At 73.7% G+C, this 115,343-nt stretch carries 89 protein-coding genes, 1 tRNA gene and 2 pseudogenes (1 of these 92 only partly in view); 50 read left to right on the top strand and 42 right to left on the bottom strand.

Going from position 1 to position 115,343, the window contains the following annotated elements:
- The first annotated feature begins 23 nt into the window (after positions 1 to 23).
- Together pepN (AB0D66_RS05310) and AB0D66_RS05315 are read left to right on the top strand one after the other, a co-directional pair.
- The gene (gene pepN, locus AB0D66_RS05310; RefSeq protein ID WP_362296936.1) at positions 24 to 2,582 is read left to right on the top strand and encodes an aminopeptidase N; all 2,559 of its coding nucleotides are present in this window, start codon (positions 24 to 26) and stop codon (positions 2,580 to 2,582) included.
- Between the two features lie 182 nt (positions 2,583 to 2,764).
- Complete coding sequence (locus AB0D66_RS05315; RefSeq protein ID WP_362296939.1) at positions 2,765 to 3,724, top strand: hypothetical protein; 960 nt, start codon at positions 2,765 to 2,767, stop codon at positions 3,722 to 3,724.
- Here the strand turns inward: AB0D66_RS05315 and AB0D66_RS05320 are convergent.
- Both AB0D66_RS05320 and AB0D66_RS05325 read right to left on the bottom strand, forming a co-directional pair.
- Positions 3,700 to 4,590, bottom strand: coding sequence for a pyridoxamine 5'-phosphate oxidase family protein (locus AB0D66_RS05320; RefSeq protein WP_362296942.1), 891 nt, complete (start codon positions 4,588 to 4,590; stop codon positions 3,700 to 3,702). The two genes, AB0D66_RS05315 and AB0D66_RS05320, sit on opposite strands and share 25 nt — an antisense overlap.
- Positions 4,590 to 5,048 (bottom strand): VOC family protein, encoded by a 459-nt coding sequence (locus tag AB0D66_RS05325; RefSeq protein WP_362296944.1) that lies wholly within the window; start codon positions 5,046 to 5,048, stop codon positions 4,590 to 4,592. The genes AB0D66_RS05320 and AB0D66_RS05325 overlap by 1 nt, the downstream gene beginning before the upstream one ends.
- A gap of 128 nt (positions 5,049 to 5,176) precedes the next feature.
- Between AB0D66_RS05325 and AB0D66_RS05330 the strand changes: the two genes are divergently transcribed.
- Together AB0D66_RS05330 and AB0D66_RS05335 are read left to right on the top strand one after the other, a co-directional pair.
- On the top strand, positions 5,177 to 5,737 hold the full coding sequence (locus AB0D66_RS05330) for a CGNR zinc finger domain-containing protein (protein WP_362296947.1): 561 nt from the start codon (positions 5,177 to 5,179) through the stop codon (positions 5,735 to 5,737).
- Between the two features lie 272 nt (positions 5,738 to 6,009).
- Positions 6,010 to 9,333: a S8 family serine peptidase gene (locus tag AB0D66_RS05335; protein WP_362296950.1), complete on the top strand. Its 3,324-nt coding sequence runs from the start codon at positions 6,010 to 6,012 to the stop codon at positions 9,331 to 9,333.
- 85 nt (positions 9,334 to 9,418) lie between these two features.
- On the opposite strand, the gene AB0D66_RS05340 is transcribed toward AB0D66_RS05335, so the two are convergent.
- A complete protein-coding gene (locus AB0D66_RS05340) occupies positions 9,419 to 10,915 on the bottom strand; it encodes a M28 family peptidase (RefSeq protein ID WP_362296953.1) in 1,497 nt (498 codons plus the stop codon).
- A 260-nt stretch (positions 10,916 to 11,175) separates the two neighbouring features.
- On the opposite strand from AB0D66_RS05340, the gene AB0D66_RS05345 reads away from it, so the two are divergent.
- A complete protein-coding gene (locus AB0D66_RS05345; RefSeq protein WP_362296956.1) occupies positions 11,176 to 12,204 on the top strand; it encodes an aspartate-semialdehyde dehydrogenase in 1,029 nt (342 codons plus the stop codon).
- 147 nt (positions 12,205 to 12,351) lie between these two features.
- Positions 12,352 to 14,934: an aminopeptidase N gene (gene pepN / locus AB0D66_RS05350; protein WP_362296959.1), complete on the top strand. Its 2,583-nt coding sequence runs from the start codon at positions 12,352 to 12,354 to the stop codon at positions 14,932 to 14,934.
- A gap of 103 nt (positions 14,935 to 15,037) precedes the next feature.
- Here the strand turns inward: pepN (AB0D66_RS05350) and AB0D66_RS05355 are convergent, their stop codons facing one another.
- From AB0D66_RS05355 to AB0D66_RS05370, 4 genes are read right to left on the bottom strand one after another with little or no spacing between them, the layout of a single operon-like run.
- A complete protein-coding gene (locus AB0D66_RS05355) occupies positions 15,038 to 15,961 on the bottom strand; it encodes a LysR family transcriptional regulator (protein ID WP_362296962.1) in 924 nt (307 codons plus the stop codon).
- 10 nt (positions 15,962 to 15,971) lie between these two features.
- Entirely contained in the window at positions 15,972 to 16,889 is a 918-nt protein-coding gene (locus tag AB0D66_RS05360) for an EamA family transporter (RefSeq protein WP_362296965.1), read from the bottom strand.
- Positions 16,890 to 16,940: 51 nt separating this feature from the next.
- On the bottom strand, positions 16,941 to 17,873 hold the full coding sequence (locus AB0D66_RS05365) for an EamA family transporter (RefSeq protein WP_362296968.1): 933 nt from the start codon (positions 17,871 to 17,873) through the stop codon (positions 16,941 to 16,943).
- 31 nt (positions 17,874 to 17,904) lie between these two features.
- Positions 17,905 to 19,179: an MFS transporter gene (locus AB0D66_RS05370; protein WP_362296971.1), complete on the bottom strand. Its 1,275-nt coding sequence runs from the start codon at positions 19,177 to 19,179 to the stop codon at positions 17,905 to 17,907.
- A gap of 105 nt (positions 19,180 to 19,284) precedes the next feature.
- Here AB0D66_RS05370 and AB0D66_RS05375 point away from each other — a divergent pair, with 105 nt between their 5' ends.
- Positions 19,285 to 19,785, top strand: a complete 501-nt coding sequence (locus tag AB0D66_RS05375) for a MarR family transcriptional regulator (protein WP_362296974.1) — start codon at positions 19,285 to 19,287, stop codon at positions 19,783 to 19,785.
- Between the two features lie 107 nt (positions 19,786 to 19,892).
- Here AB0D66_RS05375 and AB0D66_RS05380 read toward each other — a convergent pair whose 3' ends face one another.
- Positions 19,893 to 20,129, bottom strand: coding sequence for a hypothetical protein (locus AB0D66_RS05380; protein WP_362296977.1), 237 nt, complete (start codon positions 20,127 to 20,129; stop codon positions 19,893 to 19,895).
- 56 nt (positions 20,130 to 20,185) lie between these two features.
- Entirely contained in the window at positions 20,186 to 22,183 is a 1,998-nt protein-coding gene (locus AB0D66_RS05385) for a 4-alpha-glucanotransferase (RefSeq protein ID WP_362296980.1), read from the bottom strand.
- A 288-nt stretch (positions 22,184 to 22,471) separates the two neighbouring features.
- Between AB0D66_RS05385 and AB0D66_RS05390 the strand changes: the two genes are divergently transcribed.
- A complete protein-coding gene (locus tag AB0D66_RS05390) occupies positions 22,472 to 25,468 on the top strand; it encodes a beta-N-acetylglucosaminidase domain-containing protein (protein ID WP_362296983.1) in 2,997 nt (998 codons plus the stop codon).
- A gap of 102 nt (positions 25,469 to 25,570) precedes the next feature.
- Here AB0D66_RS05390 and AB0D66_RS05395 read toward each other — a convergent pair whose 3' ends face one another.
- A complete protein-coding gene (locus tag AB0D66_RS05395) occupies positions 25,571 to 26,107 on the bottom strand; it encodes an HNH endonuclease (RefSeq protein ID WP_069920306.1) in 537 nt (178 codons plus the stop codon).
- Between the two features lie 345 nt (positions 26,108 to 26,452).
- Between AB0D66_RS05395 and AB0D66_RS05400 the strand changes: the two genes are divergently transcribed.
- From AB0D66_RS05400 to AB0D66_RS05465, 14 genes are all read left to right on the top strand, one after another.
- Positions 26,453 to 27,472, top strand: coding sequence for a mechanosensitive ion channel family protein (locus AB0D66_RS05400; RefSeq protein ID WP_362297621.1), 1,020 nt, complete (start codon positions 26,453 to 26,455; stop codon positions 27,470 to 27,472).
- A gap of 140 nt (positions 27,473 to 27,612) precedes the next feature.
- Entirely contained in the window at positions 27,613 to 28,830 is a 1,218-nt protein-coding gene (locus AB0D66_RS05405; protein WP_362296988.1) for an ROK family transcriptional regulator, read from the top strand.
- A 153-nt stretch (positions 28,831 to 28,983) separates the two neighbouring features.
- Positions 28,984 to 30,327 (top strand): ABC transporter substrate-binding protein, encoded by a 1,344-nt coding sequence (locus AB0D66_RS05410; RefSeq protein ID WP_362296991.1) that lies wholly within the window; start codon positions 28,984 to 28,986, stop codon positions 30,325 to 30,327.
- Positions 30,328 to 30,334: 7 nt separating this feature from the next.
- The gene (locus AB0D66_RS05415; RefSeq protein ID WP_362296994.1) at positions 30,335 to 31,279 is read left to right on the top strand and encodes a sugar ABC transporter permease; all 945 of its coding nucleotides are present in this window, start codon (positions 30,335 to 30,337) and stop codon (positions 31,277 to 31,279) included.
- The gene (locus AB0D66_RS05420) at positions 31,276 to 32,118 is read left to right on the top strand and encodes a carbohydrate ABC transporter permease (protein WP_362296997.1); all 843 of its coding nucleotides are present in this window, start codon (positions 31,276 to 31,278) and stop codon (positions 32,116 to 32,118) included. Before AB0D66_RS05415 ends, AB0D66_RS05420 begins: the two co-directional genes overlap by 4 nt.
- A 2-nt stretch (positions 32,119 to 32,120) precedes the next feature.
- The gene (locus tag AB0D66_RS05425; RefSeq protein ID WP_362297000.1) at positions 32,121 to 33,395 is read left to right on the top strand and encodes a 6-phospho-beta-glucosidase; all 1,275 of its coding nucleotides are present in this window, start codon (positions 32,121 to 32,123) and stop codon (positions 33,393 to 33,395) included.
- Positions 33,386 to 34,384: a BadF/BadG/BcrA/BcrD ATPase family protein gene (locus tag AB0D66_RS05430; RefSeq protein ID WP_362297003.1), complete on the top strand. Its 999-nt coding sequence runs from the start codon at positions 33,386 to 33,388 to the stop codon at positions 34,382 to 34,384. Before AB0D66_RS05425 ends, AB0D66_RS05430 begins: the two co-directional genes overlap by 10 nt.
- 176 nt (positions 34,385 to 34,560) lie before the next feature.
- Positions 34,561 to 35,970, top strand: coding sequence for a hypothetical protein (locus tag AB0D66_RS05435; protein ID WP_362297006.1), 1,410 nt, complete (start codon positions 34,561 to 34,563; stop codon positions 35,968 to 35,970).
- Between the two features lie 125 nt (positions 35,971 to 36,095).
- A complete protein-coding gene (locus AB0D66_RS05440; protein ID WP_362297624.1) occupies positions 36,096 to 37,040 on the top strand; it encodes a glutamate ABC transporter substrate-binding protein in 945 nt (314 codons plus the stop codon).
- A gap of 71 nt (positions 37,041 to 37,111) precedes the next feature.
- A complete protein-coding gene (locus AB0D66_RS05445) occupies positions 37,112 to 38,362 on the top strand; it encodes a hypothetical protein (RefSeq protein WP_362297009.1) in 1,251 nt (416 codons plus the stop codon).
- On the top strand, positions 38,359 to 41,505 hold the full coding sequence (locus AB0D66_RS05450; protein WP_362297012.1) for a tetratricopeptide repeat protein: 3,147 nt from the start codon (positions 38,359 to 38,361) through the stop codon (positions 41,503 to 41,505). Before AB0D66_RS05445 ends, AB0D66_RS05450 begins: the two co-directional genes overlap by 4 nt.
- Positions 41,506 to 41,508: 3 nt before the next feature.
- The gene (locus AB0D66_RS05455) at positions 41,509 to 43,200 is read left to right on the top strand and encodes a protein phosphatase 2C domain-containing protein (RefSeq protein ID WP_362297014.1); all 1,692 of its coding nucleotides are present in this window, start codon (positions 41,509 to 41,511) and stop codon (positions 43,198 to 43,200) included.
- Positions 43,201 to 43,241: 41 nt separating this feature from the next.
- Complete coding sequence (locus AB0D66_RS05460; protein ID WP_362297017.1) at positions 43,242 to 44,567, top strand: VWA domain-containing protein; 1,326 nt, start codon at positions 43,242 to 43,244, stop codon at positions 44,565 to 44,567.
- 43 nt (positions 44,568 to 44,610) lie between these two features.
- A complete protein-coding gene (locus AB0D66_RS05465; RefSeq protein WP_362297020.1) occupies positions 44,611 to 45,591 on the top strand; it encodes an FHA domain-containing protein in 981 nt (326 codons plus the stop codon).
- 10 nt (positions 45,592 to 45,601) lie between these two features.
- Here AB0D66_RS05465 and AB0D66_RS05470 read toward each other — a convergent pair whose 3' ends face one another.
- A complete protein-coding gene (locus AB0D66_RS05470) occupies positions 45,602 to 46,603 on the bottom strand; it encodes a methyltransferase domain-containing protein (protein WP_362297023.1) in 1,002 nt (333 codons plus the stop codon).
- 91 nt (positions 46,604 to 46,694) lie between these two features.
- Here AB0D66_RS05470 and AB0D66_RS05475 point away from each other — a divergent pair, with 91 nt between their 5' ends.
- Positions 46,695 to 47,099: a globin gene (locus AB0D66_RS05475; RefSeq protein WP_069920319.1), complete on the top strand. Its 405-nt coding sequence runs from the start codon at positions 46,695 to 46,697 to the stop codon at positions 47,097 to 47,099.
- Between the two features lie 13 nt (positions 47,100 to 47,112).
- Here the strand turns inward: AB0D66_RS05475 and AB0D66_RS05480 are convergent, their stop codons facing one another.
- The 8 genes from AB0D66_RS05480 to AB0D66_RS05515 form a co-directional block, all read right to left on the bottom strand.
- On the bottom strand, positions 47,113 to 47,826 hold the full coding sequence (locus tag AB0D66_RS05480) for a hypothetical protein (protein ID WP_362297026.1): 714 nt from the start codon (positions 47,824 to 47,826) through the stop codon (positions 47,113 to 47,115).
- Positions 47,823 to 48,290: a thioesterase family protein gene (locus AB0D66_RS05485; protein WP_362297029.1), complete on the bottom strand. Its 468-nt coding sequence runs from the start codon at positions 48,288 to 48,290 to the stop codon at positions 47,823 to 47,825. Before AB0D66_RS05485 ends, AB0D66_RS05480 begins: the two co-directional genes overlap by 4 nt.
- 10 nt (positions 48,291 to 48,300) lie before the next feature.
- Positions 48,301 to 49,965, bottom strand: a complete 1,665-nt coding sequence (gene ettA, locus AB0D66_RS05490; RefSeq protein ID WP_362297032.1) for an energy-dependent translational throttle protein EttA — start codon at positions 49,963 to 49,965, stop codon at positions 48,301 to 48,303.
- Between the two features lie 171 nt (positions 49,966 to 50,136).
- Positions 50,137 to 51,618, bottom strand: a complete 1,482-nt coding sequence (locus AB0D66_RS05495; RefSeq protein ID WP_362297034.1) for a phosphatase PAP2 family protein — start codon at positions 51,616 to 51,618, stop codon at positions 50,137 to 50,139.
- Positions 51,619 to 51,963: 345 nt separating this feature from the next.
- Entirely contained in the window at positions 51,964 to 53,115 is a 1,152-nt protein-coding gene (locus AB0D66_RS05500; protein ID WP_362297037.1) for a thioester domain-containing protein, read from the bottom strand.
- 311 nt (positions 53,116 to 53,426) lie between these two features.
- Positions 53,427 to 53,834, bottom strand: a complete 408-nt coding sequence (locus AB0D66_RS05505) for a single-stranded DNA-binding protein (RefSeq protein ID WP_362297039.1) — start codon at positions 53,832 to 53,834, stop codon at positions 53,427 to 53,429.
- A gap of 100 nt (positions 53,835 to 53,934) precedes the next feature.
- On the bottom strand, positions 53,935 to 55,794 hold the full coding sequence (locus AB0D66_RS05510; protein ID WP_362297041.1) for a GTPase: 1,860 nt from the start codon (positions 55,792 to 55,794) through the stop codon (positions 53,935 to 53,937).
- Between the two features lie 4 nt (positions 55,795 to 55,798).
- The gene (locus AB0D66_RS05515; RefSeq protein ID WP_362297044.1) at positions 55,799 to 57,409 is read right to left on the bottom strand and encodes a dynamin family protein; all 1,611 of its coding nucleotides are present in this window, start codon (positions 57,407 to 57,409) and stop codon (positions 55,799 to 55,801) included.
- Between the two features lie 332 nt (positions 57,410 to 57,741).
- Here AB0D66_RS05515 and AB0D66_RS05520 point away from each other — a divergent pair.
- A tRNA-Arg gene (locus AB0D66_RS05520) sits at positions 57,742 to 57,814 on the top strand.
- A 109-nt stretch (positions 57,815 to 57,923) separates the two neighbouring features.
- Here AB0D66_RS05520 and AB0D66_RS05525 read toward each other — a convergent pair.
- The 4 genes from AB0D66_RS05525 to AB0D66_RS05540 form a co-directional block, all read right to left on the bottom strand.
- Positions 57,924 to 58,289: a hypothetical protein gene (locus AB0D66_RS05525; protein ID WP_362297627.1), complete on the bottom strand. Its 366-nt coding sequence runs from the start codon at positions 58,287 to 58,289 to the stop codon at positions 57,924 to 57,926.
- 129 nt (positions 58,290 to 58,418) lie between these two features.
- Positions 58,419 to 58,808: an SHOCT domain-containing protein gene (locus tag AB0D66_RS05530; protein ID WP_362297047.1), complete on the bottom strand. Its 390-nt coding sequence runs from the start codon at positions 58,806 to 58,808 to the stop codon at positions 58,419 to 58,421.
- A gap of 113 nt (positions 58,809 to 58,921) precedes the next feature.
- Complete coding sequence (locus AB0D66_RS05535) at positions 58,922 to 59,395, bottom strand: phospholipase (protein ID WP_362297050.1); 474 nt, start codon at positions 59,393 to 59,395, stop codon at positions 58,922 to 58,924.
- Positions 59,396 to 59,487: 92 nt separating this feature from the next.
- Positions 59,488 to 60,255: an alpha/beta hydrolase gene (locus AB0D66_RS05540; RefSeq protein ID WP_362297053.1), complete on the bottom strand. Its 768-nt coding sequence runs from the start codon at positions 60,253 to 60,255 to the stop codon at positions 59,488 to 59,490.
- A gap of 102 nt (positions 60,256 to 60,357) precedes the next feature.
- On the opposite strand from AB0D66_RS05540, the gene AB0D66_RS05545 reads away from it, so the two are divergent.
- Complete coding sequence (locus AB0D66_RS05545; protein ID WP_362297056.1) at positions 60,358 to 61,056, top strand: 4'-phosphopantetheinyl transferase superfamily protein; 699 nt, start codon at positions 60,358 to 60,360, stop codon at positions 61,054 to 61,056.
- Between the two features lie 67 nt (positions 61,057 to 61,123).
- Here AB0D66_RS05545 and AB0D66_RS05550 read toward each other — a convergent pair whose 3' ends face one another.
- On the bottom strand, positions 61,124 to 61,414 hold the full coding sequence (locus AB0D66_RS05550; RefSeq protein ID WP_362297059.1) for a hypothetical protein: 291 nt from the start codon (positions 61,412 to 61,414) through the stop codon (positions 61,124 to 61,126).
- Positions 61,415 to 61,435: 21 nt separating this feature from the next.
- Between AB0D66_RS05550 and AB0D66_RS05555 the strand changes: the two genes are divergently transcribed.
- The 4 genes from AB0D66_RS05555 (at position 61,436) to AB0D66_RS05570 (ending at position 65,885) form a co-directional block, all read left to right on the top strand.
- On the top strand, positions 61,436 to 61,849 hold the full coding sequence (locus AB0D66_RS05555) for a GNAT family N-acetyltransferase (RefSeq protein WP_362297062.1): 414 nt from the start codon (positions 61,436 to 61,438) through the stop codon (positions 61,847 to 61,849).
- Between the two features lie 230 nt (positions 61,850 to 62,079).
- Positions 62,080 to 63,264: a S8 family peptidase gene (locus tag AB0D66_RS05560; RefSeq protein ID WP_362297065.1), complete on the top strand. Its 1,185-nt coding sequence runs from the start codon at positions 62,080 to 62,082 to the stop codon at positions 63,262 to 63,264.
- Between the two features lie 199 nt (positions 63,265 to 63,463).
- Positions 63,464 to 64,759, top strand: coding sequence for a hypothetical protein (locus tag AB0D66_RS05565; RefSeq protein ID WP_362297068.1), 1,296 nt, complete (start codon positions 63,464 to 63,466; stop codon positions 64,757 to 64,759).
- A gap of 85 nt (positions 64,760 to 64,844) precedes the next feature.
- Positions 64,845 to 65,885, top strand: coding sequence for a DUF916 domain-containing protein (locus tag AB0D66_RS05570; protein ID WP_362297071.1), 1,041 nt, complete (start codon positions 64,845 to 64,847; stop codon positions 65,883 to 65,885).
- A gap of 76 nt (positions 65,886 to 65,961) precedes the next feature.
- Here AB0D66_RS05570 and AB0D66_RS05575 read toward each other — a convergent pair whose 3' ends face one another.
- Genes AB0D66_RS05575 through iolC form a run of 4 tightly spaced genes read right to left on the bottom strand, consistent with a single transcriptional unit; the run spans position 65,962 to position 71,263 of the window.
- Entirely contained in the window at positions 65,962 to 67,461 is a 1,500-nt protein-coding gene (locus AB0D66_RS05575) for a CoA-acylating methylmalonate-semialdehyde dehydrogenase (RefSeq protein ID WP_362297073.1), read from the bottom strand.
- 13 nt (positions 67,462 to 67,474) lie between these two features.
- Positions 67,475 to 69,343 (bottom strand): 3D-(3,5/4)-trihydroxycyclohexane-1,2-dione acylhydrolase (decyclizing), encoded by a 1,869-nt coding sequence (gene iolD, locus AB0D66_RS05580; RefSeq protein WP_362297076.1) that lies wholly within the window; start codon positions 69,341 to 69,343, stop codon positions 67,475 to 67,477.
- Positions 69,340 to 70,320: a 5-deoxy-glucuronate isomerase gene (iolB, locus tag AB0D66_RS05585; RefSeq protein WP_362297079.1), complete on the bottom strand. Its 981-nt coding sequence runs from the start codon at positions 70,318 to 70,320 to the stop codon at positions 69,340 to 69,342. Before iolB ends, iolD begins: the two co-directional genes overlap by 4 nt.
- Entirely contained in the window at positions 70,304 to 71,263 is a 960-nt protein-coding gene (iolC, locus tag AB0D66_RS05590) for a 5-dehydro-2-deoxygluconokinase (RefSeq protein WP_362297082.1), read from the bottom strand. Before iolC ends, iolB begins: the two co-directional genes overlap by 17 nt.
- 68 nt (positions 71,264 to 71,331) lie before the next feature.
- Here iolC and AB0D66_RS05595 point away from each other — a divergent pair, with 68 nt between their 5' ends.
- The 3 genes from AB0D66_RS05595 to AB0D66_RS05605 all read left to right on the top strand — a co-directional run bounded on the left by AB0D66_RS05595 (position 71,332) and on the right by AB0D66_RS05605 (position 73,742).
- Positions 71,332 to 72,246 (top strand): sugar phosphate isomerase/epimerase, encoded by a 915-nt coding sequence (locus AB0D66_RS05595; protein ID WP_362297085.1) that lies wholly within the window; start codon positions 71,332 to 71,334, stop codon positions 72,244 to 72,246.
- A gap of 20 nt (positions 72,247 to 72,266) precedes the next feature.
- Positions 72,267 to 73,280, top strand: a complete 1,014-nt coding sequence (locus AB0D66_RS05600) for a Gfo/Idh/MocA family oxidoreductase (RefSeq protein ID WP_362297088.1) — start codon at positions 72,267 to 72,269, stop codon at positions 73,278 to 73,280.
- 261 nt (positions 73,281 to 73,541) lie between these two features.
- A complete protein-coding gene (locus tag AB0D66_RS05605; protein ID WP_053674774.1) occupies positions 73,542 to 73,742 on the top strand; it encodes a MerR family transcriptional regulator in 201 nt (66 codons plus the stop codon).
- A gap of 92 nt (positions 73,743 to 73,834) precedes the next feature.
- On the opposite strand, the gene AB0D66_RS05610 is transcribed toward AB0D66_RS05605, so the two are convergent.
- On the bottom strand, positions 73,835 to 76,069 hold the full coding sequence (locus tag AB0D66_RS05610) for an MMPL family transporter (protein WP_362297092.1): 2,235 nt from the start codon (positions 76,067 to 76,069) through the stop codon (positions 73,835 to 73,837).
- A gap of 131 nt (positions 76,070 to 76,200) precedes the next feature.
- Between AB0D66_RS05610 and AB0D66_RS05615 the strand changes: the two genes are divergently transcribed.
- Positions 76,201 to 76,860 carry a TetR/AcrR family transcriptional regulator gene (locus tag AB0D66_RS05615; RefSeq protein WP_362297095.1) on the top strand — a complete coding sequence of 220 codons (660 nt, stop codon included), beginning with the start codon at positions 76,201 to 76,203 and terminating at the stop codon, positions 76,858 to 76,860.
- Here AB0D66_RS05615 and AB0D66_RS05620 read toward each other — a convergent pair.
- Positions 76,838 to 78,097 carry a cation:proton antiporter gene (locus tag AB0D66_RS05620; protein ID WP_362297630.1) on the bottom strand — a complete coding sequence of 420 codons (1,260 nt, stop codon included), beginning with the start codon at positions 78,095 to 78,097 and terminating at the stop codon, positions 76,838 to 76,840. The genes AB0D66_RS05615 and AB0D66_RS05620 overlap by 23 nt on opposite strands.
- Positions 78,098 to 78,261: 164 nt before the next feature.
- Here AB0D66_RS05620 and AB0D66_RS05625 point away from each other — a divergent pair, with 164 nt between their 5' ends.
- Together AB0D66_RS05625 and AB0D66_RS05630 are read left to right on the top strand one after the other, a co-directional pair.
- Positions 78,262 to 78,495, top strand: a complete 234-nt coding sequence (locus AB0D66_RS05625) for a cation transporter (protein WP_069920342.1) — start codon at positions 78,262 to 78,264, stop codon at positions 78,493 to 78,495.
- A 93-nt stretch (positions 78,496 to 78,588) separates the two neighbouring features.
- Complete coding sequence (locus AB0D66_RS05630) at positions 78,589 to 80,862, top strand: heavy metal translocating P-type ATPase (RefSeq protein ID WP_362297099.1); 2,274 nt, start codon at positions 78,589 to 78,591, stop codon at positions 80,860 to 80,862.
- A 396-nt stretch (positions 80,863 to 81,258) separates the two neighbouring features.
- On the opposite strand, the gene AB0D66_RS05635 is transcribed toward AB0D66_RS05630, so the two are convergent.
- Both AB0D66_RS05635 and AB0D66_RS05640 read right to left on the bottom strand, forming a co-directional pair.
- Entirely contained in the window at positions 81,259 to 82,548 is a 1,290-nt protein-coding gene (locus AB0D66_RS05635) for a citrate synthase (protein ID WP_030029946.1), read from the bottom strand.
- Positions 82,549 to 82,730: 182 nt separating this feature from the next.
- A complete protein-coding gene (locus AB0D66_RS05640; RefSeq protein ID WP_362297103.1) occupies positions 82,731 to 84,989 on the bottom strand; it encodes an ATP-dependent RecD-like DNA helicase in 2,259 nt (752 codons plus the stop codon).
- Between the two features lie 277 nt (positions 84,990 to 85,266).
- Between AB0D66_RS05640 and AB0D66_RS05645 the strand changes: the two genes are divergently transcribed.
- A complete protein-coding gene (locus AB0D66_RS05645) occupies positions 85,267 to 85,836 on the top strand; it encodes a DUF937 domain-containing protein (RefSeq protein WP_362297106.1) in 570 nt (189 codons plus the stop codon).
- 63 nt (positions 85,837 to 85,899) lie between these two features.
- Positions 85,900 to 86,391: pseudogene (locus AB0D66_RS05650) on the top strand (GNAT family N-acetyltransferase); the annotation flags it as partial.
- Here AB0D66_RS05650 and AB0D66_RS05655 read toward each other — a convergent pair.
- On the bottom strand, positions 86,297 to 87,253 hold the full coding sequence (locus AB0D66_RS05655; protein ID WP_362297108.1) for an EamA family transporter: 957 nt from the start codon (positions 87,251 to 87,253) through the stop codon (positions 86,297 to 86,299). The pseudogene AB0D66_RS05650 and the gene AB0D66_RS05655 sit on opposite strands and share 95 nt — an antisense overlap.
- 100 nt (positions 87,254 to 87,353) lie before the next feature.
- Between AB0D66_RS05655 and AB0D66_RS05660 the strand changes: the two genes are divergently transcribed.
- Positions 87,354 to 88,310 carry a LysR family transcriptional regulator gene (locus AB0D66_RS05660; RefSeq protein ID WP_362297111.1) on the top strand — a complete coding sequence of 319 codons (957 nt, stop codon included), beginning with the start codon at positions 87,354 to 87,356 and terminating at the stop codon, positions 88,308 to 88,310.
- A 10-nt stretch (positions 88,311 to 88,320) separates the two neighbouring features.
- The gene (locus AB0D66_RS05665) at positions 88,321 to 90,126 is read left to right on the top strand and encodes a glycoside hydrolase family 3 N-terminal domain-containing protein (RefSeq protein WP_362297114.1); all 1,806 of its coding nucleotides are present in this window, start codon (positions 88,321 to 88,323) and stop codon (positions 90,124 to 90,126) included.
- Positions 90,127 to 90,165: 39 nt separating this feature from the next.
- Here the strand turns inward: AB0D66_RS05665 and AB0D66_RS05670 are convergent, their stop codons facing one another.
- Complete coding sequence (locus tag AB0D66_RS05670; protein ID WP_362297116.1) at positions 90,166 to 91,599, bottom strand: aminopeptidase; 1,434 nt, start codon at positions 91,597 to 91,599, stop codon at positions 90,166 to 90,168.
- A gap of 84 nt (positions 91,600 to 91,683) precedes the next feature.
- On the bottom strand, positions 91,684 to 92,055 hold the full coding sequence (locus AB0D66_RS05675) for a hypothetical protein (protein WP_362297119.1): 372 nt from the start codon (positions 92,053 to 92,055) through the stop codon (positions 91,684 to 91,686).
- A 255-nt stretch (positions 92,056 to 92,310) separates the two neighbouring features.
- Between AB0D66_RS05675 and AB0D66_RS05680 the strand changes: the two genes are divergently transcribed.
- The gene (locus AB0D66_RS05680) at positions 92,311 to 92,865 is read left to right on the top strand and encodes an EF-hand domain-containing protein (RefSeq protein WP_362297122.1); all 555 of its coding nucleotides are present in this window, start codon (positions 92,311 to 92,313) and stop codon (positions 92,863 to 92,865) included.
- A 12-nt stretch (positions 92,866 to 92,877) separates the two neighbouring features.
- On the opposite strand, the gene AB0D66_RS05685 is transcribed toward AB0D66_RS05680, so the two are convergent.
- The 3 genes from AB0D66_RS05685 to speB all read right to left on the bottom strand — a co-directional run bounded on the left by AB0D66_RS05685 (position 92,878) and on the right by speB (position 99,555).
- Complete coding sequence (locus AB0D66_RS05685; RefSeq protein ID WP_362297125.1) at positions 92,878 to 96,690, bottom strand: ABC transporter ATP-binding protein; 3,813 nt, start codon at positions 96,688 to 96,690, stop codon at positions 92,878 to 92,880.
- Positions 96,691 to 96,904: 214 nt separating this feature from the next.
- Positions 96,905 to 98,587, bottom strand: a complete 1,683-nt coding sequence (locus AB0D66_RS05690) for a thiamine pyrophosphate-binding protein (RefSeq protein ID WP_362297128.1) — start codon at positions 98,585 to 98,587, stop codon at positions 96,905 to 96,907.
- Between the two features lie 5 nt (positions 98,588 to 98,592).
- Positions 98,593 to 99,555 (bottom strand): agmatinase, encoded by a 963-nt coding sequence (speB, locus tag AB0D66_RS05695; RefSeq protein ID WP_069920354.1) that lies wholly within the window; start codon positions 99,553 to 99,555, stop codon positions 98,593 to 98,595.
- Positions 99,556 to 99,671: 116 nt separating this feature from the next.
- On the opposite strand from speB, the gene AB0D66_RS05700 reads away from it, so the two are divergent.
- From AB0D66_RS05700 to tesB, 5 genes are all read left to right on the top strand, one after another.
- Complete coding sequence (locus tag AB0D66_RS05700) at positions 99,672 to 101,660, top strand: PucR family transcriptional regulator (RefSeq protein ID WP_362297132.1); 1,989 nt, start codon at positions 99,672 to 99,674, stop codon at positions 101,658 to 101,660.
- Positions 101,661 to 101,723: 63 nt separating this feature from the next.
- Positions 101,724 to 102,755, top strand: a complete 1,032-nt coding sequence (locus tag AB0D66_RS05705) for an FUSC family protein (RefSeq protein WP_362297135.1) — start codon at positions 101,724 to 101,726, stop codon at positions 102,753 to 102,755.
- A 150-nt stretch (positions 102,756 to 102,905) separates the two neighbouring features.
- The gene (locus AB0D66_RS05710) at positions 102,906 to 104,414 is read left to right on the top strand and encodes a cytochrome ubiquinol oxidase subunit I (protein ID WP_362297138.1); all 1,509 of its coding nucleotides are present in this window, start codon (positions 102,906 to 102,908) and stop codon (positions 104,412 to 104,414) included.
- Between the two features lie 169 nt (positions 104,415 to 104,583).
- Complete coding sequence (locus AB0D66_RS05715; protein WP_362297141.1) at positions 104,584 to 105,741, top strand: acyl-CoA dehydrogenase family protein; 1,158 nt, start codon at positions 104,584 to 104,586, stop codon at positions 105,739 to 105,741.
- A gap of 27 nt (positions 105,742 to 105,768) precedes the next feature.
- On the top strand, positions 105,769 to 106,659 hold the full coding sequence (tesB, locus tag AB0D66_RS05720; protein WP_362297144.1) for an acyl-CoA thioesterase II: 891 nt from the start codon (positions 105,769 to 105,771) through the stop codon (positions 106,657 to 106,659).
- On the opposite strand, the gene AB0D66_RS05725 is transcribed toward tesB, so the two are convergent.
- Both AB0D66_RS05725 and AB0D66_RS05730 read right to left on the bottom strand, forming a co-directional pair.
- On the bottom strand, positions 106,656 to 107,498 hold the full coding sequence (locus tag AB0D66_RS05725) for a DUF4253 domain-containing protein (protein ID WP_362297147.1): 843 nt from the start codon (positions 107,496 to 107,498) through the stop codon (positions 106,656 to 106,658). The two genes, tesB and AB0D66_RS05725, sit on opposite strands and share 4 nt — an antisense overlap.
- A 44-nt stretch (positions 107,499 to 107,542) precedes the next feature.
- Entirely contained in the window at positions 107,543 to 108,004 is a 462-nt protein-coding gene (locus AB0D66_RS05730) for a MarR family transcriptional regulator (protein ID WP_362297150.1), read from the bottom strand.
- A gap of 100 nt (positions 108,005 to 108,104) precedes the next feature.
- Between AB0D66_RS05730 and AB0D66_RS05735 the strand changes: the two are divergent.
- Positions 108,105 to 108,955: pseudogene (locus tag AB0D66_RS05735) on the top strand (SDR family NAD(P)-dependent oxidoreductase).
- A 94-nt stretch (positions 108,956 to 109,049) separates the two neighbouring features.
- On the opposite strand, the gene AB0D66_RS05740 reads toward AB0D66_RS05735, so the two are convergent.
- Both AB0D66_RS05740 and AB0D66_RS05745 read right to left on the bottom strand, forming a co-directional pair.
- Positions 109,050 to 109,862 carry a phosphatase gene (locus tag AB0D66_RS05740; RefSeq protein WP_362297153.1) on the bottom strand — a complete coding sequence of 271 codons (813 nt, stop codon included), beginning with the start codon at positions 109,860 to 109,862 and terminating at the stop codon, positions 109,050 to 109,052.
- A 56-nt stretch (positions 109,863 to 109,918) separates the two neighbouring features.
- Positions 109,919 to 110,497 carry a TetR/AcrR family transcriptional regulator gene (locus tag AB0D66_RS05745; RefSeq protein WP_362297156.1) on the bottom strand — a complete coding sequence of 193 codons (579 nt, stop codon included), beginning with the start codon at positions 110,495 to 110,497 and terminating at the stop codon, positions 109,919 to 109,921.
- A 99-nt stretch (positions 110,498 to 110,596) separates the two neighbouring features.
- On the opposite strand from AB0D66_RS05745, the gene AB0D66_RS05750 reads away from it, so the two are divergent.
- The 4 genes in view from AB0D66_RS05750 to AB0D66_RS05765 are tightly spaced (at most 16 nt apart) and all read left to right on the top strand, a layout consistent with a single transcriptional unit that may run on beyond the window.
- Positions 110,597 to 112,213, top strand: a complete 1,617-nt coding sequence (locus tag AB0D66_RS05750; protein ID WP_362297159.1) for a carboxyl transferase domain-containing protein — start codon at positions 110,597 to 110,599, stop codon at positions 112,211 to 112,213.
- A 16-nt stretch (positions 112,214 to 112,229) separates the two neighbouring features.
- Complete coding sequence (locus AB0D66_RS05755; protein WP_362297162.1) at positions 112,230 to 114,335, top strand: acetyl-CoA carboxylase biotin carboxylase subunit; 2,106 nt, start codon at positions 112,230 to 112,232, stop codon at positions 114,333 to 114,335.
- Between the two features lie 11 nt (positions 114,336 to 114,346).
- Complete coding sequence (locus AB0D66_RS05760; RefSeq protein WP_362297632.1) at positions 114,347 to 115,264, top strand: hydroxymethylglutaryl-CoA lyase; 918 nt, start codon at positions 114,347 to 114,349, stop codon at positions 115,262 to 115,264.
- A 7-nt stretch (positions 115,265 to 115,271) separates the two neighbouring features.
- Positions 115,272 to 115,343, top strand: partial view of an acyl-CoA dehydrogenase family protein gene (locus tag AB0D66_RS05765; RefSeq protein WP_362297165.1) — the start only. Its footprint extends 1,089 nt past the window's final position; only the first 72 of its 1,161 coding nucleotides appear in the window; the start codon lies at positions 115,272 to 115,274; its stop codon lies beyond the right edge, outside the window.

Raw genomic sequence — 115,343 nt, forward strand, 5'->3', positions numbered from 1 at the left:
CGACCACGCACGAAGGAGTGCACGTGCCCGGAGAGAATCTGTCCCGCGACGAGGCCCGCGAGAGGGCCGGACTGCTGTCCGTCGACGGGTACGAGGTGGTCCTCGACGTGAGGTCCGCGGTGGACGAGGCCGAACCGGCCGAGGGCCCCCGGACCTTCCGCTCGGTGACCACGATCCGCTTCCGGGCCGCGGTCCCCGACGCCGCCACCTTCGCGGACCTGATCGCCCCCTCCGTGAACTCCGTGACCCTCAACGGGCGCGCGCTGGACGTGGCCGCCGTCTTCGACGGGGCGCGGATCGCCCTGGACGGCCTGGCCGCCGAGAACGTGCTCGTGGTCGACGCGAACTGCGCGTACAGCCGGACGGGCGAGGGCCTGCACCGCTTCGTGGACCCGGAGGACGGCGAGGTCTACCTCTACACCCAGTACGAGCCGGCGGACGCCCGGCGGGTGTACGCGAACTTCGAGCAGCCCGACCTGAAGGCGCCCTACCGCTTCGAGGTGGCCGCGCCCGAGGGCTGGCAGGTGTGGAGCAACGGCGCGGAGGAGTCGCGGGAGGCGGGGGTCTGGCGGTTCGCCGAGACCGCGCCGATCTCCACGTACATCACCTGCGTGGTGGCGGGCCCCTACCACTACGTGACGGACTCCTACACCCGCGGGGACCTGACGATCCCGCTCGGCGCGATGTGCCGCAAGGGGCTCGCCAAGCACTTCGACGCGGACGACGTCTTCCTGGTCACCAAGCAGGGCTTCGACCTGTTCCACGAGATCTTCGACTACCCGTACCCCTTCGGGAAGTACGACCAGGCCTTCGTGCCGGAGTACAACCTGGGCGCCATGGAGAACCCGGGGATGGTGACCTTCCGCGAGGAGTACATCTTCCGCGGCAAGGTGACACAGGCCTCGTACGAGCGGCGCGCGAACGTCATCCTGCACGAGATGGCGCACATGTGGTTCGGCGACCTGGTCACCATGAAGTGGTGGGACGACCTGTGGCTGAAGGAGTCCTTCGCGGACTTCATGGGCTCCTTCGGGCTGGTCGAGGCCACCCGCTTCGACCAGGCCTGGGTGACCTTCGCCAACAGCCGCAAGGCGTGGGCCTACCGTGCCGACCAGCTGCCGTCCACCCACCCGATCACGGCGGACATCCGTGACCTGGAGGACGCGAAGCTGAACTTCGACGGGATCACCTACGCCAAGGGCGCCGCGGTGCTCAAGCAGCTGGTCGCCTACGTGGGGCGGGACGCGTTCCTGGAGGGCGCGCGGCGCTACTTCAAGGCGAACGCGTACGGGAACACCACGCTGGACGACCTGCTGTCGGTGCTCGCGGAGGTCTCCGGGCGGGACATGGCCCAATGGTCGCGGGCCTGGCTGCAGACGGCCGGGGTCAACGTGCTGACACCGCTGGTGACCTGCGACGCGGGCGGGCGGGTGACGGAGCTCGCGGTGCTGCAGGAGGGCGACGAGCTGCGGCCGCACCGGGTCGCGGTGGGCCTCTACCGGCTGGAGCCCGACGGCACGCTGGTCCGCTACGCGCGGGCCGGGACCGACGTGTCGGGCGCGCGGACCGTGGTCACCGAGCTGGCGGGCCGGGAGCGGCCGGACCTGGTGCTGGTCAACGACGAGGACCTCACCTACTGCAAGGTCCGCTTCGACGAGGGCTCGCTGGCCACGCTGCGGGGGCACCTGGGCGACCTGACGGATCCGCTCGCGCGGGCGCTGGGCTGGTCGGCGCTGTGGAACCTGACGCGGGACGGGCTGATGCCCGCGCGGGACTTCATCTCGCTGGTCCTGGCGCACGCGGGACGCGAGACGGACGTCGGCGTGCTGCAGATGCTGCACGCGCAGGCGCTGACCGCGATCACCCACTACACGGCGCCGGGCCGGCGCGAGCAGGGCGGCCGGGAGCTGGCGGCGGGCGCGCTGCACGAACTGCGGCTGGCGGAGCCGGGGTCGGAGCACCAGCTGACCTGGGCCCGGTTCTTCGCGGCGAGCGCGGCGACGGAGGGCGACTTCCAGCTGCTGCTGGGGCTGCTGGAGGGGTCCGCGCGGATCGACGGGCTGGCGGTGGACCAGGAGCTGCGCTGGGACTTCCTGCTGCCGCTGGCCGCGCACGGAGCGGTCGACGAGGGCGCGCTCAGCGCCGAACTGGCGCGGGACGACACGGCGTCGGGCAAGCGGCACCAGGTGCGGTGCCTGGCGGCGCGGCCGTCCGCGGCGGTGAAGGACCAGGCGTGGGCGGCGGTGGTCGAGTCGGACGCGCTGTCGAACGCGCTGGTGGAGGCGACGATCGCCGGTATGCAGCAGCCTTCGCAGCGAGGGCTGCTGGCGGTCTTCGCGGAGCCGTACTTCGAGGTCATCGAGCGGGTGTGGGCGGACCGGTCGATCCAGATCGGCATGGACGTGGTGAAGGGGCTGTACCCCTCGCTCTCCGACCCCGAGCCGACGCTGGCCGCCACCGACGCCTGGCTGTCCGGCCACCCGGACGCGGCCCCGGCGCTCCGCCGCCTGGTGATCGAGTCCCGCGACGACCTGGCCAGGGCGTGGCGCGCGCAGCGCTGCGACGGGGCTTCGGACAACTGACCCCGCTCCGCGGTCAGGGGCGCCGCCCCCGGAGGGGATCCGGGGGCGGGCCTGGGGCGGGACCCGGGCGGCGCAGCCTATCGGCGGTCGAACGCCCGTACTTTAGCCCCGGCTTGTCCCGATTTGCCGACGGGCATGTAACAGGGGTTAGCGAGGCCATGGCCTGAGGGAATCACCGCGTCATGAACCACAACGCACCCCTCCCCCTCGCCCACCTCACCGGCAGCCGCCCCCGCGTGCTGACCCTGGCCCAGCTCCGCGAGCACGGCGTCACCGCCTCCGCCGCCGCCGAGCGGCCCTGGCAGCAGATCCTGCCCGGGGTGTTCCTGCTCCACGCGGGGCCCGCGACCAGCGAGGAGCGGCTGCACGCCGCGCTGCTCTACGCGGGCCGCCGCGGCGGCGAGGTCATGATCACCGGGCTGGCGGCGCTCGCCCTGTACCGCTTCGGCTCCGCGCCCGCGCTGCTCGGCCTCTCCCACATCGACGTGCTCGTGCCCGGCACCCGCCGGCTGCGCTCCACCGGTGACGTGCGGATCGTGCGCTCGCACACCCCGCCCCGGCCCCAGGAGGTGACCGGCCTGCCGGTGGCCCCCGTCGCGCGGGCCGTCGCCGACGCCGTCGCCCAGCTCGACGACGCCGCCACCGTGCGCCGCCTGCTCAGCGAGGCCGTCCGCGGCGGGCACTGCGAACCGGCCGCCGTGGTGCGGGAGCTGACGGTGGCCCGGCTGCTGAACCGCCCGCACGTGGTCGACGCCGTCGAGTCGCTGCTCGCCGAGGGCCGCGCCATCGCCGAGGACCGGCTCTACCACCTCGTACGGGGCTACGACCTCCCCGAGCCCGTCTGGAACGTGGACCTGCGCCTGCCCGGCGGCCCGCACCTCGGCGGGGTCGACGCGTTCTGGCCCGAGCACTCCGTCGCCGTGGAGATCGACACCCGCGCCCCGCGCCAGGGCGAGGACGAGCAGTGGTCCGAGTGCGTCCGCAAGCGCGAGACCCTGGAGCGGCTCGGGGTGACCGTCATCCACATCACCCCGCGCAAGCTCCGCGACTGGCCCGAACAGCAGGCCGCGGTCGTCCGGACCGCCCTGACGGCGTCCGGCGACCGCGAACCCGCCTCCTATCTGGTGGTGCTGCCCAGGTGAGGCGAGTACTCCGGGGCGCTCCACCGCAGCCGCCCCGGATGCAGACTCTCCACCACCGACTCGACATGGAAGCGGACGCGCCGCTCCCCGTCGGCCCCGAACTCGGTCTCCGCCCGGCCGCTGAGCTGGAGCAGCGCCCCGCTCTCCCAGTCGGGGAAGAGCAGCCCGGCCCGCGGATCGGCCGCCAGGTTCCCCAGGGTGAGGAACATGGCGTTGCCCGCGTAGTCCGGCCAGGCCAGCTCCCGCGGCGAGGACACCTCCACGAAGCCCGGCAGCCCGCCCCGGTGGCTGGCGTCCACTCCGTCGGCCTGCGCCGTGGTGGCGACGAAGAAGGTGTCGGCGGCGCGCAGGGCCCGCTCCTGGTCGGGGGTGAGCGCGTCCCCGCGCCGCACGACACCGGCTCCTTCGGCGGCGAGGTCCAGCGGCTGCCGCTTCTGCAGGTACTTCGGGCAGTTGGAGAAGACCTGTTCGGCGTGCACGGCGAACCCCCTCCCGGTCACCTCGAGGGTTCCGTTCAACCGCATCCGGCGCCGGGTGCGCGGATCGAGCGCGATGGTGCCGACCCGGGTCCCCCCGGTGGCCAGCGCCTGCGCGAGCGGGTCGCCCGCCGGTAGTCCGCCGGCGACCGTGATCCGGTCCGGGCCGGTGGCCCGTACGAAACCGGGCGCCCCCGTGAGCAGCGAGGCCCACATCCGCCCCGCGCCGTCGGCGGCGCCGACGACCAGGTGGGGCTGGAGTCCGAGGAACGCCGCGGCGACGTCCCGGATGCCCGTGCCGATCGAGCGGCCGACGTGCTCGGCCGCGGCCCGTACGCCGACCCGCTCCTGCACGGCCAGCGGGCCCTCGTGGTAGGCGCCGCTGCTCATTAGAAGAACCCGCAGGTCGGAGCCCCTGCGATCGGGGCGGGCTCGTCTTCGGCGCCGGCGGGTACCGAGATCTCCAGGCGGGTGCCGTCGGGGTCGTGGAAGAAGATGCCGCCGGAGGCGGCCCCCTCGCCATGGGCGACGACGCCCTCGTAGGCGAACTCCACGCCCAGCGACCGCAGCCGCTCCTCGAACTCCCGCACCTCCTCGATGGCGCCGGCCGAGAGCGCGAGGTGGTGCAGTCCGGCCGAGGCCGGGGCGAAGGCGCCGTCGGCCTGCTGCCACAGGGTGAGGACGAGCTCGCCGTCCTGGCCGAGGAAGGCGAAGCGGCGCCCCTCCTCCCTGCCCTCGCCCAGCAGCCGGAAGCCGAGGGCGTCCCGGTAGAAGGCGAGCGACCGGTCGAGATCGGTGACGTTCAGGCCGACGTGGCCGGTGCGGAGCCCGCTGATGACGCTCGTCATGGAAGTACCTTCCCCAGAGGATTTCTTCTCTAACCTTCTAAACTCACGTTAAGGGTTATAGAGGCGGGGGTCAACCGGTCACGTACTCTTGAGGGGTTAGCGTCAGGGTGGCGGGAAGGTACGGAGACATGACGGCGGCGGACCCACGACCCCTGACCGGGGAGCCGGTCGCCCTCGACCTGCTGAACACCCGCTGGGCCGCCGAGGGCGGACCGCTCGACCTCTTCGCGGGAGCCGCCGGGCTGTCCCGGGTCGAAGGGCTCGCCGTCTGGCTGGAGAGCACCGGCCTGGCCGGCCGCTTCCGCGCGGACGCCCCGACCCTCGTCCACCTGCTGACCGCCCGCGAGGCCCTGGCCCGCGCGGTGGCCGACCCGGCCGACGAGAGCGCGCGGCGCCTGGTCGACGCGGTACTGGAGCACGGCCGGATCCGGCCCACCCTCACCGCCGAAGGCCCGGGCGAGCGGGCCGAGTTCGACGACCCCACCTGGGGCCCGGCCTGGACGGCCGCCCGGAACTACCTGGAACTGCTGGACTCCGCGCCCGGCCGGATCCGCAAGTGCGCCTCCGAGAGCTGCGTACTGCACTTCCACGACGTCTCGCGCAACGGCACCCGGCGCTGGTGCTCGATGGCCGCCTGCGGAAACCGGGCGAAAGCCTCCCGCCACTACGCGCGCACGCGCGAGCGCTGAAAGCTCGAAAGTTGTCACACCCGATCCGGCGCGGAGCCCTGCCCCGCCCCTGACGCGCCGTCGGAAAGTCTACAAATCTACTCTCCAGCCCTTTGGGTCGTCCACATCTGTCCCGGTACGGCCGCGCTGGCGCATGCTCCGCGTTGGCGAGAGTCCGCCATGGCAGGTCTCGGTCAATGACAACTCTCCCCAAAGACCTTGCTCTTGCGCAAAGCTGACCGGTCATCCGGCACCGAAATCCGGACCATTTCTTCCACTGACCAGGGATGCAGATGACCCTCGAATCCCCCAGCTCCATACCCGGGGCCAGACGCGCCGTGCGCGTCGCGGCCGCGGCCGGCCTGGTGGCCGCCCTCGTGGCCACCGGCTCCGCGCCCGTCTTCGCGGCCACCGGCACGGACACCCCGGGCGCCACGGCGGCCGTGAAGTCCGCTGACCAGAAGCTCGGTTCGGCCGACGCCGAGCTGCTCCAGGCGGCCAAGGCCAAGGGTGACGCGACCGTGACCGTCATGGTCGCGACCGCCCCCGGCCAGACCAAGCAGGTGGCCGACCAGCTCGACGCCGTCCAGGGCGCCTCGGTGGGCCGGACGTACGACAAGCTCGGCTACGTCCGCGCCACCCTGCCCACCGCCAGGGCGGAGGCCGCGCTGAAGGCGGCCGCCAAGCTGTCCTCGGTGCACGGCATCGACCTGCGGCACGAGATCCAGCTGCCGGACCCGCGTCCCGACGCCCACAACGCCTCGGACGCGGGCAAGAAGACCGCGGCCGAGACGTACCCGGCGCCGGACCGGAACACCCCGGCGAAGAACCCGTACAACCCGTCCTTCGAGACCGGCGCGGTGGACTTCGTCGAGAAGAACCCGCAGGCCGACGGCCGTGGCGTGACCATCGGCATCATGGACTCGGGCGTCGACCTCGGCCACCCGGCCCTGCAGAAGACCACCACCGGCGAGCGCAAGATCGTCGACTGGGTGACGGCGACCGACCCGATCGCCGACGGCGACGCCACCTGGCGCGCCCAGATCACCCCGGTCACCACCGCGGGCGGCAGCTTCACCGCGGGCGGGGCGAGCTGGAAGGCGCCCGAGGGCACCTTCCAGTGGAGCCGGTTCAGCGAGTCGATCACCGCCAACGGCGACATGAAGGGCGACGTCAACCGGGACGGGGACACCACCGACCGGTTCGGCATGCTCTACGACGCCGCCTCCGGCACCGTCCGCGTCGACACCGACCAGGACGGCGACTTCACGAACAACGAGCCGATGAAGCCGTACAAGGACGGCTACCAGATCGGCTATTTCGGCACGGACAACCCGGCGACCGAGGTCGCCGAGCGCATCCCGTTCGTGATCGAGATCCGCAAGGACGTCCCGATGGACCCGCTGGGTGGTGACTGGGTCGGCAAGAAGGCCGACTTCGTCAACATCGGCATCATCGAGTCCGAGCACGGCACGCACGTCGCCGGCATCACCGCCGCCAACAGCCTCTTCGGCGGCAAGATGAACGGCGAGGCGCCCGGCGCCAAGCTCGTCTCCTCGCGCGCCTGCTCCTGGTCCGGCGGCTGCACCAACATCGCGCTGACCGAGGGCATGATCGACCTCGTCGTGAACCGCGGCGTCGACATCGTCAACATGTCGATCGGCGGCCTCCCGGCGCTGAACGACGGCAACAACGCGCGTTCCGAACTCTACAAGAACCTCATCGACACCTACGGTGTCCAGCTCGTCATCTCGGCGGGCAACGAGGGCCCCGGCGTCAACACCATCGGCGACCCCAGCCTCGCGGACAAGGTCATCTCCGTGGGTGCCGCGGTCTCCAAGGAGACCTGGGCCGCCAACTACGGCTCCGGCGTGGCCAAGAAGTACAACATGTTCCCCTTCTCCTCGCGCGGTCCGCGTGAGGACGGCGGGTTCACGCCGACCATCACCGCCCCCGGCGCGTCCATCAACACCATCCAGACCTGGCTGCCCGGCGCCCCGGTCAAGGAGGCCGGCTACGCGCTCCCGGCCGGTTACGGCATGCTCCAGGGCACCTCGATGTCCTCGCCGCAGGCGGCGGGCGCCAGCGCCCTGCTGATCTCGGCCGCCAAGCAGCACAACATCAAGCTGACCCCGGCGAGCCTGCGCGTGGCGCTCACCAGCACCGCGAAGAAGATCGACGACGTCCCGGCGCACGCCCAGGGCTCCGGTCTGATCGACGTCCTCGGCGCGTGGGACTCCATCCAGGGCGACGCGAAGGCCAACGAGTTCACGGTCAAGGCCCCGGTCGACACCGCGATCGACCAGTTCCTGAAGACCCCGGGCTTCGGCACCGGCCTGTACGACCGCGAGGGCGGCCTCAAGGTCGGCCAGAAGAAGGTCTACAACGTCGTCGTCACCCGCACCACGGGCGTCAAGTACGGCACCCGGCACAACCTGAGCTGGCGCAACGACGACGGCACCTTCAAGGTCATCGGCGGCTACGACTACGTCACCCTGCCGCTGAACAAGCCCGTCACCATCAAGGTCGAGGCCAACGCCAAGTCGGCCGGCGTGCACAGCGGCATCCTGCAGCTGGACGACGAGACCACCGAGGGCATCGACAAGCAGATCCTGGCCACGGTCGTCGCCGCCGCTCCGCTGGCGAAGCCGTCGTTCACGCTGTCGGACACCTCCTCCGTGCAGCGCAACAGCCACAAGTCGTACTTCGTGACCGTCCCGGCGGGCGCCAAGACCCTCGAGGTCGCGCTCGGCGGTCTCGCGGCGGGCAGCCAGACGCGCTTCATCTCGATCCACCCCTACGGTGTGGGCGTCGAGGACAGCGCGACCACCCAGTGCTACCCGAACTACGACAACCCGGCGAACACCTGCCGCCCCGACCTGCGCTCGTACGCCGACCCGCAGCCGGGCGTCTGGGAGATCGAGGTCGAGTCGCGCCGTACCTCGCCGCTCCTCGACAACCCGTTCAAGCTGGACGTCTCCGTGCTCGGCGCGGCCTTCGACCCCGCGGTCAAGGTCCTGCCCGAGGTCAAGCAGGGCACCCCGGCCCCGGTCCAGTGGTCCGTGAAGAACGAGGCCGCGGCCATCTCCGGCGGCAAGCTCCAGGGTGGACCGCTCGGCTCGGCGAAGGTCGCCAAGCCGACCATCGCCAACGGTGAGACCCACACCACCGAGGTCACGATCGGCGAGGGCGTCTCCCGCCTCGACATCGCGATCGGCAAGGTGTCCGACACCGGCGCCGACCTCGACCTCGACGTGTACAAGGACGGCGTCAAGGTCGGCTCCTCCGCCGACGGCGACTCCGAGGAGAGCGTGAGCCTGGTGAACCCGGGCGCGGGCACCTACACCATCGACGTGTTCGGCTACGCGGTCCCGTCCGGCTCCACCACGTACGACTACCGCGACGTGTACTTCTCGGCCGCCCTGGGCTCCGTCCAGGTCGACGAGACCACCGCGGTGAACCTCGCCAACGGCGCCTCCGCGGCGGTCTCGGCGAACGTCCTGGTCAACGCGGCGGCCCCCGAGGGCCGGCAGTTCTTCGGCCAGGTCCGGCTGCTGAACGCCCGCGGCACCGCCGCCGGCACCGGCAGCGTGCAGATCGAGAAGGTCCTCCCGTAACCCGGTAGGAACGCGAAGACCGGAGGGGCAGCGCTCGTGGTGACGAGCACTGCCCCTCCGGGCATTCCCCCCTCCCCTCAGGCGGTCAGCCCTTCAGGGAGCCCAGGTCCTGGGCGTAGGTGCCCACCGCGTGGGCGATGACGTCCAGGTTGGTGTCGAAGACCTTCAGGTCCAGGTTCTTCAGGGTGTCGCCCGCCCCGTGGTAGTTCGGGTCGTACGGGGCCCCCGCGGTGCCGCCGTGGCGCTCGGCCTGCTCCACGGTCTTGATGCCCTCGGCGCCGGTGAAGGTGCCGCCGGCCGGGATGCCGTTCGCGATGAACGGGCCGTAGTCGGAGCGGCCGTCGAAGTCGCTGCCCTCGTGGGGCTTGCGCTTCTTGTCGAGGAAGCCGTTGATCAGGGCCTCGATCTGCGCCGATCCGGCCGGGCCCGCGCCCGCGCCGGTCCTGTCGGAGTCGTCGCCGTCGTAGACGAACTGCACCGGGTTCGGCGAGGCGATCATGTCGAAGTTGAGGTAGAGCGCGATGTCCTTCTTCTGCCGGTCGGACAGCTGCGCCACGTAGTGCTCGGAGCCCAGCAGGCCCAGCTCCTCCGCCGACCACCAGGCGAAGCGGACCTTGTGGGCGGGGCCCTTGCCCTTCTTGTTGGCGCCCTCCTCGGCGAGCTTCAGCGCCACCTCCAGCAGACCGGCCGAGCCGGAGCCGTTGTCGTTGATGCCGGGGCCCTCGGGGACCGAGTCCAGGTGGGCGCCGACCGCCACCACGCGGTCGGAGCGGCCGCCGCGGGTCTCGGCGACCACGTTGCGGGTGGTCTTCCTCACGTGCTCCTGGTCCAGTTCCAGGCGTACGGACACCTCGCCCGCGGCGGCGGCCGCCGTCAGCGCCTCGCCGTCGGCCAGGGTGATGCCCGCGCTCGGGATGACCCCCTCGGCGGGCGAGGAGAAGCCGCCGCGGACCGGGGTGGTGCCGCTGTGGTTGTAGACGATGACGCCGAGGGCGCCGGCCGCGGCGGCCGCCTTCTGCTTCTCCACGAAGGTGCAGGACCCGCGCTTGACCAGGGCGATCTTCCCGGTGAAGGCGCCGGCCGGGTAGTCGTCGGCCGTGCAGCCCGGGGTCTCGTCGACCCGCGCGAGGGCGAGCGGGGCGGTCAGCCCGCCCGCCGGGGTGGACTTGGTGAAGGTGAACGCGGCGGTGGCCAGCTCGCGGCCCTGCCCGCCCCCGCCGCCGCCGCCGAGGACGAAGGCCTTCTCCGTCTTCGTGTGCGCCTCGTGGATGTCGAAGTCCTGGTAGGAGACCGCGTACCCGGCCTTCTTCAGCGTGTCGTGGACGTAGGCGGCGGAGGCCGCGTGGCCGGGCGTGCCGGCGGCCCGGTTGCCGCCGTTGGCGTCGGCGATCTGCTGGAACTTCGCCAGGTGGCGGTAGGCGCCGCGGGCGGTGACCTCCGCCACCAGCTCCTTGGCGAGCCTGCCCTCGCGCGGGTGGGCGGCGGCCGGAGTGGCGGCGAGCAGGACGGGTGCGGCGACGGCGGCGGCCGCGAGGGCGGCGAGCGCCGGTATGGACCGGCGGCGGTGGCGGATGGCGCGCACGGTGGATCTCCCCGAGTCGGATGGGTCGCAATGCGGACGGCCACGTCCGGATACCGGTCGTGGCAGATCGGACGCTAACCGCCCCCGAACAGGCAAAACGGGCGTTCAGGGGCCGTGCAACACGCACGCCACGGACTCGTCACACGGGTTCACATCCAGGACACCGTCCGTTCCTCGGACAATGGATTGGACAAGGCTCGTGGGGTCGAACGCATGATGGCTTCACGCGCGCCCGCGTCGTACGTACTGAAGGAGTCACCGTGAGGGTCGGAATCGTCGGAGCCACCGGACAGGTCGGCGGAGTCATGCGCGGCATCCTCGCCGAGCGGAAGTTCCCGGTGGACGAGCTGCGGCTGTTCGCCTCGGCCCGTTCGGCCGGCTCCACCCTCGAGTGGGAGGGCCGGGAGATCACCATCGAGGACGCCTCCGCGGCCGACTACTCCGGCCTGGACATCGTGCTCTTCTCGGCGGGCGGCGCCACCTCCAAGGCCCTCGCCGAGAAGGTCGCCGCGCAGGGCGCCGTCGTGATCGACAACTCCTCCGCCTGGCGCAAGGACCCCGAGGTCCCGCTCGTCGTCTCCGAGGTCAACCCGCACGCGATCAGGAACCGCCCCAAGGGCATCATCGCGAACCCGAACTGCACCACCATGGCCGCGATGCCGGTGCTGCGCCCGCTGCACGCCGAGGCCGGCCTGTCCGCGCTGGTCGCCACCACCTACCAGGCCGTGTCCGGCTCGGGCCTGGCCGGTGTCGCCGAGCTGCGGACCCAGGCCTGTGCGGTCGCCGAGGCCGCCGACCAGCTGACCTTCGACGGCGGCGCGGTGGACTTCCCGGAGCCGGCCGTCTACAAGCGCCCCATCGCCTACAACGTCGTCCCGCTCGCGGGCTCGATCGTCGACGACGGCTCCTTCGAGACCGACGAGGAGCAGAAGCTCCGCAACGAGTCCCGCAAGATCCTGGAGATCCCGGAGCTCAAGGTCTCCGGCACCTGCGTGCGCGTGCCGGTCTTCTCCGGCCACTCCCTCCAGATCAACGCCCGCTTCGACCGCCCGATCAGCGTCGAGCGCGCGTACGAGCTGCTGAAGGACGCCCCGGGCGTCGAGCTGTCGGAGATCCCGACCCCGCTGCAGGCCGCCGGCCGCGACGCCTCGTACGTGGGCCGCATCCGCGTCGACGAGACCGTCGAGAACGGCCTCGCGCTGTTCCTGTCGAACGACAACCTGCGCAAGGGCGCGGCCCTGAACGCGGTCCAGATCGCCGAGCTCGTGGCCGAGGAGCTGCGCGGCTGATCGCGCTCGCGACGGCGGAAGGGGCGGCACCGCGACGGTGCCGCCCCTTCCCGCGTCCGGGCCCGGGTACGGCCGGTATCTCCGGGCGGGGCCGGGGCCCGGCGTGGAAGGATGGGCCGGAACGTCACCATCAAAGGAGATGACCGCGTGCCAGGCACGAATCTCACCCGTGAAGAGGCCCAGCAGCGTGCGAAGCTGCTCACCGTCGACTCGTACGAGGTCGAACTCGATCTCAGCGGCGCGCAGGAGGGCGGCACCTACCCCTCCGTGACCACCGTGCGCTTCCAGTCGGCCGAGGCCGGGGCCGAGACCTTCATCGACCTGGTCGCCCCGGCCGTGCACGAGGTCGTCCTGAACGGCAGGGCGCTCGACGTCGCCGCCGTGTTCCGGGACTCGCGCATCGCCCTGAAGCACCTGGCGGCCGGCGCCAACGAGCTCCGGGTCGTCGCGGACTGCGCCTACACCAACACCGGCGAGGGCCTGCACCGGTTCGTCGACCCGGTGGACCAGCAGGCCTACCTGTACACCCAGTTCGAGGTGCCGGACGCGCGGCGGGTCTTCGCCAGCTTCGAGCAGCCCGACCTGAAGGCCACGTTCCAGTTCACCGTGACGGCCCCCGAGGGCTGGACGGTCATCTCGAACTCCCCGACCCCCGAGCCCAAGGACCGGGTGTGGGTGTTCGAGCCGACCCCGCGCATCTCCTCGTACATCACCGCGCTGATCGTCGGCCCGTACCACGCGGTGCACAGCTCCTACGAGGGCCCGGACGGGCAGTCCGTGCCGCTCGGCATCTACTGCCGGCCCTCGCTCGCCGAGTTCCTCGACGCGGACGCGATCTTCGAGGTCACCCGGCAGGGCTTCGACTGGTTCCAGGAGAAGTTCGCCTACGCCTACCCCTTCGCCAAGTACGACCAGCTCTTCGTCCCGGAGTTCAACGCGGGCGCCATGGAGAACGCGGGCGCGGTCACCATCCGCGACCAGTACGTCTTCCGCTCGAAGGTGACGGACGCGGCGTACGAGACGCGCGCCGAGACGATCCTGCACGAGCTCGCGCACATGTGGTTCGGCGACCTGGTCACCATGGAGTGGTGGAACGACCTGTGGCTGAACGAGTCGTTCGCCACCTACACCTCGATCGCCTGCCAGGCGGACGCCGAGGGCTCGAAGTGGCCGCACGCGTGGACCACGTTCGCCAACTCCATGAAGACCTGGGCGTACCGGCAGGACCAGCTGCCGTCGACACACCCGATCATGGCGGACATCCGCGACCTCGACGACGTGATGGTCAACTTCGACGGGATCACCTACGCCAAGGGCGCCTCGGTGCTCAAGCAGCTCGTCGCCTACGTCGGCACGGACGCCTTCTTCAAGGGCGTGCAGGCGTACTTCAAGGCGCACGCCTTCGGCAACACGCGCCTGTCCGACCTGCTGGGCGCCCTGGAGGAGACCTCGGGCCGCGACCTGACCGCCTGGTCGACGGCGTGGCTGGAGACCGCGGGCATCAACGTCCTGCGTCCGGAGATCGAGGCGGACGCGAGCGGTACGGTCACCGCATTCGCCATCCGCCAGGAGGCCCCGGCGCTCCCGGCGGGCGCCAAAGGCGAGCCGGTCCTGCGCCCGCACCGCATCGCGGTCGGCCTGTACGAGCTCCAGGGCGGCGCCCTCGTGCGCACCGACCGGATCGAGCTGGACATCGACGGCGCGCTGACGGCGGTGCCGGAGCTGGTGGGCCGCGCCCGCCCGGCCGTCGTGCTGCTGAACGACGACGACCTGTCGTACGCGAAGGTCCGCCTGGACGAGGTCTCCCTGGCCAACGTCACCGCGCACCTGGGCGACTTCACGGAGTCCCTGCCGCGGGCGCTGTGCTGGGCCTCGGCCTGGGACATGACGCGGGACGGCGAGCTGGCCACCCGCGACTACCTCGCGCTGGTGCTGTCCGGCATCGGCAAGGAGTCCGACATCGGCGTCGTCCAGACGCTGCAGCGCCAGGTGAAGCTGGCCGTCGACCTGTACGCCGACCCGGCCTGGCGCGAGGAGGGCCTGGCGATCTGGACCGGGGCCGCGCTGGAGCACCTGCGCGCGGCCGCACCGGGCAGCGACCACCAGCTGGCGTGGGCGCGCTCGTTCGCGGCCACGGCCCGTACCGAGGAGCAGCTGGCCTACCTGGCGGCGCTGCTCGACGGCTCGGCCGTGCTCGAGGGCCTGGCCGTCGACACGGAGCTGCGGTGGACGTTCCTGGAGCGGCTGGTCGCCACGGGCGTCTCGGGTGAGGAGGCCGTCGCGGCGGAGCTGCGGCAGGACTCCACGGCGGCCGGCGAGCGCCACGCGGCGACCTGCCGGGCGGCGCGCCCGACGGCGGAGGCCAAGGCCGCGGCCTGGGCCTCGGTGGTCGAGGCCGACGACCTGCCGAACGCGGTGCAGGAGGCGGTCATCGGGGGCTTCGTGCAGGCCGACCAGCGCGAGCTGCTGGCGCCGTACGCCGAGAAGTACTTCGCGGCGGTCAAGCAGGTCTGGGACACCCGCAGCCACGAGATCGCCCAGCAGATCGCGGTGGGCCTGTACCCGGCGCTGGCGGTCTCCCCGGCCACCCTGGCCGCGACGGACGCCTGGCTCGCCTCGGCCGAGCCGAACGCGGCCCTGCGCCGCCTGGTCTCGGAGTCCCGTGCGGGCGTCGAGCGCGCCCTGCGGGCCCAGGCGGCCGATGCCGCTGCCGCTGCCGCTCAGGTCTAGGGGGCATTCCCGGGGCGGCGCCCGCACCTCGCGTGCGGAGCCGCCCCGGGTCCCCGGGCCCGGCCGCGACCTCAGGTGCGGCGCCGCCCCCGCAGCCCGCGCCTCAAACGCCGGCGGGGCGGGATCGGGCGTCCGGGGCCGCGGCGGCGCGCAGGGCCGAAAGGACGTGGGCCACCGCGGGTGCGGACTCCGCTCCCTGGCGGACGGCCGCGATCACGTGCCGGGTCGGGCGGTCGTGGGCGAGCACCCGGACGGCAACGCCGGAGGCCCGGCTCGAGACCATGCGCGGTACGAGCGCCACCCCCATCCCGGCCTCCACCATGGCCAGGATCGCGGTCCAGCCGGACGCCGAGTGCGCCTGCTCCGGCACGAACCCCGCCGCCTCGCACGCCCCGACGGCGATCTCCGACCAGGGCCCGCTGCCCCCGTAGATCCACGGGTCGCCGGACAGGTCCGCCAGCCGCAGGTCCGGCGCGTCCACCAGCGGATGGCCCGGCGGGAGGGCCACGTCCAGCGGGTCCTCCAGCAGCGTCACCCGGGTGAACCGTCGGTCCCGCGCGGTCGGCGCGTGCGCCGCCAGGGACAGCGCCAGATCCACGCCTCCGGCCGACAGCAGCTCGTACGACTCCGCCGCCTCGGTCTCGCGGACCCGGACCTCCACCCCCGGACGGGACCGTCGCAGCATCGCCACCGCCGGGACCACGAGGGCGGGCACGGCGGTGGAGAAGGCGCCGATCCGCACCTCCCCCGCGTCCCCGGCCAGGTACCCGGCCAGCTCGGCGTCGGCCCGCTCCAGTTCCGCGAAGACCGCCTCCGCGTGCCGCAGGACGAGGTGCGCAGCGTCCGTGAGCCGGACCCGGCGGCCCTGGGCCTCCAGCAGGCTCACCCCCAGCTGCCGGGCGAGGTTCGTCAGCTGCTGCGAGACGGCCGAGGGCGTCATGTGCAGCGCCTCGGCCGTCGCGGTCACGGTCCCCTGTTCGGCGAGGGTCCGCAGGATCCGCAGCTTCTTGATGTCCCACTCGGTCATGGGGCCGAACCTACCGCCGGGATCCCAGGGCGACGCCGCCCAGGATCAGCGCCATGCAGAGCAGCTGCGCCGGTCCGGTCCGCTCGCCCAGCAGCAGCAGGCCGAGGCCCGCGACGCACACCGGCTGGAGGTAGTAGACGACTCCGGCGCGGGCGGCCCCGATGACCGAGATCGCCTTGTTCCAGGCGAAGAAGGCGACGGCGGAGGAGAACACCCCGACGTACAGCAGCGGGCCGGCCGTGCCCGCGGTGACCTCGAAGCCGCCCTGGACGGCGACGGAGACCGCGTAGGCGGGGGCCAGCATCAGTGCGCCGAGGACGAAGGTGGTGATCAGGAAGGCCAGGCCGCCCAGTTCGGCGGGCTTGCGCTTGAGCAGGGCGCTGTAGCTGGCGAAGGAGAGGGCCGCGCCGAACATCCACAGGTCGCCGGCGCCGAAGTCGAAGCCGAGGGAGCCGTCGCCGACGAGCAGCAGCACGCCGAAGGCGGCCAGCAGCAGCCCGAAGGTCCGCCGCTTGCCGAGCCGTTCGCCGCCGAGGCGGGCGTAGAGCGCCATGATGACCGGCGAAGCGGCCATGATCATGCCCATGTTGGAGGCGGAGGTGGTCAGTCCGGCCTGGTGGACGAGGGTGTTGTAGAGGGCGACGCCGAACAGCGTGGCGAGGGAGACGAAGCCGAGGTGCCTTCGGATCAGTGCCCGCTGCTGCCAGGCCTGGCGGGCGGCGAAGGGGGCGACCGCGAGGGCGGCGATGATCCAGCGCCAGAAGACGGCCTGGACGGGCGGGACGCTGTCGGCCATGTCCCGGGTGGCGACGAAGCTGCCGGACCAGACGACCGTCGCGAGCAGGGCGAGGAGCACGCCGAGCCCGGCGGCGCCCTTCTTCCCCGCGGCTGTGGGCTTGCCCTGCGAAACGGTGCGGACGCGGTCCATGACGGCCACTGTGTGTATCCCCCTCGGGGTCGGGTTGCTGTGTCGTGGGAACTACCGTCGCACCTGCTCATTGCTCAGGTCCATCGAAATGTTTCGATCGATCTGTTCAGTAGAACTGAACGGTTGGGGGGTGCGGGCGACCGCGAGCTGGCCCGCGAGGGTGGCTCCGAAGGCGATCGCCATGCCCACGAGCTGGACGGGGGTCAGCGCCTGCCCGAGCGCGGCCCAGCCGATGACGGCCGCGGTGAGCGGCGAGAGCGGGCCGAGCAGGGTGACGGAGGTGGCGGTGAGCTTGCCGATCCCGCGGAACCAGAGCCAGTACGCGATACCGGTATTGATCAGCATCATGTAGCCGTAGCCGAGCAGGGCCGGGCCGTCGAGCGCGGGCGGGGCCCCTTCGACGAGCGCGGCCACGGGGATGATGACCAGCCCGCCGGCGGTGAGCTGCCAGCCGGTCATGGCCAGCGGGCCGACCCCCTCCGGGCGCCCCCACCGCTTGGTCATGACGGTGCCCGCGCCCATGGCGGCGGAGGAGATCACCCCGGCGACGACGCCGACCAGGTCGAGCTCGGCCTCGGCGGTGAGGACGACCATGCTCACGCCGAACGCGCCGACGACGGCGGCGAGCACGGTGCGCAGGCTCGCCCGCTCCCCGAGGACGAGGGCGGCGAGCCCCACGACGAACAGCGGCCCGGCGGCGCCCAGTATGGCCGCGACGCCGCCGGGCAGCCGGTAGGCGGAGAGGAAGAGCAGCGGGAAGAAGGCGCCGATGTTGAGGGTGCCGAGGACGGCGGACTTCCACCACCACGCGCCCTTGGGGAGCGTACGGGCCAGGGCGGTCAGCAGCAGCCCCGCGGGCAGGGCCCGCATCACCCCGGTGAACAGGGGCCGGTCGGGCGGCAGCAGTTCGGTGGCGACGGCATAGGTCGAGCCCCAGGAGATGGGCGCGAGGGCGGTCAGGGCGACGGTGGCGAGGCGCTTCATGGCAGGTGGCTCCTCGGGAGAGGGGGAGGGTTCAGGCGGCGGTGGGCGCGAGCGGGCGGGCCGGGGCCGGCGCCGGGGGCTCGGGGTGCACGGCCTGTGCGGGAAGGTGCCGCTCCAGCCGCAGCAGCGCGAGGGCGGCGCCGAGTGCGGCGACGGCCAGGACGGCCCAGGGCAGCCGCCCGTCGACCGAGAGCAGGGCGGTGAACAGGGCCGGGGCGAGCGCCGTGGCCAGCGCGTACGAGAGCTGGTAGGTGGCGAGGTAGCGGCCGCGGACGGCTTCGGGCGCGGCCGAGACCGACAGGGCGCCGCCGGAGGGGCTGTGCACGAGTTCGCCGAGGGTGTAGACGACGACGATGGCCAGCAGGGCGACGAGGGTGGCGCTCTGCCCGGGCCGCAGGGTCCCGAGCACGATCTGGCCGGTGAAGGCGGCGGCGAAGAGCAGCGCGCCGAGGGCCGCGGAGCGGGTGCGGCGGGCGCCGGAGCGGCGGACCCGGCCCGCGACCAGGACGCCGACGCCCGCGCACAGGGCGGTGTTGAGGGTGAAGGCGGCTCCGGTGAGGGAGTCGGGGGCGGCCAGCCAGGTGGAGAGGTAGAGGGGGAAGAGCACGGAGAGGGCGGCGTAGCCCAGCGCGGTGAGGAAGTTGGCGGCGGTGAGCCCGAGGAAGGGCCGGTCCCGCAGGACCGTCCGGTACCCGGCGGGCGCCGGCCGGGCGGGCCCGGCGGCGAGCGGTGCGGCGGCGGCGAGCGGGCGCACCCGGCTGACGAGCAGTCCGGCGAGGGCGAAGGCCAGCGCGTTGCCCCAGGCGGTGTAGGTGAAGCCGCCGGTCCCCCACAGCCCCAGCACCCCGGAGACGAGCAGGGCCCCCGCGCCCATCCCGGCGTTCTGCAGGGCCCGGGTGGAGGCCTGGAGCCGGTCGCGGCCGGAGCCCTGCGCGACCTCCCCGATCAGGGACTGCTGGACGACGCCGAAGGACCGGTCGGCGAGCGCGGTGACGAGGGCGACGGCGGCGAAGGCGGCCAGGGAGCCGGCGAAGGGGTAGAGGGCGAAGCCGGCCGCCCGTATCGCGTAGAGCACCAGGTTGACCTTCTTGGCGCCGAACCGGTCGACGGCCGTGCCCGCCAGGGGCATGAAGGCGAGTCCGGCCACTCCCGTGACGGTCAGGACCAGGCCGACCAGGGTGAAGGAGAGGCCGGTGACGTGGTGGAAGAAGACGAGCGAGAACGGCACGTACATGCCGATGCCGACCGCGCTGATCCCGATGCCGAGGAGCAGGGACCGCTCCCCCTCCACCCGTGCTTCCTTCATGGTTCCCCCCGAGAAGTTCGCTTGCTCGGAAGTAGCTTACCGCTAAGCTACTTTCCGTCAAGCAACTTTCTTGCGAACGACCGAGTGGAACCGGATACTCCAGCCATGAAGGAAGAAAAGGTCGAGAAGGACGCCGTCGACGCCATCACCGACCAGTGGTACGCGGTGCGCCCCGAGCTGGACACGGCACCGATGGCCGTCTTCGGACGCCTCTACCGGATCACCAAGGCCATGGGCGATGCGATGGAGCAGACCTACTCCCGCTTCGGCGTCTCGCGCGGGGAGTTCGACGTCGTCGCCACGCTGCGCCGCTCGGGCGCCCCCTACACGCTCTCGCCGCGCCAGCTGTCGGCCACGCTCATGCTCACCACCGGCGGCATGACGGGGCGGCTGGACAAGCTGGAGAAGGCCGGGCTGCTGTGCCGCAAGCCCGACCCGCACGACCGGCGCGGCCTCCAGGTCACCATCACCGAGCGGGGCCTCGCACTCATCGACGAGGCCGTCACCGCCGGCCTGGAGGTGCAGCGCGCCGCGCTGCGGGGCCTGAGCGAGGAGGAGACCGCGGTCCTCACCGGCCTGCTCCGCAAGCTGCTGGCCGGGGTCTGAGAACACGGCAGGGCGCCGAGGGTCGCCACCCGGCCGCGATCAGCGGCCGTGCGGACCCCCGGCGCCCGGGACGTCGTGCGGTACCGGTCCCGCGGGACCGGACCGGATCAGCTCTCCTGCTGCTTGCGCGACTTGTCGCCGACCATCACGAGACCCGTGATGACCAGGAACAGAACGATCGGGGCGGCCACGAACAGGCCGAGCGTCTCGCCGATGCTCAGGCCCGGACCCGGGTCGTCGCCGTCGTCGCGGGTCAGCGCCAGGGCGGGAGACGTCATCAGCAGCATCATCAGCGTCGTTCCGGCCGTGACGGCGCCGGCGCGCAGAGCGTTCTTCTTGTCCACGGTGCAAACGTAGCGAACGTCTGAACGGCCCGCGCGCCCGGGGGTGCCGTACGGGGTCACCCGCCCTCGGCGAGCCCCTCCCGCACCGCGCCCAGCAGGGCGTTCGCCCGCGGTGAGGCGGTCAGCTCCTCCAGCGTCAGCGGCCGGCCCGAGGCATCGGCGACCGGGAGCCGCCAGTTGGGGTACTGGTCCCACGTCCCCGGCAGGTTCTGCGGCCGCCGGTCCCCCACCGCGTCCGGCAGCCAGACGCCGACCAGCCGCGCGGGGGTGCGCAGCAGGAAGGCGTACAGGGCCCGTACGGCGGCCTCCTCGCCCTTGGCGTCCAGTCCCAGGCGGTCCAGTACGGCCAGCCACTCGGCGGTGTCGGCCGCGTCCTCCTCCCGCTCCCGCTCCACCGGGCGGGTCAGCAGACCCAGCCGGTCGCGCAGTTCCACGTGCCCGCCCGCCAGCTTGGCGGCCGTCGGCGGCAGGTCGTGCGTGGTGGCGGTGGCCAGGCAGTCGGCCCGCCAGTCCGCCGGCAGGAGTGGGCTGCCGTCCCCCGCCCAGTCCCGCTCGAACCACAGCACCGAGGTCCCGAGCACCCCGCGCCGGGCCAGGGCCTCGCGGACCCGCGGCTCCACCGTCCCGAGGTCCTCCCCGATGACCAGGGAGCCGGCGCGGTGGGCCTCCAGCACCAGGATCGCCAGCATGGCCTCGCCGTCGTAGCCGACGTACGTGCCCTCGGCGGGCGGGCTGCCCTCCGGGATCCACCAGAGCCGGAACAGGCCCATCACGTGGTCGATCCGCAGCGCGCCGGCGTAGGTGAACACCCCGCGCAGCAGGGCCCGGAAGGGGGCGTAGCCGTTGGCCGCCAGCCGGTCCGGGCGCCACGGAGGCAGGCCCCAGTCCTGGCCGCGGGCGTTGAAGGCGTCCGGCGGGGCCCCGACGGAGATCCCCGGGGCGTGGAAGGGGCCGGTACGGGCGTCCGAGCCGTCCGGATGCACCCCGACGGCCAGGTCGTGCACGATGCCCACGGCCATCCCGGCCTCGCGGGCGGCCCGCTGGGCGGCGGCGAGCTGGGTGTCCGTCAGCCAGACCAGCCAGCGGTGGAAGTCGATCCGCTCGTCGGGATCCTCCCCGGCCGCGGCCGCGCACCAGGCGGCGTGCCGGTTCAGGGCGGGTCCCTGCCCGGCGCGGAACTCCCCGTAGGCGGCCTCCCTCTCGGGGGTGCGCGGGACGGCGTACAGCAGCTCCAGGGCGCGGCGCTTGAGGTCCCAGACGGCGTCCCGGTCGATCAGCGCGCCCTTCTCCAGGACCTCGCGGCGCAGCTCCCCGCCCCGGGCGGCGAGCGCGGCGAGGGCCTCGCGCTCGGGGCAGCGGGCGTATTCCGGCACGTCCTCGACGCGCAGGTGGACCGGGTCGGGGAAGCGGCGCGAGGAGGGCCGGTAGGGGGAGGGGTCGGTCGGGGTGCCGGGCACGGCCGCGTGCAGCGGGTTGACCTGGATGAAGCCGGCGCCGTGGGTCCGCCCGGCCCAGCGGGCGAGCTCCGCCAGGTCACCGAGGTCGCCCATGCCCCAGGAGCGCTCCGACAGGAGGGAGTACAGCTGGACGAGCAGCCCGTGGGCCCGTTCGGGCGCTGCGGGGGCCCGGTCCGGGGCGACGATCAGGGTGGCCGCGGCGCGGCGCCCGTCGGGCAGGGCGGCCGTGATCCGGTGCACGCCCAGGGGCAGCGCGTCGGGCAGCGGCCGGGCGGGGCCGGCCGCCCAGGCGGTGGCCTGCCGCGGGCCCTCCTCGGGCTCCAGGCGCATCCGGGTCCCGGTCGGCAGCGCGGCCAGCGCCGCGGGCGGCGGGCCGCCCTGCCAGTGCACCAGGACGGGCGGCAGCACCCGGGCCCCCTCCTCCCGTTCGGCGGCGGCCAGGCACGCGCGGACGTCCTCGGGAGTGCGGGCGGGCACGCCGAGGGCCCCGAGCACGGTGGTGACCGTGTCCTGCGGCACCTGGACGGTGACGTCCGCGGCGGGCTGGTAGGCGGTGGCGATGCCGTGCAGGGCCGCGAGCCGGGCCAGGTCGTCCATCGACGGGCACTCCTTAGGGCGGGCAGGACATGAGAGGCAATCAGAAGCGCGGCGCGGAAGGGCGGTACGCCGCGCGGAGAACCGGAGGGGAACACCGCAGGAGACAACGGCGGGAACGGCCGAAGGGGAACGAACGCGGGGGAACACCGCAGCCTTACCCACTCGGAGGCATCGCATTCCTGGCGTATACCGGTCAGATCGCCCGCCCGCGTTGACACTCCAGCCGCACGAGTGGTGGGCTCGGGCTCATTCGTACGAGCGGGGGACGTCTCGGGACGGGGAGGCTCTGTGCAGCTCAGGGGCAGGAAGCGGGCGACGGCCGCCGCCGTCGCGGTGATCGGATCGCTGCTGGGCGGTGCCGTCGCGGCCACCCCGCGCGGGGCCTTCGCGGTGCCTTCCGTACCCGGCGCCCCGGGCACCCCGGCCGCGGATCCGGCGGCCGGCGTCCCCGGCGGGCCCGCACTGGATCCCCGGGCCGACGCCCCGCGCGGCCCGGCCGAGGGCCCGGCCGTGTGGCCCCGGCCGCAGTCGATGGCCGCCGACGCGGCGCGCGAGGTGCCGTTGGGGGCGGAGGCCGTGCTGGTGGCCGCCGCCGACGCCGACCCGTACGCGGTCCAGGTGGTCCGGGACGCCCTGCGCGCGGCGGGCGTGCGGAGCCTGCAGGAGCGGGCCCCCGGGGCGCCGCTGCCCGGGAGGGGCACCGTCGTACGGCTCCAGGGACCGGACGCCCAGGAGGCGCTGCGGGCGCTGGGGGCGGCCGAGGCCGGCGACCTGCCGGACGGCGGCTACCGGCTGGCCGTGGGGCGGTCCGGCGGCCGCGACACCGTCGCGCTGGCCGGCGTCGGCGAGGACGGGCTGTTCCACGCGGCGCAGACGCTGCGCGCGGTGCTCGCCGGGGGCGGGGCGAAGGTGCCCGGCGTGCAGGTGCGGGACTGGCCCGCCGCGCCCGTACGGGGGATCGCGGAGGCGTTCTACGGGCAGCCCTGGACGCACGAACAGCGGCTGGCGCAGCTGGACTTCATGGGCCGCACCAAGCAGAACCGGCTGCTCCTCGCGCCCGGTGACGACCGCTACCGGACCACGGCCTGGCGCCAGGACTACCCGCGCGAGCAGCAGGCGGAGTTCCGGGCGCTGGCGGAGCGGGCCCGCGCCAACCGGGTGGTCCTGGGCTGGGCGGTGACGCCCGGCCAGTCGATGTGCCTGTCCTCGGCGGCCGACCGGGCGGCGCTCGCGCGCAAGCTGGACGCGATGTGGGAGCTGGGGTTCCGCGCCTTCCAAGTGCAGTTCCAGGACGTCAGCTACACCGAGTGGGGCTGCGAGGAGGACCGGGAGCGGTTCGGGAAGGGCCCGAAGGCGGCCGCGAGGGCGCACGCCGAGGTCGCGGGCGGGCTGGCGGCGCACCTCGCCGCGCGGCATCCGGGGGCGGCCCCGCTGTCGCTGCTGCCGACGGAGTTCTACCAGGAGGGCTCCACCGACTACCGGACCGCGCTGGCGGGCGCGCTGGACCCGCGGGTGGAGGTGGCCTGGACGGGCGTGGGGGTGGTGCCGCGCACGATCACCGGCAAGGAGCTCGCCGGGGCCCGCTCGGCGCTGGGCCATCCGCTGGTCCTCATGGACAACTACCCGGTGAACGACTGGGATCCGGGCCGGGTCTTCCTCGGCCCGTACACGGGCCGCGAACCGGCGGTCGCGGGCGGTTCGGCGGCGCTGCTGGCCAACGCCATGCCGCAGGGCACCCTGTCGCGCATCCCGCTGTTCACGGCGGCGGACTACGCCTGGAACCCGCGCGGTTACCGGCCCGGGGAGTCCTGGGCGGCGGCGGTGCGCGAGCTGGCGGGCCCCGACCCGCACACGCGCGAGGCGGTGGCGGCACTGGCCGGGAACAGTGCGGCCTCGGGTCTGAAGCAGGAGGAGTCCGCCTACCTGGCCCCGCTGGTCGAGCAGTTCTGGAAGGCCCGCGCGGCGGGTGACCCGGCGGCGGGGACCGAGCTGCGCAGGGCCTTCACCGTGCTGCGCGAGGCGCCCGGCCGGCTGCCGGCGCTGGCGGGCGAGGCGGGCCCGTGGCTGGAGCGGCTCTCGCGCTACGGGGCCGCGGGCGAGCTGGCCGTCGACGTGCTGCGGGCCCAGGCCCGCGGGGACGGGACGGCGGCCTGGCAGGCCGCCCAGGCGCTGGCCCGCGCCCGGCAGGCGCTGGCCGAGGAGGGCCCGGCCCGGGTGGACCGGGCCGTCCTGGAGCCCTTCCTGGCCAAGGCGGTGGAGGAGTCCGACGCCTGGACCGGGGCCGCCCGCCCGACGGGCGAGGTCACCAGGGACGCGCAGGCCTGGACCGTACGGCTGGACGCGGAGCGCCCGGTGGCCACGGTGACGGTGATGACGGACCCGCTGCCCGCCGGGGCCCGGGGCGCAGCGGTGGAGGCCCACGTTCCGGGCGAGGGCTGGCGCACGGTCGGCGAGGCCGCGCCCTCGGGGTGGACGCAGGTGGACACGGCGGGGCTGCGCGCCGACGCGGTCCGGCTGTCCTGGGCGGGGGCCGGGGCAGCGCCGGCGGTGCACCGGGTGGTGCCGTGGCTCGGGGACGGCCCCCGGGCCCGTTTCGAACTGGCGGACGGGGGCGGGGCCGACGCCGAGATCGGCGGCGCCCCGCGGCGGCTCTCGGCGGAGCTGGCCGCGGTGGGTCCCGGCGAGGTCCGCGGGCCGCTGTCGGCGCAGCCGCCGCAGGGCATCGAGGTCCGGCTGCCGGCGACCGCCGTGGCCCCGCGCGGCGGGCGGTCCTCGATCCCGTTCGAGGTCGTGGTCGGCCCCTCCGTCGCGCCGGGCACCTACCGGGTCCCGGTGGCCTTCGACGGGGAGACCCGCACGCTGACGGTGCGGGCGGTGCCGCGCACCGGCGGGCCGGACCTGCTGCGGGCCGCGCGGGCGAGCTCGTCGGCGGACGAGACGCGGGACTTCCCGGCCTCGGCGGCCGTGGACGGCTCCCCGTCCACCCGCTGGTCCTCGACCCCGGTGGACGGCGCCTGGTGGCAGGCGGAGCTCCCCTCCCCGGCCCGCGTCGGCCGCCTGGAGCTGCACTGGCAGGACGCGTACCCCTCGGCCTACCGGGTGGAGACCTCGCCGGACGGGAAGACCTGGCACCCGGCCGCCGCCGTCCCGTCCTCGCGCGGCGGCGCCGAGACGGTCCGCCTGGACGCCGACGGCACCCGCTTCCTGCGCGTGACGTGCGAGCGCCGCGCGACGCGCTACGGCTGCTCCCTCTGGTCGGCGGAGGCCTACGCGGTCGCCCCGTGACCCGCGGCTGCGCGCCTCGACGCCGCCGGCTCCGGACGCGCGGGCCGCGTGCCGCGGCGGCCCGCCCGGCCCCGCCGGCGTCGAGGCGCGGGCAGCGACGGCCTAGGAGGCCGCGACCCCGATGCGCTCCAGTGCGTCCTCGGCCCCGTACGGCTGCAGGTACGGCATCCAGCGCGGGTCCCGGTGCCCCGTCCCGATGATGCGCCAGGCCAGCCCGGAGGGCGGAGCCGGCTGGTGGCGCAGGCGCCAGCCGAGGTCGACCAGGTGCCGGTCGGCCTTGACGTGGTTGCACCGGCGGCAGGCGGCGACGACGTTGTCCCACACGTGCTGGCCGCCCCGGCTGCGCGGGATGACGTGGTCGACGCTGGTGGCGACGGCACCGCAGTACATGCAGCGGCCGCCGTCCCGCGCGAACAGGGCGCGCCGGGTGAGCGGAACGGGCCCCCGGTAGGGGACCCGCACGAAACGCTTGAGCCGGACCACGCTGGGCGCGGGGACGACTCTGGTCGCGCTGTGCAGATAGGCGCCGGATTCCTCCAGGGAGACCGCTTTGTTCTCCAGGACGAGGACGAGCGCGCGGCGGAGCGGTACGACGCCGAGGGGCTCGTACGACGCGTTGAGGACCAGGACGTGCGGCACGGACTGCCTCCTTGTACGCCGGCGGCGCGTGGCTCGCGCCGGGACGATCTGCTCTCCAGTCTCTCCTTAGGGCTGGTCGAAACGCCACCACGCGCCCGTAACGGGTCCGAGGTGTTTTCAACCACACCCACGTCATCCCCAGGTGAGCCTGGTCTCTCCCTCGAACACTGCGTCGGGGTGAAGGTAATGCCCCGTTAGTGTGGTTGGTCTGTCCGCATATCCGCCCCCGGGCTCCGGCCGGGGGGAACCCCGCGGGCAGACCGCTACTCCTGGAGGTATTCCGCCGTGCCCTGGCCTGCCGCCCTGCTGCCCCTGGCATCCGACTCCCCGGACGCGTCCACGACCATCAAGGAGACGCACGAGAGCGTCACCGAGGCCGCGAGCTTCATCGAGGAGAACTGGGCCACCTGGCTGAGCATCGGCCTGCGCATCCTCCTGATCATCGTGATCGCGGCGGCCCTGCGCTCGGTGGTCCGCAAGGCGCTGACCAAGCTGATAACCCGGATGAACACCAGCGCCGAGGCGGTCGAGGGCACCGCGCTCGGCGGGCTGCTGGTCAACGCCGAGCGGCGCCGCCAGCGTTCGGAGGCGATCGGCTCGGTGCTCCGTTCGGTCGCCTCGTTCCTGATCCTCGGCACGGCTGCGCTGATGGTCCTCGCCGCCCTCAAGATCGACCTGGCCCCGCTGCTGGCGAGTGCCGGTGTGGCCGGTGTGGCGATCGGTTTCGGCGCCCGGAACCTGGTGACGGACTTCCTGTCCGGCGTGTTCATGATCATGGAGGACCAGTACGGCGTCGGGGACAAGATCGACGCCGGGGTGGCCTCCGGCGAGGTCATAGAGGTCGGCCTGCGGGTGACCAAGCTGCGCGGGGACAACGGCGAGATCTGGTACGTGCGCAACGGCGAGATCAAGCGGATCGGCAACCTCAGCCAGGGCTGGGCGACCGCGATGGTGGACGTGCAGGTCAAGCCGTCGGAGAGCCTGTCGCGGATCCGCGAGGTGGTCCAGCAGGTCGCCGACACCCTGGCCAAGGAGTCCCCGTGGGACGAGCGCCTGTGGGGTCCGGTGGAGGTGCTGGGCCTGGACGAGGTGCTGCTCGCCTCGATGACGGTGAAGGTGTCGGCGAAGACGATGCCCGGCAAGCAGTTCTCGGTGGAGCGGGAGCTGCGCTGGCGGATCAAGGAGGCCTTCGACGCGGCGGGCATCCGGATCGTCGGCGGCATGCCGGCGGACGAGGAGGACGAGGCGGCGGCGGACCCGTCCGCCGCGGTCGCCGCGCCGTCCGCGCTGTCCAACCCGACCTCTCCGCAGTCCCTGGCCACGGCGCCGATCCCGCCGCCGGCCGGCCCCCGCATCACCAAGTAGCCGCCCCCTCTCCCCGTACCGCTGCCCCGCCGGCCGTCGTCCATGACACAGCCGGCGGGGCAGCGGCATTGACACGGGTCAAACAGCGATAGGAAACTTACCTAACAGTTCACCCCGGTGAGGGAGAGAGAGCCAGCATCATGCCCGCCGCCACGCCCGGAACACCCAGCCTGCTGCGCGCCATGAACGACCGCGCCGCGCTCGAGCTGCTCCTGACCCACGGACCGCTGTCCCGGACCCGGATCGGACATCTGACGGGGCTGTCCAAGCCCACCGCCTCCCAGCTCCTGGCCCGCCTGGAGGCGGCCGGACTCGTCGTGGCCACCGGCACCGACGGCGGCCGCCCGGGCCCCAACGCCCAGCTCTACGAGGTCAACCCGCGGGCCGCCCACGTCGGCGGCCTCGACGTCACCCCGGACCGGGTGCTGGCGGCCGTCGCCGACGTGACCGGGGCCGTCGTCGGCACGCACGAGGTCCCCTACTCCCCGGACAAGGACGTCATCGAGCAGGTCGCCGAAGCCCTCGGCGGAGCCGTCAAGGCCGCCGGGCTGCACCGCTCGGACCTGCACCGGGTGGTCATCGCCACACCGGGCGCCTTCGACCCGCAGACCGGCCGGCTGCGCTACGCCAGCCACCTCCCCGGCTGGCACTCCCCCACGCTCCTGGAGGAACTGGCGGCGGCCCTGCCGATGCCCGTCGAGTACGAGAACGACGTCAACCTCGCCGCCGTCGCCGAACAGCGCGGCGGCGCCGCCCGCGGCCACGAGGACTTCGTCCTGCTGTGGAACGAGGAGGGCCTCGGCGCCGCCCTGGTGCTCGGCGGGCGGCTGCACCGCGGCTGGACCGGCGGCGCGGGCGAGGTCGGCTTCCTGCCCGTGCCGGGGCACCCCCTGGTCCGCCAGGTCACCCGCGCCAACACCGGCGGCTACCAGGAGCTCGCCGGCGCCCAGGTGGTCCCCGGGCTCGCCGAGCGCCACGGCGTCGAGGCGGAGCCCCCGCCGCCCGCCGGGCACCCGCACAGCGCGGAGGTGGCCGCCGCCGTGGCGCTGCTCGCGCGGGCCGCGGCCGAGCCCGAGGGGGCGAACCTGCGCTTCCTCCAGTCCTACGCCACCCTGCTGGCCACCGGTCTCGCCTCGCTCGTCGCCGTGCTCGACCCGGAGATCGTGGTGCTCTCCGGCGCCGTGATCGCCGCCGGCGGCGACCCGCTGCGCGGCCTGCTGGAGGCCGAGCTCGCCGAACTGGCCCCGTCCCGGCCCCGGCTGGTCTCCGGCGAGGTGCGGGAGCGTCCGGTGCTGCGCGGCGCGCTGGAGAGCGCGCTGGCCGCCACCCGCGAAGAGGTCTTCGACACCTCCCGCTGAACCGGCCCGCCGAACCGGCGCGCCCCACCCCCGCCGTCCGGACGGGCCCCGCCCGGACGGCGGCACCGAACCACCCCACGCCCCACCCCCGTTCCACCGCTCGCCCTGCTGCACACCTCCCAGGAAGTCCCCCGCGCAGAGAGTGACACCGACATGCCCAGAACCTCCCGCCTGACCTCCGCGGCCGCCACCGCCGCCGCCCTCACGGCGATATCCCTGCTGGCCACCGCGTGTACCGGCGCCACCGGCAACACGGCGGGCGACGATCCCGCCCAGGACGTCACGATCAACTTCTGGCACGGCTGGTCCGCGCCCGGCGAGGTCAAGGCCATCGAGGAGAACATCGAGCGGTTCGAGGCGGCCCACCCGAACATCAAAGTCAAGGTCACCGGCAACATGACCGACGACAAGATCAACCAGTCGCTGCGGGCGGGCGGGGACAAGGCCCCCGACGTGGTGTCCTCCTTCACCACCGACAGCGTGGGCAAGTTCTGCAACTCGGGCGCGTTCGCCGACCTGAACCCGTTCCTCGAGAAGTCCGAGATCGACAAGGCGAAGGTCTTCCCGCAGTCCCTGCTCGGCTACACCTCCTACCAGGGCAACCAGTGCACGCTGCCGCTGCTGCACGACGCCTACGGCCTGGTCTACAACAAGGACGCCTTCGAGGCGGCCGGCATCACCGCCCCGCCCAAGACCTGGAGCGAGTTCACCGAGGTCGCGCAGAAGCTCACCAAGAGCAAGGGCGACTCCTACGAGCGGGTCGGCGTCATGCCCACCTTCCACGGCTACGAGACCACCCCGATGCGGCTGGCGGCGCAGTGGGGCGCGACGTACTTCGCCGCGGACGGCAGGTCCAACCTGGCCGGGGACCCGGCCTTCGGCAAGATGCTGACCGCGCAGAAGGACCTGGTCGAAAAGCTCGGCGGGTACGAGAAGCTTGAGCGCTTCCGGGCCTCCTTCGGTGACGAGTGGGGCGCCGAACACCCCTTCCACAAGGGCCAGGTCGCCATGCAGGTGGACGGCGAGTGGCGGCCGAACATGGCCCGTGAAGCGGGCGTGGCCTTCAAGATCGGCACCGCGCCGCTGCCGGTGCCCGACGACCTCCTCGCCGACTACGGCAAGGGCTACGTATCCGGCACGATCATGGGCATCGCCGCGGGCAGCAGGAAGCAGAACGCGGCCTGGGAGCTGGTGCGGTACATGACCACCGACACCGAGGCGGTGGTGGCCTTCGCCAACGGCATCCACAACGTGCCCTCCACCCTCGAGGCGCTGAACTCGCCGAAGCTCCAGGTGGACGAGAACTTCAGGACCTTCCTCGACATCGCCAGGCACCCGAAGTCGAGCACCACCCCGCCCCAGGCGGACGGCGGCACCTACCAGCTGACCTTCACCGACCTGGCCTACCAGCACGAGAAGGGCGCGGTCGCCGACCTGCCGGGCGCCCTCGCCAAGACGGACGCGCAGATCGACACGGACATCGCGAAGGCGAAGTAGCCCCCAGATGACCACGCACACCCTGCGGGCCAAGCGCCGCCGGTCGGCACTGCGCACCCTGGCCTTCATGGCTCCCTGGATGATCGGGTTCGCGGTCTTCTTCGCCTACCCGCTCCTGTCCACCGTCTACTTCTCCTTCACCAAGTACGACGGCTTCCGGCCGCCCGTCTTCAACGGCCTGGACAACTGGACCTACGTGTTCACGCAGTACCCGCAGTTCTGGCCGGCGATGCGCAACACCCTGTGGCTGGTCGTGGTCATGGTGGCCTGCCGGGTCGTCTTCGGGCTCGGCGTCGGCCTGCTCATCACGAAGGTCAAGACCGGGGCCGGGATCTTCCGCACCCTGTTCTACCTTCCCTACCTGGCCCCGCCGGTGGCCGCCACCCTGTCGTTCGTCTTCCTGCTGAACCCCGGCACCGGCCCGGTCAACACCCTGCTGGAGGGGATGGGCCTGCCGCAGCCCGGCTGGTTCACCGACGCCGACTGGTCCAAGCCCGCCCTGACCATGCTCGCGGTGTGGGGCGTCGGCGACCTGATGGTGATCTTCATGGCCGCGCTGCTCGACGTACCGAAGGAGCAGTACGAGGCGGCCGAGCTGGACGGCGCCGGGGCCTGGCAGCGCTTTCGCCACATCACCCTGCCGAACATCTCGCCGATCATCCTGTTCGCCGTGGTGACCGGCGTGATCCAGGCGATGCAGTACTACACCCAGCCGCTGGTCGCGGGGAAGGTGGCGGCCGGTGTGATCGGCGGCTCCGGCCAGCAGTTCGAGCCGGGCTACCCCGACAAGTCCACGCTCACCCTGCCGCAGATCGTCTACAACACCGGCTTCCAGCGCTTCGACTACGGCACCGCCTGTGTCCTCGCCCTCGTCCTGTTCGCCCTCTGCATGGCCTTCACCGCCCTGCTGATGCGCCGCCGCGGCGGCCTGATCGGAGGTGGGCACCGATGACGCCCGCACACCGGCGCACAGCCGTACTCCAGTGGATCGCCGTGCACTCGCTCGCGATCGCCGCCGCGCTGTTCTTCGTCCTGCCCTTCGTCTTCGTCTTCCTGACCTCGCTGATGACCGACCGGCAGGCGCTCACCCGCGACCTGGTGCCCGACACCTGGGTCTGGGAGAACTACGCCAAGGTGTGGAACACCCCGGGCTTCCTGACCTGGTGGCGCAACACCCTGCTGTACGCCGGGCTCGGCACGGTGCTGACCGTGGCCTCCTCGATCCCGGTGGCCTACGCGCTGGCCAAGTTCCGCTTCCGCGGACAGCGGGTCTCGATGCTGCTGGTCATCGCCATGATGATGCTGCCGCCCCAGGTCGTGATCATCCCGATGTACCTGTTCTGGGCCAAGCAGCTGGACCTCTCGGGCACCCTGTGGCCGCTGATCATCCCGCTGGCCTTCGGCGACGCCTTCTCCGTCTTCCTGCTCCGCCAGTTCCTGCTGACCATCCCCGACGAGTACCTGGACGCGGCCCGCGTCGACGGGTGCGGCGAACTGCGGGCCCTGCTGCGGGTCGTGCTGCCGATGGCGAGACCGGGCATCGCCGCGGTCGCGCTCTTCTCGTTCTTCTCCCTGTGGAACGACTACTTCGGCCCCCAGATCTACGCCTCCGACAATCCCGCCGCCTGGACCCTCAGCTACGGGCTGGAGTCCTTCAAAGGGGCGCACCACACCAACTGGAACCTGACCATGGCCGCGACCGTGCTGGTCATGGCCCCGGTGATCGTCCTCTTCTTCTTCGCCCAGAAGGCGTTCGTCGAGGGAGTCACCCTGACCGGAGTGAAAGGCTAGGCATGAAACTCGCAGTGGTGGGCGGCGGTTCCACCTACACCCCCGAGCTGATCGACGGCTTCGCGCGGCTGCGCGACACCCTGCCCGTCAGCGAGCTGGTGCTGATCGACCCCGCCGCCGAACGGCTGGAGCTGGTCGGCGGCCTGGCCCGGCGCATCTTCGCCCGGCAGGGGCACCCCGGACGGATCACCACCACCTCCGACCTCGACGCCGGGGTGGAGGGCGCCGACGCCGTCCTGATCCAGCTGCGCATCGGCGGTCAGGCCGCCCGCCTGCAGGACGAGACCTGGCCGCTGGAGTGCGGCTGCGTCGGGCAGGAGACCACGGGCGCCGGCGGGCTCGCCAAGGCGCTGCGCACCGTCCCGGTCGTCCTCGACATCGCCGAACGGGTCTGGCGGGCCAGCCCGGACGCCTGGATCATCGACTTCACCAACCCGGTCGGCATCGTCACCCGGGCCCTGCTCCGGGCCGGCCACAAGGCCGTCGGCCTGTGCAACGTCGCCATCGGCTTCCAGCGCAGGTTCGCGGCCCTGCTGGACCTGGCGCCGGCCGACATCCACCTGGACCACGTGGGGCTCAACCACCTGACCTGGGAGCTGGGGGTGCGCCGGGGCGGCCCGGACGGCGAGGACCTGCTGCCGCGGCTGCTCGACGGGCACGCGGAGGCCATCGCCGCGGACATCCGCCTGCCGCGCGCCGTCCTGGACCGGCTGGGCGTCGTACCGTCCTACTACCTGCGGTACTTCTACGCGCACGACGAGGTGGTGCGCGAGCTGGCGACCAAGCCCTCGCGGGCGGCCGAGGTCGCCGCGATGGAGCGGGAACTGCTCGCCCTGTACGGGGACCCCGCACTGGACGAGAAGCCCGCGCTGCTGGCCCGGCGCGGCGGGGCCTTCTACTCGGAGGCGGCCGTGGACCTGGCGGCCTCGCTGCTGGGCGACGGGAACGGCGGCGGACCGGCCGTCCAGGTGGTCAACACGTTCAACAACGGCACCCTGCCCTTCCTGCCGGACGACGCGGTCGTCGAGGTGCAGGCGCGGGTCGACGGCGCGGGCCCGCGGCCGCTGGCCGTGCCCGCGCTGGACCCGCTGTACGCCGGGCTGATCGCGCACGTCACGGCGTACGAGGACCTCGCGCTGGACGCGGCGCTGCGCGGCGGGCGCGAGCGCGTCTTCCGGGCTCTGCTGGCCCACCCGCTGGTGGGTCAGGCCGACCGTGCCGAGGGGCTGACGGACCGGCTCCTCGCGCACAACAAGGAGCACCTGCCATGGGCGTGACCCGGCCGGGGAACGCGGCGGTGCTGGCCATCGACGCCGGGAACAGCAAGACGGACGTGGCGCTCATCGGCCCGGACGGCTCGGTGCTGTGCTCCGGTCAGGCCGGGGGCTTCCAGCCGTTCCGCACGGGGGTGGCCGGGGCGGTCGACGTGCTGGCGGAGGCGATGGCCGCCGCGGGACTGGACCCCCGCCCGCCGGGCGGCCCGCACGCCGAGCACGTGTCCGCCTGCCTGGCCAACGCCGATTTCCCGGTGGAGGAGCGGAACCTGGCGTCCGAGATCCGGCGCCGCGGCTGGGGCGGCTCCACGGCGGTGTACAACGACACGTTCGCGCTGCTGCGGGCCGGACTGCCCGCGGGCGCCGAGCCGCGCGGGGTCGCGGTGGTGTGCGGGGCGGGCATCAACTGCGTCGGGATGACCCCGGACGGGCGGACGGCCCGGTTCCCCGCGGTCGGCCGGATCTCGGGCGACTGGGGCGGCGGGGGCGGACTGGCCGAGGAGGCCCTGTGGTGGGCGGCCCGGGCCGAGGACGGCCGGGGCGAGCCGACCGAGCTGGCCCGGGCGCTGCCGGCGCACTTCGGGGTGGACTCGGTGTACGCGCTGGTCGAGTCGCTGCACCTGGGCCGGATCCCGCACGGGCGGCGGCACGAGCTGGCCCCGCTGCTGTTCTCGGTGGCGGCGGCCGGTGACCCGGTGGCCGTGGCGCTGGTGCACCGGCAGGCGGACGAGGTCGTGGCGATGGCGGCGGTGGCGCTGGCCCGCCTGGAGCTGCTCGGCGAGGACGCGCCGGTGGTGCTCGGCGGCAGCGTGCTGGCCGCCCGGCATCCGCAGCTCGAGGACCGGATCACGGCGGGCCTCGCCGAACGGGCGCCGCACGCCCGGGTGTCGGTGGTGACGGCTCCCCCGGTCCTGGGGGCCGCACTGCTGGGGCTGGACGCGCTCGGGTCCCCGGACGGAGCCCACGGAAAACTCCGTGCCCATTTCGGGTGAACCGGCCCCGGAGGGCTGCGGGTCTGGAACCGTGGCGCTCGTCCGGACGTATTCACGGTGAAGGGGTGGGACCCGCACACCCAGGAGCGGATCTCCCAAGATCCGGCACCGGGTGGTGTGGCCGACCGTCGATACGGCCATACTGCTGCGGAGCAAGGACCAAGGGGGAGGTCACGGTGGCCGTCACATCACGCGCGCCCGCGCCCGGGGGCGGCGGCGCCGTGCCGCCCGCCGGGCCGCCCGCGGCGCCGCCCGGTGCGCCGCCGGGGCGCAGGACCGCCTGGGCGGAGGGCGTGGAGCAGCTGCGCCGCGCGGCCACGACCGAGCCCGGCCGGCTGCGGATCATCGGTGCCGTGCTGGCCGCCCTGATCGTGCTGTTCGGCACGGTGGGCCTGTGGGAGGTCTCCGGCCGCAGCACCGCCGCCGGGGACGTCGTGGGCCGCAGCCAGCCGCTGAGCGCGGACGCGGCGAGCCTGTACCGCTCCCTCGCGGACGCCGACACGGCCTCCTCCAGCGGCTTCCTGCTGGGTGCCGCGGAGGAGCGCGAGGTCCGCCTGCGGTACGAGAAGGACATCGCCAACGCCTCCCGGCTGCTGGTCAGCGCCGCCGCGAACACCGGCGGCAGCCAGGACTCCCGCGACCAGATCACCCTGCTCAGCGAGCAGCTGCCGCGCTACACCGGCCTGATCGAGCAGGCCCGCGCGGCCAACCGGCAGGGCCTGCCGCTGGGCGGGGCCTACCTCCGGTACGCCAACGAGCAGATGACCACCCAGCTGCTGCCGGCCGCGCAGCGGCTGTACGAGGCCGAGACCGGGCGCCTCTACACGGACTACGACGACTCCCGGTCCTGGCCGCTGGCCTCCCTCGCCGCGGGCCTGGTCGCGCTCGCCGCGCTGGTGTGGGCCCAGCGGCGCAACTACCGCCGTACGCACCGGGTCTTCAACCACGGGCTGCTGGCGGCCACGGCCGCGTCCGTGGTGGTGCTGCTGTGGCTGGCCGTGGGGCACACGGTGGCGCGGGCGTCGCTGAACGAGGCCCGCGCGCAGGGGCAGGAGTCGCTGAAGGTGCTCAACGACGCCCGGATCGCCTCGCTGCAGGCACGGGCCGGCGAGAACCTGACACTGATCGCGCGCGGCGCCGTACTGGCCGCGGACACGAAGTCGGACAAGTACGACGTGGACTTCACGACCAACATGAAGGAGCTGGACGCCGGGCTGGCGGTCGCGCTGCGGCTGGCCGACGACGAGGCCGGGCGCGCGCCCGTGACCCGCGCCGCGGACGGCGTGAAACTGTGGAAGCAGCGGCACACGGCGGCCCGGGAGGCGGACTTGAAGGGGGACTACGAGTCCGCGCTGGTCCAGGTCGTCGGGGACAAGGACCACAAGGACAGCAGCGGGGCCGCGTTCGACACCGTGGACGCGTCCCTGGAGCAGGCGGTGGCCCACGAGCAGCGGGAGTTCACCCGGGCGGCCCGGGGCGGGCTGGACGCGCTGGGCGGCCTGCTGACCGGCACGGCGGTCCTCGCCGTCGTCGGCGCGGCGGCGGCGCTGCTGGGCATCGGGCGCAGGCTTTCGGAGTACAGGTGAGAGCGATGCGGAAACGAGCGGTGCGGGCCTCCGAGGGCTCCGAGGGCAGTGCGAACCAGCCGGGCGCGCCGTCCGCCCCGCGGCGGCGGGCGGGCCGGCTGCGCGGCTGGGGCGGGGTGAGCGCGATGGCCGTGGCCTGCGCGGTGACCGCCGCGACCGTGCTGCTGCCGCTGGCCAGTGCGACGCCGGACGCCGCGGGGGGCGCGGCGGTCCGCGGGCCCGCGTCGATGGCGGCGGCCCCGGCGGCGCCCCTCGACACCTGCCAGGACCCGGAGGCCAGCCTGCGCCCGTCGGGTGTGGACGGTGCGGCGATCGCCCGGATCAAGGCGGCGGGCAAGCTCGTCGCGGGCGTGGACCAGAACAGCTTCCGCTGGGGCTACCGCAACCAGGCCGAGGACGGCGGCGGGCTCGACGGCTTCGACATCGACCTGGTGAAGGCCATCGCCCAGGACATCCTGGGCGATCCGAACGCGGTCATCTACCGGGCCATCCCGACCAGTCAGCGCATCCCGGCGCTCCAGGAGGGCCGTGTCGACATCGTCGTGCGGACCATGACCATCAACTGCAAGCGGCTGGAGGACGTCGCCTTCTCGACCGCCTACTTCGAGGCGGGGCAGCAGGTGCTGGCCCCCAGGGGCTCGCGCATCACCGGGTACGACACCTCGCTGAAGGACCAGCGGATCTGCTTCGCCGCCGGCTCCACGGCCGAGGCGACCCTGAAGGCCCAGTCGTACGGCTCGGTGCCGGTCACCGTGCCCAACCAGCTGGACTGCCTGGTCCGCCTCCAGCTGGGCGAGGTCGACGGGATCGTCACGGACAACGCCCTGGCGGCCGGGCAGGCCGCGCAGGACCCGTCGGTGCGGCTGGTCGGCTCGCCGTTCACCCGCGAGTTCTACGGCGTGGCGATGAACAAGGACGCCTCCGACCTGGTGCGCCGGGTCAACAAGGTGCTGGAGGAGTACCGTTCGGGCGGCGACGAGAGCCGCTGGATGAAGTCGTACCTCAAGCACCTGCAGCCGGTGCTGCCCGGCGTGACCGCGCCGCCCGCACCCAAGTACCGGGACGGCTGAGGCCGGTGGCGGGCACGGAGTCGGACACGGAAGCGGAGGCACAGTCGTTGGAGTCGTGGTCGTCGGCAGTGATGGACCGGGACGGCGTCGACCGTGCCCTGACCCGGCTGGGCGCGGAGCACGAGGCCGTCGAGACCTCGCTGCTGGCCCTTCAGGACCACGCCGGGCGCCGGCTGCTGGAGGGCGCCGGGCTGACCGGGGTCACCAAGGAGCGGTGGGCGGCCGCCGACGCGGACATCACCCGGCTGTGGACGTACTTCGACGCCTACAGCGGAGCCCTGGCCGCCGCCCGGGAGATCCGCGAGCGGCGCCGCTGGCCGAACCGCGAGGACCTGGTCGAGCTGACAGAGCGGCTGCGCGGGCCCGGGGTGCTGATCGCGGGCGCCGCCGCGGAGGGCGCCGGGCTGGCGGAGCGGTTCTCGCTCGCCGAGCTGGTGGCCCGGATGAACGAGCTGTACGCGAGCTCGCTGGACGTGGTGGTCGCCGCGGACGCCGTGTGGTCGGCGCTGCCCGCCCGCATCGACCTGCTCGCCGCCGAGCTGCACCGCACCCGCTCGCTGGCCCACTCGGTGGGGGTGCGGCCGGGCGAGCACCCCTCGGGCGACGACCTGGAGACCATCACGGCCGAGCTGGCCCGGCTGCGGACCGAGGTGATCGCGGACCCGCTGGCGTTCTGGGTGCCGGCGGCGCCGGGGAGTTCCGCTCCCGGCGGCGGCCGCCCGGACACCGGGCGCTACGACCGGGCCGCACTCGCGCTGGAGGACGTACGCCGCGAGGTCGAGGCCGTGCTGGACGTCCGGCAGGACGCCGAGCAGCGGCTGATCAGCCTGCGGGACGTGCTCTCGCGGGCGGACCGGACCCTGGCGGAGGCGCGGACCGCGCGCGGCGAGGTATTGGCGAAGATCGCCGCGTCGGAGGTGCCCGCGGTGAGCGGGCCGCCGACGGTGCTGCAGGAGCAGCTCGCGGCGGCGGCCGAGCACCGCCGCCAGTCCCGCTGGCACCGGCTGTCCCCGCTGCTGGAGTCCCTGGAGGAGCGGGCCGGGGAGGAACTGCGCCGGGCCCGTGAATCGTTGACCGCGGTGACGGCGCCCCTCGCGGTGCGGGCCGAGCTGCGCGGGCGGCTCGACGCCTACAAGGCGAAGGTGGCCCGGCACGGGCTGGCGCAGGACCCGCTGCTGATCGAGCGGTACGACGCGGCCCGGCGGATGCTGTGGAGCGCGCCCTGCGACCTGCGGGCCGCCGAGCAGGCGGTCCTGCGCTACCAGCAGGCCGCGGCCGAGGCGGTGCGGGGCGCGGGGGCCCCCGGAGAGGAAGGCGCATGAGCCTGATCGGAACGGGGTGCGTCCGGCCCGGCTGCCCGGGGGCGTACGAGGACATGGGCGCGGGCGAGGTCTACTGCGACACCTGCGGGCTGGCGCCGACCGGTTCGGTCGCGGCGGGCGCGGAGGAGCTGGTGTCGCCGCCGACGGGGATGACGAGCGCGGCGCGCGGCGCGGCCGCGGGCTCCGCCGGGCCGGGCGGGTCCACCGGATCTGCCGGGTCGGCCGGGTCCAGGGGGTCGACGGGCTCCCGGGGCTCGCACGGCTCGGCGCGCTCCTCGGCGTCGGCGCGCTCGGCGCGCTCGTCTGCGTCTCGCCGCTCCGTGTCGGGGCGGCTGTCGCGCGCCCTGTCGGGTCCCGCGTCCACCCGGTCGGTGTCGGTGCGCAGTTCGGGCTCGGCGCCCTCGTCCTCGGGGCGCGGGCGGCTCGGCGCCGGGCTGGTCAACGTACCGGAAGTGCCACGTCCGGACCCTGCGGCCGCGGTCCTGGAGAACCCGGAGGTGCCCGAGCGCAAGCGGTTCTGCTCGCGCGCCGACTGCGGGGCGCCGGTGGGGCGCGCCCGGGGCGACCGGCCCGGGCGGACGGAAGGGTTCTGCACCAAGTGCGGGCACCCGTACTCCTTCGTGCCCAAGCTGCGCGCGGGCGAGGTGGTGCACGGCCAGTACGAGGTGGCGGGCTGTCTCGCGCACGGCGGGCTCGGCTGGGTGTACCTGGCGGTGGACCGGGCGGTGTCGGACCGGTGGGTGGTGCTCAAGGGCCTGCTGGACACCGGTGACGAGGACGCGATGGCGGCCGCGATATCGGAGCGGCGCTTCCTCGCGGAGATCGAGCACTCCAACATCGTGCGGATCTACAACTTCGTGGAGCACCTGGACCAGCGGACCGGTTCGCTGGACGGGTACATCGTCATGGAGTACGTGGGCGGCAAATCGCTGAAGGAGATCGCGAACGAGCGGCGCCGGCCGGACGGGCGGCGCGATCCGCTGCCGGTGGAGCAGGCCTGCGCGTACGGGATCGAGGCGCTGGAGGCGCTGGGGCACCTGCACAGCCGCAACCTCCTGTACTGCGACTTCAAGGTCGACAACGCGATCCAGCAGCAGGACCAGCTGAAGCTGATCGACATGGGCGCGGTGCGGCGGATGGACGACGAGGAGTCGGCCATCTACGGCACGGTGGGCTACCAGGCCCCGGAGGTCGCCGAGCTGGGCCCCTCGGTCGCGTCCGACCTGTACACGGTGGCGCGCACCCTGGCCGTGCTGACCTTCGACTTCCAGGGCTACACCAATGTGTTCGTGGACTCGCTGCCGGACCCGGAGCACATCGAGGTGTTCCGGCGGTACGAGTCCTTCTACCGGCTGCTCGTCCGGGCCACCGATCCGGATCCGGGCCGGCGGTTCGCCTCCGCGCAGGAGATGGCGGACCAGCTGACGGGCGTGCTGCGGGAGGTCGTCGCCCTCCAGACGGGCCGGCCGCGGCCGCAGCTGTCCACCCTGTTCGGCCCGGAGACCCGCGTCCCGGACACCCGGCTGTTCACGGACACGGCGGACCCGGTGGTCTCCCGCCTGGGCCTGCGCCCGGCCTCCTCCCGGCGGGGCGCCGGCCTCTTCCCCACCCCCGGCCGCCGCAGACCCGTCGCGCCGGGGGGCCACGCCGTGCCCGGTGGCGCTTCCGCCCCGGGGACTCCGGCAGGCGCGCCCCCGCTCCCGGCCGGGACTCCCGGCGCGTGGGCGCAGGCGCCCGGGGGCGGCGCTCTCGCTGCCGGGGCTGCCCCGGCGGGGGCGCCGGGGCCGCAAGCCCGCGGCGGGCTTCCGCTGCACGCGGGCACTCCCGGAGCCCCGGGCGGCTCCGCGCCGCTGGCGGCCGGGACGCCCGGCCCGTGGGCGCAGGCGCCGGGGGGCGGCGGCCATCCTGGCGCGGCGCCCTCCGCGCGGCCGGCCGGTGCCGGCCCGCAGGGCTCCGGCGGGCTTCCGCCGCACGCGGGTACTTCCGCGCCTGGGACCCGCGGCGGCTCCGCCCCGCTCCCGGCCCCGGCCGCAGGCCCGTGGGCGCCCGGGGGCGACGGCCTTGCCGTCGGGGCGGCCCTGCCGGGGTACGCCGAGGCCGGGATCGGGAGCAGTGCCACGCACGTGGCGGCGGTCCCGGGGCCCCGGCACGCGCCCGCGGCCGCGCCCGTGGTGGCGGCTCCGGGCCGGGGAGCGGGGCTCGCGCCCGCCCCCGTCTCCCCCGCGGGAGCGCCCCGGCGGGATGCCGCGCTGGCACTGCCCGTACCGCTGGTGGACCCGGCCGACCCCAACGCCGGATTCCTGACCGGCCTGCTGGCCTCCGCTCCCGGCGACCTCCTGGGCGCCCTCGGCTCGGCCCCTTCCGATTCGGCCGAGCTGCGGCTGCGGGAGCTGCGGGCCCGGCTCGAGCTCGGCGAACTGGCGGCGGCATCCGGCTCCCTGGGGGAGCTGGAGGCGCGGTATCCCGACGACTGGCGCGTGGTGTGGGCCCGCGGCGTCGCCTCCCTGGCCTCCGGGGAGGACGAGATCGCGGCCCTCTCCTTCGACGCGATCTACGACGCCTTCCCCGGCGAGCCCGCGCCGAAGCTGGCGCTGGGGCTGTGCGCGGAGGTCCTCGGCCAGCTGGACAACGCCGCCGAGTACTACCGCCTCGTCTGGACCACCGACCCCGGGTTCGTGAGCGCCGCCTTCGGGCTGGCCCGGGTCCAGCTCGCGGCGGCCGACCGGGCCGGGGCCGTGCTCACGCTGGAGTCCGTGCCCGAGGCCTCCATCCACTACACCGCCGCCCGGGTGGCCGCCGTACGGGCACGTCTGCGCGACCGGTCCCCGCAGGAGCCCCTGCTGGCCGACCTGACGGCGGCCGCCGGGCAGGTGGAGGCGCTGCGGAGGTTCGGGCTGGATCCCGAGCGCCACGAGCGGCTCACGACGGAAGTTCTGGGCTCGGCCCTCGACTGGGTACTGTCGGGTAGCCGGGGTTCCGATCCCGGAAGCACCTCGCTGCTCGGCAGCCAACTGGACGAACGCGGCCTGCGCTTCGGACTGGAGCGCTCGTACCGCGTGCTCGCACGGTTGGCGCAGCGGGGCGAGGAGAGGATCGAACTGGTGGAGCGGGCAAACCGTTTCCGTCCCCGGACGTGGGTGTGAGTGATGTCGATGCATCGGCTGTCGGGCTGCCCCTGCTGCGCGGAACCCCTCGAGGAGGGTGACCGTTTCTGCGGCGTCTGCGGCTACGCCGTGACCGCCCCTCCCCCGGCGGAGCCGGCCGCGGACCACCCCACCGTCCCCCTCCCCTCGGCGCCACCGGCCCCGCCGGCCGCGCCGACCGCGGGCGGGTACGGCGCCCCGGCGCCCGCCGCCCGCGCCGTCCCCGAGCCCGCCCCGGGCTGGGGCAGCGTCGCCTCGGCCGCGCCGACGCTGGTCGGCGAGCCGGGCGGCTGGGCGCTGACCCCGGCGGAACCCGAGCCCGAACCGGACCGGGAACCGGGGAACGGACCGCGGCCGGGGACCAGCCAGGAACCGGGGCACGCGCCGGAGGCCGGGCAGGCGCCGGAGGCCGGGCACGCCCCCGGGTCCGGGCACGCCCCGGAGCCCCGGCACGCCCCGGAGCCGCACCCCGCCGACGTCCCGTACGCCGCCGCCGGCCACGACGACCCGCACGGCACCCCCACCCCGCCCGAGGGCACCCCCTGGGCCGCCGCGGAGCACCCGTACGGCGCCGGAGTCGACGACCCGCAGGCCCGCTACGACCTGCCCGCCGGCACCCCGACGCCGCCGGAGGGGACCCCCTGGAACACGGGCGAGGCCCCGTACGAGGCCCCCGACCCCGCGCACACCACCCCGGCCGAGGCCCCGCAGGGCGCCGGCGGGAAGACCTGCGTCGCCTGCCGTACCGGGTACGTCGACGACGACGGCTACTGCGAGCACTGCGGCCACGCCCAGCCCCGGGAGCGCGACCACCTGGAGGAGGAGCTGGGCAGCGTGGCCGCCGTCAGCGACCGCGGGCTGCGCCACCACCGCAACGAGGACGCCTTCGCGGTCGCGGCCACCGCGCTGTCCGACGGCTCCGCCGCCACCGTGGCCATCGTCTGCGACGGCGTCTCCTCCGCGAGCCGCCCCGACGAGGCGTCGGCGGCCGCGGCCGCGGCCGCCAACGAGTACCTGCTCGACGCGCTCCCGCGCGGCGCCCACCCCCAGGAGGCCATGCACGAGGCGATCCTGGCCGCCGCCGCCGCGGTCAACGCCCTGGCCCCGGAGGTGCCCGGCGCGCAGAACGCCCCCGCCTGCACCCTGGTCGGCGCCGTCGTCAGCGAGGGTCTGCTCACCATCGGCTGGGTGGGCGACAGCCGCGCGTACTGGGTCCCGGACGACCGCGCCGCACTGTCCCGCCGCCTCACCGAGGACGACTCCTGGGCCGCTCAGATGGTCGCGGCCGGCCTGATGGGCGAGGCCGAGGCGTACGCCGACGTCCGCGCCCACGCCATCACCGGCTGGCTCGGGGCCGACGCCTACGACCTCGAACCGCACACCGCCGTCTTCAAGCCGGACCACCCCGGGGTGGTCGTCGTCTGCACCGACGGCCTGTGGAACTACGCGGAGGCCGCCCGGGAGATGGCCCAGGTGCTGCCCCCGGACGCCGCCGTCCGGCCCCTGCACAGTGCGCAGGTCCTCGTGGGGCACGCCCTGGACGGCGGCGGCCACGACAACGTCACCGTCGCCGTCGTGCCGTTCGCCGCGCCGGGCGAACCGGAAGCGGGACCCGGGGCCGGGCGGGGCGCCGAACCGGAACCGGGCGCCCGCCCCGGAGCGGAACCGCAAGCGGAAGCGTCTCCCCGGGCCTGACCCGCCCGACTCGCCTCTCCGAGCCCCTAGGAGCCCCACCGATGGCGAACTTCGCCAAGCCCAGCGCCCCGCGCTTCAGCGTGGAGGTGTACCAGAACGAGTTCCTCCCCCAGGGCGGGCAGGACGTCCACGCCATCGTCACGGTCACCTCCACCGGCGGTGCCGCCGCCACCCGCGCGTCGGCCGACCGGGGCGCGGCCGCCGTCGTGATCATGGTCGACTGCTCGGGTTCCATGGAGTACCCGCCGGAGAAGATGCGCGGCGCCTGCGAGGCCACGGCCGCGGCCGTCGACACCCTGCGCGACGGCACCTCCTTCGCCGTGATCGCCGGTACGCACGTGGCCGGGGAGGTGTACCCGGGCCAGGGCCGCCTCGCCGTGGCCGACCCGGTGACCCGCGCCCAGGCCAAGGAGGCGCTGCGCGGGCTCAGTGCCGGCGGCGGCACCGCCATCGGCACCTGGCTGCGGCTGGCCGACGGCCTGCTGCGGCAGTCCTCCGCCGCCATACGGCACGGGATCCTGCTCACCGACGGCCGCAACGAGCACGAGGACCCGGCCCGGCTGCGCGCCACCCTCGAGGCGTGCGCGGGCCGCTTCACCTGCGACGCCCGCGGGGTGGGCACCGACTGGGAGGTCAAGGAGGTCACCGGCATCGCGAGCGCGCTGCTCGGCTCGGCCGACATCGTGGCCGACCCGGCGCACCTCGCCGGGGACTTCACGCAGATGATGGAGAACGTCATGGGCAAGGAGGTCGCGGACGTCGCGCTGCGCCTGTGGACCCCGGTCGGCGCGGAGGTCCGGTACGTCAAGCAGGTGGCGCCCGCCGTCCAGGACCTGACCGCCCGCCGCACCGAGGCCGGTCCGCGGGCCGGCGACTACCCGACCGGCTCCTGGGGCGACGAGTCGCGCGAGTACCACGTGTGCGTGCGCGTACCGAGCGCGGGCGTGGGCCAGGAGATGCTCGCCGCCCGCGCCTCGCTGGTCCTGCCGGGCGCGGCGGGCGAGCCCGCCGCGGTCCTCGCCCAGGGGCTGGTGCGGGCCGTGTGGACGGACGATCTGGCCGCCTCCACCGCCATCAGCCCGCAGGTCGCCCACTACACCGGGCAGGCGGAACTGGCGCAGGCTATCCAACAGGGCCTCGAAGCCCGCAAACTGGGCGATGTGGACGGGGCGACGGCCAAGCTCGGCCGCGCCGTGCAGCTGGCGAGCGTCTCGGGAAACGCCGACACCGCCAAGCTGCTGGCGAAGGTGGTGGAGGTCGTGGATGCCGCGGCGGGTACTGTGCGGCTGAAGGCGAAGGTCGCCGACGCCGACGAGATGACCCTCGAAACGCGTTCGACGCAGACCGTCCGAGTGAAGAAGACCTGAGAGACCTGACGCGATGACGCAGGCAGAAGGGGGAAGCGCCGCCATGCCGACCTGCCCGAACGGGCACCAGTCCGCCTCCGACGACTGGTGCGAGGTCTGCGGCCATCGCATGGCTGCCTCCGAAGGCCCGCCCGCGGCGCCTTCCTACGGCTACGGCTACCCCCCGACCGCCGGCGAGCCCACCGCCCAGGCCGAGCTCTGCCCGCAGTGCCGGACCCCGCGCGAGGCCATGGCCCCGTTCTGCGAGGAGTGCCGGTACAACTTCCTGACCCGCTCGGCGACTTCGTACGCCCCGGTCGCCCCGGACTCCGGGCCGCAGGGGCACGGGACCGCCGGTGTGGCCCCGTCCACGCCTCCGCCGCCCGTGACGTACGCGCAGGACCACTTCGAGTACCAGGGCTCGCGGCCCTCCCGGGTCAACCGGCCGGCCGAGCCGCTGCAGCGCGAGGACGACTGGCTGCTGCCGCCTCCGGCGCACGAGCCGCAGCCGCAGCCGCAGTACCAGCAGCAGCCCCCGCCGCCGCCCCAGCGCGAGTACCAGCAGGAGTACCAGCACCAGCCCCCGCAGCAGCACCAGCAGTACCAGCCGCCGCAGCAGCAGTCCTTCGCACCGCAGGGCGGCTCCTGGAGCGCGACGGTCGGCCCCGACCGCTCGTACTTCATGGCGATGATGCAGCGCAGCGGTCCCGAGGCGGCCGGGCTCAACCTGCCCGCGTACTCCCCGGAGCAGCACCTGCCGCTCGCCGGCGGCCAGATCACCATCGGCCGCCGCCGCGCCTCCACGGGCGAGTCCCCCGACATCGACCTGTCGGTGCCCCCGGAGGACCCGGGCGTCTCCCACCAGCACGCGGTCCTGGTCCAGCAGCCCGACCTCAGCTGGGCGGTGGTGGACCAGAACTCCACCAACGGCACCACCATCAACGGCGGCGAGGACCCGATCCAGCCCTACGTCCCGGTCCCGCTCGCCGACGGCGACCGCGTACACGTGGGCGCCTGGACCACGATCACCATCCGCCGCGGCTGATCCGGCCAGGTCAGTCGCGCGTCTCCCCCAGGGGCCACACGTACGGGCCCTGGGGGTCGTCGAGCCATGCCCACTGCCCCTCGCCGGTGACGGTGACCCCGAAGCGCTCGCGGGACGGCCGGTCCTCGTGGCGCCACAGGTCCAGGGCCTCGCGGGGGTGCAGGACGCCCTCGGTCAGCACGAGCATGAACTGGAAGCGCTCGTTCTCCACCAGCTCGTAGGGGAGCCCGTGCGGCACCCCGGCGGCCGGATCGCGGGGCCGGGCCGCCGTGGCCCCGCGCAGCGGGACGAAGTACGCCGGAGTGTGCAGGAAGCGGCCCTCGGCGAAGCCGGGATCGCGGACCGTGAGCGCGATCAGCCCGGTCGACAGCGGGGCCAGGATCCGCGCCCCGGGACGGCACTGGGCCGTCCAGGCGGGCGGTACCACCGGCAGCGTGCAGGTCACCAGGATCCGGTCGAACGGGGCCCGGGCAGGGCAGCCGCGCGCCCCGTCCCCGGTGACCACCACCGGGTGGTAGCCGAGTTCGGCCAGGTGCGTCCGCGCGGACTCGGTGATCTCCTCGTCGAGGTCCACGGTGGTGACGAGGTCCTCGCCGAGCCGGTGGCACAGCAGGGCGGCGTTGTAGCCGGTGCCCGCGCCGATCTCCAGCACGTTGTCGCCGTCGCGCACCTCCAGGGCCCGGAGCATCTTCGCCATCAGGGAGGGCTGGCTGCTGGAGGAGACCAGTTCGCCGTCGCGCAGCCGGGTCGCGAGCGGGGTGTCGGCGTAGACCCCGCGCAGCCAGCGGGCCCGCAGCTCGGGATCGGGGTCCTGCCCCCAGAGCCGCTCGTGGCCGGCGCCGCGGCCGGTCCAGAAGTAGGGGACGAAGACGTGCCGGGGCACGGCGGCGAAGGCCGCCTGCCAGGCCGGGTCGTCCAGGACGCCGGCTGCGGTCAGCTCCCGCACCTGGGCGGCGTGCGCGGTCTCGCGCAGGTCCCGTAGCCCGGTGGTGCGTGCGGTGTGTGCACCCATGCCTCCACTGTCCTGCGCGCGGCCGTCGCGGGCGAGCGCGGAGGGTCCTAGGACCCCGGTCCTCCGTCCGGGTGTCTGAGACGATGGTCGGGTGAATGAGATTCCGCGGGGCACGCTTCAGGAGCAGACCTTTTACGAGCAGGTGGGCGGCGAGGAGACCTTCCGCCGGCTGGTCCGGCGCTTCTACCAGGGGGTCGCCGAGGACCCGCTGCTGCGCCCGATGTACCCGGAGGAGGACCTCGGTCCGGCCGAGGAGCGGTTCGCGCTGTTCCTGATGCAGTACTGGGGCGGCCCCACCACCTACAGCGAGCACCGCGGCCACCCGCGCCTGCGGATGCGGCACGCCCCGTTCCAGGTGGACGCGGCGGCGCACGACGCCTGGCTGCGCCACATGCGGGTCGCGCTGGACGAGCTGGGTCTGGCCCCGGAGCACGAGGCCCAGCTGTGGAAGTACCTGACCTATGCCGCCGCGTCGATGATCAACACGGCGGGCTAGCGGACTGCGGGGGTCAGACCGGCCGGACCTGGAGGGCGCCCAGGCCGGCGGTGTTGCCGGGGCGGCGCATGGCGACGGAGCCGTACGGGGTGCGCAGGCGCAGCCAGCTCCCGGCGGTGAGCAGGGCCACGGGGGCGGGGCCCTGGGGGGCCGGGGCGGCGGCGGGCACGGTGGACCGTACGGGCCGCAGGAAGCCCAGGGACTGCGCGGCGTGCACGGCGCGCAGCGGGAGTTCGGTGTCGCCCAGGGTGCGGGACCAGATCTCGCGGCCGATGCGGTCGCGCTCGGAGCGGGTCCGGTGCTGCGCGGGCAGGGCCTCGTCGCGGGCGCGGAACTCGGCGACGGCGCCCGCCACGGCCGCCCGCATCTCCTCGGGGCCGGGCAGCCCGGGCAGCTGCCGCCAGCCGCCGCGGGGCGGGAGCACCCCGGCCCAGGGCGGGCCGGTGACCGGTCCGGGCACGGTGGCCTCGGCCGCGGCCTCGTCCACCGCCTCCAGGAACTCGCCGGCCGAGACGGTCAGGTCCAGCGGTGTGGCGAGGGGCGCGGCGAGCCGCACCGTGCGCACGGCCAGCACCTCGAAGGACGGCGGCCGCCCGAAGACGGCGAGCGCGCCGCCGCCGGCCTGGAGCCGGACGGCGGCGGCGCGGTCGTAGTGCACCAGCCGGCCCAGGAAGGCGGCGAGGTCCGCCGCCTCCCCGGAGTCGGCGAAGTGCAGCCGTTCGTTCATGCCGCGAGGCGTCCTTCCGAGCGGGCCGCCGGCGTGCCCGGCTCGTCGAGGTACTTCTCGAGGAAGTGCCGCTCCTCGGCCGTGATGCGGCGGGGCCGCCCCTCGGCGAGGTTGTAGGGCACGACCACCGTGGAGGCGCGCACGTAGACCTTCTCGGGCGCGTCCTCGGTCGCCTCGTCCTTGACCTCGTAGCCGATGGTCAGGGACGCGGCGCCTATCCGGGTCACCCAGGATTCGATGAGCACCGGCTCGTGACGGTGCACGAGGGGCAGCTTGTAGTCGATCTCGTGGCGGGCCACGACGGACCCGCCCGTGAAGGACTCGCTGCCCTCCCCCGGCGCCAGCCGGAACATGAAGTCGATCCTCGCCTCCTCCAGGTAGCGGAGGAAGACCACGTTGTTCACGTGGCCGAAGGAGTCCATGTCCGACCAGCGCAGGGGGCACCGGTAGTGGTGTCTTGCCATGGTGCGGGCCTCAGCCTCGGGTGAGCTTCTTGTAGGTGGCACGGTGCGGACGGGCCGCGTCCGGGCCGAGACGCTCGATCTTGTTCTTCTCGTACGACTCGAAGTTGCCCTCGAACCAGTACCACTTCGACTCGCCCTCGTACGCCAGGATGTGCGTGGCGACCCGGTCGAGGAACCAGCGGTCGTGGGAGATGACCACGGCCGCGCCGGGGAACTCGAGGAGCGCGTTCTCGAGCGAGGACAGGGTCTCGACGTCGAGGTCGTTGGTGGGCTCGTCGAGGAGCAGCAGGTTGCCGCCCTCCTTGAGCGTCAGCGCCAGGTTCAGGCGGTTGCGCTCACCGCCGGACAGGACGCCGGCCGGCTTCTGCTGGTCCGGGCCCTTGAAGCCGAAGGCGCTGACGTACGCGCGGGACGGCATCTCGACCTGGCCGACGTTGATGTAGTCCAGCTCGTCCGACACGACCGCCCAGAGGGTCTTCTTGGGGTCGATGTTGGCGCGGGACTGGTCGACGTACGAGATCTTCACGGTCTCGCCGACCTTGATGGCGCCGGAGTCCGGCGTCTCCAGGCCCTGGATCATCTTGAAGAGCGTGGTCTTGCCGGCGCCGTTCGGGCCGATGATGCCCACGATGCCGTTGCGCGGCAGCGTGAACGACAGGTCGTCGATCAGGACCTTGTCGCCGAACGCCTTCGAGAGGTTGTTGACCTCGACCACGATCGAGCCCAGGCGCGGGCCCGGCGGGATCTGGATCTCCTCGAAGTCGAGCTTGCGCATCTTGTCCGCCTCGGCCGCCATCTCCTCGTAGCGGGCCAGACGGGCCTTGGACTTGGTCTGACGCCCCTTGGCGTTGGACCGCACCCACTCCAGCTCTTCCTTGAGGCGCTTCTGGCGCTTCTCGTCCTTGCGGCCCTCGACCTTGAGGCGGGTGGCCTTCTTCTCCAGGTAGGTGGAGTAGTTGCCCTCGTACGGGTGGGCACGGCCGCGGTCGAGCTCGAGGATCCACTCGGCGACGTTGTTCAGGAAGTACCGGTCGTGGGTGACGGCCACGACGGCGCCCTTGTACTGCGAGAGGTGCTGCTCCAGCCAGTTCACCGACTCGGCGTCGAGGTGGTTGGTGGGCTCGTCGAGGAGGAGCAGGTCCGGGGCCTCGATCAGCAGCTTGCAGAGCGCGACGCGGCGCTTCTCGCCACCGGAGAGGTTGGTGACGGGCCAGTCGCCGGGCGGGCAGCCCAGGGCGTCCATGGCCTGCTCCAGCTGGGCGTCGAGGTCCCAGGCGTTGGAGTGGTCCAGGTCGTCCTGGAGCTTGCCCATCTCGTCCATGAGGGCGTCGGTGTACTCGACGCCCATCAGCTCGGCGACCTCGTTGAAGCGCTTGAGCTTCTTCATGGTCTCGGCGGCGCCGTCCTGGACGTTCTCCAGGACGGTCTTCGACTCGTCGAGCTTGGGCTCCTGCATGAGGATGCCGACGGTGAAGCCGGGCGAGAGGAAGGCGTCGCCGTTGGACGGCTGCTCCAGGCCCGCCATGATCTTCAGAACGGTGGACTTGCCGGCACCGTTCGGGCCGACCACACCGATCTTCGCGCCGGGCAGGAAGTTCAGGGTGACGTCATCAAGAATCACCTTGTCGCCGTGCGCCTTGCGCGTCTTGCGCATGGTGTAGATGAACTCAGCCAAGAGAAACCGTCCGGCAGATCGATGGGTGGGCAGATACACCCCATCTTGCCAGCCGTCCATACCTGCGGGCGAATGGGTAGTCGGTCCGTCCGGCCGGGGCCGCGTCCCGGGACGGCCGTCAGGGGCGCGTCCCGGGCCGGCCCGGGGCCGTCACGGGTGGGGGCGGGGCCGTCACGGGTGGGGGCGGTAGACGGTCAGGGCGTCGGGGAGCGAGTCCAGGACCAGGCCGGCGGGGGCCTTGGCGTACTCGCCGTCGTACGCGAACGGGGTGCCCGGCGGGATCTCGTCGATCCGCAGGCTGCGCAGCCGGGTGGCGGCGTGGACCGGGGAGCGGGTCAGCGGGCCCGCGAGGGCCGCGGCGAGCAGCCGGGGGCCGGGGCGGCCGCCGCCGTGGACGAGCCGTACGTCGAGCAGGCCCTCGCCCAGGTTGTCGCGGCGGCGGGGGGTGGGGCCGGTCCCGTGGTAGGTGCCGTTGCCCGCGAAGAGCAGCCAGACGCTCCGGGACCTCCCGGCCGGGCGCAGCCGCACGGGGCGCTGGGCGTTCAGCACCCGCCAGGCCGCCAGCAGGGCGGCGGGGCCACCGCCTATGCGCGGGGCCCAGCGCAGGCGGTGGCGCAGCAGCTCGGGGTAGGCGCCGATGCTGAAGTTGTTCAGGAAGTAGCCGGGCCGGCCGTCGTCGGGTCCGGGGGTGAAGCGGCCCACGCCGATGTGGACGGCGTCGCCCTCGGCCACGGCGCGGCAGGTGTCCTCGGTTCCGGCGAGGCCGAGGTCCATGGCGAAGTGGTTCAGGCTGCCGCCGGGGAAGACGGCGAGCGGCAGCCCGGCGCGCAGGGCGGCGGTGGCGGCCGCGTTGACGGTGCCGTCGCCGCCGCAGACCCCGAGGACGGTGGCGCGGGAGGCCGCGGACTCCAGTGCGGCGGGGAGCTCCGGGCCCGTGCACTCGATCACCTCGGCCTCGGGGAGCCGGGTGCGCAGCACGTCGAGGCCGGCGGTCGTGGCGGTGCCCGACGCGGTGTTGACCACCACGGTGAGCCCGGCCCCGTCGGGCAGGGCGGGCACCCCGACGGCGCGCCGCTCGGCGCCCGGCACGACCCTGGCCTCCTTGGCGTCCCGGGCGAGCCGGTCCACGACCAGGCCCGCGGCCACGCCGAGCGCCGCGCCCGCGAGCACGTCGGAGGGGTAGTGGACGCCGGTGTACACGCGGGAGAAGGCCACGGACGCGGCCACCGGGGCCAGGACGGCACCCCAGCCCGGGGACTCCAGCGCGAGCCCGGCGGTGAAGGCGAAGGCCGAGGCCGCGTGCCCGGACGGGAAGGAGGTGGTCTGCGGCTGCCTCGCCAGCTGCCGCACGGCGGGCACGCCGTCCAGCAGCGGCCGCGGGCGGCGTACGGACCACTTGCCGACGGTGTTGATGGTCGCGGAGGCCAGCGCCAGTGAGGCGGCTCCGCGGACGGCGGCCTTGCGGGCCCGGGCCGACCCGAAGGCGGCGAGCGAGAGGGCGGCCCCGCCCCACAGCACGCCGTGGTTCGCGGCCCGCCCGAGCCTGGGCAGCACCCGGTCGGCCCCCGGCCAGTGCCGTCGGGCCACCATGTCGAACAGCCGCCGGTCCCACCGCGCGACCGCGCCCTGCCAGGTCAACTCTTGCTCCGCCATGGCCTGCGCCTACCCCGGGCTCGCCGGGAAAATCGACCCGATCGGGTCGACCCCCAGGCCCCCCGGCGCGCGGGGGGCCGGCCCGACCCCGAGCCGCCCCAGGCCGCAGAAGGACCGGGCCCGACCCCGAGCCGCCCAGGCAGCAGAAAGACCGGGCCCGACCCCGAGCCGCCCAGGCCGCAGAAAGACCGGGCCCGACCCCGAGCCGCCCAGGCCGCAGAAAGACCGGGCCCGACCCCGAGCCGCCCAGGCAGCAGAAAGACCGTGCCCGACCCCGAGCCGCCCTCGCCGCGGGAGGACCGGGCCCGACCCGGAGCCGCCCTCGCCGCGGGGGCGGCTCGGGGGTCAGTGCTCCTCTTCGTCCAGGGGGCGCTTGCGGAGCAGCAGGACCACCAGGCCGCCGAGGACCACCAGGCCCACCGCCAGGGAGGCGATGACCGGGGTGGCCGCCGAGCTGCCGCTGGAGGCCAGCCGCTCCTCGTCCGGGGAGTCCGGGGTGCTCTGGCCGGTCTGGGCGGCCGGGCCGTTCTGGCCGGCGGGCTGGATGCCCGGCTGCTGCCCGCCCTCCGCGGTGACGGGCTGGACCGCCGGGGGCTCCGGCCAGACCGCCGTGGCCTTGGCCGCCGCCGCGGACTCGCTGGAACCCGCCACGATCTGCGCCTGCGCCGGCGCCCCGCTGGTGAAGACCCGCCCGACGGGAACCTTGGTCGCGCCGTGGACGGTGACCGAGGCCGTGCCGTCGGGGGTGCCCGCGGGCACCTCGAAGTACAGCCGGGTGCCGTTGGCGGCGGCGGCCAGCGGCCGCCCCTCGGCATCCACCACCCGCACCCCCATCGCGACGGCCGCCGCGTCGGGGACGACGGACACGCTCCGCGCCCCCGTCCGCACGGTCACCGGACCGAGCCGGGTGCCGACCGCCCCGTACACGTCGCCCGGGTCCAGCCCCAGCGAGGCCGGCGGCTCGGGCAGCTGCCCGGCCTCCCGCTGGAGGTAGTCGGCCAGCTTCTCCGCCGCCGGATCCGCGGCCTCGACCCGCGCGCCCTCGGCCAGTCGCCAGATCGCCACCTGGGTGCCCGCCGCCGCGCTCTCCGCGGTCAGCGAACCGGCCCCGGCCGCCTCGGCGAGCCCCGCCAGATCGTTCAGCTGCGGATAGGAGTGCTCAAGGACCCACCGGATCCGGCCCGCCTCCCGCTTCCCGGCGAGCGGGCTGCCGCTCCAGCCGCTCTCCGTGTAACGGGACTGGGGCTGTGCGTGGCCCTCCACGCCCACCCCGTACGTCTGGAGCATCCCCCCGCCGTCGACCCGCATCTCGTAGAGCCCAGCCGGGATGCGCCGGACAGACCCGTCCCCGGAGTGGAGGACCGCCTGCCCGTAGGTCTTCAGCCCGTCCAGCACGGCGCTCGCGCCCTCCGGTGCCCGGGCCACCGCCGGGTCCGAGTCGGCCGCGGCCCGGGCTCCGGGCGCGGCGGTGAGGGCGGCCGCCGCCAGCAGTGCCACGGCCAGCGGGCGCCGCGCGGCGCCCCGTACGGCGGCGGCCGGCGGGACGGCCTGCGGTGCGGTCCGGGGAACAGCGCGCGGGACCGGGCGAGGAACAGAAGCGGAACCGGAAGCAGAACCGGAAGCAGAACAGGGAACGGAACCGGGACCGGAGCCGGAGCCGGGAACAGCGGCAGTATCAGCAGGAGCGACGGCAGCAGGAGTGGAATCGGGAGCGGAGGATGCGGGAACGGCAATCGACACAGTCTTCCCCTTCGGGCCAAAGACCCAGGTGCCCGTGAGTACCGGGGAATCCTAACCGCCTCGAACACTCAGACCACCGCCGCCTTCTGAGTGGCCATCAGCGGCGTCTCGGTCTTGACGACCCGCCGGAACGCGGCCGTGCCCCGGTTCAGATCGTGCCCGATGGCCGTCGCGTCGATCTCGGCCGAGACCCACCGGTGCCCCTCCCCGTCGGGCGGGTCCTCCCGCACCCGCAGCCGCCCGTGCACCACCAGCGGCTCGCCCACCGATACGGAACCCGCCAGGTTCACCGCCAGGGTGCGCCGCGCCCACACGGTGTAGAAGCTGGTGGTCCCATCCGTCCAGGCCTCTTTGCGCCGGTCGAAGTACCGCGGCGTCACGGCGAAGCGGAACCTCGCCGACGGACCGTTCGGCGTCTCCTTGTAGTCGACCTGGGTGGCCACGTATCCCACCAGCGTCACCAGGGTGTCGTTCATCCCGGCCGCCCTCCCCCGCGATGCATACCCGTACGGACCATCCGCACGAGGTACGCACCATGTTGGAGCCGCCCCCCGGCACCCCGCTCCGGCCTGTGGATTACTGCCGGGTTGTGGACAACTTCGTCCCCCCTGCGGCGACGGCGGCGTACTGCTCCCGCACCTCCCGGTAGCGCAGCAGCTCCGCCGCCACCGGCTCCAGCACCCGGGCCCGCCCGCACCCGGCGGCCGCCTGCCGCAGCCTGCGCTCCGCGTCCTGGCCGTACCTGCGCGCCGGGCCGCGCGCCGCGATCGAGCAGGCCCACTCCACCAGCGGCCCGCCGACGATGCCCGCCACCATGAGCAGCACCGGCGGCATCAGCTGCGGCTCCAGGATCCCGATGATCTGGCCCAGCAGCCACAGCCCGCCGTAGATCTGCAGCAGGGTCATCGCCGCCTGGGCCAGCACCGCCGCCGGCCACCACGCGGGCCGCGGCGGCTTGACGCTCGGCACCGCGACCGCCGCCCCGAGGGTCACCGCCAGCTCGTCCAGGGCCTCCGGGAGGCGTTCGGCGCCGCGCACCGCCGTCTCCCTCACCGCCTGGGCCCATGGGTCGGGCAGGCCGGTGACCGCCTCGTCGGCGACCGCCCGCACCGCCTGCTCCACGCGCTGACGCGCGGTCACCTCCTGTTCGACCGGAGCCTCCGCGACCGCGGTGCCCCGGCCGCCGATCGCCGCGAGTGCGGCCAGCCCCGACAGCGTGCGCGGGGCGCGGCGGCTCTCGTACCACCGCCACAGCCGCAGCCAGGGCGTCCCGCAGGCCTTTCCGGCGTTGCGCCGCCAGGCCCGCTCGGCCGCTAGCCCGGCCGCATACGCCCCGACCGCCTCGGCCAGCCGGTCCTCGAACTCGGCGCGCGCCGCCTCCCCGATCTCGGGCCCGGCGTGCCCGTCGGCCACGTACAGCGGCCGCAGGCGCACGGCCGCGCGGTCCACGTCGGCGGAGATCCGCCGCGTCGCGGCCCCCTTCTCCTGGGTGAACTGTCCGAGCAGCTCGCGCAGTTCCCCGACGCCCTCGCCGGTCAGCGCGGAGAGCCCCAGCACGGTGGCACCGGGCTCGTCGTGCTCGCCGAGCGCGATGCCGTCCTCGTCGAGGAGCCTGCGCAGGTCGTCCAGGACGAGGTCGGCGGCCTCCCCGGGCAGCCGGTCCACCTGGTTGAGCACGACGAAGGTCACCTCGGCGTGGCCGGCCAGCGGGCGCAGGTACCGCTCGTGCAGCACGGCGTCGGCGTACTTCTCCGGGTCCACCACCCACACCACCGCGTCGACGAGCGCCAGGACGCGGTCCACGTGGTCGCGGTGCGCGCCGACCGCCGAGTCGAGGTCGGGCAGGTCGACCAGGACCATGCCGCGCAGCGCCTCGGCCTCGGAGGTCTCGCGGGGGCGGCGCCGCAGCCGTCCGGGGATCTCCAGCCGGTCCAGCAGGCCGGCCGCGCCGTCCGACCAGCTGCACGCGATGGGGGCGGCCGTGGTGGGGCGGCGCAGCCCCGTTTCCGAAATCTGCACCCCCGCGAGTGAATTGAAGAGCGTGGACTTGCCGCTTCCGGTGGCTCCGGCGATCGCGACGACGGTGTGCTGCGGCGACAGTCCGCGCCGCGCCGCCGCCTCGTCCAGGACCCGGCCGGCCTCGGCGAGGGTCTTGCCGTCGAGCCGGGTCCGGGACAGTCCGACCAGCTGGCGCAGGGCGTCGAGGCGCAGGCGCAGGGCCTGCCCCTCGGGGCTGAGCGGGGGCGCGGCCGACTTGCCGCCGTCGCTGCCGGCGCCGGAGACGGCCCGTACGAGCGCGTCGTCGCCCTCGTCGCCCTCGTCCGCGCCGAGGCCGTCGATGCCCTCGTCCGCGGTGGCCTCGGCGGCCTTGGGGCGCGAGCGCGCGATGAGCCCGTCGTCCCATCGGTCCTCGGTGCGGTCGGCCAGGGAAGTCACCGCGTCACCTCTCCTTCTGCAGTAGGGACAGCGCGGCGATCAGTTCGGCCTGGGGTTCCGGGGTCACCTCGAGGGCCTCCAACGGGGCGAGCCGGCGGTCGCGTTCGGCGCGCAGCACCTGGTCGAGGTGGTCGCCGACCAGCTCACCGCCCCGGTCGCGCAGCCGCAGCGCGGCCTGGGCCCCGATCCGCTCGGCGAGCTTCTCCCCGGCGGGGCGGGCCCGCTTGCCGCCGAGGAGGGCGGCCACGAGCAGGGCCGCGACCGCGTCCGGGTCGGGGACCGGCTGCCGCTCGAGCGCGGCGACCTCCTCTTCGGCGAGCTCCTCCAGCACGCGCCGCCAGCGCCGTACGGCCATGCCGATGCGCTCCCCCGCCTCCCGGTCGGGGGTGGGCAGGGGCACCGCGCCGGCGGCGGGCTCGCGCCGCCAGGCCTCCGCGATGCGCTCGTCGGCGGCGGCGACGGCGCACTGGAGCAGCGCGGCGAGCGATTCGGCCAGCGAGTCGAGGAGTTCGTCGGCGCTCGTGTCGAGGGGGTAGCCGCGCCAGCGGGTCAGCGCGTCCCCGGCGAGTACGGCGCCCTGGTCGAGGCGGTTGCGCACGCGCCGGCCCTCCCGCTTGTACGCGTCCTCCACGGCCGAGGTCAGCCGTACGGCGGCGGCGTGCTGGGCGGCGACGGCGGAGGCGAGTTCGGGCATCCGGCGGCCGAGGGAGTCCAGCGCGCCGAGCGCGGTGCGCCCGACGGCGTACTGGCGGGCGGCGGGGTCCTGCGCGTGGTGGGCGAGCCAGGCGTAGAGCGGCGCGACGGCGCTGGCCGGAAGCAGCCCGCCGCCGCCCGCGGACTCGGGGAGTTCGGGGACGGTGAAGCGCGGTACCTCGCCCAGCCCGGCGCGGGTGAGCAGGGCCCCGTACTGGCGGGAGACCTCGGCGAGCACCTGGTGCGGGACCCGGTCGAGGACGGTGATGAGGGTGGCCTTGTACTGCTTCGCGGTGCGCAGCAGGTGCCAGGGGACGGCGTCGGCGTACCGCGAGGCGGTGGTGACCATCACCCAGACGTCGGCGGCGCAGATGAGTTCGGCGGCCAGTGTCCGGTTCTCGACCACGAGGGAGTCGATGTCGGGGGCGTCGAGGATGGCGAGTCCGCGGGGCAGGGTGGAGACGGTCTCGATCCGCATCTCGCGGGTGGCGTGCCCGTGGCCGGGGCTCCGGTCGTGGCCCCGGTGGGCGAGGGCGGGCTCTTCCTCGCCGTGCGGGACCCAGACCCGCATCAGGTCGGGCAGCACCCGCATCCCGGCGAACCAGTGGTGGTCATCCGGATGGCAGACGAGTACGGGTGTGCGCGTCGTGGGGCGCAACACCCCGGCCTCGCTGACCTGTCGTCCGACGAGGGAGTTGACGAGGGTTGACTTACCGGCTCCGGTGGACCCGCCGACGACGGCGAGCATCGGCGCCTCGGGCGCCTTCAGCCGGGGTACGAGGTAGTCGTCGAGCTGCGCGAGCAGCTCGGCTCTGGTCTGGCGGGCGCGCGGAGCGCCGGGCAGGGGCAGCGGCAGACGCACGGACGCGACCCGGTCGCGCAGGGCGGACAGGGCATCGAGCAGCTGAGGCCGAACATCCAAGGTCACCACATGTGAAGAATGCCCAATTTAGGACCATTTTTGAAGCTTATACGTCCTCTGCGCGCCGAGCGCGACTCCACTGGGACATCCTGGACACGGCGGACGAGTGGGGCGCAGGCATAACGAGTGCACAACACCCACGGCGCCGCGGCGCAAAAGCGATGCGAGAATCGCACCTGCCTGCGATTATCGGGACCGCTTCACCGAACCTCCACATCGTGGCACGCGAGTGAAGCAACCGGGACAAGGCAACCGGAGCCCTATCCTTGACCCGGCACGGACCGCAGTCCCACCCCCACCGGGGGCTCCAGGCCCACCAGGGCCACTTTCCGGCCCCCGTAGCTCAGTGGATAGAGCAGGTGCCTTCTAAGCACTTGGCCGCAGGTTCGAGTCCTGCCGGGGGCACTTACACTCCACCACCGCAAGCCCTCCCCAAGGGAGGGCTTTTGTGCAGGTCAGAGGAGTTTAGCGGGCCCGGCGTAGCACCGCCGTAAGCCCCCCGGGGTCCAACGGGTCAGCGGGGGCCCGCCGGGTGGGCGGGGTCCGTGTGGGCCTCTCGGTGCATGCCCATGCACAGGGCCCAGACGATGAAGATGTTGACGGCTACCAGGACCAGGGCCCACAAGGGGTAGTACGGGATCCACAGGAAGTTGGCGATCGCGCCCAGGCTCGCGATGGCGACGCCGAACAGGCGCGCCCACAGTGCTCCGCTGATGACGGCGCAGCCGGCGAAGACCAGGATGATGCCCAGGATGAGGTGGATCCAGCCCCAGCCCGCCAGGCTGAACTCGAAGACGTAGTGGCGCGTCGCGAGGAACAGGTCGTCCTTGGCGATGGCCGCGATCCCCTCGAAGATCGCCATCACGCCGCCGAAGAGCATCAGCGCCGCCGCCAGGACGGTGGTACCGGACGTGGGCGCGTGCCAGGGGCGTGCGTGCGGGTCGTTCGCGAGGGGCCTGCTGTGGTCACTGGCCATTTCGACCTCCATGGGTTGCGGAGCCGGCCGGCCTCAGGTCAGGAGCTTCTGCTTCGCGCGGTCGAACTCCTCCTGGCTGATGTCGCCCTTGTCCTTCAGGGCCGAGAGCTTGTGCAGTTCGTCGACCGGACTCGTGGACGGGCCCGCCGCCTTGCGGACGTACTGCTGGAAGGCCGCTTCCTGTTCCTTGACCTGTTTCACCTCGCGCTCGCCCATGCTGCGGCCGCGGAAGATGAGGTAGACGAACACGCCGATGTAGGGCAGCAGGAGCACCAGGACCAGCCAGGCCGCCCTCTCCCAGCCGTTCAGGCTGTGGTCGCGGAAGATGTCCGTGACCACCTTGAAGAGCAGGAAGAACCACATCACCCACACGAACAGCCACAGCATCGTCCAGAAGAGATTCAGCAGCGGGTAGTCGTCCATGCCGGACTCCGATCGTCGGCGTAGATCTTCATTACTACGCCGGGTGCCCGGGGTCCGCACGTCGGGGCCGTCCCGGCCGTGTGCGGCAACGGGCGCGGTCCCCCGGCTCCCGGCTAGGAGATCTCCACGATCCTGACGGCCCGGTAGTACATCCACGCGGTGCTGTCGCAGGAGACGCGGCGGGCGCCCGAGTACAGGGCGCAGACCCTCTTCAGGTCCGCGTGGAAGGCCTCGTCGAGGCGGGCCTTCGCGGCTGGGTACAGGCCCGCCGCCCGGTGGTTGCGGTAGCCGAAGTCGTGGCGTGCGCAGGCCATCCGGAAGGGAAAGCCGAAGGGGTTGTCCGGGGAGCCGGTGCAGTAGTCCGTCGACCAGTCGAAGCCGTACGCGGCCCAGGCGCCCCGGTTCCCGCGCGCCGCGGCCCACGCCCCGTAGCCGGCGGCGTCGGGCTGCGTCCAACGGCTCAGCACCTGGGGCTTGTCGGCGGGGACCCCGGGGGCCGCCGAGGCGGCCGACGCGAGGGCGAGCACCGCGGCCGCGGCCGCCGAGGCGAGGGCGGGGACGGTACGGCGGACGGCACGGCGGCGCATGGCATTCCTCGGGGCCGGGGGGCGGTGGCGTGGCGGGGCAGGTCGCCCCCCGGCCAACTCCCCCGGGCGCCCGATGGTTACTGCGGGCCGCGCTACCCGGCCAGGGCCGTCGCGGCGGCCCGGGCGAAGCCCTCCGGGTTGTCCAGCATGATGTTGTGCCCGCAGTCGGGTACGGACAGCACGCGGACTCCCGCCGCCTCCAGGGCCTCGGCGCCCGGGAGCGGGCCGTCCGCCTCGGGCAGCAGGAAGCCGCTCGGAACCTTCAGTTCCAGCAGGAGCTCGCGCAGGGTGGGCGTGGTCCCCGCGGCCAGGTGCACGGCGCTGCGGTACAGGGCGGTCCGGCCGGCCAGCCGCATGGTCGCCCACCAGTGCGCGCCGGCCCGGTCGCGCACCTGCGCCCAGCCGCCCGCCAGGAACTCCTCCTCGCCGTAGGCGGCGATCCCGCTGCTCCCGGCCGCACCGGGGGCGGGCGCCAGCGGATCCAGATTGGCGTCGACGAGCACCATCCGGGAGACCAGGTGGGGGTGGCGGGCGGCGAGCACGATGGCGACGGATCCGCCCATGCTGTGCGCGATCAGCTCGGCGCCCCGCACCCCGGCCCCGGTGAGGGCCGCGGCGAGCGCGTCGGCGTGCGCCTCGAGGGTGTAGGAGAACGCCTCGGGCCGGTCGCTGTACCCGTGGCCGAGCAGGTCGACCAGCAGCGAACGGCGGCCCGCCAGCAGCGGATGGACCGCGCTCGCCGCGAAGTAGCCGGGCGAACTGGCCCCGAGCCCGTGCACGTACACCCGGGCCGGCTCCTCCCCCGGCAGTTCCACCCAGCGGATCAGGTCACCCTCCGCCGTGACGGCAGCGCTCCGCACGATCCATCCCCCCGTGTCCCCACGTCACTTCCCCGTCCTGGTGGGAACGAGGATAGCCAGCAGCACCGGTCAGCGGGATCCGGCTCGTCTACCCTCGGTCGGGTGATCGACCACGTGAACGAGCTCGCCGACGGCACGCCGAGGACCGGCCCGCCCCCCGAGGGCGCGGCCGTGGCCGTGTGGTCCCTGGACACCCGGCGGGAGTCGGTCGCCGGACGCCCGGTCGCCGGGGCCGGGGCGGTACTGGACGCGGACGAACAGGAGCGCGCCGCACGGCTCCTGCGGCCCGCCGACCGGCACCGCTACCTCGCCTCGCACCTGGGCCTGCGCGTGCTGCTCGGCTCCTACCTGGGGCTGGCTCCGCGCGAGGTCGCCCTGGTCCGGGAGACCTGCCCGTGCTGCGGGGGCCCGCACGGGCGGCCGGCCGTGGCCGGCGCCCCGGTCCACTTCTCCCTCTCGCACAGCGGCGACGTGGCCTACCTGGCCTTCGCCGGAGTGCCGGTCGGCATCGACGTGGAGGAGACGCCGAGCGCGGAGGCGCTGGCCGACGTGCTGCCCCTGCTGCACCCGGCGGAGATCGCCGAGCTGAACGCCCTGCCCGAGGCCGACCGGCCGACCGGGCTGGCCCGCGTGTGGTGCCGCAAGGAGGCCTGCCTCAAGGCCGAGGGCACGGGGCTCGCCCTCGGCCTGACCGACCCGTACGTCGGCTCCGCCCCCGCCCCGGCCCCCGTCCCGGGCTGGACCCTGCGGGACCTCCCGGCCCCCGCGCACTACGCGGCGGCCCTGGCCGTGCGGGCCTGACCGGCCCGGCACCGCGCCGGCCGCCCGGGGGGTCAGCCGCGCCCGTCGCGCTCCGCGGCCGCCGCCGTCAGCAGCGGCCAGAGCCCGCCGAGCCTCTCCCGCACGCTCCGCGCGGCCGGCAGGCCCGGCGCCAGGCAGTCGTGCAGGGCCGCCGTCCCGCGCAGGGGCCCCTGCCGGGCCCCTCCTCGTACGCCTCGTTGCGGCCCTCGCACAGCGCCGTGCCCGCCGCGTCCGTGAGCACCGTGCCCACGGCCAGTCCGCCCGCCGCCAATGCCTCGTAGGCGAGGGCCGGGCAGCGGCGCACCGCTTCGGGGGCCTGCCGCCACACCGCGCCGAAATCCTGCTCCCCGTCCCCCATCCCCGGAATATCGTGGCCGCCATGGACATCCGCCGGGCCCGCACCGTCGCCGAGCTCACCGCCGCCGAGTCCCTCTTCGACGGGCCCGCCCGCGAGGACTGGTCCGAGCGCTTCCTGGCCGCCCAGGGGCACCTGCTGCTCATCGCCTACGTGGACGGCGTGCCCGCCGGGATGGTCTCGGGCGTCGAGATGACCCACCCCGACAAGGGCACCGAGATGTGCCTGTACGAGCTCTCCGTGGACGAGGGGTACCGGCGCCGCGGCATCGGCCGCGCCCTGACCCTCGCACTGGCCGACGAGGCCAAGGCCCGCGGCTGCTACGGCATGTGGGTCGGGGTCGACACGGACAACGAGGCGGCCCTCGCCACCTACTCGGCCGCCGGGGCGCGCGACGAGGGCGTCTTCACGATGCGCGGCTGGCCCTTCACCGCGTAAGCGCCGCCACCGGTCCGCCGCCGCGCCCACCGCCACCGACTCGCCACCGCCACCGGTCCGCCGCCGCGCCCCCGCCACCGACTCGCCACCGCCACCGGCTCGCCGCCGCGCCCGCCGCCACCGCTTCGCCGCCGCGCCCGCCGTGCCGGTCGCCCCCGCGGCGGCGTGTCGTGCGGCCAGTCGGCGCACCCTGGGCGCGCCCCCGCCGACCGTCGCCGAGCATCGGCCACATGACCGCATTCGCCGCCCTCCTCCCGGCCGCCGCCCTCCTCGCGACGGCCGGCACGGCCACCGCCCTGCCGCCGCGCTCCGACACCGCCACCGCCGAAACCGCCCCCTACGTCGTCGTCCTGAAGGGCAGTCCGCAGGACACCGCCCCCCGCGTTCCCGCCCGCGCCCTGGCACTGGCCGCCGAGGCGGCCGGCGCCGGCGACGAGGTCTCGGCCGTCTACGACACCGTCCTGGACGGGTTCGCCGTCCGCACCACCGCTGCCCGCGCCGCCGCCCTGGCCGCCGACCCCCGGGTCGCCTCGGTGGAGCCGGACGCGGAGTTCCACACCACCGACACCCAGCCCCGGGCCCCCTGGCCGCTGGACCGGATCGACCAGCGCGCGCTCCCGCTCGACGGCTCGTACACGTACCCGAACAGGGCCGAGGGCATCACCGTCTACGTCATCGACACCGGGATCAACACGCGCCACCAGGAGTTCGGCGGCCGCGCCCGGGCCGGCTACAACGGGCTGTTCCTCACGGGCTCCGGCGACTGCAACGGGCACGGCACGCACGTCGCGGCCACCGTGGGCGGGCAAACGTACGGGGTGGCGAAGGGGGCCGCCCTCGTGTCGGTGAAGGTGGCCGACTGCCGTGGCTCAGGGCGGCTTTCGGCCATGGTCGGCGGCATCGAGTGGATGGTGAAGCACGCCGCCAGGACCCCCGCCACCCCGGCCGTCGCCAACATGAGCATGGGCGGGAGCCGCAGCTACGCCCTCGAGGGCGCGGTCACCCGGGCCGTCGCCTCGGGGATCGCCTTCGTCGTGGCCGCCGGCAACGACGGCCGGGACGCCTGCTCCGGATCCCCGGCCTCCGTGCCGCAGGCCGTCACGGTCGCCGCGACCGACGCCGAGGACCGGCGCGCGCCGTTCTCCAACCACGGCCGCTGCGTGGACCTCTCCGCGCCCGGAGTGTCCGTCGTCTCGGCGTGGAAGGGGTCGGCCACCGCCACCGCGCGCTCCTCCGGCACCTCGATGGCCGCCCCGCACGTGGCCGGGGTCGCGGCCCTGATCCGCGCCGACGGCACGGGCAAGACCCCGGCCCAGGTGGCCGCGGCGCTGACGCAGGGCGCCGTTCCCGACCGGATCACCGGACTCCCGGCAGGCACCCCCAACCTCCTGCTCCACACCCCGGCCGCAGGCTGAGGCGCTCACCGACCAGTCGGTATCCCACGTGCCGTCAGACCTGCTCTGATGGCACATCAATTTCTGTGTGCTTCGGGCGAAAACAAGTCATTGACTTCTCATCACGGCGACGCGTCAATGTCGGCCACCGCACCGGCTCGACCTCCCCCACACAGCGGGTGGGGGGAGGGGTTCGTCATGACGAAGGAGTCGCGACCCAGTGAGTTCGATAACGCTCAGACGAAGAGTGCTGGCCGGGGCCGGAGCCCTTTCCCTGGCCCTGACGGGCGGTGTGGTCGGCCTGGCCGGCTCCGCGCAGGCCGCGACGAAGACCACTCCGGTCTACGTGAAGTGCGATGCCCCGGCTCCGCAGCCGGACGCCGAGGGCCTCCAGGACTTCACCATCACGCTCCCGGACGGCGCCAAGGCGGGCGACACCGTACCGATCTCCATCGACCCCGGTCTGACACCGGTCATCCCGATGTTCACCATCGAGACGGTCAACACCACCAAGGCCAAGCTGCTCGTCGACGGCAACCCCCAGACCGTCACCAGCCCGCCCACGCCGAGCCAGCAGACGGCGGGCCAGAAGGCCGACCCGCCGAAGTTCGACGGCACCATCAAGATCCCGGACGGCACCGAGGGCCGGACCATCGACATCACCATCGACCAGGTGATCACGGACGCCGACATCGGCGGCACCGTCTACACCACGACCTGCAACCCGGACCCGCGCCCCAGCGGCTCCGTCGGGTCGGTCGCCGTCGAGGCCCTGCCCAAGGACCCGATCACCACCAAACTGACGCCCAACAGCGGCAAGGCGGGCCAGAAGGTCGTCGTCACCGGGGCCAACTTCGCTCCCGGCGCGGTCACCTGCTCCGCGCTCCTCGCGGGGGCCCCGACCGGTGACAGCGGCCAGGGCACGGCGGCCGCGGGCGGCGCCGCCACCTGCGAGGTCACGGTCACCAAGAAGGCCGACCAGATCAGGATCGACGGCGCGGTGACCCCGTACAAGGACTTCGTGTTCCTCGAAGACCAGCCCGGCGTGAAGAACCCGGTCGACGTCGAGGTGCTGCCCGGTCCGCTGGCCATCGGCCCGCAGAGCGGCAACCCGGCCGTCAGCTTCGGCAAGGTCACCATCAACGGCAAGCCCCAGTCGGTCGTCGGCCAGTTCACGGCGATGTCCGTCCAGGACTTCCGCGGCGGCAGCCTCGGCTGGGACGTCACGGCGACCCGTACGCCGTTCCTGAACGAGACGACCGGCCACTCCATGGCGAAGGCGCAGCTGGGCATCCAGCCCACCTGCACCGTCACCAACGCGGACAGCCCGAGCACCTGCACCGTCGGTGCGCCCGGGGCCATCTCCGCGACCCCGATGAAGGTGGCCTCCCAGGCCGCCGGCGGGGAGGAGCTGACGGGTGGCGAGTTCGCCGTGGGCGGCGCCGGGATGATCCAGCTCCCGCCGTTCATGTTCGCCGACACCTATCAGTCGGTGGTCACCTTCTCCATCGCCTGACCCGGTCCCGACCGGTCCCGGGGTGGTGCGGTGCTCCGGCGCCGCACCACCTTCCCCCTTTCCGCGCCCCCTGGAGACCCCGCCCATGCGCACCCGCATCCGCACCCGCACCTCTCCGTACGGTCTCCTCGCCGGCCTGCTGCTGCTGGGCGCGGGCCTGCTCCCCGCCACCACCGCGACGGCCGCGGACAACGGCACCTGGGGGGTCTTCCCCACGCCCGCAGCCGGTGCGGCGATGACCGACCGCGCGTACTTCTTCCACCAGGGCGCGGCCGGGACCACCGTCCAGGACAGCGCGACGATCCTGAACTCCTCGGACAAGGACCTGACGTTCCAGGTCTTCGCCACCGACGCGATGAACACACCGGCGGGCGGTGCCTTCGCCCTGCTTCCGGTGGAGACCAAGCCCGTGGACGTCGGCGCGTGGATCGCGCTGCCCGCGGAGACGGCGGCCACGGTGACCGTGCCGGCCAAGGGCCGCAAGGACATCCCGTTCACGGTGAAGGTCCCGGCGGACGCGACGCCCGGCGACCACGTCGGCGGGATCGTGGCCCTGAACACGGCCGTGGAGGGCGCGCAGCAGGAGGGCAAGGTCCAGGTCGGGGTGAAGCGCTCGGTGGGCGCCCGGCTGTACTTCCGGGTGCCGGGGCCGGTGACGCCCGGACTGAGCGTGGAGGACGTACGGGTCAGCCGCTCGGCCCCGCTGCTGCCCTGGACCGGGAGCGCCCGCGCCACGGTCTCCTACGCCCTGGTCAACCGGGGCAACGTGGTCGTCGAGCCGAAGGTGGCGCTGTCGGCGGAGGGCCTGTTCGGACGCGAGGTGCTCAGCCGCCCGTCCCGCGAGCTGAAGCTGGCCCTCCTGCCCGGCCAGCGCGTCGAGCTGACCGAGCCGTGGCCGGACGCCCCCCAGCTGGACTGGGTGACGCTCACCATCACGGCGGGCGCCGCGGCCCACCCCGACCTGGCCCCGCGGTCCACGGCGGAGTTCGTCGCCGTCCCGTGGCCCGCCGCGGGCGCGGTCCTGGTCCTGACGGGCACGGCGATCGCCTTCTGGGTCCTGCGCCGCCGCCGGTCTACGCCCGGAGACCACCCGGAACCCGCCCCGGACCTGGCCGGCGCCCGCTGACGGCCCCGGAACGGCGGGAACCCCCGGCCGGTGAGGGGTGGCCGGGGGTTCCGTGTCGCCGGGTGGCGGTCAGGCGTCAGTGGTTGCGGGGGAAGCCCAGGTCCACGCCCGCCGGGGCGTCCGAGGGGTCCGGCCAGCGGGTCGTGACGACCTTGCCGCGGGTGTAGAAGTGGATGCCGTCGTTTCCGTAGATGTGGTGGTCGCCGAAGAGCGAGTCCTTCCAGCCGCCGAAGGAGTGGTAGCCCACCGGCACCGGGATCGGGACGTTGACGCCGACCATGCCCGCCTGGATCTCCAGCTGGAAGCGGCGGGCCGCGCCGCCGTCGCGGGTGAAGATCGCGGTGCCGTTGCCGAAGGGCGAGGCGTTGATGAGGGCCACGCCCTCCTCGTAGGTCTCCGTGCGCAGCACGCACAGCACCGGGCCGAAGATCTCGTCGCGGTAGGCGTCGGAGTCGGTCTTCACGTGGTCGAGGAGGGACAGGCCGATCCAGTGGCCGTCCTCCTTGCCCTCGACCGTGTACCCGGTGCCGTCGAGGACCACGTCGGCGCCCTGGGCGGCCGCGCCCTTCACGTACGAGGCGACCTTGTCGCGGTGGGCGGCCGTGATCAGCGGGCCCATCTCGGAGTCGGGGTCGTTGCCGGGACCGATCTTGATCTTCTCGGCGCGCTCGCGGATCTTCTCGACGAGGGTGTCGGCGATGGAGCCGACGGCCACGACGGCGGAGATCGCCATGCAGCGCTCGCCGGCCGAGCCGTAGGCGGCCGAGACGGCCGCGTCGGCGGCCGCGTCCAGGTCGGCGTCGGGGAGCACCAGCATGTGGTTCTTGGCGCCGCCCAGCGCCTGGACGCGCTTGCCGTTGGCGGAGGCGGTGGTGTGGATGTGGCGGGCGATCGGGGTCGAGCCCACGAAGGAGACGGCCGCGATGTCGGGGTGGGCCAGCAGGGCGTCCACCGCGACCTTGTCGCCGTGGACCACGTTGAGCACGCCCGCGGGCAGACCGGCCTCGGTCATCAGCTCGGCGAGCTTGACGGAGGCGGAGGGGTCCTTCTCGCTGGGCTTGAGGATGAAGGTGTTTCCGCAGGCCACGGCCAGCGGGAACATCCACATCGGGACCATCGCCGGGAAGTTGAAGGGGGTGATGCCCGCGACCACGCCCAGCGGCTGGCGGATGGAGGACACGTCGACCCGGTTGGAGACCGAGGTCGACAGCTCGCCCTTGAGCTGCGTGGTGATCCCGCACGCCAGCTCGACGATCTCCAGGCCGCGGGCGACCTCGCCCAGCGCGTCCGAGTGCACCTTGCCGTGCTCGGCGGTGATCAGCTCGGCGATGGCGTCGCGGTTGGCGTCCAGCAGGGCGCGGTAGGCGAACAGCACCTTGGTGCGGGCGGCCAGCGAGGACTGGCCCCAGGTCTGGAAGGCCTCCTTCGCGATCTGCACGGCCGCGTCCACCTCTGCGGCGGAGGCGAGCGCGACCTGCGTGGTGACCTCGCCGGTGGCCGGGTCGGTGACCGGGCCGTAGTTGCCCGACGCGCCCTCGACGGTCTTGCCACCGATCCAGTGGTTGACGGTCTTCATTTGCCTTGCTCCTTCACAGATGGCGACGTCGCTGCGCGGCTTGCCGGTCGTACTCTTCACGGGCCTCGGCCGCCGCCTTGCGGGTCGCGGTCTCGGCCACAGGAACATCCCACCACGCCTGTGCGGGGGGTGGGCCCGACACAGTGTCGGGCGTTCGGGTCTGTGTGTAGACACATGTGGGACGGCTCGCCGAGCGGGCCTCCGCGAGGGCTTCGCGCAGGTCACGCACGGTCCGGGCGCGGATGACGGCCATCCCGAGGGAGGCCGCGTTGGCCGCGAGGTCCACCGGAAGGGGCTCGCCCGTGTACGTGGTGTCGGGCCCCCGGAAGCGGTACGCGGTGCCGAAGCCCTCGCCGCCCACCGCCCCCGACAGGCCGCCGATGGAGGCGTAGCCCCGGTTGTCCAGGATGACCATCCTGAGCGGGACGCCCTCCTGGACCGCCGTGACGATCTCGGTCGGGTTCATCAGGTACGTGCCGTCGCCGACCAGCGCCCAGACCGGGCGGCCGGGCGCGGCGAGGGCGACGCCGATCGCGGCGGGGATCTCGTAGCCCATGCAGGAGTAGCCGTACTCCACGTGGTACTGGTCCGCCGAGCGGGCCCGCCACAGCTTGTGCAGGTCGCCGGGGAGCGAGCCGGCCGCGTTGACCAGGATGTCGGTGTCGTCGACGAGGGCGTCGAGCAGCCCGAGGACCTGGGCCTGGGTGGGCGGGAGGTCGTCCTCGGGGGCGGCGAAGGCCAGGTCGACGCGGGCCTCCCAGTCCGCCTTCCGCTCCCCGTACGCCGCCTCGTACGCGGGGTCCACGCGGTGGCCGGCGAGCGCCGCCCGGAGCTCGTCGAGCCCCTCGCGGGCGTCGGCGACCAGGGGCAGGGCGGCCAGCTTGTGGGCGTCGTACGGGTCGAGGTTGAGCCCAATGAACCGGACGGTCGGGTTCCTGAAGAGGGTCGCGGAGGCGGTGGTGAAGTCGGTCAGCCGGGTCCCGGCGGCGATGACGAGGTCGGCCTCGCGGGCCAGGTCGTCGGCGGTCGCCGTCCCCGTGTGCCCGATCCCGCCGACCTCGGCGGGGTGGTCGTACGGGAGCACGCCCTTGCCCGCCTGCGTCGTCGCCACCGGGATCCCGGTGGCCTCGGCGAACCGCGCCAGGGCCGTCTGGGCCTCGCTGTGCCGGATCCCGCCCCCGGCGATGACCAGGGGGCGGGCGGCCGACCGTACGGCCCGGGCCGCCGCGGCCAGCTCGGCGCGGTCGGGCCGGGGCCGGCGCACGCCCCACACCCGTTCGGCGAAGAACTCCTCGGGCCAGTCGTACGCCTCCGCCTGGACGTCCTGCGGCAGCGCGAGGGTGACGGCCCCGGTCTGGACGGGGTCGGTGAGGACGCGCACGGCCTGGAGGGCGGCCGGGATCAGGGCCTCGGGGCGGGTGATCCGGTCGAAGTGGCGGGAGACGGGCCGCAGGGCGTCGTTGACGGACAGGTCTCCCGCGTACGGCACCTCCAGCTGCTGGAGCACGGGGTCGGCGGGCCGGGTGGCGAAGGTGTCCCCGGGCAGCAGGAGCACCGGGATCCGGTTGATCGTGGCGAGGGCGGCGCCGGTGACGAGGTTGGTGGCGCCGGGCCCGATGGAGGTGGTCACGGCGTGGGCGGACAGCCGCCCGCTCTGCCGGGCGTACCCGACGGCGGCGTGCACCATGGCCTGCTCGTTGCGGCCCTGGAGGAAGGGCATGGACCGGGGGCCGGTCTCCAGCAGGGCCTGGCCGATGCCCGCCACGTTCCCGTGCCCGAAGATCCCCCAGGTGGCCGCGATGAGCCGGTGGCGCCGGCCGTCGCGTTCGGTGTACTGGCGGGCGAGGAAGGCGACGAGGGCCTGGGCGACGGTGAGTTTCATCGGGGTGCCTCCGTCTGCGGGGCCGCCTCGGGGGCCTGGGGGTAGGGCAGCCGGGGGTCGATGTCCTGCCCCGGCCAGGTGGCGCGGATCCAGCCGTGGTCGGGGTGGTCCCGGATCAGCCACTCGCGGGTCGGGCCCGGCCCCGCCATCACGTTGAGGTAGTACATGTCGTGCCCGGGGGCGGCGATGGAGGGCCCGTGCCAGCCGTCCGGGATGAGCACGGCGTCGCCGGTGCGCACCTCCGCGAGGACGTCGGTCTTCCCGGCCGGGGAGGGCGAGACCCGCTGGTAGCCGAGGCCGGGGGTGCTCCCGTGCGGGGCGATCTCGAAGTAGTAGATCTCCTCGAGGCGGGACTCCTCGCCGGGGTGGTGCTCGTCGTGCTTGTGGGGCGGGTACGAGGACCAGTTCCCGCCGGGGGTGAGCACCTCGACGGCGATGAGCCGGTCGCACGGGAAGCCGGCCGGGCCGGCGGCGGCGAAGTTGTTGACCTGGCGGGAGCACTGGCCGGCGCCGCGCAGCTCGACGGGGACGGCCCCGGCCGGGCCGTACCGGGCCGGCAGCACGTTGTCGCACCGTGCCCCGGCGAGGGCGAACCGCCCTCCTTCGACCGAGGTGACCTCCGCGTGCCCGTCCCTGGGCAGGTAGGCGAAGTCGGTGGGTCCGTGGAACACCCCGGCCCGCCCGCGCAGTTCGAACACCTGCGACGCCGCTGCGCGGGCGCTGCCCCCGGACCCCCGCGCCTCGAACGCCGGCGGGGCTGAGAATGACCGGGCGGCCGCATCAGCCACATCCAGCCCCTCCGGCGTTTGAGGAGCGGGGTCTGGGGCGGAGCCCCAGCAGCGGACCTGGCAGGCGCCCGAGAGGGGCAGCACGATCCACTCCGCCTCGCCGCACGCGTGCTCGTAGACCTCCCCCGGCGCCAGGTCGAGCACCACCAGCCTCGTCCACTCCATCCCCCACTCAGACACCACCGGCACGGCCCAGCACCTCCTCGACCTCGTCGGAGACCGGCATGGCTGACGCGCACGCCAGCCGGGAGGCCACGATCGCCCCGGCCGCGTTCGCGTACCGCATGACCGCCGCCAGGTCCCACCCGGCGAGCAGCCCGTGGCACAGGGCGCCCCCGAACGCGTCCCCGGCCCCCAGCCCGTTCACCACCCGGACGGGAACCGGCGGGACCTCCGCCACCGTCCCGTCGCGGTGGACCGCCAGCACGCCCTCCGGGCCCCGTTTGACCACCGCCAGTTCCACCCCGGCGGCGAGCAGCGCCCGCGCCGCCGCGTACGGATCCGACTCGCCGGTGGCGATCTCGCACTCCTCGGCGTTGCCGACGGCCACCGTCGCCAGCGCCAGCGCCCGCTCGTAGTGGACGCCGGGCTTCTCGCGCCACAGCGTCGGCCGCCAGTCCAGGTCGAAGACGGTGGTCCCGGACTTCGCGCGGGCCTCCAGGGCGGCCAGCGTGGCGGTGCGGCTCGGCTCCTCGCTCAGGCCGGTGCCCGTCATCCAGAACACCCGGGCCCCGCGGATCGCCGCCAGGTCCAGCTCCTCCGCCGCGATCTGGAGATCGGGGGCCTTGGGCAGCCGGTAGAAGTACAGCGGGAAGCGGTCGGGCGGGAAGATCTCGCAGAAGGTGATCGGGGTGGGATGGCCGGCCACCTCGGCCACCCACCGCCCGTCCACCCCGAACGTGCGCAGCTCGGACCGCAGGTAGGTGCCGAACGGATCCGCGCCGGTGCGGCTGATCAGCGCCGCGCGGCGGCCCAGCCGGGCGGCCGCGACGGCCACGTTGGCCGGGGAGCCGCCCAGGAACTTGCCGAAGGTGTCCGCCTCCGCCAGTGGTACGCCGGTCGTCAACGGGTAGAGATCCACCCCGATGCGCCCCATCGTGATCAGGTCGAACGCGAACCCGTCACCGCTCACAGTCAGTCCTCCCGCTGGTCCCACCGTCTTCAACGTCCCTTCGAGCCTCGCACCCTAAGGTGGCCGCTATGACGTCCTCCCCGCCCGCGTTGACCCGTATCCGCGTCGGTTCGGCTCCGGACTCCTGGGGTGTCTGGTTTCCCGACGACCCCGCCCAGACCCCCTGGGAGCGGTTCCTCGACGAGGTCGCCGACGCCGGGTACGCGTGGATCGAGCTCGGCCCCTACGGCTACCTGCCCACCGACCCCGCGCGGCTCGCCGAGGAAACGGCCAAGCGCGGGCTGCGGGTCTCGGCCGGCACCGTCTTCACCGGACTCCATCACGGGCCCGCCGTGTGGGAGGACACCTGGGAGCACGTGTCGCGGATCGCGGCGCTCACCCAGGCCATGGGCGCCGCCCACCTCGTGGTCATCCCGTCCTTCTGGCGGGACGACAAGACCGGCGCGGTGCTGGAGGACCGCACCCTGACCCCCGCTCAGTGGCGTGAACTGGCCTCCCAGACCGAGCGGCTGGGGCGGGAGGTGCGGGACCGGTACGGCCTGCGGATCGTGGTCCACCCCCACGCCGACACGCACATCGACACCCCCGAGAACGTGGCGCGGTTCCTGGACGCCACCGACCCCGGCCTCGTCTCGCTCTGCCTGGACACCGGTCACTACGCGTACTGCGGGGGCGACAGCGTCCAGGCGATCGAGACCTTCGCCGAGCGGATCGGCTACCTGCACCTGAAGCAGGTGGACCCGCGGATCCTCGCCGAAGTGGTCGCGGAGCAGCTGCCGTTCGGCCCGGCCGTGGGCCGCGGGGTGATGTGCGAGCCGCCGGCGGGGGTGCCGGCGCTGGAGCCGGTGCTGGCCGCGGCCCAGCGGCTCGGCGTGGACCTGTTCGCCATCGTGGAACAGGACATGTACCCCTGCGAGCCCGACCGCCCGCTGCCGATCGCCCGGCGCACCCGCGCCTACCTGCGCTCCTGCGGCGCCCGCTGAACTCCCGGGAGGAACACGACATGAGCAGCACCCTCGGCATCGCCGTCATCGGTACGGGGAAGATGGGCGCCGACCACGTCCGCCGGATCGGGCGGACGGTCGGCGGGGCCCGGGTGGTGGCGGTGGCCGACCCGGACGGGGACCGGGTCAAGGAGGTCGCGGGCGCCCTGGAGGGCGCCGTCGCGCACACCGACCCGGCGGCCGCGATAGCCGCGCCCGGGGTGGAGGCCGTACTGATCGCCTCCCCGGGGCCCGCCCACGAGGAGGCGATCGGGCAGGCCCTGGAGCGGGGGCTGCCCGTGCTGTGCGAGAAGCCGCTGACGCCCGATCCGGCGGGCGCGCTGCGCATCATGGAGGCCGAGCAGCGGCTGGGGCGGCGCCTGGTCCAGGTGGGCTTCATGCGCCGCCACGACGCCGAGTACGAACGCCTGAAGGAACTGCTGGATACGGGCGGGATCGGTCGCCCGCTCTTCCTGCACTGCCGCCACCGCAACGCCTCCTCGCCGTCCTTCTTCACCAGCGACATGCTGATCAGCGATTCCGTCGTGCACGAGGTGGACGCGGCCCGCTGGCTGCTGGGGCAGGAGGTCACGGCGGTGTCCGTACTCTCCCCGACCCCTTCCTCGGCGGCTCCGGAGGGGCTGCGCGATCCCCGGCTGGTGCTGCTGGAGACCTCGGGCGGGGCCGTGGTGGACGTGGAGATCTTCGTCAACTGCGGCTTCGGCTACCAGGTGCAGTGCGAGGCGGTCGGGGAGTCCGGCAGCGCCCGGATCGGTGACGGTCACGCGATGGTGGTGCAGTCGGCGGGCCGGTGGGGCGGGGAGATCGACCAGGACTTCACGGTGCGCTTCGCCGACGCCTACGACCGGCAGCTGCGGCGCTGGGTGGCCGCGGCCGCGCGGGGCGGGGTGGCCGGGCCGGACGCGTGGGACGGTTACGCGGCCGCCGCCGTCTCGGAGGCGGGCCTCGCGGCCGCGCGCACCGGCACACGCACTCCGGTGACGCTGGTGGACCGGCCCCCTCTCTACCGCTGAGCCCCACGGGGAGCGAACCCGGCGGCGCCCACCACCGCCGGGCCACTTGGGCATCCCTGTGCCGCATCTGTCACAGGGGTCGCCCTTGTGTCACACATATCCGCATGACGCGGGTTTTCCGTCACAGGCGGTCGACAGCCCCTCCCCTGCCCTCACCTCGCGTCGTTCCCCGGGCACAACCCGAGTGATCGTCAGTGTCCACGCGCCGGCTCCCCCGACGGCCTCCCGGCCGGCCCCGCGGCGTGGACAAGGAGGTGCGTCATGAGCGACCGACAGCTGTGGTCTTACAAGGAGATCGCCGCCCACATCCGGGTCCAGCCGGACACGGTGCGCTCCTACCGGAAGCACGGCCTGCTTCCCGCGCCCGACCACGTGGAGGGCGGCAAGCCCTACTGGTACGCCGATACGATCCGCGCCTGGGTGGCCCGACGCCCCGGCAACCGGGGGCGCCGCGAGGACTGACCCCTCAGCGGCTGCCGGACGGGGCCGCCGGGGCCCCGTCCCCCACGCCCCCCAGTCCCGCCGCCCCCGACCGCCCCCGCGCGTCGATACGGCTAGGCCGCCCCGGCAGGCACCTTCTCCGGCTCCGGCTCGGCCGCCGGCGGCGGCGGGGACCCCCCTTCGCTCAGCCCGATCTTCTCGTGCAGCCTGCGCAGCGGGCCCGGCGCCCACCAGGTGGCCTTCCCGGTCAGCTTCATGACCGCCGGGACCAGGAGGCTGCGCACGACCATGGCGTCCATCAGCACCGCCAGCGCGATCCCGAGCCCCAGCATCTTGGTGTTGGTGACCCGCGAGGTGCCGATGGCCACCATCACCACCGCCAGGATCACGGCCGCCGCGGTGATCAGCCCGCCGGTGCGGGCCAGTCCGCTGCGCACGGCGCCCTCGTGGTCCCCGGTCCGGTCGTACTCCTCCTTGATCCGCGATATGAGGAACACCCCGTAGTCCATGGAGAGTCCGAAGGCGATGCAGAACATCAGCACCGGCAGCGTGGTCTCGATGTCGCCGGTGGAGGTGAAGGCGAGCGGTCCGGAGAGGTTGCCCTCCTGGAAGACCCACACCACCGCCCCGAACATCGCGGTCAGGCTGAGGGCGTTGAGCAGGACGGCCTGGACCGGTATGAGCAGGCTCCCGGTGAGCAGGAACACCAGCAGCAGGGTGGCGAGCACCACCAGGGCCAGCGCCGCGGGGAGTTTGCCGGCTATCGCCTCCCGGGCGTCGACGAGCACCGCCGCCTGTCCGGTCACGGAGGTCGGGAAGTCCGCTTCGACCCTCCGCACCTCGCCGACGAGGTCCTGGGCCTGCTGCCCCACCGCCTCGCCCGCCGTGGTGAGCGAGAAGTAGGCGTACCGCGAGGGTTCCGCGGTGCTCACCGGGCCGTCGACCCGTTCCACCCCGGGCAGCAGGGCCAGCCGCTGCCGGTAGGCGGCGAGCTCGGCGGATCCGGCCGCGTCCTCGGTGAGGACGGTGATCCCTCCGCCGGGGCTGCCCGGGAAGGTGTCGCGGATCTGCTGCTGGACCACATGCGACTCCGCGGTCCTCGGCAGCTGCCGGTCGTCCACGGTGCCGAACTTCACGCCGAGGAAGGGCAGTCCGAGGAGCAGCAGCCCGGCCGTGGTGGCCACGGCGAACACCGGGGCCCGGCGCATCACCAGGGCGGCCGTCCGCGCCCAGCCCCGCCCCGCTTCCGCCGGGGCCGCGGCAGGGCGCCCGCGCCGCCACAGCCGCCGCAGATCCAGGGCGTTGACCCGGTCGCCGAGCAGCACCAGGGCTGCCGGCAGGAGGATCAGCGCGGCCGCCGCGGCGAGCATGACCACCGCCACCCCGGCGTAGGCGAAGGAGCGCAGGAAGTACATCGGGAAGAACAGCATGGCCGACAGGGAGACCGCGACGGTCAGCGCCGAGAAGAGCACGGTGCGCCCGGCGGTGCGCAGGGTGGCTCCGACGGCGGCCACCGGATCCCGCCCGGCGGCGAGTTCCTCGCGGAACCGGCGGACGATGAACAGGGCGTAGTCGATGGCGAGGCCGAGTCCGAGCGCGGTGGTCAGGTTCTGGGCGAAGACGGAGACCTCGGTGAACTCGGTGAGGCCGCGCAGCACCGCGTTGGTGCCGAGGATGGCCACGATGCCCACGCCCAGGGGCAGCAGGGCGGCGACGGCGCTGCCGAAGACGAGGACGAGCAGGACGAGGGTGACCGGCAGGGCGATCATCTCGGCGCGCAGCAGGTCCTCCTGGATGGTGGCGGTCACCTCGCGCTGGACCGCGGCCGGCCCGCCGAGGGAGACCCGCACCGGCCCGTGCTCACCCCGGTAGCGGGGGGCGATCCGGTCCAGCACCCGGGTGGCGGTCTTCTCGTCGCCCAGGACCCGGGCGGCGACGAGGGCCTGCCGTCCGTCCTCGGAGCGCAGGGCGGGCAGCCGCGTGCGCCAGTACGAGCCGACGCCGACGACCCCCTGTTCGGCGGCGAGCCGCGCCGTCAGCCGCTCCGCTTCGGCGGCGACGGCGGGATCGTCCACCCCGGCTGTCCCCGGGCCGGAGTCGACGAGCAGCAGCAGATTGGGCTGGGAGGCCGGGAACTCGCGCTCCAGGGCCTTGGCGGCGTAGGTGGACCGGGCATCCGGGTCCTCCCAGCCGCCGCTGCCCATCCGTTCGGCGGCGCCGCCGCCCGCGAACACGGCCAGGGCCGTGACCAGCAGGGCGAGCAGCAGCGAGAGCCGCGGCCTGGCCGTGACGAACCGGGTCCACCTGCCGGCCTCCCCGGGCGACGGCGGATTCTTGACTTCGGACATGACTCGGTGTCCCCTTCACCGTGATTGCCAGGCCGAATAGACTGGCAAACACGAGCAATCGCTCGCGTTCCCTCAGAATGCGAGCGATCACTCGCGTTTGTCAATCACCCACGGGAAGCAAGGGATTGGACATGCCGGGAACTCCCACGGGCAAAACCACCGAAAGCGCGGAAACCGCCACGCCGCGACGCCGCCAGGCACGGGGCGAGCGCCGCGTCTCCCAGCTCCTGGCCGCCGCCGCGGGGGTGTTCTGCCGCACGGGCTACGCCGCGGCCAGCACCAACGCCATCGCCCGCGAGGCCGGCGTCTCGCCGGGCACGCTCTACCAGTTCTTCCCGAACAAGGAGGCCATCGCGGTCGAGCTCGGCGGCCAGCTGCTCCAGCGCGCCCACGAGACGCACGGACAGGCCTTCCTGCCCGAGAACCTCCAGCGACCCCTGCCCGAACTGCTGGACGCCGTCCTGGACCCGCTCATCGCCTTCAACTGCGAGAACCCGGCCTTCTGGGCGCTCATGCACGGCTCCGGCATCCCGGGCGCCGTGAACCAGGAGCACGAGGAGCTGCACTCCGGCCTGCTCACCCGGGTCGAGGGCGTGCTGCACTCCTTCTGCCCGCAGGCCACGCCCGCCGAGCTCACCCACACCTCGAACATGGTCCTGGGCATCTTCAAGTCCTCGCTGGACCTGATCCTGGCCCACGAGGGCGCCGACCGCGAGGCCTACACCGCGGAGCTGAAGACCGTGCTGCTGCGCTACCTGGAGCCGATGGTCACCACGACTCGCTCCCCCTGACCCGCTCCGCGCGCCCGGCCCGCGCGGAGCCGCCCGCGCCACCCTCGCCGCCCGCCCCCCGCCCGGACCGGCTCCCGGCCCGCAGCCGCAGCCCCGCCAGCGGGAACACCAGCACGGACAGCATTCCGGCGCCCACCAGCGCCGCCGCCTCCCCGGGCTCCACCTGCCCGGCCTCCACGCCCAGCGTGGTGATCGCCACCACCAGCGGCAGGGCGGTGGACCCGAACAGCACCAGCGCCGACCTGTCCCTCCGCCCCAGGTCCCGCGGGGCCAGCAGCCACATCGGCAGCCCCCGCACCAGCAGGAAGAGCAGCAGGAACACCGGCAGCAGCAGGAGCACCCGGCCGCCGCCCAGCAGCGCCTCCAGGTCGAACTCGATCCCGGTGACCACGAAGAACAGCGGCACCAGGAAGCCGAAGCCCATGGCCTCCACCTTCGACAGCACGGTCTCGCTGCTCTCCGGCGCGGCCCCCTGGAGCACCAGCCGGGTCACCAGCCCGGCCGCGAAGGCCCCGAGCAGGATGTCGAGCCCGAGCACCTGGGCCAGCCCCAGCATCCCCACCAGCAGCAGCACCACCAGGCGCACCGCGAACTGCGCACTGCTGTGCAGGGTCTTGGCGATGACATTCGAGAACCAGGGCGGCTTGGGCCGCAGGGCCCAGAACACCGCCGCCGCCGTCAGCACCGCGAAGGCCGCCAGCAGGGCCGCCGAGCGCCCCGGGGCCCGGCCGCTCAGCAGCAGCGCCATGGCGATGATCGGCCCGAACTCGCCGACCGATCCCATCGCCATCATCACGGAGCCGAACCGGCTCTGGAGGTCCCCGGCATCGCGCAGCACCGGCAGGATCGCGCCGAGGGCGGTGCTGGTGAGCGCGGTGCCCACGTACACCCCCTTGTCGAAGCCGCCTCCGTGGGCGAGCAGAATCCCGATGCCCAGCCCCAGCGCGAGGGCGATCAGCCAGGCCCACACGGACCGCTTGAGGGTGTCCCCCTTGACCTGGTCGAACTGGATCTCGTAACCGGCAAGAAAGATCAGCATCGCCAGTCCGAGCTCGCTCAGCACGTCGATCACCTGGCCGGTGTGGGCCCAGCCCAGCACGTCCGGCCCGATGAGGATGCCGAGCAGGATCTCGAAGATCACCAGCGGTACGGGCAGCCAGCGCGAGATCCCGTAGGCGAGCAGGGGTGCCAGCACGGCGGCGGCCACGATCAGGACGAAGGTCCCCGGATGATCCATACGAGCCATTTACATATGGTTCATCCCATCCGGCCACCGCAAACGAGCGGGCGCGGATACTCGCATCGATACCCCCTAGGGGTATAGTCTCGAAGTGTCGGGAGGACGGTGGACTGACGGACCGCCCCCCGGCGACCGCACACGCCCCTGAAGAGGAGAACGACATGACCGCCGAGACGGACACCCAGACCACCACCGTCTACCGGGTGACCGGCATGACCTGCGGGCACTGCGAGGGCGCGGTGACCACCGAGCTCTCCGCACTGGCGGGCGTCAGCTCGGTCAAGGCCGTCGCCGCGACCGGCGAGGTCACCGTGACCTCCGCCGCCCCGCTGGCCGACGAGGACGTGCGCGCCGCCGTGGACGAGGCGGGCTACGAGTTCACCGGCCGGGTCTGAGCCGGCCCTTCCCCTTCGGCAGCACCCTGCCGGGGTGTGCCGGCCAGCTCATACTGGTTCCGTACACCCCGGCCCTCCCCCTGGAGCCGGAACATGACCAGCACAGTGCACGACGGGCCCATAACGGCGGTCGAACTCTCGATCGGCGGCATGACCTGCGCCTCCTGCGCGGCCCGCATCGAGAAGAAGCTGAACCGGATGGACGGGGTCACCGCCACGGTGAACTACGCCACCGAGAAGGCGAAGGTCTCGTACGCGGGCGGCGTCCAAGTCGCCGATCTCATCGCCACCGTCGTGAAGACCGGGTACACCGCCGCGGAACCCCCGCCGCCGGAGCCGGAACCGGAAGCGGACCCCGGCACCCCGCAGGCCGCCGAAGGCGTCCCGCCCGTACGGGACCCCGCGCTGGCCGCCCTGCGGGAGCGGCTGCTCGTCTCCGCCGGCCTCGCCCTGCCCGTGGTCCTCCTCTCCATGGTCCCGGCCCTCCAGTTCGACAACTGGCAGTGGCTCTCGCTGACCCTCGCCGCGCCCGTCGTCGTCTGGGGCGCCCTCCCCTTCCACAAGGCCGCCTGGACCAACGCCCGGCACGGTGCCGCCACCATGGACACCCTGGTCTCGGTCGGCACCCTCGCCGCCTTCGCCTGGTCCCTGTGGGCCCTGTTCTTCGGCCACGCGGGCATGCCCGGCATGCGGCACGGTTTCGACCTGACCATCTCGCGGACGGACGGCTCCTCCGCCCTCTACCTGGAGGTCGCGGCCGGCGTCGTCAGCTTCATCCTGCTCGGCCGCTATCTGGAGGCCCGCTCGAAGCGGAAGGCGGGCGCGGCCCTCAAGGCCCTGCTGGAACTGGGCGCCAAGGACGTGGCCGTGCTGCGCGGGGGCCGGGAGGTCCGCGTGCCGGTGGGCACGCTCGCGGTCGGCGACCGGTTCGTCGTCCGCCCCGGCGAGAAGATCGCCACCGACGGCGCGGTCGTGGAGGGCAGCTCCGCCGTGGACGCCTCCATGCTCACCGGCGAGTCCGTCCCCGTCGAGGTCTCCGTGGGCGACTCCGTCACCGGCGCCACCGTCAACGCCTCCGGCCGGCTGGTCGTCGAGGCCACCCGGATCGGCGCCGACACCCAGCTCGCCCGGATGGCCCGGCTGGTCGAGGACGCACAGAACGGCAAGGCCGAGGTCCAGCGCCTCGCCGACCGGATCTCCGCGGTCTTCGTCCCCGTGGTCCTGCTGCTCGCGCTCGGCACCTGGGTCGCCTGGCTGCTGATCACCGACGACCCCGCCGCTGCCTTCACCGCCGCCGTGGCCGTCCTGATCATCGCCTGCCCGTGCGCGCTGGGCCTGGCCACCCCGACCGCGCTGATGGTCGGCACCGGCCGCGGCGCGCAGCTCGGCATCCTGATCAAGGGGCCCGAGGTGCTGGAGTCCACCCGCCGCGTGGACACCGTCGTCCTGGACAAGACCGGAACCGTCACCACCGGGCGGATGACCCTGGCCGGCGTGCACCCCGCCGACGGGGTCGACGAGAGGGAGCTCCTGCGCCTCGCGGGCTCCCTGGAGCACGCCTCGGAGCACCCGATCGCCCGCGCCATCGCCACGGGCGCCGCCGCGCAGGCGGGCGAACTGCCGGCTCCCGAGGGGTTCGAGAACCTCGCCGGGCTCGGGGTCCAGGGCGTGGTCGAGGGCCACGCCGTCCTGGTGGGCCGCGCACAGCTGCTGGCCGACTGGTCGATCGCGCTGCCGGCCCCGCTCGCGCAGGCCAAGTCGGCGGCCGAGGCCGCGGGCGGCACGGCCGTCCTCGTGGCCTGGGACGGGGCCGCGCGCGGTGTGCTGACGGTGGCCGACGCGGTCAAGGACACCAGCGCCGAGGCGGTCGCCCGGCTGCGGGCGCTCGGCCTCACGCCGGTGCTGCTGACCGGCGACAACAAGGCCGTCGCCGAGACGGTGGCGCGGGAGGTGGGCATCGACGAGGTGATCGCCGAGGTGCTTCCGCAGGACAAGGTGGACGTCGTGCGCCGCCTGCAGGCGCAGGGCCGTACGGTCGCGATGGTCGGCGACGGGGTCAACGACGCGGCCGCGCTCGCCCAGGCGGACCTGGGGCTGGCCATGGGCACCGGGACGGACGCCGCCATCGAGGCGGGCGACCTGACGCTCGTACGCGGTGACCTGCGGGTGGCGGCGGACGCGATCCGGCTGTCCCGCCGGACGCTGGCCACCATCAAGGGCAACCTGTTCTGGGCCTTCGGCTACAACGTGGCGGCCCTGCCGCTGGCGGCCGCCGGCCTGCTCAACCCGATGATCGCGGGGGCCGCGATGGCCTTCTCTTCGGTCTTCGTGGTGACCAACAGCCTCCGGTTGCGGTCCTTCCGCTAGTGGATCACCTTCGCATCGCCCACACAGCTCCTTCACGGGAGACGCAGATCACAGTGATGCCAACGTAACCATCCGGGCCCGGCACGGGTCTAATGGGGCGGTGCCAGGAATGTCTTGGGGGACGTTCCACGGAGGTCTTGGGGGACGTCCGCACGGCACCGGCCGGCCGGGACGCGTTCCCGCGGGAGGCTTTGAGCGGCCCTCCCGACCCGAACGGGTCCCGGCAATCACCGACGCCCCGGCGCGGGTCCCGTGGGGGGAATCCGTACCGGGGAAAGGAAAGCGCCCCGACCGCCGACCCGTGGGGGGATCGGCGGCGGGGCGCTTTTCGCAAGCCTGGGCCCGCAGGCCCGAGCCGGTGTCCCGGCTCGGACACCCGGGCGCGAGAGCCTCGGGTCAGCGGGCCTCGACGGGCACGAAGTCGCGCAGGACCTCGCCCGTGTAGATCTGGCGCGGGCGGCCGATGCGCGAACCCGGCTCCTTGATCATCTCGTGCCACTGGGCGATCCAGCCGGGGAGCCGGCCGAGCGCGAAGAGCACGGTGAACATCTCGGTCGGGAAGCCCATCGCGCGGTAGATCAGACCCGTGTAGAAGTCCACGTTCGGGTAGAGGTTGCGCGAGACGAAGTACTCGTCGGCCAGCGCGTGCTCTTCCAGCTTGAGCGCGATGTCGAGCAGCTCGTCGCTCTTGCCGAGCGCCGAGAGGACGTCGTGCGCCGCCGCCTTGATGATCTTCGCCCGGGGGTCGAAGCTCTTGTAGACGCGGTGTCCGAAGCCCATGAGGCGGACGCCGTCTTCCTTGTTCTTCACCTTGCGGATGAAGGCGTCGACGTCGCCGCCGTCGTTCTTGATGCCCTCGAGCATCTCCAGGACCGACTGGTTGGCGCCGCCGTGCAGCGGACCCCACAGGGCCGAGATGCCGGCGGAGATCGAGGCGAACATGTTCGCCTGCGAGGAGCCGACCAGGCGCACGGTGGAGGTCGAGCAGTTCTGCTCGTGGTCCGCGTGCAGGATCAGCAGCTTGTCGAGCGCCGAGACCACGACCGGGTCCAGGTCGTACTCCTGGGCCGGCACGGAGAAGGTCATGCGCAGGAAGTTCTCGACGTAGCCGAGGTCGTTGCGCGGGTAGACCACCGGGTGGCCGACCGACTTCTTGTACGCGTAGGCCGCGATCGTCGGGAGCTTGGCCAGCAGGCGGATCGTCGAGAGGTTGCGCTGCGTCTCGTCGAACGGGTTGTGGCTGTCCTGGTAGAACGTGGACAGCGCGCTGACCACGGAGGACAGCATCGCCATCGGGTGCGCGTCACGCGGGAAGCCGTCGTAGAAGCGCTTCACGTCCTCGTGCAGCAGCGTGTGCTGGGTGATCTCGTTGCGGAACGACGCGAGCTGGTCGACGGTCGGCAGCTCACCGTTGATCAGCAGGTAGGCGACCTCGATGAAGGTCGAGCGCTCCGCCAGCTGCTCGATCGGGTAACCGCGGTAGCGCAGGATGCCCTGCTCACCGTCGAGGTAGGTAATCGCGGACTTGTAGGCCGCGGTGTTGCCGTAGCCGCTGTCCAGAGTGACGAGCCCGGTCTGGGCCCTCAGCTTCGAGATGTCGAAGCCCTGGTCACCGACGGTGCTCTCGACCACCGGGTAGGTGTATTCACCGTCCGCGTACCGGAGTACTACAGAGTTGTCGCTCACGTCATCCCTCACCGACGTAGTGCCTCTTCTTCGAGGTGCCCTGACTGCCTCTACCTTCCCCCATTTGGCGCAGGAGAGTGCACTCGGGGTCGGCCTTTGGTGCTTTCAACGGCACTCAGTGCCGTCAAGCTGCTCATCCTGCCCCCTCCGCCCCGGTGGTGGAACCCCAAATGATCGATCATCTAGGTGATGTTTCCCACCGGTATCCGGCCGGACAGCCTGGGCGCGACCGCCGTGTACCTCCTGCCTGCGGAAACGGTACGCACCGCCTGCCCGAGGGCCTTGCGGGACCCGACGAGGACGACCAGTTTCTTCGCCCTGGTCACGGCCGTGTAGAGGAGATTGCGCTGGAGCATCATCCAAGCCCCGGTGGTGACCGGGATCACGACCGCGGGGTATTCACTCCCCTGGGAGCGGTGGATGGTGACGGCGTACGCGTGGGCCAGCTCGTCGAGCTCCGCGAACTCGTATCCGATCTCCTCGTCCTCCTCCGTCCGTACCGTCAGGCGCTGTTCGTCCGGGTCGAGGCCGGTGACCACGCCCACCGTGCCGTTGAAGACGCCGTTGGCGCCCTTCTCGTAGTTGTTCCGGATCTGGGTGACCTTGTCGCCCACCCGGAAGACCCGGCCGCCGAACCTCTTCTCGGGCAGGTCCGGCCGGGCCGGTGTCATCGCCTGCTGGAGCAGGCCGTTGAGGTGTCCGGCCCCGGCCGGGCCGCGGTGCATCGGCGCGAGCACCTGGACGTCCCGCCGGGGGTCGAGCCCGAACCTGGCCGGAATCCGCCGGGCCGCCACGTCCACGGCGAGCACGCCGGCCGCCTCGGTGTCCTCCTCGGGGAACAGGAAGAAGTCCGGGAGCCCGTCCGTGATCGGGGGCACGCCGGTGTTGATCCGGTGGGCGTTGGTGACCACGCCCGACTGCTGGGCCTGCCGGAAGATCCGGGTCAGCCGGACCGCGGGCACCGGGCCGCCCTCGGCCAGCAGGTCGCGCAGCACCTCGCCGGCGCCGACCGAGGGCAGCTGGTCCACGTCCCCGACCAGCAGCAGGTGGGCGCCCGGCGCCACGGCCTTGACCAGTTTGTTGGCCAGCAGCAGGTCCAGCATCGAGGCCTCGTCGACCACGACCAGATCCGCGTCCAGCGGCCGCTCCCGGTCGTACGCCGCGTCCCCGCCGGGTTTGAGCTCCAGCAGCCGGTGCACCGTGGAGGCCTCGGCGCCGGTGAGCTCGGCCAACCGCTTCGCCGCCCGGCCGGTGGGGGCGGCGAGCACCACCTTGGCCTTCTTGGCCCGGGCCAGCTCGACGATGGAGCGCACGGTGAAGGACTTGCCGCAGCCGGGGCCGCCGGTCATGACGGCGACCTTGCGGGTCAGCGCGAGCCGGACCGCGTCCCGCTGCTCGGGGGCGAGGGTGGCCCCGGTCCGGCCGGCGAGCCAGCCCAGCGCCTTGTCCCAGTCCACGTTCTGGAATCCGGGCATCCGGTCTTCTTCTGCGCGCAGCAGCCGGCGCACCTGCCCGACCAGTGACAGCTCGGCCCGGTGGAACGGCACCAGGTACACGGCGGTCAGCGGGTCGGGCCCGCCCTGCGGATCGGGCACGGACTCCCGTACGACGCCCTCCGGGTCGGCGGCGAGTTCGGCCAGGCAGTCGATGACCAGCCCGGTGTCCACCTGGAGCAGCTTGACCCCGTCGGCGATGAGCCGGTCCTCGGGCAGGAAGCAGTGCCCCTGGTCGGTGGACTGCGACAGGGCGTACTGGAGCCCGGCCTTGACCCGCTCGGGGCTGTCGTGCGGGATGCCGACGGCCTGGGCGATGCGGTCGGCGGTGAGGAAGCCGATGCCCCACACGTCGGCGGCGAGCCGGTAGGGCTGGTTCTTCACCACCGAGATGGAGGCGTCGGCGTACTTCTTGTAGATGCGCACCGCGATGGAGGTGGAGACGCCGACGCCCTGGAGGAAGACCATGACCTCCTTGATGGCCTTCTGCTCCTCCCAGGCGGCCCCGATCATCCTGGTCCGCTTGGGGCCGAGCCCGGGCACCTCGATCAGCCGCTTCGGCTCGTCCTCGATGACGTCGAGGGTGTCGGTGCCGAAGTGCTCCACGATCCGGTCGGCGATCTTCGGTCCGATGCCCTTGATCAGGCCGGAGCCGAGGTAGCGGCGGATGCCCTGGATGGTGGCGGGGAGCAGGGTGGAGTAGTTCTCGACCGTGAACTGCCTGCCGTACTGGGGGTGGGAGCCCCAGCGGCCCTCCATGCGCAGGGATTCGCCGGGCTGGGCGCCCAGCAGGGAGCCGACGACGGTGAGCAGGTCGCCGCTGCCGCGGCCGGTGTCGACGCGGGCGACCGTGTAGCCGCTCTCCTCGTTGGCATAGGTGATGCGCTCGAGCACGCCCTCGACCACCGCCAGTTGGACCGCCTGCGCCCGCGCCCCGTTCGTTGCCATGACCCCGAAGCTACCGTCCCGCGCCGACAGCGGGGCAGGCCTGTGGACGGTGCCCGGGACACCAGAAGGGGGTCCGGCCTCACGGCCGGACCCCCTCACGGTTACCCCTCCCTCGCCGGACTTCCCGATCCCCCCAGATCCCCTCCCGGAAGTGCCGACGTTCCATACGACCCGCGATACCCGCGCAGGGTTGCACCGGGAAGCGGAGCTTTATGTTTCCGTTACCCAACTCCCCTCCGAGGTGCCGTCAAATCGCCGCAGAAGTAGCGTTTCAGGCATGAGCGAATCCTCATTCCAAGACGACGTGCTGGGCGAGCTCGGCGACGACCGGCTCACCGAGATCGCCGGCCTGCTCGGCACCGACACCGCCGGCGCCCGCGACACCGTCGCGCAGACGGTGGGCGCGATGACCGGCACCCTCCAGGAGAAGGCCGCCGCCGGAGACGACGACGAGGTCCGGCAGGCCGTCGCGGAGGTGGCCGAGCCGCCGCTGCAGGGCGTCGCCACGCTCGGCGGCGGCCTGCTGGGCGGCGGGCTGATGGCCGGGGTGCTCGCCAAGGTGAGCAAGCCCGTCGCCAACGCCGTCTCGAAGAAGACCGGGATCCCCGCCCCCGCCATCAGCCGGGTCATCGAGCTGCTGATCCCGGTGCTGCTGGCCGTCTTCGCCAAGCGCGCGGCCGCCGGCAAGGGCGCGCAGGCGGGCACCGCGGCCGGAGCCGGCACCCCGGCCGGAGCGGGCACCCCCGCCCCCGGTACGGCCGCCCCGGCCCCCGGCGCGGCTCCGGCGCAGGGCGGCGGCTTCGACCTGGGCGACCTGCTGGGCCAGCTCCTCGGCGGCAAGAAGTAGCCCGTTCGGCGGCCCGCGCCCACCCGGGGCACCTAGAGTTGGCGCATGGCTGAAAGCATGCGGCTGCGGGACCCGGAACCGGGAGACCTGGGGTGGATCGTGCAGCGCCACGGCGCGCTGTACGCCGCCGAGTACGGCTGGAACGCCGACTTCGAGGGCATGGTCGCCCGGATCGTCGCGGACTTCGCCGAGGACCACGACCCCTATCTGGAACGGGCCTGGATCGCCGAGCTCGACGGCCGTCCCCTCGGCTCGGTGATGTGCGTGCGCGAGGACGCCGCGGCCGGCACCGCCCGGCTGCGGCTGCTCCTCGTCGACCCGGAGGGCCGCGGCCGGGGCATCGGCACCCGGCTGGTCGCCGCGGCCGTCGACTTCGCCCGCTCGGTCGGCTACCGCGAACTGGTGCTCCTGACCAACGACGTGCCGGCCGACGCCCGCGGGCTGTACCGGCGGGCGGGGTTCACCCTGATCGCGGAGCGGCCGCACCGCTCGTTCGGAGTGAGCCTGACGGGACAGGACTGGCGGCTGCCGCTCCAGGAGAACCAGCCGCGCTGAGCGGGCCCCGCGCGGGTGCGAGCGAGGTGAGGGCCACGCCGCCGACGAGCAGGACGGCCGCCAGCCAGCGCAGCCCCGACACGGGCTCGCCGAGCACGAGGGCCGCCGAGGACATCCCGAACACCGGCACCAGCAGGGAGAACGGCGCCACCGAGGAGGCCGGGTACCGGCGCAGCAGGTAGCCCCAGGCGCCGAAGCCGAAGACGGTGGACACCCAGGCCACGTAGCCGATGACGGCCGCGCCGGACCAGTCCAGGGCCCGCAGCGCGGCCAGGTCCCGCTCGGGGCCCTCCATCAGCAGCGAGAGCCCGAACAGCGGCAGCACCGGCACCGTGCACACCCACACCATGAAGTTCAGCGCGTCGGGCGGGGACGCCTTGCGGGTCAGCACGTTGGAGACGCCCCAGCAGGCGGCGGCCGCGACGACCAGGGTGAAGCCGAGCACCGGCCCCGAGGTCCCGCCGTCGACGGCGGCCGCCGCGATCCCCGCGAGCGCCACGCCCATCCCCAGCAGCCGGACCCGGCCGGGCCGTTCGCGCAGCAGCGCCGCCGCGAGGACGGCGGTGAAGACGGCTTGGACCTGGAGGACGAGGGAGGACAGCCCGGCCGGCATCCCGGCGGCCATGCCGGTGAAGAGCAGGCCGAACTTGGCGATGCCCAGGGCCAGGCCGACCCCGAGGATCCACTTCCAGGCGACCTTGGGAGGCCCGACGAAGAACACGGCGGGCAGGGCGGCCACCAGGAAGCGCAGGGCGGACAGCAGCAGCGGCGGGAAGTGGTCGAGCCCGATCTCGATGACGACGAAGTTGAAGCCCCAGACGGCGGCGACGAGCACGGCGAGGGCGGTGTGTACGGGACGCATGCTCCGAGCATCGGCGGCCTGATCGTGTAGCACCAGCGCGGATTTCTTCCGCAATGGATGAAGTGTTGCTTACGCATGATGCCCAGTGCCACGATGGGGCATGCTCGATCTCGCCCGGCTGCGCGCCCTGCACGCCGTCTCCGTCCACGGCTCGGTCGCCGGGGCGGCGGCCGCCCTCGGCTACACCCCCTCCGCGGTCTCGCAGCAGATCTCCAAGCTGGAGCGGGAGACCCGCACCACCCTGCTCGAGCGGCGCGGGCGCGGGGTCGCGCTCACCGAGGAGGCCCGGCACCTGGCCGACACGGCCCAGCAGCTGCTGGCGATCGTGGAGCGCGCCGAGACCACCCTGGAGGAGCGGCGCGGGCAGCCCAGCGGGCTGCTGACGGTGGCCGCGTTCGCCTCGGCGGCGCGCGGGCTGCTGCCGGGGGTGCTGGCCGATCTGGCCCGCCGCCATCCGGCGCTCGACGTACGCCTCACGGAAGTGGACCCGCACCTGTCGGTGGACCTGGTGGCCCGGGGCGTCACCGATCTGGCGGTGGCCCACGACTGGGACATCGCCCCGCTGCCGGCCCCCGAGGGGGTCGAACAGGCCGTGATCGGGGACGACCTGTGCGATCTGGTGGTCCCGGCCGGGCACCCCTTCACCACGCGCGACGTCGTCCGGCGGGCGGACCTCGGCGGCCAGCGCTGGGTGTGCCAGCCGCCGGGGCGGGTCTGCCACGACTGGCTGACGCGGACCCTGCGCACGGCGGGCCTCGAGCCGGCCATCGCGCACGTGGCCGAGGAGAACCACACCATCGTCGCCCTGGTCGCGGCCGGGCTCGGAGTGGCCGTGGTGCCCCGGCTGGGCACCGGCGTGCTGCCCGCGGGCGCGGTGGCCGTCCCGCTGGAGCCCGGTCCCGTGCGCCGGCTGTACGCGCTGTGGCGGACCGGGGCGGCCCGCCGCCCGGCGATCACCGAGGCCGTTCGGACGCTCCAGGAGCACTGGCCCGCACGAACAGGTCATCCGGGGGAAATCCCGAGTGTCCGTCACCCGTCGGGGGCGACCCCGCAGTAGGGTCCGGCGCGTGCCGAACCACGCCTCTCGCCGGACCATGCTCGCCGCGGCCGCCCTGGTCGCCGTCGGGGGCGCCGGAGCCGCCTCCGCCGCCGCGGGCGCCTACCGCACCCCCGACGACGGGCGGGCCCCCGGCCGCGCTCCCGCCCGGTCGGTACGCCGCCTGGTGGCGGGGATGAGCCTCGCCGAGAAGGTCGGGCAGCTCTTCGTGTCCCGCGCGTACGGGCACTCGGCGACCGAGCCGGACGCGGCGGACGCCGCGAAGAACCTGGAGCTGTTCGGTGTGCGCACCGCCGCCGAACTGGTCTCCCGCTACCACCTCGGCGGGGTCGTCTACTTCGCCTGGGCCAACAACACCCGTTCCCCGCACCAGATCGCGGCGCTCTCGGCCGGCCTCCAGGAGGCCGCCCTCGCCTCCGGACCCGGCATCCCGCTGCTGCTCTCCACCGACCAGGAGCACGGCGCCGTCGCCCGCGTCGGCAAGCCCGCGACCCTGTTCCCGGGGGCGATGGCGCTCGGCGCGCGGCACCGCGCGACCGGCTCCACGGCCGACGCCCGGCGCGCCGCGCGCATCGCGGGGGACGAGCTGGCGGCCATGGGCATCCGGCAGGATTACGCGCCGGTGGCGGACGTCAACGTGAATCCGGCCAATCCGGTGATCGGCGTACGGTCCTTCGGCGCCGACCCCGGTGCGGTGGCGGAGCTGGTCGCCGCCCAGGTCCGCGGCTACCAGGCGGCCGGGGTCGCGGCCACCGCGAAGCACTTCCCGGGGCACGGGGACACCGAGACCGACAGCCACGTCGGACTGCCGGTGATGCGGCACAGCCGGGCCCGATGGGAGGAGCTGGACGAGCCGCCGTTCAGGGCCGCGGTGGAGGCGGGCGTGGACGCGGTCATGACGGCCCACATCGTCTTCCCCGCACTCGACCCCTCCGGGGATCCGGCCACCCTGTCGCGGCCGATCGTGACCGGCATCCTGCGCGAACGCCTGGGCTTTCGGGGGGTGGTGGTGACCGACGCCCTCGACATGGCCGGCGTCCGCCAGAAGTACGGGGACGACCGGGTGCCGGTGCTGGCCCTGCTGGCCGGGTGCGACCAGCTGCTGAACCCGCCGGACCTGGGGCTCGCCCACCGCAGCGTGCTGGCGGCCGTGGAGAGCGGCGAGCTGACGGAGGAGCGGATCGACGCGTCGGTGCTGCGGATCCTGGAACTGAAGGCGCGCCGGGGCCTGTTCGACGGGGCCGGCACCTCGGCCGGGAGGGTGGACGAGACCGTCGGCATCCCGGCGCACCTCGCTGCCGCCGAGGCGGTCGCGGAGGGGACGACGACCGTCCTGGCCAATCCCGCCGGGCTGCTGCCGCTGGACGCCTCGGCCGCCCCCCGGCTGCTGGTCACCGGAACGGACCCGGTCTCCCCGAGCGGCACCACGGGGCCGCCGACGGCCGTCCTGGCGCGGGAGCTGACCGCCCTGGGCTGCCGGGCCACGGCCCTGCCGCCCGCCCGCGCGGCGGCCGCCGCGCCCGGTCACGCGGCGGTGCTGGTGTGCACGTACAACGTGCCGGAGGGGGAGAGCCCGCAGCGGACCCTGGTGGCGGACCTGGTGGCGACCGGTGTGCCGGTCGTGGTGGTCGCGATCCGCAATCCGTACGACCCGGCCCGGCTGCCGGCCTGTGCGGCGGAGGTGGCGACCTACACCTGGACGGACGTGGAGATGCGGGCGGCCGCCCGGGTGCTCACCGGTGCGGTGCGGCCGGCGGGCCGCCTTCCGGTCCCGGTCCCGGGCCGCTACCCGCTGGGCCACGGGGTGGCGTACTAGACGCCACCCCGCCACCCGCCGCCCGCGGCGGACCTGGGACTACGGCCGCAACTGCGGCTCGCGCTCCAGGTCGCGCTGGTCGAGCTGGGCGTCCGGCGCGGCCAGCGGCGCCGCCTTCGCCTCGTCGGCGATCGCCGCGGCCGGGGCCACCCCGGCCCACTGGAGGATCTTCGCGGTCGCCAGGGCCTTCTCGCCCTCGAGCAGCTGCGCGACGTTGGCCCCGTGGTTGGCGCCCGGCGCGATCATCACGTGGCTGTCGCGCGCCCCGTAGCCGATGCGGAACGGCTCGGCGCCCCACGGGTCGTTCTGCCCGTACACGAACAGCATCTGGTTCGCGTTGTCGCGCACCCAGCCGTCGATGTCCTTCATGGCTCCCGGCTGGAAGGCCATGGGGATCTCGCGGGGCACGAAGTTGCGCGGCGGCTGGTAGCCGTAGCGGCTCAGGTTGCCCAGGTGGGGCTGCTTGATGTCGGGAGAACCGAGCTGCGTGCCCGCCTGGTAGTAGTACGGCGTGTACGTGTTCAGGCCCTGGTCTGCGTAGGCCGAGAAGCCCGAGATCGCGTCGATCGAGTCCCAGATCTCCTGGTCGCTCGCAGTGGCGGCGGCCGGGATGGAGGCGCAGTCGGCCAGCAGGCTGTACTGCCAGAAGGCCCACACGTAGTCGAGCACGACGGCCTCGTAGGCCTTGTCGAGGTTGCCGACGGTGGTGAAGGTCCAGCCGTTCTCGGCCGCGGCGGCCGCGTACTTGGCCTCCAGCGGCGCCCGGCGCACCAGCGCCTCGCGCTGCACCGCGTTCAGCTTGTCGCGGCACTCCTTGGTGCCGACCTTGGCGAAGAACCGGTCGTAGGCCGAGTCCTCCTTGTTGACGACGTCGTTGGGCGCGACGTAGGCGACGACGCCGTCCATGTCACGCGGGTAGAAGCGCTCGTAGTACGTCGCCGTCATCCCGCCCTTGCTGCCGCCGGTGGACAGCCAGTTCTTCGGGTAGATCTTCTTCAGCGCGCCGAAGATGCGGTGCTGGTCGCTGGCGGCCTGCCAGATGTCCAGGTTCTCCCAGTTGGCCGGGTCGGGCCGGGAGGGGGTGAAGAACCGATACTCCATGGAGACCTGGTTGCCGTCGATGATGGTCGTCGGCTCACTGCGGCGCGGGTTGGTGTTGACGTTGTACCCGGAGGTGAAGAACACCGTCGGGCGCGAGACGTCCTTGTGCAGCAGGGTCAGGCGCTGCTTGAAGGTGCCCTTCGACGGCTTCCGGTGGTCGACCGGCTGCTCGTAGTTCAGTACGAAGAAGCGGTAGCCGGGGTACGGCTTCTCCTCTATCAGGCTCATCCCGGGAATGCCGAGGATCTGGTCCTTGATGTCCGTGGCGGCCGCGGGCCCCGCGGCGGTGGCCGCTTGTGCCGTGGAGCCGGCCGCGCCCATGGTGCCGATCAGCACCACGAGCGACAGCAGCCATCCGAGCGTCTTGCGCATTCACCCTCCCCTTGCGTTCACTTCGGTCGCGGTGAACCTAGCGGGGCGAACACGCTGCTGAACAGACCTAGTTGGGCCGCTCCGTCAGCACAGGATCCAGCCGGATTCGGCCGATTCGGCTCCCACGCCCCCCTTTACATACACGCAGCGGCCGATCGCACCCACGGTGACAGGACCGGCATAACGGGTGAATTGCCCGATATCGCGGACCGGTGCCCCGCCGCGGCCCTGGATGCTCACCGCCATTTTCCGCCGCTCTCCGGGGACCCGGGCCACGGTGAGCGCACACGCCTGGGTGCGGCTCTTGTACACGCGCACCTCGCCCGCCGCGAGCGGCAGCGTCCGGGCCAGCCGGCCCGCACAGGTGCCGGCGGGCGCCCCCTCCCCCGCCGCCGCCCGCGCGGGCGGGGCCGCGAACAGCCCGCCGACGCTGAGCCACAGCGCGGCGGCGAACACCCCGAGGGCCGCGGCCCGTCGGCCCCGCCCCCGCCGTCCCCTCGACTCCTGCAACACCCTGTCCCCCGATCGGCCGTACGTACAACGTGCGCACGGACGTACGACGCACGCGGCTCCCGGAAGGTTGCCGCGGGGCGTCCGTCGCCCGTAAGGGTGCATCCGCCATCCCCGGGCGGGAGAACGGGAGTTCGCGACCGGGCGGGACATTACGCTGGGTCACCCGCTGCCGCCTCCGTAGCCGTGAAAGGCCCCCACGTGACGAACGACCTGCTCGACCGCAAGCTGGAGCGCTCCTTCAACCGCCTCGACGCGGACGGGAACGGCGTGATCGACGCGACGGACATCATCGCGCTCGGCTCCCGGCTGCTGACGGCCCTGTCCGAGCCGGACGACTCGCCCAAGGCGGAGGCGGTGATGCAGGGGATCGCCAACTTCTGGCAGGACCTCTTCACGGAGCTGGACGCCAACCGGGACAACAAGGTCACGCCCGAGGAGTACAAGGTGGGCATGACGCGCCTGTACAGCCAGGGCGGACCCGCCTACGACCGCTCGCTGCGGCCGATGATGCAGGCGATCCTCACGGTCGTCGACACCGACGACGACGGCCGCATCAGCCCGGAGGAGTTCCACCGGGCCCAGGAGGCCTTCGACACGGAACTGAGCCGCGACGACGCCGAGGCCCTGTTCCGGCGGATCGACGCCAACGGGGACGGCACCCTCACCGTCGACGAACTCCTCGACGCCGTGCGCGACTACTACACCGGCACCGACGAGGACGCCCCGGGCAACCTGTTCTTCGGCGAGCTCTGACCCGTCCGGCCGTCAGGCCGCGGCCCGCTCGTCCTCCCCGACGAAGGTGCGCCACAGCCGCGCGTACCGGCCGCCCTGCGCCAGGAGTTCGGTGTGGGTGCCGTCCTCCACGACCCGGCCGCGGTCCATGACCACGACCCTGTCGGCGCGGGCGGCCGTGGTCAGCCGGTGTGCCACCACCAGGGTGGTGCGCTTGCCGGCGAGCCGGTCGGTGGCCTGGTTGACCTGCGCCTCGGTGGCCAGGTCCAGGGCCGCGGTGGCCTCGTCGAGCAGCAGCACGTCCGGGTCGACGAGCTCGGCCCGGGCCAGTGCGATCAGCTGGCGCTGCCCGGCGGAGAGGTTGCGGCCGCGCTCGGCCACGGTGTGCAGGTAGCCGCCGTCGAGCGTGGCGATCATGTCGTGGGCGCCGACCGCGCGGGCGGCCGCCTCCACCTCCGCGTCCTGCGCGTCGGGCCGCCCGTAGGCGATGGCGTCGCGGACGGTGCCGGGGAAGAGGTAGGGCTCCTGGGGGACCACGCCGAGCCGGTGGCGGTAGGCCGTCAGGTCGAGCTCCCGCAGGTCGGCCCCGTCGGCGGTGATCCGGCCGGAGGTCGGATCGTAGAACCGGGCCACCATCTTGACCAGGGTGGACTTGCCGGCGCCGGTCTCGCCGACGAAGGCGACGGTCTGCCCCGCGGGTATGCGCAGGTCGATGCCCGCCAGCGCCTCGCCCTTCTCCCCGCGCTCCTCGGCGGTGCCGTAGGCGAAGCGGACCCCCTCGAAGGCGATCTCGCCGCGGAGTTCCGGCACCGCGAGCGGCTCCGCGGGGCGCGGGGTGGTGGTCGGCTCGCGCAGCAGCCCCTGGATGCGGCCGAGGGAGACCGTGGCCTGCTGGTAGCCGTCGAAGACCTGGGACAGCTGCTGGACCGGGGCGAAGAACAGGTCGATGTAGAGCAGGTAGGCGACCAGCGCACCGGTGGTGAGCGTGCCCGCCTCGACCCGGCCGGCACCGACGATCAGCACGGCGGCCGCGGCGCCCGAGGACAGCAGCTGTACGAAGGGGAAGTAGACCGATATCAGCCACTGGCCGCGCACCCGCGCCTCGCGGTACGAGTCGCTGCGCTCCGCGAAGCGGCGGGCGCCGGAGCCCTCGCGGCGGAAGGCCTGGACGATGCGGAGCCCGGCGACGGACTCCTGGAGGTCGGCGTTGACCAGGCTGACCCGGTCGCGGGCGAGTTCGTAGGCGGCGACCGACTTGCGGCGGAACACGATCGTGCCGACCACCAGCACCGGCAGCGTGGCGAAGACGATCAGGGCCAGCTCGACGTCGAGGACGAGCAGGGCGGCCAGGATGCCGAAGAAGGTGAAGACGGAGACGACGGCGGTGACGAGCCCGGTCTGCAGGAAGCTGGACAGGGCGTCCACGTCGGTGGTCATCCGGGTCATGATCTTGCCGGTCAGCTCGCGCTCGTAGAAGTCGAGTCCGAGCCGTTGGAGCTGGGCGAAGATCTTGACGCGGAGCGCGTACAGCACGCGCTCGCCGGTGCGGCCCGTCATCCGGGTCTCGGCGAACTGCGCGGCCCACTGCCCGACGACGACCACGAGGGCGAGGGCGGCGGCGGCCCAGACCGCGCCCAGGGCGGCCTTCTCCACACCCTGGTCGATACCGTGGCGGATCATGATCGGCAGGAGCAGCCCGGAGCCCGCGTCGACGGCGACGAGGCCGAGGCTGACCGCGAGCGGCGCCCAGAAGCCGCCGAGCAGGCGGCGCAGGCCGTAGCTCTGCTCGGCGGCCGCGGCGCGGGTCTCGTCCACGTCGGGCTGGTCGTCGGCCGGCGGCAGGGCGGCGACCTGGGCGAGCAGCTCGGGGGTGGCCGGGGGTCCCCCGAGCGTTGGCTGGGGGAGCATGCCGGGTAGGGAGGCGGCGGCGCTGTCGGCCTCCTCCTGGCGCTTCCAGAGCTCGGGGGTGACCCCGTCCGAGACCCGGCGCTTGGCGCTGACGGGCTCGGAGTCGATCTCGGCCTCGAGCTCGATGTCCCGCTCGATGTTCCGGTCGATCTCGCGCTCGAACTCGGCCATCGGCAGCGCGTCGGGGGTCCGCGGCGAGCCGGCGCCGAGCGCGTCGGGGTCGGTCAGCAGCCTGCGGTAGAGGGCGGAGCGGCGCTCCAGCTCCTCGTGGGTGCCGATGTCGGCGAGCCGGCCGCGGTCGAGTACGGCGATCCGGTCGGCCAGCGCGAGCGTGGAGCGGCGGTGGGCGATCAGCAGGGTGGTCCGGCCGGCCATGACCGAGCGCAGCGCCTCGTGGATCTCGTGCTCGACGCGGGCGTCCACGGCGGAGGTGGCGTCGTCGAGGAGGAGCAGCCGCGGGTCGGTGAGGATGGCCCGGGCGAGCGCGACGCGCTGGCGCTGGCCGCCGGAGAGGGTGAGCCCCTGCTCGCCGACCTTGGTGTCGTACCCGGCGGGCAGGGCCCGGACGAACCCGTCGGCCTGGGCGGCGCGGGCGGCGGCCTCGATCTGCTCGTCGGTGGCCTCGGGGTGTCCGTAGGCGATGTTGGCGCGGAGGGTGTCGGAGAAGAGGAACGAGTCTTCCGGGACCAGGCCGATGGCGCCGCGCAGGGAGGTGTAGGTGAGCTCGCGCACGTCGTGTCCGCCGACGCGGACGGACCCGCCGTCGGCGTCGTAGAAGCGCGGCAGGAGCAGCGAGACGGTGGACTTCCCGCTCCCGGAGGCGCCGACCACGGCGACGGTCTCCCCCTCGGCGACCGAGAGCGAGAACCCGTCGAGGACGGGCCGCTCGGGGTCGTACCCGAAGCGGACGTCCTCGAAGGCGATGGTGGCGGGCGCGTCGGCGGGCAGCTCGTGCGCGCCCTCGCGGATGACGGGGCGGGTGTCGATCAGCTCGAAGACCCGCTCCACACCGGCCCGCGCCTGCTGGCCCACCGTCAGCACCATGGCGAGCATGCGGACGGGGCCGACGAGCTGGGCGAGGTAGGTGGAGAAGGCCACGAAGGTGCCGAGGGTGACCTGTCCCCGGGTGGCCATCCAGCCGCCGAGCGCCAGCATCGCGACCTGGCCGAGGGCGGGTACGGCCTGGAGGGCGGGGGTGTAGCGCGAGTTCAGCCGGATGGTGCGCATCCGGCCGGCGAACAGCCGCCGTCCGGCGGTGCGCAGCTTGGAGGTCTCCTGCTCCTCCTGGCCGAAGCCCTTGACCACGCGGACGCCGGTCACGGCCCCGTCGACGACGCCGGCGACGGCGGCGGCCTGGCCCTGGGCGTACCAGGTGGCGGGGAAGAGCTTCTTGCGGCTGCGCTTGGCGATGAACCACAGGGCGGGGGCCATCAGCAGCGCGACGAGGGTCAGCAGCGGGGACAGCGCCAGCATGATCCCGAGGGATATCCCGAAGAGCAGGAAGTTCCCGATGGTCATCGGGAGCATGAAGAGGAGGCCCTGGATCAGCTGGAGGTCGGTGGTGGCCCGCCCGATGACCTGCCCGGTGGACAGCTCGTCCTGCCGCCGCCCGTCGAGGCGGGCGATGGAGTCGTACATGTCGGTGCGCAGGTCGTGCTGGACGTCGAGGGCGAGCCGCCCGCCGTAGTACCTGCGGATGTAGGTCAGCCCGTAGACGAGGACGGCGGCGGCTATGAGCATGCCCGCCCAGGGCCCCATGGGCTTGGACCGGTCCCCGATGACGTCGTCGATGATGACCTTGGTGACCAGCGGCACGAGGGCCATGACGGCCATGCCGGCCAGCGAGGACCCGAGCGCGAGGAGCACGTTGAGCTTGTAGCGCCACGTGTACGCGGCGAGCCGCCTGCCCCAGCCCTGTTTCTCCCCAGCCGCCGTCACGTGAAGCCTCCCCGTTCGTCCGTCCTACCGACAAGCCCCAACGCCCGGACCGGCGGATTTCATCCCGCCGCAACAATCGCACCGGTGTCCGGGCGCGGCGAGCGGGCTTCACCCGACAGGGGCGGGCCCGGACGTTCGGAGGCGGGTCCGGCCGTTCGGAGGCGGGTCCGGCCGTTCAGAGGTGGGGCCGGCCGTTCAGAGGTGGGTCGGCCGTTCAGAGGTGGGTCGGCGCGAACATCCTGAGGGTGGCCGGGAGGACGACGACCGAGGGGCCGGGGGTGGCGAGGGCCTTCTTGAGGTCCGCCGTCAGGGATTCCGGGCTGGTGGTGGTCGCCGGGACGTCGAAGGAGGCCGCCAGTGCGGCGAAGTCGGGGCGGGTGAGCTCGGTGCCGGTGGAGCGGCCGAAGGAGTCCTCCATGTACGCGCGCAGGATGCCGTAGCCGCCGTCGTCCACGATCAGCCAGGTGACGTCCAGGTCGTGCTGGCGGGCGGTGGCCAGCTCCGCGGCCGAGTACATGGCACCGCCGTCGCCGGAGACCGCGAGGACGGGGGTGCCCGGCTCCGCGACCGCCGCACCGAGGGCCGCCGGGAAGGCGTAGCCGAGGCCGCCGGCGCCCTGGGCCGAGTGCATGGTGTTGGGGTGCTTGGCGTCGAAGGCCGACCACGCCCAGTAGGACAGGATCGTCATGTCCCAGAAGGACGGGGAGCGCGGCGGGAGGGCGGCCCGGATCGAGGCCAGGAGCTCCTGCTCCAGGGTGACGTCCTGGGCGGCCAGGCGGTCCGCGATGTCGGACAGGACCATCCGCACGCGGTCCGGGGCGTACGGGTCCGCGCGCTCGGCCACGGTCTCCAGCAGGGCCTGGAGGGCGAGGCGGGCGTCCGCGTGGATGCCCAGGGCCGGGTGGTTGGACTCCAGCTTCCCGAGGTCCGCCTCGATCTGGACGACCCGGCCGGTGGGGAAGAACGTGTGGTAGTTCGAGGACAGCTCGCCCAGGCCGGAGCCGACGACGAGGAGGACGTCCGCGTCCTCCAGGAAGTCGGTCATGTGGCGGTCCTCCAGCCAGGACTGGAGGGAGAGCGGGTGGTTCCAGGGGAAGGCGCCCTTGCCGCCGAAGGTGGTGACCACGGGGGCGTTCAGGCGTTCCGCCAGCTGCTTGAGCTTGCCCGCGGCGTCGGAGCGGATGACCCCGCCGCCCGCGATGATCACCGGGCGGGCGGCCCGGGAGAGCCAGTGGGCGGCGACGGCGGTGAGCTCCGGGCGCGGAGCGAGCTCGTGCGGGGTCGCGTCCATGCCCGTGACCTGCGGGATCAGCGTCTCGGCGCGCAGTACGTCCTCGGGGATCTCCACCCAGACCGGGCCGTGGGGCGCGGTCAGGGCGGATTCCCAGGCCTCCGCGACCACGGACGGGATCTGCGAGGGGGTCCGGGCCGTGTGGACCGACTTGACCACGTCCCGGAAGGACGCGGACTGGTCGCGCAGCTCGTGCAGGTGGCCCCGGCGCCCGCCGCCCAGGCCCGCCGCCGGCACCTGCGAGGAGATGGCGAGGACGGGGGCGGAGGCGGCGGCCGCCTCCGCGAGCGCGGGCAGGGCCATCAGCGCGCCCGGTCCCGTCGACAGCAGCAGCGGTACGGCCTCGCCCGTGATCCGGCCGTACGCGTCCGCCGCGAAGCCCGCGTTGTTCTCCGTGCGCAGCGTGACGAGGCGCAGGTCCGAGCGGCCGACCGCGTCGAAGACGGCCAGCGCGTGCTGGCCGGGCAGCCCGAAGACGGTGGTCGCGCCCAGGGAACGCAGTGTCTCCACGACCAGGTCCCCGCCCGTGCGGCCCGGCGGCGGAGCCAGCGCGGCGGCCGTCTGGGCCTCGGTGGGACGGAGAACCAGGTCGTGGTCGTGCGTCACTTCTCTTACTTGCCCTTCGACTGCGCGATCTGCCGGCTCATGATCGTGGTGAGCTCGTACGCGGTGTGCGAGGCCGCGACCGAGGTGATCTCCGCGTGATCGTACGCCGGGGCCACCTCCACCACGTCGGCGGAAACGAGGTTGCAGGAGGACAGGCCCCGGATGATCTCCAGCAGCTCGCGGGAGGTCATGCCGCCCGCCTCCGGGGTGCCGGTGCCGGGCGCGTGGGCCGGGTCCAGCACGTCGATGTCGATGGAGATGTAGAGGGGGCGGTCGCCGATGCGCTGGCGCAGCTGGTCGGCCACCTCGTCGGCGCCGCGGCGGTAGACGTCCGCGGAGGTGACGATGCCGAAGCCCATCTTGGCGTCGTCGTCCAGGTCCTGCTTGCCGTACAGCGGGCCGCGCGTACCGACGTGCGAGAGCGCCTCGGTGTCGAGGATGCCCTCCTCGACGGCGCGGCGGAAGGGGGTGCCGTGGGTGTACTCGGCGCCGAAGTAGGTGTCCCAGGTGTCCAGGTGCGCGTCGAAGTGGAGCAGCGCGACGGGGCCGTGCTTCTTGGCGACGGAGCGGAGCAGCGGGAGGGCGATGGTGTGGTCGCCGCCGAGGGTCATCAGGCGGGAGCCGTTGCCGAGGAGCTCGTCGGCGGCGGCCTCGACCGTCTCGACGGCCTCGTTGATGTTGAAGGGGTTCACGGCGATGTCGCCGGCGTCCGCGACCTGGGCGAGGGCGAAGGGGGAGGCGTCCTGGGCCGGGTTGTACGGGCGCAGCAGGCGAGAGGCCTCGCGGATCGCGTTGCCGCCGAAGCGGGCGCCGGGGCGGTAGGAGACGCCGGAGTCGAAGGGCACGCCGACGACGGCGACGTCGGCGGAGCCGACCTCGTCGAGGCGCGGCAGCCGGGCGAAGGTCGCGGGGCCCGCGTAGCGCGGGATGCGGGAGGAGTCGACGGGGCCGCGCGGCTGCGTGCTCATGGGGGGTGCCCTTCTGGAGGTCCTGCGGGTGCGGTCCTTCGAGCGTAAGCCGGGGCCCGCGGGGCGCGAAGTGTACGTTTCATCCATCAGCGCCCCTTGATGTGTACGGAGTATCCATGGAAGCCCCTCCCACCCCGCCGGTCGCCCTCGGGCGCCTGCTCGCCGACGGCGACCTGGGTCTGCGGCGTCTGGCGGGGCCCGCCGAGGCCGAGGTGCACGGGGTGCACGCCTCTGAGATGGCGGACCCGTCCCGCTACCTGCTGGGCGGGGAACTGCTGCTGACGGCGGGCGAGGGCCTGGCGGGGGCGGAGGCCGTCGCCGGGGGCGGAGCGGAAGCCGTCGCCGGGGGCGGAGCGGAAGCCGTCGCCGGGGGCGGAGCGGAAGCCGTCGCCGGGGGCGGAGCGGAAGCCGTGCCGTACGTCGAGCGGCTGGTGCGGGCGGGGGTGGCCGCCGTCGGCTTCGGTGTCACCCCGGTGCACGAGACGGTGCCGCGGGCCCTGGTCGAGGCCTGCGCCCGGCACGGGCTGCCGCTGGTCGAGGTGCCGCCCGCGACGCCGTTCACGGCCGTGGGCCGGGCCGTGTGGCGGCTGATGGAGGAGGCCCGTACGCGTGAGCTGCGCCGGGTGACCGAGGCGCAGCAGTCCCTCGCGGCGGCGGCCGCCCGTCCCGATCCGGTCCCCGCACTCCTCGCCCGCCTGTCGGCGAGCCTGTCCGGCTGGGCGGCCCTGCTCACCCCGGCTTCCACACCCGATCCCGGGCCCGGGCCCGGGACGGACGCCCGGCCGACCCCCGGATCGGAAACCACGCCGCCTCCGGGCCCACCCGGCCCGCCCGGACCTGGTCCGGGCGGATCCGGGCCGAGCGGATCCGGGCCGAGCGGGTCCACGCCCGCCGGGTCCACGCCCGCCGCAGGGCGCGGGGCCGGGCCGGGCGGGCCCGAGTCCGCAGGAGCCGCACCAGCATCAGGCCGCGGGGCCGGAGCCGTCGTGGCCGCGCAGGGCACAGGCCGCGGGGCCCGGCCGAGCGGATCCACGCCCGCCGGGTCAGCGCCGGGGGCAGGCCGCGGGGCCGGGCCGGGCGGAGTTGGGCCCGCCGGGGCCGGGTCGGGGGCGGGCGCGGTGGGCGGGCCTGGGGTCGTTGGGGTGGTGGGCGGGATCGGGTGGGGTGTGGTTCGGAGTGCCGGGGGCGTGCCGAGGGCCGAGGTGCGGGCCGCGGTGGACGCGCTCGCGCGCCGGGTGGCACCCGGTTCCGCGGCGACCGCCACCGACACCCTGGCCGGGACTCACCTGTCCGCCTATGCCGTGGGCGGCGGCCAGGTGCTGGCCCTCGCCACGCCGGTCCGGGCCCCGGGCGACCACACCATCGCCTCCGTCGCCGCCGTCCTGCTGACCCTGCTCACGGCGAACCGCCCGGCCGGGGACGAGGCCTCCGCCCTGACCCGGCTCCTGCTCGGCGGGGACCCCGCCCGCGCCCTGGCCCCCGGGCCCTGGCACGTGGTCCACGCCCGGGGGACCGGCGATCCGCAGGCCCTCGGGGCCGCGCTGGGCACCGTACTGCTCGACCCGTTCGAGGGCGGGGCGAGGCTGCTGACCGACCGGGAGCCCGTCCCGCAGCCGGGATGGCGGCTGGGCGTCAGCGCGCCGGCCGCACCCGGCGCCCTGGCCACCGCCGACGCGCAGGCCGCGCGCGCCCTGGACCGCGCGGAGGCGGCCCGCACCCCGCTGGCCCGGCATTCCGACCCCGGTCTCGCCGGCCTGGTTGGCGAGGCAGAGGCCCGCGCCCACGCCGAGGCCCTGCTCGGACCCCTCTCCCCCGTCCTGCGCGACACCCTGCGCGGCTGGCTGGCCCACCACGGCGGCTGGGACCGCACGGCCGCGGACCTCGGCGTGCACCGCAACACCGTGCGCCAGCGCGTGGCCCGCTGCGCGGAGCTGCTGGGGCGGGACCTGGACGACCCGGACGTCCGGATGGAGCTGTGGTTCGCCCTGCGCCGGCCCGAGCCCCCGGCCGCCGGCACGGACCCGGGCGCGGGCGCTGGCCCCGCCCCCGGCACGGGCCCCGGCACGGGCCCGGTGCCCGCCCGCTCCCCGCGGCCGGGCGGCTGACGGCAGCCCGCCGCGGGCCGCACCGCACCGCCGGGGGCGGGGCCCGCCCCTAGCATGTGCCGCATGTCCGGCATGTCCGTACCGGCACGGAGCCGCCTCCTCCGTGAGCAGCTGGGCCCGGCCGCCCGGCTGGTGGTGTGCGCGGCCCTCCCCTGGTACGTGTGCGTGTGGCTCGGCACGAGCACCATCCCGGTTCCCGCCGCCCTGCCCGCCGTCCTGATCCTGCGCGGGGACGTGTTCGCGGCGCCCCGGCTCGCCCTGGAGCGGCTGCTCGGCGTGGTCGTCGGCGTGGGGCTGAGCGTGGTGGTCCTGCACTGGCTGCCGACGGGCCCCCTGTCGTTCCCGGTCCTCCTGGTGACCGGCTGCGCCGGGATGTACCTGCTGCGCCACGACGGCTCCCCCAACCAGCAGGTGCTGGTCACCGCCCTGGTGATCTACGCGACGCCGGTGCCCGGGTACCCGCTGGCCCGGCTGTGGGAGAGCGCGGTCGGCATCGCCGTCGTGGCGCTCCTCGGCCCGCTGCTGTGGCCGCCCGACCCGTACCGCGAGGCGGCGGACGGGCTGGAGGAGTACCGCGCCGCTCTGCGCGCCCGCCTGGAGGGCGTCGCCGCCCTGGCCGCTGCCGGGCGCCCCACCGGCCCGGCCCCCGCGCACCCGCCCGCCCCCGCGGAGTCCTTCGCACTGTGGCACCGCCCGTACGAACTGTCCGCCGCCCTGGAGCACCGGCCGGCGCGGCTGCTCCCGCTGCCGCCCCGGCGCCCGCCCGCCGGGTCGGCTGACGCGCTCCGCCTCCGCCTGCGACTGGCCGCGCGGACCGCTCCGGCCCTGTACTTCCTCACGCGGGAGCTGGAGGCCCGGTCCGCCGGCGGGGCCGACGGGCCGGTGCGCGCCATGGCACCGCTGGTGGAGGCGACCGCCTCGGCCCTGGACGCGGCCCTGCGCGGCGAGGACTGCGCCCAGCGGCTGCGCCCGGCCCTGGAGCTGGAAGCGGATCACCGGGCCGCACATCCCGGTCCCGGGGACGCCGCGCTGCGGGCCGGGATCCACCTCACCCACGAGGCGCTGGCCGAGTACCTCGAGGCGTCCGCGGGCTGAGCGTGCCCCCGGGCCGCCGCGGTCGGGGGCGGGCGCGTCGGCCGTCCGGCGTACTTCGCGGGCCGTCGGGCCGCCGCTGCCGGGCGGCGCGGGCGGCCGGGGAGAGAGTGTCCCCTGCGGACCGGCCGCGCGAGGCGAGGGAGGATCCGGATGGAGCTGGCGGTGGCCTTCGACACGATGGCCCGGTGGCAGTTCGGCATGACGACCGTCTACCACTTCCTGTTCGTCCCGCTGACGATCTCCCTCGCCACGCTGGTCGCGGTGCTCCAGACCGCCTGGGTGCGCACGGGGCGGGACAAGTACCTCGCGGCCACGAAGTTCTGGGGCCGGCTGCTCCTGATCAACATGGCGGTCGGGGTCGTCACCGGCATCGTGCTGGAGTTCCAGTTCGGCATGAACTGGTCCGCCTACTCGCGGTTCGTCGGTGACATCTTCGGGGCGCCCCTCGCCCTCGAGGCGCTGATCGCCTTCTTCTTCGAGTCGACCTTCATCGGCCTGTGGATCTTCGGCTGGGACAAGCTGCCGAAGAGGATCCACCTGGCCTGCATCTGGATGGTGTCGCTCGGCACCATCCTGTCCGCCTACTTCATCCTGGCGGCCAACTCCTGGATGCAGCACCCGGTCGGCTACCGCATGAACGAGGAGCGCGGCCGGGCCGAGCTCACCGACATCTGGCTCGTGCTCACCCAGAACACCACGCTGGTCGTCGTCTACCACACCCTCTCCGCCGCCTTCCTGACCGGCGGCGCCTTCATGCTGGGCATCTCGGCCCTGCACCTGCGGCGCGGCCGGCACGTGCCGGTGATGCGCACCTCGCTGCGGCTGGGCCTGGTGACGATGCTGGTGGCCGGGGTGCTGGTGGCCTTCAGCGGGGACAGCCTCGGCAAGGTGATGGTCCAGCAGCAGCCGATGAAGATGGCCGCCGCCGAGGCCCTCTGGGACGGCCAGACGTCCGCGCCGTTCTCCGTCTTCGCCATCGGGGACGTCTCCGAGGGGCACAACCGGGTGGAGTGGTCGGTTCCCGGCCTGCTCTCCTTCCTGGCGGCGGGGAACTTCACGGCGTACGTGGCGGGCATCAACGACACGGAGGCGGCCGAGCAGGCCGAGCACGGGCCCGGGAACTACCGGCCCGACATCCCGGTCGCGTTCTGGGGCTTCCGCTTCATGATGGGCTTCGGCATGACCTCGCTCGCCGTCGGCGTGGTGGGACTGTGGCTGACCCGCCGCAAGGTCCTGCTCGCCCCGGGCCTGCGGACGGGTGAGGACGAGGTGCCGCACCTGGCCCTGACCCGGCGCAGGACCCTGGGGTCCCGGCTGACCACCTGGTACTGGCTCGCGGCCGTGTGGACGCTGGCCTTCCCCCTGATCGCCTGCTCCTGGGGCTGGATCTTCACCGAGATGGGCCGCCAGCCCTGGGTGGTCTACGGGGTCCTGCGCACCCGCGACGCCGTGTCGCCCGGCGTGGGCCATGGCGAGGTCATCGCCTCCCTCACCGCGTTCGGCCTGCTCTACGCGCTCCTCGCCGTCATCGAGGTCCGCCTCCTGGCCCAGTCCGTCATGGCGGGCCCGCCCGAGGTCACCGCCTCCGACCTCGCGACGCCCCGCCGGATCGGCGGCGACGACGAGGACCCCGACCGGCCGATGGCCTTCTCGTACTGAGTGCCCGTCCTGACGGCTCGCACTGACGGCTCGCTCGGACGGCTCGCACTGACGGCTCGCACTGACGGTCGGCCCCCGCTCTGGACAGGGACGACAACCCGCCGGTAACTTAATCTGAGCAAGCGCTTAGGTATAAGCGGCGTCGCGCCGCCACCGAGAGGAGTCGGCCGTGCGCCGTACCGTATTCAACGAGGACCACGAGGCGTTCCGCGAGACCATCCGCGCCTTCATCGAGGCCGAGGTCGTCCCCGTCTACGACGAGTGGTTCGCCGCCGGCCAGGCACCTCGCGAGTTCTACTACAAGCTGGGCGAGCTGGGCGTCTTTGGGATCAACGTGCCCGAGGAGTTCGGCGGCGCCGGCCTGGACACCCACAAGTTCGAGGCCGTGCTCTACGAGGAGACCTCGCGCGCGGGCGTGAACTTCGGCGGCTCCGGCGTGCACGTGCTGCTCGCCCTCCCCTACATCAAGATGCTCTCCACCGACGAGCAGAAGAAGCGCTACCTGCCGAAGTTCGTCACCGGCGAGGAGATGTGGGCGCTGGCGATGACCGAGCCGGGCACCGGCTCCGACGTCGCGGGCATGAAGACCACCGCCAAGCTGTCCGAGGACGGCACCCACTACGTCCTCAACGGCGCCAAGACCTTCATCACCGGTGGCGTCCACGCCGACCGCGTGATCGTCTGCGCCCGCACCTCCGCCCCGCGCGAGGACGACCGCCGCTTCGGCATCTCCCTGTTCGCGGTGGACACCAAGTCGGCCGGCTACTCCATCGGCCGCAAGCTGGACAAGCTGGGCCTGCGCACCTCCGACACCGCCGAGCTGGCGTTCGTCGACGTGAAGGTCCCGGTCGAGGACCTGATGGGCGAGGAGAACAAGGGCTTCTACTACCTCGGCCAGAACCTGCCCTCCGAGCGCTGGGGCATCGCCTTCGGCGCCTACGCGCAGGCCAAGGCCGCCGTCCGGTTCGCCCAGCAGTACGTGCAGGAGCGCACCGTCTTCGGCAAGCCCGTCGCGCACTTCCAGAACACCAAGTTCGAACTGGCCTCCTGCCAGGCCGAGGTGGACGCGGCCGAGGCCGTCGCCGACCGCGCCCTGGAGGCCCTGGACGCCGGCGAGCTGACCGCCGCCGAGGCCGCCTCCGCGAAGCTGTTCTGCACCGAGGTCGCGCACCGCGTCATCGACAAGTGCCTCCAGCTGCACGGCGGTTACGGCTACATGAACGAGTACCCGATCGCCCGCCTGTACGCCGACAACCGCGTGAACCGCATCTACGGCGGCACCAGCGAGGTCATGAAGTCCATCATCGCCAAGTCCATGGGCCTCTAAGGGAGTCAGGGCACCTACCCTTCCCCCATGAACGAGGCACTGACGACGCTCCTCGATCTGCTCGACCTCGAGCAGATCGAGGAGAACATCTTCCGCGGTACCAGCCGTTCGGCGGTGGTACCGCGCGTCTTCGGCGGCCAGGTCGCGGCCCAGGCCCTGGTCGCGGCCGGCCGTACCGTGCCCGAGGACCGCACCGCGCACTCGCTGCACTCGTACTTCCTGCGCGCCGGGGACCCCGGCGCGCCCATCGTCTACTCGGTGGACCGGATCCGCGACGGACGCTCCTTCACCACGCGCCGCGTCGTCGCCGTCCAGCACGGCCAGCCGATCTTCCACCTCTCCGCGTCCTTCCAGACGCACGAGGAGGGCCTCGACCACCAGGCCGGGATGCCCTCCGCACCCGACCCGGAGACGCTGCCGACCGCGGCCGAGTCGCTGCCCGCGTACCGCGAGGTCTTCCGCGACCCGGGCACGGTGGAGCGGCTGATCGAGGCGCGCGGCGCGGTGGACCTGCGGTACGCCACCACCCCGCCCTGGGGCAGCGTCGGCGAGCCCGTGGAGCCGCGCTCGCAGGTGTGGTTCCGGACGGCCGGCAAGCTGGAGAGCGACGACTCCCTGCTGCACACCTGCCTGGCCACGTACGTCTCCGACATGACCCTGCTGGACTCGGTGCTGCTCGCGCACGGGCGCGGCGGGTGGGCCGTCGGCGATGTGGTCGGCGCCTCGCTGGACCACGCGATGTGGTTCCACCGGCCGTTCCGCGCGGACGAGTGGCTGCTGTACGACCAGGAGTCCCCCTCGGCGGCCGCCGGGCGGGGCCTGGGCCAGGCCCGCATCTGGACCCAGGACGGCCGGCTGGCCGTGACCGTCATCCAGGAGGGCGTGGTGCGCGTTCCGCGGGCGCGCCCGCCGCGCTAGTCCCACCAGAACGACCAGTGCGCCGCGCCGGCCACCGCCTCCTCGGCGTAGGCGCGGACGCTGCCGGAGCCCTGCCAGACGTTGTCGGGGGCGAAGGCGAAGTGCTCCGCGGCGACCGGGAGCGCGTCGGCGAGCGTGCGCGGCGGGGCCGCCACCGACACGTGGAGTTCGTCGAAGCCGAGGGCGATGACCCGGGCCCCGAAGCGGTCCTCCCACGAGCGCAGAACCGCGCTGACGAGGGCGGTGTCCTGCTCGTGGTTGGCCGGTCCGCACCAGCCCATCGCCGCGGGTACGTCGGCCCCCCGGCCCGCGGGGACCAGCGCGAGCCGCGGGGCCGCCAGGAAGCCGGTCCCGATCAGCTCGTCCGTGAGGGCGCGGGCCGCCGCCTCCGGGTCCCGGCCGTCCGGCGCCGGGGAGGGGGGCTGGGCGAGCCCCGGCCAGTCCCGGCCGAAGGGGGCGATGAGCTCCTCGCCGTCCTCGCCCTCCTCCTCGGGATCGGGGATGACGGCGTTCCAGAAGGCGCGCAGGACCGGCTCGGCGTGGTGGCCGTCCGGGTCGGACATGCGCTCCGGCCGCAGCCCCCTGGTCCGCCACCACTCCTCCAGGCCGCGCCGCTCCTGGAGCAGGACCGCCTGCAGGCCCGCGGCGGCAAGGTCCGGCCGGTCGCGGTACGAGGCGGTCGCGCCGGCGTCCACCGGCCGGTCGGAGACCCACAGCAGCGGCTTCCCCGGCCGGGTCCGCCTCAGCGGCCGGCGGTCGGGACGCGTGGTGACCACGGTTCCCGGGGGCAGCCCGGGGAGGGAGCCGAGCGCGGACAGCGGGTTCGGTGGGTTCGTCACGGCGGCGACCGTAGCCGCCGCCACCGACAGAGCCGTCCAGGCCCCTACGCCCCGGGCTTGGACTTCAACTTGGTCCAGATCGCCGCCAGCGCCGCTATGTCCGTGTCGTCCAGCCGGTCGTCGAAGACTTCGGCGAGGGCCTCGCGGCGCGTGGCGTCGGCCTCCGCGTAGGCCCGGCGGCCCGCTTCGGTGAGGGCGATCCGGACGGACCGGGCGTCCGTCGGGGAGGGGACGCGCTCGATCAGGCCGCGCGCCTGGAGGGAATCGGCGACGCGGGAGACCTGGCTGCGGCTGAGCAGGGTCTTGGCGCCCAGCTCGGAGGAGGCGATCGGCTCGCCGTAGGCGTGCAGCCACAGCATGACCTCGAACCACGACAGGGGGAGGTCGTGGCGCCGGGTCAGGGCCTGGTCGACCCGCGCGGTGAGGGTCGTACCGGCCCAGACCAGACCGTAGAAGGCGTGGTCGCGGGGGGTGAGAGCGCCCATGGTCGGTTCGTCGTTGGCCATGGCCACAGAATACCGGTGTTGTGTGCACACGCACACAACGGTTAATGTGTGTGTGCACGCACAGAAACCCGCCAGGTGCGCCCCCCCCTCTGGAGACCTCGTGAACGAGACCAAGACCGTCATCATCACCGGCACGTCCTCCGGCATCGGCCTGGCCGCGGCCGTCGCCGCCGCCCGCGCCGGTGGCACGCCGTCGCGACCATGCGCGACACCGGCCGGGCCGACGCCCTGCTCAAGGCCGCCGCCGACGCGGGCGTCGCCGACCTCGTCCAGGTCAAGCGGCTCGACGTGACCGACGCGGACTCCGCGGCCGCCTGCGTGGCCGAGGTCGTCGCCGAGCACGGGCGCCTCGACGCCGTCGTGAACAACGCGGGCGCCGGGTTCGTCGGCACCATCGAGCAGCACGGCATGGAGCGGGTGCGGGAGGTCATGGAGGTCAACTTCTTCGGCGTCGTCGAGCTGACCCGGGCGGCGATGCCGCACCTGCGCGCTTCCGGCGGCCGGGTCGTCACGGTGACGAGCGTCGGCGCAGTGGTGGGCCAGCCGTTCAACGAGGCCTACTGCGCGGCGAAGTTCGCCGTCGAGGGCTTCATGGAGGCCCTCGCGCCGGTCGCCGCGAAGGCCGGCGTCCAGGTGGCCGTCGTCGAACCCGGCGCCGTCGCCAGCGAGTTCGTGAACAACGTCGGGATCGACCTGCCCGCCATGCTGGCCGAGGCCGGCCCGTACGCCCCGACGCTCCGGGCCTACATCGACCACGCCCTGACGTCCTTCGGCAGTGACACCGCCCAGACCCCGCAGCAGGCGGCGGAGCCCGTCATCGAGGCGCTGACCGCCGAGAGGACGCCGTTTCGGATCCAGACCTCCGACTGGGCCCGCGCGTTCGTGGGCATGAAGCTCGCCGACCGCGACGGCTCGGCCGTCCAGACCGAGATGGCCGGCTGGCTCGGCTAGGCCGTCCCTCTCGGATCCTGCCGGGCCCGCGTTGCCCGGCACCGCACCGCGGCCGCGGTCCGCAGGGCCCGGCCCGCCCCGGGGCCCGTCCGGGTCAGGACGGGAGCAGGCCCGCCGCGGACAGCAGGTAGGCGGTCATCGGGTCGTAGAAGCGCGGGTCGCGGACGTGGTCGTCGAGCGGCACCGCGACCTGGAGGGTGCCCTCGGCCTCGCCCAGGAAGAGCGCGGGGTCGTTGCAGTCCGCGTACCCGACCGCGTCCAGCCCGCGCTGCGCCGCGCAGCCCGCCCACCCGTGGTCGGCGACGACCAGGTCCGGCTGCGGGCGGCCGGCCGCGGCGAGCCCGTCCAGGATCGCGGCCATCGGCTCGGGCGAGTGGGTGTGCCACAAGGTCGCGCCGCGCTCCAGCACGGCGACGTCGGCGAACTGCCACACCGAGCCCTCGTCGGCGGTCAGTCCGGCCGGGATCACGACGATCTCGCAGCCCGCCCCGCGCAGGGCCGCCGCCGTGACCCGGTGGACGTCCAGCAGCCCGCCCGGGTGCCCGGTGGCGAGCAGCACGCTCTGCCGGTCCAGCGCGGCCTTGCGCAGCCGGGCCGCGAGCCGGTCCAGGCCGGCCACCGTCAGCTCCGGGTCGATGGTGTCCTGGCCGAAGCGGTGTGCCGGGTCGTCCACGACCCCGCAGCGCTCGGCCATCACGGCGAGCACGTCCTGCTCGTCCGTCCACCGGTCGCCCAGCTCCAGCCCGAGCCAGTAGTGCCGGTCGCCGTTGGCGAGCTTGCGGTAGTGGGAGAGGTTGTTCTCGCGCGGGGTGGCGACCTGTCCCGCGATGCGCGTGCGGACCAGGTGGTCGACGAGCTCTGCGCGGCTGGGTACGGGCGTCTCTATCGGCTTCGGCATGCGGCCCATTCTGCCGCCGCCGGGGCGCAGGCGCCGCGCCCATCCCGACCGGTGGACGCGCCGGGTCACACCGACAGCGCCCCGAACGCCCCGTGCGCGAGCCGCCGGAGCAGGGACTCCGTCGCCTCCCGCCCCAGGGCCGCCAGGTGCGGGGTGGAGTTCAGCAGGCCGAAGACCGCGTGCACGGAGACCCGCACCTCGGCCTCGCCCACCTCCGGGTGCAGTTCCCGTACGACCTCCACCCACAGCTCCACGTACTGGCGCTGCAGCTGGCGGACGAGCTTGCGGTCCGCGTCCCGCAGCCGGTCGAGCTCCCGGTCGTGCAGGGTGATCAGCGCCCGGTCGTCGAGCGCGAAGTCGATGTGGCCGTCGATGAGCGAGGACAGGACCAGCGCGGGATCGCCCGCCGCCTCCTCCACCCGGCGCCGGCCGCCGGTGAGCAGCCGTTCGCTGATGCCGACGAGCAGCTCGGCCAGCATGGCGTCCTTGCCCGCGAAGTGCCGGTAGAGGCCGGGGCCGGAGATGCCGACCGCCGCCCCTATCTCGTCGACGCCGACGCCGTGGAATCCGCGCGCGGCGAAGAGGCGGGCAGCTTCACTGAGGATCTGCTCGCGACGGGTCGGGGCGGCCGCACTGGTGCTCATGGGAAACCATTCTAGACAGGGCCGTTAGCGCTCGTTAACCTAGGCCGTACATGCGTTAACGCTCATTAACAGCGTGCACCGAGCAAGGGAGCTCGACCGATGCAGCAGGCACCAGTGCTGACGAGCGCCGCGGACCCGGCGTCCGAGGCCTGGCGGACCAACGAGGCCGCCCACCGCGAGCTCACCGAGGGCCTGCGGGCCCGGCTCGACGCGGCGCGGCTCGGCGGCGGCGAGAAGGCCCGCGCCCGCCACACCGCCCGCGGGAAACTCCTCCCCCGCGACCGGGTGGACACCCTCCTGGACCCCGGGTCCCCCTTCCTGGAACTGGCCCCGCTGGCCGCCGAGGGCATGTACGGGGGCGCGGCCCCCGCCGCCGGGGTGATCGCGGGCATCGGGCGGGTCAGCGGCCGCGAGTGCGTGATCGTCGCGAACGACGCCACCGTCAAGGGCGGCACCTACTACCCGATGACCGTCAAGAAGCACCTGCGCGCCCAGGAGGTGGCGCTGGAGAACCGTCTCCCCTGCCTCTACCTGGTCGACTCGGGCGGCGCCTTCCTGCCCATGCAGGACGAGGTGTTCCCGGACCGCGAGCACTTCGGCCGCATCTTCTACAACCAGGCGCGCATGTCGGGGGCCGGCATCCCGCAGATCGCCGCCGTCCTCGGCTCCTGCACGGCGGGCGGCGCGTACGTGCCGGCCATGAGCGACGAGGCCGTCATCGTCCGCGGCCAGGGCACGATCTTCCTCGGCGGCCCGCCGCTGGTGAAGGCCGCCACCGGCGAGGTGGTCACGGCGGAGGAGCTGGGCGGCGGCGAGGTCCACTCCCGGATCTCCGGCGTCACCGACCACCTCGCGGAGGACGACGCGCACGCGCTGCGGATCGTACGGAACATCGTGGCGACCCTGCCGGAGCGCGGGTCCCTGCCCTGGTCGGTCGAGGCGCCCGAAGAGCCCAAGGTGGACCCGTACGGGCTGTACGGCGCGGTCCCGGTCGACTCCCGCACCCCGTACGACGCCCGCGAGATCATCGCCCGGATCGTCGACGGCTCCCGCTTCCAGGAGTTCAAGGCGGAGTTCGGGCAGACCCTGGTCACCGGGTTCGCCCGGATCCACGGGCACCCGGTCGGGATCGTCGCCAACAACGGCATCCTGTTCTCCGAATCCGCCCAGAAGGGCGCCCACTTCATCGAGCTGTGCGACCAGCGCGGCATCCCGCTGCTGTTCCTCCAGAACATCTCCGGGTTCATGGTCGGCCGCGACTACGAGGCGGGCGGCATCGCCAAGCACGGCGCCAAGATGGTGACCGCGGTGGCCTGCACCCGGGTGCCGAAGCTGACGGTGGTCGTCGGCGGCTCGTACGGCGCGGGCAACTACTCGATGTGCGGGCGGGCGTACTCGCCGCGCTTCCTGTGGATGTGGCCCAACGCCAAGATCTCCGTGATGGGCGGCGAGCAGGCGGCCTCGGTGCTGGCCACGGTCAAGCGGGACCAGATCGAGGGCGCGGGCCAGGAGTGGCCGGCCGAGGACGAGGAGGCCTTCAAGGCCCCGGTCCGGGCGCAGTACGAGGAGCAGGGCAGCGCCTACTACGCCACCGCCCGGCTGTGGGACGACGGGGTCATCGACCCGCTGGAGACCCGGCAGGTGCTGGGACTGGCCCTGACCGCGTGCGCGAACGCCCCGCTGGGCGATCGCGGCTTCGGCATCTTCCGTATGTGACGTGAGGACCTCACTGATGTTCAGCACTGTTCTGGTCGCGAACCGGGGCGAGATCGCGGTTCGCGTCATCCGCACGCTGCGGGAGCTCGGCATCCGCTCCGTGGCCGTCTTCAGCGACGCGGACGCGGACGCCCGCCACGTACGGGAGGCCGACACGGCCGTCCGGATCGGTCCGGCGGCGGCCGCCGAGAGCTACCTGTCGGTGGAGCGGCTCCTGGACGCCGCGCGGCGCACGGGCGCCGAGGCGGTCCACCCGGGCTACGGCTTCCTCGCCGAGAACGCCGCCTTCGCCCAGGCCTGCGCGGACGCCGGCCTCGGCTTCATCGGGCCCCCGGCCTCGGCCATCTCCCTGATGGGCGACAAGATCCGCGCGAAGGAGACGGTGAAGGCGGCGGGCGTGCCCGTGGTCCCCGGCTCCTCGGGCAGCGGCCTGTCGGACGCCGAACTGGTCTCCGCCGCCGAGGAGATCGGCATGCCCGTCCTGCTGAAGCCCTCGGCGGGCGGCGGCGGCAAGGGCATGCGGCTGGTGCGCGACGCGGCCGTGCTGGCCGAGGAGATCGCGGCGGCCCGCCGCGAGGCCCGCTCCTCCTTCGGCGACGACACGCTCCTGGTCGAGCGGTGGATCGACCGGCCGCGGCACATCGAGATCCAGGTCCTCGCCGACTCCCACGGGAACGTGGTCCACCTCGGCGAGCGCGAGTGCTCGCTCCAGCGGCGCCACCAGAAGGTGATCGAGGAGGCGCCGTCGGTCCTGCTCGATGAGAAGACCCGGGCGGCGATGGGCGCGGCGGCGGTGGAGGCGGCCCGCTCCTGCGGGTACGTGGGCGCGGGCACGGTGGAGTTCATCGTCCCGGGCCGGGACCCGTCCTCCTACTACTTCATGGAGATGAACACCCGCCTCCAGGTCGAGCACCCGGTGACGGAGCTGATCACCGGCCTGGACCTGGTGGAGCAGCAGCTGCGGGTGGCCTCCGGCGGGGCCCTGTCCTTCACCCAGGACGAGGTCCGGCTGACGGGCCACGCGATCGAGGCCCGGGTGTGCGCCGAAGACCCGGCGCGCGGGTTCCTGCCCTCGGGCGGCACGGTCCTCGCCCTGTCCGAGCCCTCGGGCGGTGCCGTCCGCACGGACTCCGGCCTGACGGCGGGCGTCCCGGTGGGATCGACGTACGACCCGATGCTGTCGAAGGTCATCGCGTACGGGCCGGACCGCGCGACGGCCCTGCGGGTGCTGCGCGGCGCCCTGGCGGACACGGTGATCCTGGGCGTCCAGACCAACGCCGGCTTCCTCCGCAGGCTGCTGGCCCACCCGGACGTGGTCTCCGGAGACCTGGACACGGGCCTGGTCGAACGCGACCTCGCCACGCTCCTCCCGGAGGGGGTCCCGCCGGAGGTGTACGCAGCGGCCGCGCTGCTCTTCTTCCCCCACCCCGCCCCTTCCCGTGACCGGGGCTCCGCCGCTGACCCCGCGCCTCACACGCCGGCGGGGCTGGACGGGTGGGTCGACCCCTTCGATGTCCCGAGCGGGTGGCGCCTGGGCGGCACCCCGGCCTGGACCGTGCATGACTTCCGCCTCCCCGGCCAGGATCCGGTGCAGGTTCGCACCCGCCCCCTGGGCACGGACTGCGAGCTGCTCATCTCCGACCCCGCCGAGGGGAATCCGGCCTCGCCGGCGATCGAGGCGCGGGGTCCGGGGCAGAGCCCCGGCGCACCGGCCCGCGGCCGCGTCGTGACCCGCACCACCGACACGGTCACCATCGAACTCGACGGCGTCACCCACCGGTTCAGCCACGCCACCTCCCCGGAGGGGACCTGGCTCGGCCGCGACGGCGACAGCTGGCACGTCCAGCGCCACGACCCCGTGGCCGCCCAGGGCGCGGCGAGCGCGGGGGCCGACACCCTGGCCGCCCCCATGCCCGGCACCGTCACGGTCGTCAAGGTGGCCGTCGGCGACAAGGTGGCGGCCGGCCAGAGCCTGCTCGTGGTCGAGGCGATGAAGATGGAGCACGTCATCTCCGCCCCGCACGCCGGGACCGTCACCGAACTGGACGTCACCCCCGGCGCCACGGTGGCCATGGACCAGGTCCTGGCCGTCGTCACCCCGGACGAGGAGGAGGGCGCGTGAACGGACTGCCCATGACCGTCCCGGCGCCCGGCCTGCCGGCCCGGGTCCGGATCCACGAGGTCGGCGCCCGGGACGGGCTGCAGAACGAGAGGACGGCCGTCCCCACCGAGGTCAAGGCCGAGTTCATCCACCGGCTGGCCGCCGCCGGCCTCACCACGGTCGAGGCCACCAGCTTCGTGCACCCGAAGTGGGTGCCGCAGCTCGCCGACGCCGAGCAGCTCTTCCCGCTGCTCGGCGACGTCGACGCCGCACTGCCGGTGCTCGTGCCCAACGAGCGCGGCCTGGACCGGGCCCTGGCCCTCGGCGCCACCCGTATCGCCGTCTTCGGCTCGGCCACCGAGACCTTCGCCTCGCGCAACCTCAACCGGACCGTCGCCGAGTCCCTCGCCATGTTCGAGCCCGTCGTGGCCCGCGCCAAGGAGGCCGGGGCGCACGTCCGCGGCTATCTGTCGATGTGCTTCGGCGACCCCTGGGAGGGCGCGGTCCCGGTCCACCAGGTGGTCCGCGTCGCCAAGTCCCTGCTCGACCTCGGCTGCGACGAGCTGAGCCTCGGCGACACCATCGGCGTCGCCACGCCCGGCCACGTCCAGGCCCTGCTGGGCGAGCTGGGCGGGGCGGGCGTGCCCGTCGACCGCGTCGGCGTGCACTTCCACGACACCTACGGCCAGGCCCTGTCCAACACCCTCGCCGCGCTCCAGCACGGCGTGACCACGGTCGACGCCTCCGCCGGCGGCCTCGGCGGATGCCCGTACGCGAAGAGCGCCACCGGCAACCTCGCCACCGAGGACCTGGTGTGGATGCTCGACGGCCTCGGCATCGAGACCGGCGTCGATCTGGCCGCCCTCACCGCCACGAGCGTGTGGATGGCCGAACAGCTGGGCCGGCCCAGCCCCTCCCGTACCGTCCGCGCCCTCTCCCACAAGGAGTAACGAAGACATGTCCCTCGACCACCGGCTCACCCCCGAGCACGAGGAACTCCGCCGTACCGTCGAGGCGTTCGCGCACGAC

This window comes from Streptomyces sp. NPDC048270, assembly GCF_040652335.1.
In the GTDB taxonomy this organism is placed as follows: domain Bacteria; phylum Actinomycetota; class Actinomycetes; order Streptomycetales; family Streptomycetaceae; genus Streptomyces.

What these genes read in the sequence shown, in the direction of transcription:
- AB0D66_RS05315 (WP_362296939.1), top strand. Translation starts at nt 2,765, where the DNA reads ATGAACCACAACGCACCCCTCCCCCTCGCCCACCTCACCGGCAGCCGC.
- AB0D66_RS05320 (WP_362296942.1), bottom strand. Translation starts at nt 4,590, where the DNA reads ATGAGCAGCGGCGCCTACCACGAGGGCCCGCTGGCCGTGCAGGAGCGG.
- AB0D66_RS05325 (WP_362296944.1), bottom strand. Translation starts at nt 5,048, where the DNA reads ATGACGAGCGTCATCAGCGGGCTCCGCACCGGCCACGTCGGCCTGAAC.
- AB0D66_RS05330 (WP_362296947.1), top strand. Translation starts at nt 5,177, where the DNA reads ATGACGGCGGCGGACCCACGACCCCTGACCGGGGAGCCGGTCGCCCTC.
- AB0D66_RS05335 (WP_362296950.1), top strand. Translation starts at nt 6,010, where the DNA reads ATGACCCTCGAATCCCCCAGCTCCATACCCGGGGCCAGACGCGCCGTG.
- AB0D66_RS05355 (WP_362296962.1), bottom strand. Translation starts at nt 15,961, where the DNA reads ATGACCGAGTGGGACATCAAGAAGCTGCGGATCCTGCGGACCCTCGCC.
- AB0D66_RS05360 (WP_362296965.1), bottom strand. Translation starts at nt 16,889, where the DNA reads ATGGACCGCGTCCGCACCGTTTCGCAGGGCAAGCCCACAGCCGCGGGG.
- AB0D66_RS05365 (WP_362296968.1), bottom strand. Translation starts at nt 17,873, where the DNA reads ATGAAGCGCCTCGCCACCGTCGCCCTGACCGCCCTCGCGCCCATCTCC.
- AB0D66_RS05370 (WP_362296971.1), bottom strand. Translation starts at nt 19,179, where the DNA reads ATGAAGGAAGCACGGGTGGAGGGGGAGCGGTCCCTGCTCCTCGGCATC.
- AB0D66_RS05375 (WP_362296974.1), top strand. Translation starts at nt 19,285, where the DNA reads ATGAAGGAAGAAAAGGTCGAGAAGGACGCCGTCGACGCCATCACCGAC.
- AB0D66_RS05385 (WP_362296980.1), bottom strand. Translation starts at nt 22,183, where the DNA reads ATGGACGACCTGGCCCGGCTCGCGGCCCTGCACGGCATCGCCACCGCC.
- AB0D66_RS05405 (WP_362296988.1), top strand. Translation starts at nt 27,613, where the DNA reads ATGCCCGCCGCCACGCCCGGAACACCCAGCCTGCTGCGCGCCATGAAC.
- AB0D66_RS05410 (WP_362296991.1), top strand. Translation starts at nt 28,984, where the DNA reads ATGCCCAGAACCTCCCGCCTGACCTCCGCGGCCGCCACCGCCGCCGCC.
- AB0D66_RS05415 (WP_362296994.1), top strand. Translation starts at nt 30,335, where the DNA reads ATGACCACGCACACCCTGCGGGCCAAGCGCCGCCGGTCGGCACTGCGC.
- AB0D66_RS05420 (WP_362296997.1), top strand. Translation starts at nt 31,276, where the DNA reads ATGACGCCCGCACACCGGCGCACAGCCGTACTCCAGTGGATCGCCGTG.
- AB0D66_RS05425 (WP_362297000.1), top strand. Translation starts at nt 32,121, where the DNA reads ATGAAACTCGCAGTGGTGGGCGGCGGTTCCACCTACACCCCCGAGCTG.
- AB0D66_RS05430 (WP_362297003.1), top strand. Translation starts at nt 33,386, where the DNA reads ATGGGCGTGACCCGGCCGGGGAACGCGGCGGTGCTGGCCATCGACGCC.
- AB0D66_RS05440 (WP_362297624.1), top strand. Translation starts at nt 36,096, where the DNA reads ATGGCCGTGGCCTGCGCGGTGACCGCCGCGACCGTGCTGCTGCCGCTG.
- AB0D66_RS05445 (WP_362297009.1), top strand. Translation starts at nt 37,112, where the DNA reads ATGGACCGGGACGGCGTCGACCGTGCCCTGACCCGGCTGGGCGCGGAG.
- AB0D66_RS05450 (WP_362297012.1), top strand. Translation starts at nt 38,359, where the DNA reads ATGAGCCTGATCGGAACGGGGTGCGTCCGGCCCGGCTGCCCGGGGGCG.
- AB0D66_RS05455 (WP_362297014.1), top strand. Translation starts at nt 41,509, where the DNA reads ATGTCGATGCATCGGCTGTCGGGCTGCCCCTGCTGCGCGGAACCCCTC.
- AB0D66_RS05460 (WP_362297017.1), top strand. Translation starts at nt 43,242, where the DNA reads ATGGCGAACTTCGCCAAGCCCAGCGCCCCGCGCTTCAGCGTGGAGGTG.
- AB0D66_RS05465 (WP_362297020.1), top strand. Translation starts at nt 44,611, where the DNA reads ATGCCGACCTGCCCGAACGGGCACCAGTCCGCCTCCGACGACTGGTGC.
- AB0D66_RS05470 (WP_362297023.1), bottom strand. Translation starts at nt 46,603, where the DNA reads ATGGGTGCACACACCGCACGCACCACCGGGCTACGGGACCTGCGCGAG.
- AB0D66_RS05480 (WP_362297026.1), bottom strand. Translation starts at nt 47,826, where the DNA reads ATGAACGAACGGCTGCACTTCGCCGACTCCGGGGAGGCGGCGGACCTC.
- AB0D66_RS05485 (WP_362297029.1), bottom strand. Translation starts at nt 48,290, where the DNA reads ATGGCAAGACACCACTACCGGTGCCCCCTGCGCTGGTCGGACATGGAC.
- AB0D66_RS05495 (WP_362297034.1), bottom strand. Translation starts at nt 51,618, where the DNA reads ATGGCGGAGCAAGAGTTGACCTGGCAGGGCGCGGTCGCGCGGTGGGAC.
- AB0D66_RS05505 (WP_362297039.1), bottom strand. Translation starts at nt 53,834, where the DNA reads ATGAACGACACCCTGGTGACGCTGGTGGGATACGTGGCCACCCAGGTC.
- AB0D66_RS05525 (WP_362297627.1), bottom strand. Translation starts at nt 58,289, where the DNA reads ATGCTCTTCGGCGGCGTGATGGCGATCTTCGAGGGGATCGCGGCCATC.
- AB0D66_RS05530 (WP_362297047.1), bottom strand. Translation starts at nt 58,808, where the DNA reads ATGGACGACTACCCGCTGCTGAATCTCTTCTGGACGATGCTGTGGCTG.
- AB0D66_RS05535 (WP_362297050.1), bottom strand. Translation starts at nt 59,395, where the DNA reads ATGCGCCGCCGTGCCGTCCGCCGTACCGTCCCCGCCCTCGCCTCGGCG.
- AB0D66_RS05550 (WP_362297059.1), bottom strand. Translation starts at nt 61,414, where the DNA reads ATGGGGGACGGGGAGCAGGATTTCGGCGCGGTGTGGCGGCAGGCCCCC.
- AB0D66_RS05555 (WP_362297062.1), top strand. Translation starts at nt 61,436, where the DNA reads ATGGACATCCGCCGGGCCCGCACCGTCGCCGAGCTCACCGCCGCCGAG.
- AB0D66_RS05560 (WP_362297065.1), top strand. Translation starts at nt 62,080, where the DNA reads ATGACCGCATTCGCCGCCCTCCTCCCGGCCGCCGCCCTCCTCGCGACG.
- AB0D66_RS05570 (WP_362297071.1), top strand. Translation starts at nt 64,845, where the DNA reads ATGCGCACCCGCATCCGCACCCGCACCTCTCCGTACGGTCTCCTCGCC.
- AB0D66_RS05575 (WP_362297073.1), bottom strand. Translation starts at nt 67,461, where the DNA reads ATGAAGACCGTCAACCACTGGATCGGTGGCAAGACCGTCGAGGGCGCG.
- iolD (WP_362297076.1), bottom strand. Translation starts at nt 69,343, where the DNA reads ATGAAACTCACCGTCGCCCAGGCCCTCGTCGCCTTCCTCGCCCGCCAG.
- AB0D66_RS05595 (WP_362297085.1), top strand. Translation starts at nt 71,332, where the DNA reads ATGACGTCCTCCCCGCCCGCGTTGACCCGTATCCGCGTCGGTTCGGCT.
- AB0D66_RS05600 (WP_362297088.1), top strand. Translation starts at nt 72,267, where the DNA reads ATGAGCAGCACCCTCGGCATCGCCGTCATCGGTACGGGGAAGATGGGC.
- AB0D66_RS05605 (WP_053674774.1), top strand. Translation starts at nt 73,542, where the DNA reads ATGAGCGACCGACAGCTGTGGTCTTACAAGGAGATCGCCGCCCACATC.
- AB0D66_RS05610 (WP_362297092.1), bottom strand. Translation starts at nt 76,069, where the DNA reads ATGTCCGAAGTCAAGAATCCGCCGTCGCCCGGGGAGGCCGGCAGGTGG.
- AB0D66_RS05615 (WP_362297095.1), top strand. Translation starts at nt 76,201, where the DNA reads ATGCCGGGAACTCCCACGGGCAAAACCACCGAAAGCGCGGAAACCGCC.
- AB0D66_RS05620 (WP_362297630.1), bottom strand. Translation starts at nt 78,097, where the DNA reads ATGGATCATCCGGGGACCTTCGTCCTGATCGTGGCCGCCGCCGTGCTG.
- AB0D66_RS05625 (WP_069920342.1), top strand. Translation starts at nt 78,262, where the DNA reads ATGACCGCCGAGACGGACACCCAGACCACCACCGTCTACCGGGTGACC.
- AB0D66_RS05630 (WP_362297099.1), top strand. Translation starts at nt 78,589, where the DNA reads ATGACCAGCACAGTGCACGACGGGCCCATAACGGCGGTCGAACTCTCG.
- AB0D66_RS05640 (WP_362297103.1), bottom strand. Translation starts at nt 84,989, where the DNA reads ATGGCAACGAACGGGGCGCGGGCGCAGGCGGTCCAACTGGCGGTGGTC.
- AB0D66_RS05645 (WP_362297106.1), top strand. Translation starts at nt 85,267, where the DNA reads ATGAGCGAATCCTCATTCCAAGACGACGTGCTGGGCGAGCTCGGCGAC.
- AB0D66_RS05655 (WP_362297108.1), bottom strand. Translation starts at nt 87,253, where the DNA reads ATGCGTCCCGTACACACCGCCCTCGCCGTGCTCGTCGCCGCCGTCTGG.
- AB0D66_RS05660 (WP_362297111.1), top strand. Translation starts at nt 87,354, where the DNA reads ATGCTCGATCTCGCCCGGCTGCGCGCCCTGCACGCCGTCTCCGTCCAC.
- AB0D66_RS05670 (WP_362297116.1), bottom strand. Translation starts at nt 91,599, where the DNA reads ATGCGCAAGACGCTCGGATGGCTGCTGTCGCTCGTGGTGCTGATCGGC.
- speB (WP_069920354.1), bottom strand. Translation starts at nt 99,555, where the DNA reads ATGAGCACGCAGCCGCGCGGCCCCGTCGACTCCTCCCGCATCCCGCGC.
- AB0D66_RS05700 (WP_362297132.1), top strand. Translation starts at nt 99,672, where the DNA reads ATGGAAGCCCCTCCCACCCCGCCGGTCGCCCTCGGGCGCCTGCTCGCC.
- AB0D66_RS05705 (WP_362297135.1), top strand. Translation starts at nt 101,724, where the DNA reads ATGTCCGGCATGTCCGTACCGGCACGGAGCCGCCTCCTCCGTGAGCAG.
- AB0D66_RS05710 (WP_362297138.1), top strand. Translation starts at nt 102,906, where the DNA reads ATGGAGCTGGCGGTGGCCTTCGACACGATGGCCCGGTGGCAGTTCGGC.
- tesB (WP_362297144.1), top strand. Translation starts at nt 105,769, where the DNA reads ATGAACGAGGCACTGACGACGCTCCTCGATCTGCTCGACCTCGAGCAG.
- AB0D66_RS05730 (WP_362297150.1), bottom strand. Translation starts at nt 108,004, where the DNA reads ATGGCCAACGACGAACCGACCATGGGCGCTCTCACCCCCCGCGACCAC.
- AB0D66_RS05740 (WP_362297153.1), bottom strand. Translation starts at nt 109,862, where the DNA reads ATGGGCCGCATGCCGAAGCCGATAGAGACGCCCGTACCCAGCCGCGCA.
- AB0D66_RS05745 (WP_362297156.1), bottom strand. Translation starts at nt 110,497, where the DNA reads ATGAGCACCAGTGCGGCCGCCCCGACCCGTCGCGAGCAGATCCTCAGT.
- AB0D66_RS05750 (WP_362297159.1), top strand. Translation starts at nt 110,597, where the DNA reads ATGCAGCAGGCACCAGTGCTGACGAGCGCCGCGGACCCGGCGTCCGAG.
- AB0D66_RS05755 (WP_362297162.1), top strand. Translation starts at nt 112,230, where the DNA reads ATGTTCAGCACTGTTCTGGTCGCGAACCGGGGCGAGATCGCGGTTCGC.
- AB0D66_RS05760 (WP_362297632.1), top strand. Translation starts at nt 114,347, where the DNA reads ATGACCGTCCCGGCGCCCGGCCTGCCGGCCCGGGTCCGGATCCACGAG.